Source organism: Blochmannia endosymbiont of Camponotus modoc, from assembly GCF_023585785.1.
Lineage (GTDB): Bacteria > Pseudomonadota > Gammaproteobacteria > Enterobacterales > Enterobacteriaceae > Blochmanniella.
Genome location: NZ_CP097765.1, coordinates 173,014 through 288,356 on the forward strand (window position 1 = coordinate 173,014; position 115,343 = coordinate 288,356).

Here is a 115,343-nt window from a genome sequence, read left to right on the forward strand (position 1 = left end):
TTACTCCGCATGTAATTTCGATATGCATATCTGCAAGTAGCGCAGGTTTCCATAAAAATATAATTAACACTATTGACAAAGATATTTTTTGCAACCAATGTGGTAGTTTATGAGTTTTTCTAATTATTAAATACATGCGAATTTTATAATGAAAGTAGATTATTTAATGGACCAATATATTATTATTATTTTTTAAATGTGTAAATATTTTGTTTATTGAGGAGAAAAATTTAATATTGTGTTTTTAAATATTTCGTAAACATCTGAATTTGGTGGTTTAGGAATTTTTGCTAATTTAGCGGCGATAATTGCTGCTTGGCATAGATCGTAATCTCCAGATATAGCGGTTACTGATAATAACGTGCCGTCAGGTGCTAATTTGATGCGTAGATTGCATTGTTTACCAACATAATGCGAAAAATTATAAAATTTTTGTTGTATTGATTCACTGATCATACGCTTATATATATTAATTTCGTTATTTTTAATAATTTCATTTGAAATATTATTTTCATTATCATTTTTTTTTGTTGTCAAGTTTAATTTAAATTCTTTGTTATTTTCTATAGATTTTTTTTTATTAATTAATGTATTCAGTAAATTACTGAGTTCATTAGAGTCATGAGATTGATAATTTAATGTATCATGTATTAGTATATTTTTTTCTACAGTATTCTGATTTTTCTTTTTAAGGGTGTTAGGTAACGTTGGTCCTGCCAATGGATGTTGTGTTTCTGTTATTTTGAATCGATTTGATTGATCTTGTGTGTTGTTGTTTTTTTCTGTTTCCGGGTTAGAGTTATGAATAAAGGTATTAATTGAATTTTTGTTATTAGCTATTTTAGTAGTGTATTGTTGTTGTTTTTTTATTATGTGTTTATATAGCAACAAAGCAACGATCACATGTACAATGATTGATATCATAACAGCAGATCTAAATTTTTTGTAATATCTACTAAATAAATTCAATAATTATCATCCAAGTTATGCAAGAATATCGTTCTGTATTCAAACAGAAGGATTTGTTATCATTCCAATTGAATGTATACCGATGCGATTTAATAAATTCAATACTTTAATTATTTCGTCGTATTCTACAGTTTTTGAAGCTGCGATCAGACACATTATATTAGGAGCGATGTGTGTTTGATGACTTATTTCTGATGAAATTTGGTCTAAACGCACTTTTTCTACATGTTTATTATTAATAATGAGATTATAAAATCCCATTCCTAAAATTTCAATAGTAATTATAAGTTTTTCATTGTTAATAATATTTGGTGTTGCTGGACTATTTGGAAGATTTACTTCAAAGCTTTGTATCCATTTAGATGGCATCAACATAAAGATCATTAAAAGAACTAATAATATATCTAAAAACGGTATGATATTAATATCAGACTTAATCGTGTTTCTGATACGCTTTCTCTTCATATTGATTTTCCTTATTTAACGCAGAATCAATATTAAAAAAAATCTGATGATATAGAATCGTAATAAATTCTTCTATAAAGTTGTTATAATCTTGATCCATATTGTTTATTTGTGCAGTTAAGTAATTAAATGCTATAACCGCTGGAATCGCTACAAATAAGCCAATTGCTGTAGAAATTAATGATTCAGCAATACCTGGTGCAATAATTTGTATATGAATCATCTGATTGGCAACATTGTTAGTCGTTGTTTTACCTAGTTCTATAAAAACGTGTATAATCCCTAATACAGTTCCAAATAAGCCAAGATATGGACTAATGGATCCAATTGTACCTATTAGTGGAATATAATCTTCTAACGATTTTAACTCTATATTTATTGCAGTATGCATATTATCCAGTGTTCTAGACATCATTGTTTCAGGTGAACAATGTTTTGTTTGATATAACTTAGAAAATTCTTTAAATCCTACATAAAAAATTTGTTCAGCCCCATTTAATTTATTACGACGAGCTGCAGCTTTTTGATATAAACTAGATAAATCTATTCCAGACCAAAATTCGTTTTCAAATACTTTTAATTTTCGCTGTGCTGCACTTAGCACGAAGATACGATGAAAGATAATACTCCAAGATAAAACGGAAAATCCAATTAATACAAATATACTAATTTGTACTAAAATATTAATTTCTAAAAATAAGTCAAAAATATTCATACCAATTAATTTAAATTTAAATATTGTATAAGGGGAATAACAATATGATTGTCATAGATAATCTTTATTATTACGAAAGTAATTTAATTCCTAAGATAACATAATCGTACACACATAACAGTTAATAAAAGATAATTCTTATAAAATAATCTGTTAAATAACATGTAGTTTTTAAAAAATATATTATAGTAAAATATGACTCAATTTTATCTAAAAAGTGAAATAAGATAAAATAAAAAGCGATTATATTATCCATCTGGATATAATAAAAACAACACTAATCATGTCTCACTTACTATTAATATTAATGTTAATGTGCAGGTATATGCGTATATGTTGTTTATATATATTATGTGTATTGTTGTTTATCAATGGATTTAATAAATTGACCAATGTTAACAAAGTTATCTACGATATGTACTCCTGATTTGGATAAAATCTCGTATTTTTCATGAGCGGTACTACCAATTCCAGAAATAATAGCGCCTGCGTGTCCCATACGTTTCCCTTTAGGAGCAGTAGTTCCAGCAATATATGCAATCACTGGTTTCTTAATATATTTATTAATATATGTTGCTGCTTTTTCTTCAGATCTACCTCCTATTTCACCAATCATTACCATTAATGATGTTTGAGGGTCTTGTTCAAATAATGATAATATATCAATAAAATCAGAACCAAGTATCGGGTCACCTCCAATGCCGACGCATGTGGACTGACCTAATCCCAGGTCAGTTGTTTGTTTTACTACTTCATATGTTAAGGTACCTGATCTGGATATAATTCCTACGCAACCTGGGTTATAGATATCACTTGGCATGATTCCAAGTTTACACTGGCTTGGAGTCATGATTCCTGGACAATTTGGTCCAATCATCATACATGTGTTATGTTTTTTTAATTGTTGTTTTATTAATAACATGTCCAATATTGGAATCCCCTCGGTAATACAAACAATTAATTTAATACCGGCATGAATTGATTCTAAAATTGCATCCTTACAGAAAGGAGCGGGTACATAAACAATAGAAGTCGTCGCATTAGTGCTATTTATTGCCTCACCAACAGTGTTAAATATTGGCAATCCAAGATGGGTGCTTCCCCCTTTTCCAGGGGTAACTCCGCCTACTATTTTAGTACCATAGTTTAATGCTTGTTGAGAATGAAAACTGGCGTGCTTACCAGTCAGTCCTTGACAAATTATTTTTGTATCTTTGTTAACTAAAATTGACATTTTTTAATTTCACCGCAGTTACAATTTGTTGAATTGCATAAATTAAATTATCGGTAACAATAATATTGAGTTTGCTATTAATTAATCGATTAGAACCTAATGTAGAATTATTTCCTTCTAACCGAGCCACGATAGGAATATGTTTTGTGGTATATCTGGACAATGCAGTTATGATGCATTCAGCAACTAAATCACAGCATACAATTCCTCCAAAAATATTTACAAGTATCGCTTGCACTTTAGCATCTTTTAAAATCATATTAAAAGATGATATTATGCATTCTTTATTAGCGCCCCCCCCGATGTCTAAAAAATTAGCAGGAATCCCTCCCAATGATTTAATTACATCCATAGTAGCCATCGCTAATCCAGCGCCATTGACCATACAGCCAATATTTCCCTCTAAGGGAATGTAATTGATACAATTCAGTATATCGATTGGTTTATTTATCGAGCATATATTTAATAATTCTGATTGTCTAAATATAGCATTATGATCTACAATCATTTTGGCATCTAAACAACAAAAACGATCATCATCAGTAATAGCTAATGGATTAATTTCAATTAACGTTAGGTCATTTTCCAGCAGCATGCGTGTTATGCTGACAACAATTCTGGAAAATTGATTTATTTTACCTCCAGATAAACCTAATTTACATGCTAATACCCGTCCTTGATAAGGATATATTCCGACTGAAGGATTTATGACAATTTTATGGATAAAATTAGATGTTTTTTGTTCTGTAATTTCAATGTTCATACCACCTTGCGTAGAAGCCATACATATTATTTGGGATTCATCTCTATCAATTGATATGCTTAAATAAAATTCTTGAACAATTTTCACAGCTGGTTCTATTAAAATAGAAGTCACTAATTCCCCGGTATCGGTAGTTTGATATGTTATCAATCTATTACCAAGCCATTTATTAGCAAAAGATAATATATTTTTCGTGGAGTGTACAATACACACTCCTCCTGATTTCCCGCGTCCTCCTGCTTGCACTTGACATTTTACTACCCATGGGCCATGACCTATGCTATTCGATACAATATAATGCTCTATATCATTTAAAGTAACACACACACAACCTGTCAAAACAGGTAAATTGTATTTTGCCATTAATTTTTTTGCTTGATATTCATATAAGTTCATAATATGTGATCGTACGTATTGTGATTGCTTAAGATTAAGATAATAATTTAGTTAATATAACGTATTAATTTATTAAAATATAAGAATATAAAAAGTATTTATATAGGTTGTATTATTATATTTCTAAAAACAAGCGTGTTGGATCTTCTAACAACTCTTTAATGTATACTAGAAATCTTACCGAATCTTTTCCATCTATTAATCTATGATCATATGATAATGCTAAATACATCATAGGTAATATTGCTATCTGTCCATCTTGAGCTATGGGTCGGTCCTTTATTGCATGCATACCAAGAATTGCGCTTTGTGGAGGATTAATAATAGGAGTAGACATTAATGATCCAAAAACTCCACCGTTAGTAATGGTAAAATTACCTCCGCTTAATTCTTCAATCGTTAGTTTTCCGTCTCTCCCTTTTTCAGCTAAATATTTTATATTTTTTTCTATATCGGACATGCTTAATGTATCGACATCTCGTAATACTGGGGTAATTAAACCACGTACTGTAGATACTGCAATACTTATATCAAAATAATGATAATATACAATTTCTTCTCCATCAATGGATGCATTAATTTCAGGAAAATGTCTCAAACCTTCTAAAACTGCTTTTACATAAAAAGACATGATTCCTAATGTAATTCCATAACGTTTTTCAAATAATTCTCCATATTTTTTTCGCAGTTTTATGATGGGTTGCATGTTTACTTCATTAAAAGTAGTTAACATAGCTGTAGTATTAGTAACAGCTAATAGGCGTTCTGAGATTTTTTTTCGTAATCGATTCATTATAATACGTGTTTCTTTGCGATCGTTTTTCGTATTTTTTATGTGACGATGCGCTATATTTTCATTATTTTGTTGATCAGTATCATGTAATTTTTTTTCGGAATGAATATGTGACTCTATATCTTGACGAGTTAGACGTCCTTTTATCCCACTTCCTTGAATATTTTTTAGCTGTAAATTATGCTCTGTTATTAATTTGCGAATAGACGGAGTTAAAATGTTATGATTTTCGTTATCTCGAGTGAGAATATGTTCTTGAGATGCTATTGATGTAATAGATTTTTGATCTTGAAATATTTTTTTTGTATCTTTTTGAGAAACGATATGATCAATATTTAGACGTCCTAAAATTTGTCCGGATACTACTGTTGATCCCTCTTGTTCTGAAATTGATTCTAAAATTCCTGTGCTTGGCGCAGGAACTTCTAACATAATTTTGTCTGTTTCTATTTCCAGTAAAATATCATCTTGTTTAACCGTATCTCCTGATTTTTTATGCCAAACAGCAACAGTAGCGTCTGCAACTGACTCGGGTAAATTCGGAACCACAATGTCAATACTACTCATTTTCTATCCTTTTTAAAAAAAAATTAACTTAGATTTAATGCATCGTCAATTAATTTTTTTTGTTGTTGTTGATGTACTGAAAAATATCCTACTGCAGGTGCAGCAGCATCAGGACGTCCTATATAATTTAATGTAACATTTTCAGATATTATGTTATGAAAACAATGTTGTATGTAATACCAAGCACCTTGATTTTTAGGTTCTTCTTGACACCAAGTAAAATCTTGTACATTTGAATAAGAAGCTAAAATAGCTTGTATATTTTTATAAGGAAAAGGATATAGTTGTTCAATGCGAATAATAGCTATGTTATATTGTTCGTTTTTACGTCGTTGAATTAATAAATCATAATATACCTTTCCAGAGCATATTATCACACGTTTGATTTTATTTGAAAGGATATTATCATCTATTTCATTAAAGACCGTTTTAAATGATCCATATGCTAAATCTTCTAATGAAGTAGTTACCATGGGATGTCTTAATAGAGATTTTGGTGATATAATAATTAGTGGTTTTTTACAATTAATATCACATGTTGCTTGTTGGCGTAATATATGGTACATTTGGTCTGGGGTGGAAGGCACACAAACGTATATATTATGTTCAGCGCACAATTGTAAATATCGTTCCATACGAGAAGAAGAATGTTCCGGGCCTTGTCCTTCATATCCGTGAGGTAAAAGCATTACTAAACCGCATAATTGGCCCCATTTTTGCTCACTGGAACTAATGAATTGATCGATGACAATTTGCGCTCCATTAGAAAAATCTCCAAATTGCGCTTCCCAAATAATTAGCATATTATTTGCCAAACTGGCGTAACCATACTCAAATGCTAAAGCTGCCTCTTCGGATAACACTGAATCCCAAATAAAAAGAGACCCTTTTTTATTTTCTTTTTTATTATTAATAAGGTGTATTAAAGGGATATATTTTGTACCATTATTTTGATCATGTATCACAGCATGTCTATGAAAAAAAGTTCCTCGAGCAGCGTCTTCTCCAGATAAACGAATAGAAATTCCTTGATCTAATAAAGTAGCGTATGCTAGCACTTCTGCTGCTCCCCAATCAAACAATCTATTACCTAAAGCCATCTCTATTCTTTCATGATAAATTTTTTTTACTCTAGAGTGCATAGCGACACTCGATGGAATATCATTGATACGATAGGCTAAATTTTTTAAGTATTGGGTGTTTATTTTGTTAGAATGCAGAATGTTTTTATTTTTGTTTAAGCTATTTGTATGTAAAGAAGCGCGAATATGCACCGGTTTCCATTTATTCAGAACACAACATTTTTTTTCTAATTTTTCACGATATGTATTAATCATTTGAGAAATTTCATTTTTCTTTATAATTCCATTTTTATTTAAAAAATCAGAATAAATATTAAGTAATGTTGGATGATTACGAATTTTTTTATACATCAGAGGTTGAGTAACACTTGGTTCGTCAGCTTCATTGTGTCCGTGTCTACGATAACATACTAGATCAATTATTACATCACGTTTAAACACACTGCGAAAATTTAATGCGGAGCGAGTAACATAAACAACTGCATCTACATTATCTGCGTTAACATGGAATATAGGGGCTTGTATCATTTTTGCGATATCTGTACAATGTTGAGTAGAACGAATGTCGTGGATATTTGATGTTGTAAATCCTACTTGATTATTAATAATAATATGTACTGTGCCTCCTACATCATAAGCACGAGTTTTAGACATGTTAAAAGTTTCTTGAACGATGCCTTGAGCACTAATTGCTGCGTCTCCATGTATTGTAATTGGGAGCACGATATTGCATTTTTTTTCGTCATGATGAATCGATTCTTTAAGCAACTGATCAATCCGCGCTCGAGTACATCCCATGACTACTGGGCTAACAATTTCTAGATGAGAAGGGTTACATAATAGAGATAAATGTATGATCTCTCCATTAACTGTAACATCTGAATAAAATCCTTGATGATATTTCACGTCGCCACTACTGCAAGTAGCATGGTGTTTATTGGAAAATTCATCAAATAAATCTTGAGGATTTTTACCTAAAATATTAATCAATACATTTAGACGACCACGGTGAGCCATACCTAAAAATATTTCTTTAATATTATGATGACAAGCAGAGTAACGTATAATTTCTTTTAGCATAGGGATTAAAACATCACCCCCTTCTAATGAAAATCTTTTAACTCCTGGAAATTTTATTCCTAAATAACGCTCTATTCCTTCTGCCGAAACAATTTCTTGCAGAAATTGTTTTTTCTCTTCACCATGAAAGTTCAGCATTCCTACTGTGGATTCAAAATGATTTTGAATCCACAGTATTATATTTATATCAAGAATATGCATATACTCAATGCCTATAGGACCACAATAAGTTTTTTTAAGAAATTCATATATTTCTAACAAGGTCATTGATTCTTTGTTGATTCCAAAATGGGTTATATCAAATTTTCTTTGAAGATTTTTTAAAACGAAATTATAACTCTCTAAGTCTAAAAGATAATTTTTGTATTCACTGTTCCGTAATTGTAAAGGATCCAATGCGGCGCATTGGTGTCCATATATTCTGAAAGAATTTATTAATTGTAATATTTGTATATAAGTAATATTGCTACAATTATTAGCTTGTGCATGTGAATCATGAGATGCAATGTTGTATTGTAATTTAGAACACGTGTTATTTTTTAAATTATCAGAATATTGATCGTTATAATTGTTTTCAACAGATAATTGTTTAAACACTTCAATCCAACTAGAATCGATGGAATTGGGATTTTTTAAAAAATCCTTATAAATTTGTTCTATATAAGATTGATTATTTTTTGATAAATAAGAAGAATTTAACCAATTTTTCAGTGTGTCACTATACATTCTAAAATCCTTGTATTTTATTACATTTATTTTTTAAAATACTCGACATTAAGTAATTAGTTTAATAAAGTATTTGCTATATTATAAGTAATTGGTTTTCAATGTTATTAGCTACTGTAATCATGCATAGATATATATTTCATTTTATTTGGATTGTTATTTGTACATTATGTTAAATTGTGCTTTATAATTATTGTTGTTCTCTTAAATGTTATGTATGCCAATTAAATTTTTTGCTAATATTCTTTTAATATGGCCTATAGCTTTGGCTGGATTTAATTTTTTAGGACATACACTAACGCAATTCATAATGTTATGACAACGAAAAACACTAAAAGAATCTTTTAAGAGTTCCAATCGTTCTTGATCATTAGTATCACGGCTATCCATTAAAAAGCGATATAAAGCCAATAATCCAGCAGGACCAATAAATTTATCTGGATTCCACCAAAAAGAGGGGCAAGCACTAGAACAACATGCACATAATATGCATTCATAAGATCCATCTAATTTAGAGCGTTCTTCTGGAGATTGTAAATATTCATGAAGAAATTGAGGTTGTTGATTGGAACGGTCATGTATTAAAAACGGCTGTACTCTTTCATATTGAAGAAAGAATTGACTCATATCCACTACTAAATCACGAATTATTGGAAATCCAGATAATGGACGTACTACAATTGCATTCTGATGATGACTATCATATAATTGCTTTAATGAAGTAATGCATGCCAGATTGTTTATGCCATTTATATTCATACCATCAGAACCACATACCCCTTCTCTGCAAGAACGACGAAATGTTAAAGTTGGATCTTGTTCTTTCAATTTGATTAAGGCATCTAATAATGTCATATTTTTTGTATGTGATAAATTAAGTGTATAATTTTTCATGCAGGCATTTTTACTGATTTCAGGATGATAGCGGTAAATGGAAAATTTAATTTGCATATTTAAACTCCATTTTTTAATAAACACGAGTTTTCGGAGGAAAAGGAGAACGAAATTTTGGTTGCATATTTACATTACGACGAATCATAATATCATTTTTTGGTAAATATAACGTATGGCACAACCAATTTTTATCATCACGCGTGGGAAAATCATAACGACTATGAGCTCCTCTGCTTTCGGTTCTAAAAATAGCAGCCATAGCAGTTACATAAGCAGTTTCTAATAAATTATCTAATTCTAAACATTCAACACGTTGTGTGTTGAATGTATAAGATTTATCTGATAGAATCGCGCAGTTCAATCGGTTACGTATTTCTTTTAGTTCTTGCAATCCTTTTAGCATTTTTTGCTCTTCTCTGAAAACAGAGAAATTGTTTTGCATACATGACTGCAAATCTTGGCGTATTGTTACTGGATTTTCTGTTGCACCCGATTTATTGTTATTCCAGCGAATATAACGAGCTAATGATCGTTCTATATCAGAATCAGTAGGCCCACGCGCCGGCCATTCTTCTTCTGACAAATATGCTTGTATATATGTTCCTGTAGCATGCCCAAATACGATTAAATCTAATAAAGAATTTCCACCCAGTCGATTAGCCCCGTGTACTGATACACAAGCGGTTTCTCCAACTGCAAATAAACCTGGTACTATCGTATCTGTACCTGCATTGTTTACAGTAATTACTTCTCCACGCACCGTTGTAGGAATACCACCCATCATATAATGACAGGTAGGAAATACTGGAATTAATTCTTTGACGGGATCTATATAAGAAAAAGTACGCACTAATTCTAAGATACCAGGTAATCGTAATTCCAATAATTCTTTTCCCAAATGATCTATTTTTAATTTAACATGAGGACCACATGGACCCGAATAACCTCGACCTTCTTGAATTTCCAACATAATTGCTCGAGCTACCACATCACGTCCGGCTAAATCTTTTACATTAGGAGCATAACGCTCCATAAATCTTTCTCCTGCAATATTTAAAAGATATCCTCCTTCACCACGACATCCTTCACTTACTAAGATCCCGACACCAGCTATTCCGGTGGGATGAAATTGCCACATTTCCATATCTTGAGCAGGTATTCCTGCTCGCAACACCATGCCAATTCCATCCCCTGTGTTGATATGGGCATTAGTGGTAGATTGATAAATGCGTCCTCCTCCTCCAGTTGCAAGTACTGTAGCACGTGCTTTAAAATATGCTAATTCTCCTGTTTCAATAGAAAAAGCAACACAACCAAGTATTCTTCCATCTTGATTTTTTACTAAATCTAATGCGTACCATTCTGAAAATATGGTTGTTTTGTTCTTCAAGTTTTGTTGATACAAGGTATGCAATAGTGCATGTCCGGTACGATCAGCAGCTGCGGCAGTACGTGCTGCTTGTTTTTTTCCATAATATAAAGTTTGTCCTCCAAATGGACGTTGGTAAATACGACCATTTTTTAGTCTAGAAAATGGTAACCCCATATGTTCTAATTCCAGAACCGCTTTAGGTCCTGTTTTGCACATATATTCAATAGCATTTTGGTCTCCTATGTAATCAGATCCTTTTACAGTATCATACATGTGCCACTGCCAATCATCTTCGTGATTATTACCGAGAGCAACCGTAATCCCTCCTTGAGCAGATACTGTATGTGAACGTGTAGGAAAGACTTTAGATATTAAGGCGCAAGAAAATCCCATTTTAGAAACTTGTAATGCAACGCGCATACCCGCGCCGCCAGCTCCTATAACAATAGAAAAAAATTCTTTAACTGGTATCTGATGCATCTACACACTCCAAATGATAATCATCCCAAAAAATAAGTATATGAACAATATAGAACCGGTTATCCACACTCCTAACTGCCTTAATATAGGTAAGTTTATGTAATCTTCTAGTATGTGGCGCATGCCAATCCAAGCATGACTTAGGGCAGATAATAAAACCATGATACTAAATATTTTAGTGGTGTTTTTGCTAAAAAAATCGTACCACCTATCATAAGATAGGTGGTTAGAAGAAATAATAAAAATAGAAATATACACAATGTATAGCAACATCCAGACGGCTGAAATTCGTACTAGCAACCATTCGTACACTCCGTGATATTTCAAGATCGATTTAATGGATACCATATCAAAATTCCAATGAAAATAGATAACAAAATGGTTAATACAAATATAACTTTTGCACTAATTTTTCCTATTAGTAACGTTTGATTTAAACATCCGAAATCCATTAATATTTGACGGATACCAGCAACTATATGATAACTCAGTAAGATCGTAACTATCCAAAATACAAACTGAAAAATATAATGATTCATTAATAGAAACCGATGAATTTTACAAAATTCATTATTAGAAGATAAGGATAATTTTAACATCCAAAGAATTGGACCAATTGTTATGAATAACAGAATTCCGGAGATTCTGTGCAAAATAGAAGCAATAGCAGTAATGGGAAATCGTATAGTTCTGATATTTAAATATATTGGTCTTTGATTTTTTTTTATCATATAAACACTCTTAAATATTAATAGTAAAACATATGCTTGCAAGCAAAAGACTGATACATCCTGAAAACATCATAAACTAAAAGATAATATATGATATAAAGATGGATTATTATTATGGTTTTATCTTATAAATACAATTATTTTCAAATATATATATTATCTTTTGTTTTGATACCTCTAAATTACGTTAATCGATCCAATACTATAACAAATGATTAGATTAGGCATAATATCACATCTTGTATATTATTAACAATTTAATAATATTAAAAAATTTAGAATTGAATTTAGTTTTTAATTGTCAAAAAAAAGGGTATATATGCAATAATAAAATGAAGTAGATCATAAATTTTTTTATCCTGATCAAAAAAATAATTATAAAAATAATAGAATTTAAATGTGGTAATACTTTAATAGAATATTGAGTTTAGTGTTTAATATCTTTTATGGCACCCTAAAGTTGAACAAAAAATTTATATACTAAATATTTATTAGTTGCATTAGATATTATTATTCTGGAAGAATTTACCGATAATCACCATATGATCAAAGGCATAGCGTTTAGATAATAAGAATGCTGTATTTTAACAATTATTTTTTTTCAGAAATTACACTTCTTTAGTCTTATTCAAGATTAATTCATTTTATTTAATAAAAGATAAATAAGTAAGAAAGTATGGATATATTATTTGTGATGCTGATGTTATATGTTATTTTTTTTCGGATCTAAAAACTCATTTTTTACAATAAAAATGATTGTTGAAATAGCAGCATCTCATTGCGTTAATAGTATTGATATTTTTACTTTTAAATAATGTGCTGTGTTGCAAAATAAAAAATATTAAAATACAACATAAGTTGTTTTTGTGCTGAGTTTAGTATGTATAGTCTTTGGTTTTTATGAATGCATTATTTATGTAATTAATTTTAACATTAGCAACGAATCTACATTCTACATCTACACATATTTTAACATAATTATAAAGAGTTTATTATGTAATTTTATAAAATATATAATCGATTTCTCAGGTAATGATTTAGATCATATATGTGATCCTTTCGACACAAGACCATTAAATCTATTTATATATACAAAATATTGTTGATACAACGTATGTATATGGATATCTAAAAATAGTAGTAATTATACTATACCATTATATGTGAGGATGAATTGGATAGTCACACACTCAAATCATGTGTTCATGTTTTTTTACGCATCAAATATATCGAAAGTAATAGTCAGATCATATATTTAATACAAAATCGTTAAAACAACTATCATATTACAATACATTTTTCAGATGATCCACATTGTATTGAATACAGTATTAATTTAAAATGCATAACTTTATCTAAGAATTGTTTCAAAAAACATGATGGTCGAATGCCTATATTTATGGTGATTTATTTTATAATAAGGAATGATAAACATAAAAAATGTGTTCATTATTTTTGCAGAAAAATAATGAACACAAATTTTACCTTAAAATCCTAAGTGTTCATAGTAATAACATGCATTACATACATCCTATATATAATGCAGATATAATTTTTTTATTTATATCTATTTCATATTATTGTTTATAAGGTATTGTTATTTAACAATAAAGACTAATAATCTATAATTATGTAATACTACTGTATTCAATTTATTATCGTGTATCTTTTACATTAAGATTGATTGATGATATTATCGATGATACTTATTATGTCTTTTTCAATCTTTTTTCTATGAGAAACACTTAAAAAGCTTTCACAATAAATTTTGTATACTGATTCAGTGCCTGATAATCGACACGCTGCCCAACCATTGGGGGTGATGATTTTTATACTATCCATGGATATTTGATCTTTTAATGAACCCGTATTTATGATCTTAGTAATAGGATCATCTGCTAATTCTGTCATATTAATCTGATTAAATAATGTGTTGGAGATGATGGATTTTTGTGTGTAATTAATAGGTAATTGAATACGATTATAATTAGATATACTAAAATTTTGAACCAATTGATCATAATACTTTTGTAAAGATTTGTCACTAATAGCAATTATTTCAGCCGCTAATAGACACATAATTAGCCCATCTTTATCAGTGGACCATGGAGAGCAATAAAAATCTAAGAAAGATGCTCCTGCGCTTTCCTCACCTACAAAACCGAATAAGCTATTAAATAATCCTCGTACAAACCATTTAAAACCTACTGGTACTTCTATCAATTGACGAGAGAGATCGTATGCTACATGATTCATCATAATACTAGATACATACGTTTTTCCTATGAATAGTGAACGATTACGCCACAATGGACGATTGTTAAAAAGGTAATGTGCTGCAATAATAAGGTAATGATTAGGTTTTATTAAACCAAGAGGAGTAATAATTCCATGTCTATCACAATCTGGGTCATTAACTAAAAGCAAATCAAAATTATCATGTGATTTTAATACTCCAGCCATTGCGAATTCAGAAGAGCAATCTAATCGAATACAACCATCATAATCAAGATGTATAAAACCAAATGTTTTATCAATTTTTTCACTGATTAAATTTAAATCTAATTGATAAAATTGGGCAATGTTTTGCCAATAATCTATACTGGACCCACTTAAGGGATGTACTCCCAGTTTCAAACCGGATGTTTTTATGGCTTGCATATCAATTATTGTAGATAGTTTTTTTACGTAATTTTGAATGAAATCTTGTGTGTGTATATAACCGCTTTTCCAAGCGTTTTTTAACGTCATACGGTGCACATATTGTAAATTATTCACTAAAAATTTATTAGCGATTTGTTCAATTGTGCGAGTTATATTAGTAGGAGCTGGTCCTCCATATATTGAATTATATTTTATACCGCCATCTTCAGGTGGATTATGAGAAGATGTGATGATGATACCGTCAGCTTTTTTTGAATGATTATTGTGATGATTTTTATTATATTGAGTGATAGCATGAGAAATAACAGGGGTTGGAGTATAGCCGTTGTTTTTTTGAACAATAACATCGACAAAATTAGCCGCTAATACTTCAAGTACGGACATAAACGCTGGTTCAGAAAGAACGTGCGTATCTTTTCCAATGTAACATGGCCCAGTTATACCTTGTTGTGCGCGTACTTGTACAATCGATTGACTAATTGCTAATACGTGTGCTTCATTAAAACTGTATCTCTGAGAACTACCACGATGGCCTGAAGTACCAAATACAACATTATGAGCGCCATTACTTGGATCGGGAGATAAATTATAATATTGTGTTATTAATCGAGATGTATTAATAACTTCATTATGTGACGCTAGTTGTCCAGAATGGATATGATTCTTCATTCGAAAATCCCCTAAATTGATTATTTTATGAAATTTTAAAAAATATTATGATATCATTCTCGTAGAGTCTACCGGGGTATTGAAATTTGTGGCGTTAATATATAAAGAAATATTAGAACATCGTTTTGATGACCACGTTAGATTTAATTTTTAAAAACACTAATAATTCATAGGTATGCATTAGCAGTCTTTAAGGGTTACTCAGAAATAACAGCTATGTTTATTAAGTAAGTATTCTTATATACAACTTACTAAATACATAAAAATATTATTTAGATCGTGATAAACAATATCTCAGTGTTATTTTTAATAAGTAATTATATTATATGCAGCTTAATTATCGATTACGAATGCTTAAAACTGTATGCCAAAGAACACCAGTCATAATACTCCATGGACTTTTCGGTGATCTTAGTAATCTTGGGATTATTGTAAAAAGCATAGCTCGATATTGTTGTGTCGTGCAAGTTGACTTACGCAATCATGGTCGTTCTCCTCATGAACGATCTATGAATTATTCGGTAATGGCACAAGATATCTTAGACTTGCTGGATCATTTACTAATAAACAAATGCATAGTTATTGGTCATTCAATGGGCGGTAAAGTTGCTATGACACTATGTATGTTGGCCCCTCAACGTATAAGCAAAATCGTGGTTATTGATATAGCTCCAATAAAATATAATGTACATAATCATGATAATATTTTTCATGCAATTGAATGTGTTAATATATCTGGAGTAAAAAATAGAAACGAAGCTGCGAATCTTATGCAACAGTGTTGTATCGACCAAACATTAATATTTTTTTTATTAAAATCGTTCCATCAAGGATCTTGGGTTTTTAATTTTTCGTCTATTAGAAATAATTATATTCATATCAGTGGTTGGAACACATACCAAACTTGGTGGGGTCCGGCATTGTTTATTAGGGGCGCATTATCTTCGTATTTTGATGATCGTTACTTGCACGATATTTACCATCAATTTCCGCAGGCGCGCATTTGCATGATACCTAATGCAGGGCATTGGGTGCATTGGGATAATGCTGCATATGTATTAAGTAAGATTAATGAATTTATTATCCATTAATTTTTCAATATATATATTTTATTTGATATTTTTGTAAAATTTATGTATTTGTGAACAAATAATATTAATGATTAATTAAAATTGATTAGCCATGATAATACAGGTATTATGAACGTTGTGATTGCGTCGACACTTTGATGTGATATTGCGAAGCTGGATGCATTTTGATTGATAATAAAAATACAATTTATGTTATGTAACATATAGGGTTAGAATACTATGAAATCAGCGTTAGTAGGTATTTTTTTTAGTAGTGATACAGGTAATACTGAAAAACTTGCTAAAATGATTCAAGCACAGTTAGGAAAGGATATCGCAGATGTTTTTGATATAGCTATGAGCTCTAAAGAAGATATAGAAAATTATGATAATGTACTATTTGGAATTCCTACTTGGTATTATGGAGAACCCCAATGTGATTGGGATATTTTTTTACCTGTACTAAGAAATATTGATTTTTCTGGAAAAAAAGTAGCAATTTTTGGATGTGGAGATCAAGAAGATTATTCAGAATATTTTTGTGATGCAATGAGCATTTTATACGATATTATTTTGAAAAACGGAGCTGTTGTTACAGGATTATGGCCTGCGTCTGGTTATCATTTCGATACTTCAAAAAGTTTAATTGATACGGATAAGTTTGTGGGATTAGCTATTGATGAAGATCGCCAACCTGAAATGACTGAAATTCGTGTACAACATTGGGTGAATCAAATTCGGAATGAGATGAATATTAACAACAAATAAAATAATTATATTAATAACTGTACTGTACATACTATTAGGATTATTACGAACTATCTTTGAGCATCATATATACGGGGTATGGTTAGTTTTATATAAGCGCGCTGTTATTATGTTTGTAGTATAGTTTATAGTTAATCAATAGAAAGATTAACCAAGTATAATTATGTAACAATTAAATGTATTTCTTTAGTAATTTTTAGATTCTTTTAGGGTTACAGTTCTGTTAAACACTAAATAAGATTTTTTAGAATAATGGTGGTCTAGGATAAAATATCCTTCTCGTTCAATTTGATACGGACCAAAGCTATAGGAGTGAATGATATTTTCTTCAACAACTCCTTGAGAAATTATTAAAGACTTAGGATTGATATTGGCAATCAAGTTGCTTGCAACAGAAGGATTGGGGTGAATAAATAGTTTATCATATAGACGAAATTCAGCTGATATATTTCTTGTTGCTGATACCCAATGGATTACTCCGGTAATTTTTCTGCCATCTACTGGGTTTTTATGTAAAGTAAATGGATCGTAACTGCAGTAAATACAAATGATATTTCCGTTTTTGTCTTTTTTGATACCCTCTGCTTTTATAACATAAGCGTATCTTAATCGTATCTCCTGTCCCAAGGTTAATTTATAGCATTTATTATTATTTAACATTTCGCAAAAATCAAAACGATCAATAAAAATTTCTTTACTAAAAATGACAGGACGAACCCCCATATCAGAGTTATTAGGATGATTTGGCATTTCTATTTTTTCTTCATATCCTACAGGTAAATTATTAATAATAATTTTTATTGGATTGATTACCGCCATAAGTCGTGGCGCATGTTTGTTTAAATCTGCACGAATACATGACTCTAAAAGTGATAATTCTATTTGACTTTCTTGTTTACTAATGCCGATACGATGACAAAATTCGCGAATTGATCTGGCTGTATATCCTCTGCGTCGTAATCCAGAAATAGTAGGCATTCGAGGATCATCCCATCCATCAACTATGTTTTTTGTAACTAATATACTAAGTTTACGTTTAGATGTGATTATATATTTTAAGTTAAGTCGAGAAAATTCATATTGAGTGGGGTGTGTATTTATATCAATATTATTTAATATCCAATTATATAAAATGCGATTCTCTTGGAATTCTAAAGTACATAAAGAATGAGTAATACCTTCTATTGCATCTGAAATACAATGACTAAAATCGTACGTTGGATAAATACACCAATTTTTTCCAATGCGATGATGTGGAGTGTATTTAATACGATATAATACCGGATCTCGCATCACCATAGAAGAAGAGCCCATATTAATTTTAGCGCGTAAACAGGCCTCACCTTCTAGAAAATCCCCATTTCGCATTTTAGAAAAATAAATCAAATTTTCTTTAATACTACGAGATCGGTATGGACTATTTTTACCAGAACGTGTTAATGTTCCCCGGTATTTTTTAATTTCATCTATGGATAATTCATCTACATATGCTAATCCCTTTTTAATTAATTTGATAGCATAGTCATACAATTTTTCAATATAATCGGATGAATAATGTACATCTCCATGCCACATAAATCCAAGCCATTGAATGTCATATTTTATACCTTCAACATATTCTTTGTGTTCTTTTTCTGGATTGGTATCATCAACTCGTAAATTGCATTGACCATGATAATATTGAGCAATACCAAAATTGAGGCAAATAGCTTTAGCATGTCCTATATGCAAATATCCATTAGGTTCTGGAGGAAATCGTGTGCGCACATCAGTATATTTCTTTGATTTCAAATCTTTATCAATAATATGGTTAATAAAATTAGGTCGATAATTCATAAGAATTTTCATTTTTTTATCCTTTTCTCAATATACATCATTGTTACTAATCCGTAGATAATATATCTTCATTTATTTAAATGATAATATTGAATTAAGATTATTACATAAAAATATAAAAAATTTTTAAAGAATATCATTCTATATAACAATTATAACATGCACTTACATAATATGTTGATAAGTACATTAATTAAGATTTGAAAATATTTAACAGCGTTTGTAATTGTTATTTTGAATGTAGATATATTCCGCGGAATAACCGTAATATAAATCAAGTAATAATAGATTCTATTTTTATAATTACGATGCCATATTTTACATATGCAAACCAATATAGATTGGCATCTACATATTTTTTGTACAAACATTATAGTCATTGTAATTATTTTGTTTCAGATCAACAAGTAGGTAATTCTGTAGATTTTCATTGTTACTCAGCTTGAGAATAATATAAACGTTACTTTGCTGTTGTAAATTTTAGTACTTCTGTATAAAATATATTCGTGTTAGTTTTATTGCGAGCAAAATAACGTTTTTTGAAATAAATTAATCGTAGATCTTTATTTAAAGACGGTTGTAATGCGCAGGAATATGTAATTTTTTATATAAATTATACGGGATGTTTCCATAACGGAGACAAAGGCATGTATTTAAGTATTAAAATAATTTGCAAATAATCATACGTTGATATGCATAATTGTTCGATAACTACTGGAGCACGTAAGGAACTAATTATCCAATGAAGTGTGTTTATGTCTATAATTTGTTATCATTACAGTACTGTGCTAATAAAATTATTATCTTTAATTTTAAAAAAGAGATTTCATCAGGTCCATAATTAACCATATATATAATTTATAGTGTTTTATTAGTTTTTAAATAATATAGGACGATTTATTATCAGCTCAATTAAACAAGGATCTTTATATGAGAGTTATATTTTTAGATACCTCTGATCATGTTGCTCAATGGGTTGCGCACTACGTTGTTTGCTGTATTAATTCTTTTCATCCTACCATCGACAATCCGTTTGTATTAGGTTTACCTACAGGAAGAACTCCAATAAAGACTTACGAAAATATTATAGCACTGCATCGGTCTAAGCAAATAAGTTTTAAATATGTAGTAATATTTACTATGGACGAATATCTTGGTTTATCTCATTCAGATTCAAAAAGTTATTATACTTTTATACATACAAATTTTATTGATCATGTTGATATTCCTAAAGAAAATGTCCATTTTTTAAATGGAAATACCAATAATGTTAAAGATGAATGTAAACGATATGAAGAAAAAATAAAATTATATGGGGGTATTCATTTGCTGATAGGAGGGGTTGGTAGTGATGGACATCTTGCTTTCAATGAACCTGGCTCTTCTTTAACATCGCGCACTAGAGTTAAAAACTTAAGTAAAGAAACTCGTGCATCAAATGCTAAGTTTTTTGATAATAATATTGATTCTGTCCCTAAATTTGCGTTAACTATTGGCATTGCTACATTAATGGAGTCACGAGAAATAATAATAATAGCAACTGGAATAAATAAAGCAATGGCAGTACAAGCAGCAATTGAAGGCAACGTTAATCATATGTGGACTATTAGTTGTTTACAGTTGCATCCTAGATCAGTATTAGTATGCGATGAGCTATCAACTATGGAATTAAAAATGAAAACGGTTAAGTATTTTCAAGAACTAGAAATAAATAATCAGACGATTATAATGTAATTTCTAAAATATGTATGCTTTAATTAATAGTACAATATATACTGGTAAGGAAATTATTGACAATCATGCGCTTATCGTTTCTAAGAATGTTATTAAAGCTATTTGTTTGAATAGCGAGTTACCTAAAAACATAGATGTACATGATTTATCAGGGGCTTTGTTGACACCTGGATTTATAGATTTGCAAATTAATGGATGCGGCGGCGTACAATTCAACGATCATATAAATGCAATATCAATATGTACGCTTGAGAAAATGCAGGTAACTAACCAATTTTCAGGGTGTACTAGTTTTCTTCCAACGTTGATTACTAGTGATAATGTTTTGATGCAACGAGCTGTTGATGTCATGCGTGTTTTTTTGTCTAAAAATAAAAATCAGGCCTTAGGATTACATTTAGAAGGGCCATTCTTAAACTCTATAAAAAGAGGTATACATAACCCGATATTAATTCGTTTGCCGACAAAAGAGATGATAAGTTATCTGTGTGAGAATAGTGATGTCATCAGAAAAATAACTCTTGCTCCTGAACAATTAGATATGACATTTATTCAAAAATTGAAAAAATCAGGTATTTGTGTTGCAATTGGACATTCTAATGCTACTTATGAACAAGCACGATTTAGTTTTTCATACGGTGTTAGTTTTGGAACCCATTTATTTAATGCTATGCCTCCGTTAATTGCTCGTGAACCTGGTGTTATCGGAGCTATTTTTGATGTACCAGAAATATATTGCAGTGTTATAGCAGACGGTTTTCATGTTCATTGGGCTAATATTAGATATGCTAAAAAAATTAAAGGAGATCGTTTAATTTTAGTAACTGATGCCACTAGTCCTGCGGGCTCTAATCTTATTAGATCCCGTTTTCTTTTTTCTAACAAAACTATATATCATCGTAATAACATATGTGTGGATAGTAAAGGCATACTTAGTGGATCGACTTTAACAATGATTCAAGCAATAAAAAACAGTGTTAAATATGCTGGAATACCGTTAGATGAAGCTGTGCGTATGGCTACCTTATATCCAGCCAAAGCTATCGGAATGGACCATTGTTTAGGTAGCCTAGAAGTAAATAAGATTGCTAATTTAACCGTTTTTAATACAGACTATCAAATAAGAAAAACTATAGTTAACGGAAAAATAGTGAATACATCATTGTCATAAATTCGACTACATATAGACATATACTTAAATGAATGTTCATTCATGATGGGATGTTTTATCTCATTAATGATTTTTTGGTATTAAACTAGCATTTTAAATTTTTATTACTATAAATTATGCGTTACCTTATTCATATATGAATAGGCTGAATTATTATGTGGAATAGCTTCATAATGAATGTTTCTATACAGAAACATTCTATTTTTGTTTTTAAATCAATTAAATTATGGTTATTTTTATATGGGCGTGTTCATAAAGTAAATCGTATAATTTTTTATAATTTTTTCAATAAAGTTATAAGTTTGTATAATAACTAGAAATATACCCCATTTTATATACATAAAAGAAAGTTGACGGATATTTTATAATTGTTGCATAATGTAGTACAAGTTTATGTGTTTTGGTTCGCAATTGGAGCATAACACAGGACAATTAAATATATTGGCTACGTAGCTCAGTAGGTTAGAGCGCAGCACTCATAATGCTGAGGTCACAGGTTCAAGTCCCGTCGTAGCTATTTATATAATTAGATAAGCACAACGCGGGAGTGGCGAAATAGGTAGACGCGTCAGAATTAGGATCTGATACTGAGAAGTATGCGAGTTCAAATCTCGCCTCCCGCATGTTGTCTATTTAAATGAGTATAGAAAAGAAATACATAAATAAATATAAAAATATACATGAGTAAGCATATTAATGATAAATGGGGCATAGCCAAGCGGTAAGGCAGCGGGTTTTGATCCCGCCATTCCCAGGTTCGAATCCTGGTGCCCCAGTAAATTTTCACATCATTATACTTAAATAACAAATATAAAATGTTGCGCGTTTAAAGTCTATATTATTTATCTTTAATGATTATTAAAGATAAATAATTAAAATATATTTAATCGGGAAATATTTTTGCATATATAATGTCATTGTAGTAATATAAGTATAAACATTTATTTTTATGATTACATTCGAAATAGATTTAGAATCTCGCTATATTTGATACAATATCGCAATATTGTAATATGTTCTTATATACCTAAAGCATATTTTAATACTTTTCTTTTTAGATACAAGGAGCGCTCAACTGCCATAAATGCAATGTTCCTAGCTATTTTTAGCGGCAAGTAATTATTATGAAAAACAACGTATAACCAATCTATGCATGATTGCATGATGAAAGAGTCATATTTACGGCTTTTTTGATAGGATATCAACACTTCTGAAATACTCGAATACTCGTCAAAAACACGTGAATTAATTAGTAATTGTGATAAACTCATGACATCACGAAGTCCTAGATTTATTCCTTGCCCTGCTAAAGGATGCAGAGAATGTGCAGCATCTCCAACTAATGCCCCTCCTGAAGTTATGTAGTTGTATGCACATTGACGAATCAATGGAACTACAGTCATATTGTGTAACTTAACACTACCTAATTGTTTTTGAAAATTATTCTCGATTTCTTTTTCCAACATTGCTACAGATAATTGTTGTAATTCACGAATACGCTCAGGAGTATTGTACCACATTAATGATCCCCAATGATTATGTAGCGGTAAAAATCCTATAGGACCATAAGGAGTAAATATTTGCCAAATTGTTCCACTTTTACATTTGTCTGTTTTAATGGTGAGCAACATACAAAATTGACGATATTTCCAGCCAATTATCCCAATTCCTAATATTTTTCGAACTTGAGAATAAATTCCATCAGCTCCTATTAATAAACGACTAATAACTACGACACCATTATCAAGAATACATCGCCAACAAAAACCGTCATAATGTGTGGATACTAATATAGATGGGCAATATAATGTTATTGTTTTGAAGTTTACGAAATCTTCCCAAAGTGCTGATTGTAGCCGATTGTTTTCGATAATGCACCCCATTGTGGATACCCCTGCAGACATGGCATTAAAAATTACTTTTGATGATGGACATTCCCATACTTCTAGGCAGTGATATGGAGTGCAAAAATTGGAAGGAATTTTTTTCCATATATTAATTTGTTTTAAGAATTCTATTGAAGCATAATTAATAGCAGCAACTCGAATATGCGGTTTTTTTTTTCATTGGAACAGGATGTGTATGATCTACTATAATTACTTTAATACCAGATTTAGAAAGACGTAATGCTAAAGATGCACCTATAATACCAGCGCCAAATATTAATACATCACAGAATAATTTACTCATAATATTTTATGATCTACATAAAGGTTAATCTGTATATAAGTATATTTTTATATGATATTAAGATTTTATGCAAGCGAATATTAATTTATGAAGTAATCGAGCATATAACGTATAGGAATTTCAAATTGAATAAATATTTAAAAATTTAAAGATTTAATTACAATCATATGTCCTTGACATATGATTGTAATTGTTTTAGCCTTCAGTATATTATTAATTTAATTTTTTGTTTATATTTTTAATATATTATCATACTTATTATTGTTTATTTTTTAGAATTTAAAGCATGTATTTAAAAACGTGGATATGTTGAAAATTTTTCATCACTTATGATGATGGATTTTTTTATTTCTAAATAATGTTACATCTTACATTTAATATCTTGATTCAATGTAAGTGTTATTATCAATCGTTTTTATTCTGATTAATTTAGGGGTAATTTTTGAATTTAAAAACTAAAGAAATTAGATTACAACCAGCAAATAATAAACGTTTGATCAGTCTATGTGGACCTTTTGATGATAATTTGAAGCAATTAGAATCTCAATTGAATATTACTATCAATAGGCGTGATAATTTTTTTAGATTAATAGGAACATCAGTATCAGTTAATGCTGCTACTAATGCTTTGGTGTCTTTATATTCGGATACAGAGACTGAATATGGTGTGATTCACGACATTGATCCAAAGCAAGTATATTTGACTATTAAACAAATCCAGATATTACAAACTCAATATACATGTACAAAAACAATTCGTAATACTCTGATACAAATTGAAACAAAAAATGGGATAATAAAGCCTCGTACAAAAAACCAATCAAAATATATTTATAATATTTTTAATCATGATATCACTTTTGGAATAGGACCTGCAGGAACTGGAAAAACGTATCTAGCTATAGCTGCTGCGGTAGATTTATTAGAGCGTAAAAAAAACAAACGTATTGTTTTAACTCGTCCTGCTATTGAAGCAGGAGAGAAATTAGGTTTTTTACCGGGTGATCTTAATCAGAAATCTGATCCCTATGTGCGTCCATTATATGATGCTTTATTTAATATACTTGGGCGCGAAAGAGTAGAGCAATTGATACAAAAGAATACAATAGAAGTAGCTCCGTTAGCTTATATGCGCGGACGTACGTTAAATGATTCTGTCATTATTCTTGATGAAAGTCAAAATACAACTATTACTCAAATGAAGATGTTTTTAACCCGCATTGGATTTCATTCTACAGTAATTATTACTGGAGATATCACTCAAATTGATTTACCATCTAATCAATCATCTGGTTTAACACATGCTATTAAAGTTTTACCAGTAATTAAAGACATTAGTTTTAATTTTTTTACTAAAGAAGATTCGGTACGTCATGCAATAGTAAGTCGCATAATAGATGCGTATGAAACATGGGATAATAAAAAAGAATTTTAAATATACATCAAAAGATATATAGATATACATGAGTGTAATTGTAAATTAAATTGTAAATAAGATAAATAATAACGATTAATAATTATTATTATGATAAAGGATTAATAGATGACAAATAATCAAGTGATTATCGATTTACAATTAGCATGTAAAAATTTACATGGATTACCTAATCGGAAAATGTTTCAGTCGTGGGTATCTGCTATATTTTCTGTATATAAAAAAAAAATAGAATTAACTGTACGTATAGTAGATATAAAAGAGATGCGCTATTTAAATTGGTATTATTTAAAAAAAGATTGCCCCACTAATGTTTTATCATTTCCTTTTACTCCGCCATTAGGAATAAAATCCCCATTACTTGGTGATGTAGTGCTTTGTCGTCAGGTCATAGAATACGAATCTAAAGAAAAAAATGTACCTGGTAGATCACATTGGGCACATATGATAATTCATGGGTCACTACATTTATTAGGGTATAATCATAATGTGGACAAAGAAGCTATATTAATGCAACGAGTAGAAAGAAATATACTTCAGCAATGTGGATATCGAACGTGTTGTCATGTTGCACATAGATAATAAAATTTTTTATAAGATATAGTAAATAATATTATGAATAATAATAATTCAGAGGAGAACGTTAATTCTATTCGTAAAAAAAGTTTTTTCACTTTTATATTACATCATCTCTTTCATAGTAGTCCTAAAAATCGCAATGATTTATTAAGTTTAATACGTGATTTCGAACAAAATTCTTTGATAAATTCAGATACTCGAGATATGTTAGAAGGGGTTATGGATATTGTTGAACAAAAAGTTAGAGATGTTATGGTACCTAGGGCGCAAATTATTTTTTTGAAAAATACCCAGTCTTGGGATGAACAACTTAACATTATTATAGAATCTGCTCATTCTAGATTTCCAGTGTTATATGGCAATCAAGATAAAATTAAGGGTGTTTTGATTGCTAAAGATTTATTACCATTCATATTAAAACAATCACAACCATGTAGTATTGATAAAATTTTACGTCCAGCAATGGTAGTGCCAGAACATAAAGGAGTAGATAGAATGTTACAAGAATTTCGTCTACAACGCTGTCATATGGCTATTGTAATAGATGAATTTGGAGGAATGTCTGGACTGATTACTATCGAAGACATATTAGAATTAATTGTTGGTGAGATTGAAGATGAGTACGATAATAAAGATAGTTTTAATATTTGTCAAATAAACCAACATACTTTTATTATTAACGCATTAACTCCTGTTGCAGACTTTAATAACATGTTTAACACCTGTTTTCATAATGAAGAAATAGATACTATTGGAGGTTTTATTATGCAATCTTTCGGGCATTTACCTACAAATGGGGAATCTATTGATATTTTAGGCTACAAATTTAAAGTTACACTCATAGACAGTCATCGTATTGTGCAATTACTTGTACAAATTCCCAAAAACTCATTATATACGCCTAAAGAAAATAATTTGTAGATATGATTTTTGTTGTTACTACATATTATAAATATAAACAATATTTTGGGTTTTTTATAGTGTTGTTATTTGGAGCATTCGGTATTTTAGGGTTTTCTCCATATAATTTTTGGCCAGCTAGTATTATCTCCTTAACTGTTTTTTTAAAAACAATTTTAGATTCTACATGGAAAAAAGCCGCATGGAATACATTTTTTTGGGGTATTGGATTTTTTGGTAGCGGGTTACAATGGATCTATATAAGTATAGACCAATTCAGTAATATGTGTAACTGTATCAATATTTTATTAATTGTTTTTTTGGTGTTGTATCTGATACTATTTCCTATATTATTTTCTGTTTTATTGTCGCTGATACAATCATATACAACTATATGGTGCGCAGTAAGCGTTGCTCCAGTGATATGGTCAATTGTTGAATATATCAGGGGGCATATGCTCACCGGATTTCCATGGCTACAATTTGGATATAGTCAAATTGATGGTCCCCTCAAAGGTATTGCCCCTATTTTTGGTGTAGAAGGCATTACATTTACTCTTATTTTAATCAGTGGATTATTGGCTGTTTCTATCAAAAGAGCACAATTATCGTCAGTGACCATATCTTTCGGAATATTATTATTGTTATCACTCTTAACACAAATACAATGGTATCATTTGCAGCCACAACGCGCTGTTCACGTTTCTTTGGTGCAAGGTAATATTGATCAACATATAAAATGGAATTCTAATTATGTAGAAAAAATACTGCAGACATATATAAACCATACCTTACCTTTACTTGGCAAAACAAAAATAGTTATTTGGCCTGAGTCAGCTATTCCGGGAAATGAAATTGAACATAATACAATTTTAACATTATTAGATCATAAATGTAGACAATCTCAAACAAATTTAATTACCGGGATTATTGGAATACGTTGCACTCAAAACTATTATCATTACTATAATAGTGTTATAGTACTAGGAGAATCTGAATCCTATAAATATCCGAATCGTAATCGATATGATAAACATCATTTAGTGTTATGGTCTGAAAAGTTTCCATTTCAAAGATTTTTTAAACCGCTACTGAATCTTTTTAATGTACCTGTGCCTTTTATGCAAGAAGGTTGTTATTTTCAACCACAATTGAGTGTATCGTGCGTAAAAATGACTACTGCTATTTGTTATGAAATAATTCTTGGCAAACAAATACGTGATAATTTTAAATCTGATACTGATTTTTTATTAACTGTTGCAAATAACGCGTGGTTCGGTCATTCTATTGGACCATGGCAGTGTTTCCAAATGGCTCGTATGCGTGCCTTAGAATTAGGAAGACCTTTATTATGTAGTACAAATAATGGAATTACTGCGATTGTTAATGCAGATGGTTCTCTGCAAGCACAACTTCCTCAGTTTATTTCTGCAGTGCTTAGTGACAAGGTCATTCCAACCACAGGTTGGACACCATATGCAAAATTTGGATCCGGTTTTTTTTTAGGCATTATTATATATATATTTCTAATTTTTAAATGCAAAAATTATGTATAATTTTAAAAAATTTTTATCAAATCTTCAAAATGAAGAAGTATATAATTACACAGAAATCTCAAAGAGTATATGCTATACTTTTTATTAAGTATTAAAATAAACGTTTCTTATAAAATAAGGAACAAAATTGATCAAATGTTATTAATTACGTATATATTGTTATATACTCGCTTTTTTTTGGATAAAAATAATGTTTATTTAGAAAATATTAATATTTGTAATTAACTACAATTATTAATTAATTAACATTTTTTAATTTATTGTGATATTTATTATGCGTAAATCATATTCTCCAAGAGATATTGAAAGTGTTGTTCAAAAATATTGGCATAAAAATAAGACTTTTGCAGTAACAGAAGACAGTAATAAAGAAAAATATTATTGTTTATCTATGATTCCTTATCCATCTGGAAACTTACATATGGGGCATGTGCGTAATTATACAATTGGAGATGTAATCTCTCGATATCAACGCATGCTTGGAAAAAATGTATTACAACCTATAGGATGGGATGCTTTTGGATTGCCTGCAGAACATGCTGCAATTAAAAATAATACAAACCCATCAATCTGGACATACTCTAATATTAGTTATATGAAAAGTCAATTGCAATCATTAGGGTTTGCTTATGATTGGGATAGAGAGCTTATAACTTGTCACCCAGAATATTATCGATGGGAACAGTGGTTTTTTACTATATTATATAAAAAAGGTTTAGTATATAAAAAAACTGCATCAGTAAACTGGTGCTCATATCATAAAACGGTTTTGGCTAATGAGCAAGTTATTAATAATTGCTGTTGGCGTTGTCATACCCCTGTAAAATATAAAAGAATTCCGCAATGGTTTATAAGAATTACTAATTATGCGGATCAATTGTTACATGGATTAGATCAATTAGAACATTGGCCTGAAAAAGTAAAAGTTATGCAACGAAATTGGATTGGGCGTTCAGAAGGAGTAAATGTTACTTTTAAAATTGAAAATTCTAATGATACATTGACAATATATATGACTCGATTAGATATTTTCATGGGAATTACTTATTTAATCATATCTACAGATCATCCAATAGCATTGCAGGTGGCAAAAATTGATTTAAATGTAGCTCATTTTATTCAAAAAAATGACGATTCTTATACTAAATTAAACAAAAAAAATAGTTTTTATTTTGAAAAAAAAGGAATTCCTACTCATATCTATGCGATACATCCGATTACTAATAGTAAATTACCAATTTGGGTAGCCAATTTTGTAATACCTATGGAGTATGATGGAATAGGAGCAGCTATATCAATTCCAGCTCATAATCAACAAGATTGGGAATTTGCTCATAAATATGATCTGCCAATAAAACCTGTTATAAAGAATCTGGATGCAATTAAACCAAATATTGCGATGCAAGCAATGACTTGTGATGGTGGGATATTATTTAATTCTGGTGAATTCGATGGATTAAGTTCTTGTACTGCGTCTAACGCGATTGTCAAATCGTTAATTGCGCGTGGTGTAGCCCAACATAAAGTGAATTATCGCTTAAAAGATTGGGGTATTTCGCGTCAACGTTATTGGGGGGTTCCTATCCCCATGGTAACATTATCTAATGGCATTGTTAAGCCAGTACTATTGGATCGATTGCCAGTAATTCTTCCAAAAAATATGTCAACTATACAACGAAGTAACGATGGATATGTCAATCATTCTTTAAAAATGTATCCTAACTGGATTCAAACCACTTATAAAGGGCAAACAGCCATTCGTGATACTGATACTTTTGATACTTTTATGGAGTCATCTTGGTATTATGCTCGTTATACTTGTCCTCATTATAATGAAGCTATGTTAAATGTGCATGCTGCTAATTATTGGTTGCCAGTTGATCAATATATAGGTGGAATTGAACATGCTATTATGCATTTATTGTATTTTCGATTTTATCATAAACTAATGCGTGATGAAGGATTAGTGTATTCTGATGAACCTGCAATACGTTTATTATGTCAAGGTATGGTATTAGCAGACTCTTTTTATTATACGTCTCCTAATGGCCAACATATATGGGTAGATCCAACTAATGTTACAATAAAACGTGATAGAATAGGAGGCATTATCAAAGCCATTGATAAAAATGGACGTGATTTAATTTATGCTGGAATGTGTAAAATGTCAAAATCAAAAAATAATGGTATTGATCCAAATATAATTATTGAAAAATATGGCGCAGATGCAGTGCGGTTTTTTATAATGTTTGCTGCTCCCATTGAAGCACCATTGGAATGGAAAGAATCTGGAATAGAAGGTGCACAGCGTTTTCTGAAACGTATTTGGAACTTAATATATCGTCATATCCAAGATGGACCTGTAGATGTATTACGTATTGTAATACTGAATCATGCTCAAAAATTTATTCGATACAATGTACATAAAACTATAGAAAAAGTTACTGACGATATTGATCGTAGGCAATCATTTAATACTGCTTTATCGGCTATTATGAAATTAGTAAAAAAATTATACAACGCCCCTAAAACAAGCATGCAAGATAGAGCAGTATTACAAGAAGCTTTATTGGTAATAGTGAGGATGCTATATCCATTTACTCCACATATTAGTTTTATTTTATGGAAAGCCTTAGGAGGATCTGAAGATATCGATAATGCAACATGGCCTATTGTAGATACACAAGCGATACAAAATGACAGAACGCTCGTTCTAGCACAAGTGAATGGAAAGATGCGACATAAAATTTTTGTGCCGTTAAATAGTGATAAGAATGTAGTTTATAAACTGTTAGAAACAGAGGGAGTTTTAAATAAATATCTTATTGGAAAAAAAATAAATAATATAATTTATGTTCCAAATAAAGTGATCAATATCATTGTAAAGTAGTAATATACTGGAGATTGCTCATATAAAAAAAATTATTTTTTTAATGATTGTAAGTGTTTTGATTGTGATTATCTTTACAGGTTGTGGTTATCGATTATATACAGATATAACCATACAAAAATTACGAACAAATAATATAAGATCTATAATATTATGCAGTTATGACCCATTTGGTCCGATCACTCGAGCTATAATGACTGAGTTGTACGCAAGTCATATTGATATTTTTGATGATTTAAATGATTTACATGATCATGTATGTACACGAGAGGCACAGATTCCTCGTTTAAATATCATCAATGCTTCAGAAAAACATATAACCACTTCTGTATTTCAAAACGGAAAAGAGGCTGGATATCGATTGACATTGAGTATACAAACTCATTTATTCATTCCAAACAGAAATGATTGCCCCATCAGTGTTTACGTGTATCGTTCACTGATAAGAAATCCTGAAAAAGCTTTATTTAATGACACACAAGAAAATAATATTCGTAAAGAAATATATCGAGATGCAGCTCAACAGCTGATATATCAATTATTTCTGCGATGTGAAAACTTTAGTTAGGATATGTTGTAAAATTATTTTTTATATTTAATATAAATTTTTTATTTCACCATTAAAATATATTATGATTTGGATATACCCAGAACAATTGTTTATAGAATTGAAAAAAGAGTTGAAATCTGTTTATGTATTATTAGGGAATGATTCTTATTTTTTAGGAGATAGTTATCTGAATATTGTTAATACAGCCAGAATGCTAAATTTCAATGAATCTGTTAATATAGCATTGGATACGTATTCTGATTGGGAGAATATATTTAATTTTTTCAGGGTATCAAGTTTATTTGAAAAACGCAGAATATTATCCCTGAAATTTCCTCAAAATTATCCTGTTGCTATTTTAAAAGAAAACGTACCTTTATTATTCTCATTTCTTCATGATGATTTAGTATTAATTTTATATATTCATGAATCAAATCAAATTAATAAAAATAATATTTGGTTACAATGTTTTAACAAAATAGGAATGTTCGTTGATTGCAGCACTCCTACGCATACACGCTTGATAATGTGGATAGAAAATCAAGCTAAAAATATGAAACTTGTTATAGAAAATTTATCTTGTCAATTATTATGTTATTATTACGAAGGTAATTTAACATTATTAAATCAAACGTTGCAGAATTTGTCTTTAATCTATCCTGATGGAAATTTAAATTTTATTCGTGTAAAAAAAATAGTAACTGATTCAGCATTTTTTAACATGAATCATTGGATAGAATCGATTTTAACAGGCAACAAACAACGTGCTGATCGTATTCTAAAAAAATTGGAATATATAGGTGTCGATTTAGAACTATTATTATGCAAAATTAGATCTGAAATACTGATGATAACTAATATGAAATACAATATGGTACAAGGAAAATCATTATTTAATTTGTTAAAAAAATATAAAATATATAGCAAGTATCATTGTATGTTATTATCTAGAGCCGTTAATCGATTAAGTTTATACCAATTACATCAAGCAATAGAATTGTTAGCGCAAATAGAATTAATATATAAAAAGGATTATATTGTTTTGTCACGATCAAGTTTTGAACTATTATCACTCATATTATGTTACGATAAAAAGGTTGCGCTTAAATAATGATTTTAGTCTAAATACGTTAGCCGTGTTTATAATAGAATTTTTATAAATCTTATTTATTAGATGATTTGCGATAATTATTTATTTAAAACACATGCTTATATAAAAATATAAGCATGTGTTTTTTTTGTTATCCAAAATAATTCATAATAAAGATATTGATGATTTTGCTTGATTATATTGATGTGTTTAAAATAATTTTTCAATTTTTTATTAAAAATAGTTATATGTGGATATAAATTGAGAAACTTATAATTATTATGCAATAAGATAATGATATCGTATACATTTAGTACGATGATACATGTTCATAATTGAATATTTAACGGAATAATATTTTTATTTAGGCTACATAAAAACAACAAAACACAATAATAATTTGCCATTTACCGCATTTCTACAATAAATATAGATTTATAATGTTGTTTTTTATTAGAATTAACAATGTTAATAATTCTACATTTATCTTAAAAGTTAAAAATTGATAAGATAATTATTGTATTATTTAATCAAATGCCATACATTATCTGTATATTAAAACAGTAGAAAAGTCACACGTAAATACATATTTAGGCATTAAATCGTGCAATCCGATGTTCTGAAAGAATTTATAGTTAATGTTATACATAACATACAGGGACGAGATGTTGCATGTTTTGATATGTCTGGTAAAACTAATATTACAGATATTATGATTATTTGTACTGGTATGTCTCGTCGTCATGTAATTTCTATATCTCAAGATATATTGCGTAAATCTCGTGGTTTAGGGTTACAGCCTTATGGTGCAGAAGGTATGCGCATTGGTGAATGGGTTTTAGTAGATCTAGGTGATTTAGTTATACATGTAATGCAAAAAGAAATTCGTAAATTATATGAATTAGAAAAGCTTTGGAACTAAACATAAATTATAAATATCTGTTTAGGATGTAGTATTTACGTGTGTATAGCAATCAATGCATCTATTAAATAAGTATATAATTATTTATATCGATGATTAATATTAGATATAAATAGATTTTGATTAAATGAAGTCCAATGGTCGTCAAATTTTTCATAATTATTCAGCTGAGTCGTTGTTGTTTGCGCGTCGTATAACAATTGCATCTGTTTTTGTGTTATTGATTATTAGCATTTTATTTATTCATCTATATCAAATACAGATAATTCATTTTGATATGTATACTACTCGTTCTAATGAAAATCGTATTAAGATTATTCCTATTCCTCCTAAAAGGGGAATTATTTATGATCGTAATGGAATAGCTTTAGCATTAAATCGTACTATTTACCAATTAGAAATAGTTCCAGAACATGCAACTGATTTAAGCCATACGATTCATGAGTTGAAATTATTACTAAATTTAAGTGATCATGATATAGAATGTTTTGAAAAAACTCGGAAACGTTCTACCCAATTCGTTTCGTTGCCTATCAAAATTGATTTAACGGAAGAACAACAAGCTCGATTTGCTGTTAATAGGTTTAGGTTTTCCGGGGTAACAATCAAAAGTTATCAACGTCGTTACTATCCTTATGGATCCGATGTAACTCATGTTATCGGATACGTCGCTAAAATTAACGGGGAAGATATAAAAAGATTGAATAAGCAGGGTATTTTGGGTAAGTATGTTGCAGCTCCTAATATAGGAAAATTAGGTATTGAACGCTATTATGAAAATATTCTACATGGGACGCCAGGATATGGAGCTGTAGAAATAAATAATCGCGGAAAAGTGATTAGAGAATTATATAAAAAATCTCCGATACCAGGAAAAAATATTATTTTAACATTAGATCTGAATTTACAACAGTACATTATAAAGTTATTAGTAGGAAATAGGTCTTCTGTAATAGTTGTTGACCCTCGCAACGGAGGAATTCAAGCTTTAATTTCGCATCCTAGTTATAATCCAAACTTGTTTGTTAACGGTATCTCCAATACAGAATATAGCATTTTATTAAAGGATAACAATTGTCCTTTACTTAATCGTGCCACCCAAGGGATGTACCCTCCTGCATCTACAGTAAAACCTTATATTTCTGTATCTGCTTTAACATTAGGGGTGATTAATCAGAATTTTTTGTTTTCTGATCCTGGTTGGTGGCAATTACCTGGTTCAGAAAAACGTTTTCGTGATTGGAAGCGTTGGGGGCATGGCGAACTAAATATTACGAAAGCTCTTGAAGAATCTTCTGATACTTTTTTTTATCAAATAGCCTACAAAATGGGAATAGATAATTTATCAGAATGGATGAATAAATTTGGATATGGTAGATATACTGGCATCGATCTATTCGAAGAATTAACTGGTGTGATGCCGACCAAGGCATGGAAAATACAACGTTTTAAGCAACCATGGTATCAAGGAGATACGATACCGGTAGGAATTGGGCAAGGGTATTGGACTGCTACTCCTATACAAATGTCTAAAGCTTTAATTACTTTAATTAATGACGGTAACGTGCGCATTCCACATTTACTTGATAGTGTTTTATTAGAAAAAAATTGTGTTCCATACCATCAAACGGAATGTAATCAAGTAGGTGACCCAAAATCAAATGTATGGAAAATCGCTAAAGATGGAATGTTCGGAGCAGCTAATCGTCCAAATGGCACAGTAAGTAGGAGTTTTTTTGGCGCTTCATATAAAGCAGCAGCGAAATCTGGTACAGCACAATTATTTAATTTAAAAAGTAACCAAAATTATGATCCAAGCAAGATTTCTGAATCTCTTAGGGATCATAAATTGATGACTGCTTTCGCTCCATACGAAAATCCCACGGTAGCTGTGGTAGTAATTTTAGAAAACGCTAGGATTGGAGTATCAATAGGATCAATTACAAGAAAAATATTTGATTATATTTTATTGCAATAAATAAACATTGAATTGAGTTTTTTTTATTTATTTTGTTAATCTAACTAATTATCGTAATGCATCATGAGTCAAATTATTTGGAAAAATTCATTATGGAATAAATACCATATTGATTTAACATTATTTCTGTTGATTATTTGTTTATTATTATACGGAACGTTCATAATGTGGAGCGCGTGTGGTCAAAATTTTGAAATGATGCGACTAAAAGTGTTTCAAATTATAGGAGGGTTATTGTTGATGTTTTTTTTAGCACAAGTTCCACCCAGAGCTTATGAATTTTGGACGCCGTATATATATTTTTTATGTCTTATATTATTAATATCAGTCAATATAAATGGTCAAATTAGCAAAGGAGCTCAACGTTGGTTAGATTTTGGTATCATAAGATTTCAACCATCAGAAATAGTTAAGATTTCTGTTTTGCTCATGGTAGCGCGTTATATTGATAAAGAGCAGCATCCTCCATCCTTAAAAAATGTTGGTATCGTACTATTATTAATTATGATTCCTACCATATTTATGTTGTTACAACCAGATTTAGGCACAGCAATTTTAACAGTTAGTTCTGGATTTTTTGCACTATTTTTATCTGGAATTAGTTGGAAATTAATTGTGTTTACATTATTACTCATGGGTTTATTTGCTCCTATATTTTGGTTTTTTTGTATGCACGATTATCAGCGCTCTAGAATAGAGATATTATTACATCCAGAAATCGATCCGCAAGGCGCTGGGTATCATATTATTCAGTCAAAAATTGCTATCGGTTCAGGGGGTTTCACTGGGAAAGGATGGCTACATGGGACACAATCACAGTTAGAATTTTTACCAGAACGTCATACTGATTTTATTTTTTCAGTGATAGGAGAAGAACTAGGATTTTTTGGGGTATTAATATTATTGTTACTATATTTAGGGATTATACTGCGTGGACTCCTTATTGCTGTTAACACGCAGCATATGTTTGGGCGATTAATTATTGGAAGTTTTATGTTAGTATTGTTTATGTATATATTCGTAAATATTGGTATGGTTAGCGGGCTACTACCAATAGTGGGTATTCCGTTGCCATTAATAAGTTATGGTGGTTCATCTCTATTAGTATTAATGGCAGGGTTTGGCATTGTTATGTCAATAAATGGACACAGAAAAATGATTTCTAAAATCTTATGAATTAGCAAACGCTATATAATAAGTTATCAACTTTATTATATACATATTATTAATTTTGCTAAAATTTTAAGAATCTAAAAAAAATGACACAAGTATATATGTACTTGGTTATTTTTTCAAAAAAATTAAAATAATAATAATTAATATAAATGCAATAATTTAATATCAATAATATTAAGAAATAATATGATGTTATGGGTTCATGTGCACATAATCTAATCAATATGTAATTATATTAAATGGGTAAATAAAGATGCGTTATTAACAGATTTGAACTTATATAAATAATAAATGTATTAAATGATTGTATGTATGAGTATTGTCATCGTTTATTATTGATTATAGTTAATTTGGTGCATATATGAGTTTTATTTGTTGTACATTAAAATGACATGCTCTGTTTTAAAAATTCTTCTAATTATTTATTTAAAAATCAATAATTTTTTTAAAAATTATTTTAGTGTGTGTTCTTACGAATTTGCATGATACATGTAACTCCAGAAATTAGTAAGAACATTCCAATTAAAATTAAGGGAGATGGCCATAATTGTTGATGTATGCATGAATATATTAAACCTGCTACAGTTTCCACCACAATTAATGGTCCTATTAATGTTGTTGGCAATCTTTGGCTAGCTTCGTTCCAAAAGAATGTGCCTAACCAAGAACAACAGAATCCAATTAATACCATCAAAAAAATAAAAAAAATTGGTCTAGGCCCGAAGGGTAATGCAAATTCATCTTGAATCAGATCTGAACAGCAGATACATACAAAAAAATAAACGAGACACGATAGTGGTAATGTAACCATTCCTTGTGCATTAGCCCAAGTCATAGGCTTATTGTGTGGATGTGTTTTTAACCAATGTGCATTCCTTAATGCGTACCATGTCCAACATAAAACGGAAACAATTGCTAAAATTATTCCGCTTGCGTATTGCCATATATTAAGTATAAAGAATTCAGATCGCAATTCAGAAATGTTTACACATAATAAGCCCGTTCCCATTAGACACAATGATATCAGCAAAGTATGATTTGGTAATTTTTGTTCATTAGGAGAAATGATATGTGTTGTTACAGTTAACATTAGAGGTAATGTGCCGATAATAGCGGTTGAAATTGGAACACCGATGCGTTGAATAGCACTTGTTAAACAAGTATAATATACTAGATGACCTGTTAAAACTAATTTTATTGCTTCTAACCAATCTTTTAATAATAATTTGCGTAAACGTGCTCTATCATACCATGATAGTGGCAATGAAATTAATCCAAACGCAATATAACGACCCGATGCTTGTAATATACTGGGGTATTCTGGTATTAATAAAGGACCTATAAAAATCAATCCCCATAATAATCCTGAGATTACAGCAAAAACAATTCCTAATATCATGATATTTTTATTATACTAATGAAATATGCTCGATACTATTATTTATTAGAAATCTATTTTTATTAAATCAAAAGTATATATTATCAAGTATACACATTTTCATTAAACCATTTTATATGAATTATTTAATTAAGACTGATTTATGCAATTGATGTGACCAATTATATATGATGATAATGCGCCCTATAGGATTCGAACCTATAACTTACAGCTTAGAAGGCTGTTACTCTATCCAATTGAGTTAAGGGCGCGTCACTTATATATTTTACTAAATAATTATTCTCTTTTCGAGATATCTTATTAGATCAAATATTTTTTTTAAGAAGTATATGCTTAGAGAAAGTATATAATTTAAAATTAATAGTAATATATATTACAGAAAATAATATCATGGTGTTAGTATATAATTTATTGGATACATTTTAAAATGATCGCTAAGATAATTGATGGTAAATATGTTTCTGAAAAAATAAAACAAGAAATAGCTAAACAAGTGCGTAAAAATATGAATTCCGGAAAACGCGCTCCAGGATTAGCTATGATTCTAGTAGGACATAATCCAATTTCTCAGATATATGTAACTAACAAGAAAAAAGCATGTGAACAAGTAGGTTTGATTTCATTTCTTTATACTTTGCCGATTACGGCTACTGAAAATGAGATTTTTCAATTGATTGAAACTTTAAATAATGACCATCGTATAGATGGTATTTTAATTCAGTTGCCATTACCAAATAAGTTAAATAAAATAAGTGTTTTAGAACATATTGCTCCTGATAAAGATGTAGATGGTTTTCATCCATATAATGTCGGGCGTTTATGTCAACGATCTCCTACATTACGTCCTTGTACTTCTCGAGGTATTATAACTTTGTTAGAATGGTATAATATAGATATGTTTGTATTACATGCGGTCGTAGTTGGAGCATCAAATATTGTTGGTCGGCCTATGACTATGGAATTATTATTGGCAGGTTGTACGGTATCTGTTACTCATCGTTTTACTCAAAATTTGAAAATATACATTGAAAATGCTGATTTATTAATTGTGGCAGTGGGTCAAGCAAATTTTATTCCTGGTAGTTGGATAAAACAAGGGGCTATAGTAATAGATGTTGGTATTAATCGATTAAATAACGGAAATATAGTGGGTGATGTTCACTTTTCTAGCGCTTATGAACGAGCTGCATACATTACTCCTGTTCCCGGTGGAGTAGGTCCAATGACGGTAGTAACACTTATTCAGAATACTTTGCAAGCTTATGATGATCATCATTTGGTAAGATAATTCTTATTTATTCCATTTTTAATTATTTTTATTACTATTTATATTATTTGCAATGCCATTTCGTTATCCCTGTAGACCCATCTTCCAATGTTATTCCCATAACGGTTAATTTTTTTCGTATGCTATCAGCTAATTCCCATTGCTTATTTTTTCGTGCAACTTCGCGGCATTGAATTAATTTTTGAATTTTTTCAAAATGACAATTTTTGTTATGTTTTGATGTTATTTGTTTTAAGAAAATTTCTGGATTTTGATGTAACAATCCGATAGTATTTGCTAAATATTTTAAGGTAGATGCCATACCTTGAGTAAGTGAATGACCTTTAATTTTTAAATTATTTAATCTATGTGCTATGTCAAATAATACTGAGTATGCCTCTGGTGTATTGAAGTCGTCATTCATTTTAGAAATAAATTTTGATATAAAATATTCTCCTCCATTAGGTTGGATTGTAGGATTAGTATCTCGTAAAGCTATGTACAGCCGTTTTAAAGATGTTTGTGCGCTTTTAAGATTATCGTCATTATAGTGTAATTGACTGCGATAATGAGCGGACATTAAAAAATATCTTATTGTTTCAGGATCATAATGTTTTAAAATATCACGTATGGTAAAAAAATTATTTAATGATTTTGACATTTTTTCATAGTTTAATAACAAAAGACCAGAATGCATCCATATATTTGCATAAGAAGTCTCATTAGCGCATACAGATTGAGCAATTTCGTTGTCATGATGTGGAAAAATTAAATCTGATCCTCCACCATGAATGTCTATTTGGTTGCCGAAAATGGAATAATTCATAGCAGAACATTCAATATGCCATCCTGGACGTCCTGATCCCCATGGAGATGACCAACACGGCTCACCTGGTTTATTATTAGATGTTGTTTTTTTCCACAATACAAAATCCATAGGGTTTTTTTTTATATTTGATATTTTTAAGATATTATCATGTATTTCAGGCGAATTTTCTTTGTTAGATAAGACACCGTAATTGCGCATAGTTTTTACAGAAAACATTATATCCCCATTAGGGGCAATATATGCATGTTTTTTTGAAATTAACAAACAAATGAATTTAATGATTATATCAATATGTTCAGTTACTTTTGGTTCATAATTTGGGCGCAATATACTTAATGCATCCAAGTCTAAATGCATTTCTTGAATCATACGATTCGTTAATTGTTCGGTAGTTTCGTTATTTTCATAAGCTTTTTTTATAATTTTATCATCTATATCTGTAATATTGCGGACGTAATCCACCTGATATCCGCAATGACGTAAATAGCGAATAATACTATCGAATACTATAAATGTTCTGGCATGCCCGAGATGGCATAAATCATAAACTGTAACACCACAAACATATATTTTAATTTTACCAGCATTAATAGGTATAAACTTTTCTTTTTTTTTTGTTAAGGTATTAAAAATTTTAAGCATTTTAATTTATTTTACAATATACGCGGCGATATATTGATCTTTAGTATATAAGCCTCATAGGTTTAATAGGATCTTTAAACAATATTATATATCAATCTAATTAGTTGAGTATTGGGAATCATCGCTTTCATATACAAAACATAAAATATGTTATCTTAATCATAAGCATATGACAATGTTTATTCATAGTCAGTATAATTATAATTAACAATCATATGACACGATTTAATTGTGTACACTATAATTCGTATATAGCGTGGTGTGTATTTGTAATAAACATTTATATTTAATTATTAAATTTTTAACGAATAGTTTGGATCTGGAATGTTAAAAATGTGATAATAATCATAACCATTATTATTCAATATATGTGTGCATATGTCTATTTTATTTATTTCAGATGTTCATTTATCTGCTAAATCCCCATATATTACTGATGGGTTTTTGCGTTTTTTAAATTATCGCGCAATGCGCGCTAAATCTCTTTATATTTTAGGAGACTTGTTTGAAACTTGGTTAGGAGATGATGATTGTAATCTATTACATATTAATATCGCCAAAGCTTTGAAAGCATTAAATCAAAAAAGAATTTCGTGTTATTTTATTCATGGAAATCATGATTTTTTATTAGGACAGAAGTATGCTAGAGAATGCGGAATGACGTTATTATCTTCTAATCAAGTTTTAAAATTAGCATCAGGAAAAAAAATAATCATTTTACATGGAGATATTCTTTGTTCCAATGATAATTCATATCAATTATTTAGAAAATGTTTACGTCATATTATAGTACAGAGGTTATTTTTATCGCTACCATTATCCATACGCTCACGAATATTTAGTGCTATACGTTCATGTTGCGTACAACACACAAAATACAAATCAAAAAAAAAATTAAATATTAATTTAAAAACGGCTACAGATATTTTAATTCAGAATCATGCGGATATTATGATTCACGGACATACTCACCAACCTGCGATTCATAAGATTTACAGATCCAAAAAAGATGTTTTTAGAATAATAGTGCTGGGATGTTGGGATAAATACGGTTCAATGATAGAAGTAAATGAAAAAAATAATGATATCCTATTTACAGAATTTCCATTAGATGAAACAATAAAATATTAAATTTAGAATTTTTATATTAATCGTAAAAAATATCTATATATGTTATACAACTATTTTTATGGGAAATAACAATATTATTGTTTAAAGTAATGTTAAACATGATGTTAAGATGCACATACTCTTTCTTTATAGTATATGTATGAGATATAATAAATAGGAGTTTTTATTGCATGTACTCATTAAGATTATTTAGATATGTATGTGTGGTGTCTTTTTGTTAAGAATAAATGTTTTAACTATGGTTGTGTTTGCAGATTTCTTATAGCGCTTGTGTTATTACTTTATAATACAAAAAAAATTATTAATAAGCATTTAATTAAATAAACGTGAGTGCTATTATAGATTACTCATTTTTATTGTTAAAAGATAGTTTATTAAATTAATTAACAGAATTTAAACTTATCTTATTTAAAAATAGAATAGAAAATATAATATGCTTTTTTTGAGATATAATGGCATTATGCGTTCCGTATTCTAATATAGACATAGAAATTATATTAAAAGAAGTCAATATAATCAATGTTTTTATATTTGTTGAATACATTTTATTATACTACATATAATACTTAGAATAAAATTTCTTATTATATTTTTTATATGAATTTTAAAATAATTTATATATCCATAATGTTGTGTTGAATGTTTATTATTTGATGGAAGATCTAAGTATTTAATTATAAAAGTAATATATCCATTATCGTGTTTCTGATTAATTAGTATTTAGTGTCCTTTTATATATGTAAATTAATTATTAATATATGGTTACATTTTTTTTGGAATCAAACCATAACGTATAATTGTTATCCTATCAATTATACGTTGTTATTATCTATAATGAATGATATTTAATTATCAATAATAAAACTGAAATGATGAGAAATGATAATAAGTATCATGAACTAATGATATTAATTAATTCTTTGTAGATTTCAGAGATGTCACGATTTCCATCAACAGAAAAATATTTTATTTTTTTATATTTCGATTCTTCTCGATAATAATCTAACACTGGTTCAGTGTGTTGGTGGTAATTACTTAATCGTTTACGTATAGCTTCTTCGTGGTCATCTTTTCGAGTAGTTAAAATTTCTCCGGTAATATCATCTAATCCATAATTTCTAGGTGGATTGAATTTAATATGATAAGTTCTTCCAGATCTTGCATGTATTCTTCGGCCTACAATACGATCAATAATTATAGAATCTGATGCAAAAAATTCTATGACGTAATTTATAAAAATTTTACATTGTTTCATAGATTTTGCTTGCAAAATTGTTCTAGGAAAACCATCTAATAAAAATCCATTACGACAGTCATGTTGATTAATACGTGTTTTAATTAATTGCACCATAAATTCATCATTTACTAAATCCCCAGTATGCATAATCTTTGTTATATTTTTATGAAATTTATAGGATTTATGTGCACTTTTAGTTAGTTCTTGACGTAACATCGTGCCTGTAGAAATATTTGGAATGTTATACTTGTTTGCAATAAGATGAGCTTGCGTTCCTTTTCCGGATCCAGGAGGACCTAAAAATATAATACGTATCAAATTTAATTCTCAATAAAATTATAAAAATTTAGCAAATAATGCTTATTATATATCAAAATATTATCTACTCAGATATAAGTAGTAGCGTTTTATCCAAATATATATTTAAAAATATTAAAATTTATATTAATTTGATTTCAACAATTATTATTGTATCATAACTAAAATATAAAGTTATATTTTATTAACTGATTACTTTTTAGATTATAAGAGTAATGTTTCTATTTATACTGACTAAATAGTCAATCAACAATTAAATATATAAAATATATAATTAATTATTATAAAAAATCATGATAGTAGTTTTATTAATTAATATCAATTTCACATTTTTAAAAATGTGAAATTGATATTAATTTGCTATATTACATCATAATTTAGATATAATTGAGAGATAGTATATTTTATTTAATTAATTTTTACAGGTTTTTATTCTGATCGTAAAGTACTTGAATATCATTTTCATCTATTTCGGCATCAAAAAAAGATTTAATCATTTTAACGTACGGATCACTTGAAAATTCTTGTTTTATTAATGATATTTTTTCTTTATATAGAGCATGTAAATGTTCCATTGGTGTTTTTATTGCATAATTGTCATCTTTTTTTATATGTAATTTTATTGGTATACCCATATTATTGCTGAGTGATTTTTGTATGATATTACGGAGTTCTGTAGAATCTAAATGTTGGTAATCAGAACGAACATGTAAGCATATTTCATCTGAAGAAATTTTTTCTTTCCACGAATTCATAACTAATTTTTTTGCTAATTTTGGTAATGACAAACAATATATTTGTGATATCCATAAATCATTTTTTATTGCTTTTTGCAGTATTTCTTGTATGAAATCGGGCATATTTCGATAGTTTTTATGCAGGTTTTCCTTATCATTACTGTTATTACTAAATTCTAAATATCCTGATAAATTTTTATTAATTTTATCGAAACGATCAAAACTATTTTTTAAAATTATTGTATTAATACTGGCAAATCGTTCTAATATATCTTTTATTTTTTTTTGAGATTCTAAAGTTAAATTTGATTTCTTTTTTATTACATTTAACTTGTTACGTTCTTTATATTGTAATAGCTTTGATCGAGCTTCTAATATTATAGAAGTAATATCTGTAGTCTCTCTATTAGAGACAGATCTTGAAATTTTGGGTTTGGTATTATCCAAATGTAATTCGGATTTTTTAAAATTTAAGAGTAATAGATTATTTGTTTTTTTTAATTTTTCTGTATTTAATACATTCTTACTACCTTGATTATGATTTTTTTTTTGAAAAGGATCAGTAGCAATATATTGTGTATCATTAGTATTTATCTCAGCTTTATTATCTGAGCATATAGATTTTGCAAGTATACTATCATCACCATTATCATTACCATTTTTTTTGTTTGCTATGTCTACATCAGGACGAAAAGCTAATGCTCGTAACATGGTCATTTCTATTCCCATGCGATGACTAGGAGCGTAAGGTAATTCACGACGACCTATTAGAAATATTTGATAATATAATTGTACATTTTCTGGCGTAATACGATTACTTAATTTACGTATACGTTGATTGATATGTTGTACTACATTGTTATTCTCTTTTTGTACAGAATTTGACAGAAATTGACCTATAGCTATTTTCTGAAAGATAGTAAGAATTTCATTGAAAACATAATCCCAATGAATTCCCAAAACGGTCAAATTTTCAATTTGGTGCATAATATTATGTATATCTTCATCAATTAAGCTCTCAATTAAACATAATGGATGTTCGATATTCGATATACCAAACATGTTATTAATAACACTATTAGTTATCTCATTATTTCCTAAGACAATAGCTTGTTCTGCCAAACTAAGCGCGTCACGCATACTTCCTTTTGATGCATATGCTAATGATTCTAAAGCAGAAGTTTCTATGTTTATGTTTTCTTTATGAAAGATATATGTTAGTTGAGTTATAATTTGAGAAATATTTAGAGGTTTCAAGTAAAACTGTAAACATCGGGATAAGATAGTCTCCGGTAATTTTTGGTATTCAGTAGTAATCAAAATAAATTTAACATGTGCAGGTGGTTCTTCTAATGTCTTTAATAAGGCATTGAAACTATGACGTGATAACATATGTACTTCATCTATGAGATATACTTTAAAGCGACCCCGAGATGGCATGTATTGTACATTATCTAGAAATTCCCTAGTATCTTCTACTTTAGTGCGTGATGCTGCGTCTATTTCAATTAGATCAATAAAACAACCTAATTCAATATCTTTACAATTATTACATTGACCACACATGATATATGTTGTGCCTTGTTCACAGTTTAATCCTTTTGCGAATAATCGAGCAATAGTAGTTTTTCCTACTCCTCTTGTACCGGATAATATATAAGCATGGTGAATTTTATTTAATGAAAAAGTATGTGTTATTGCTTGAATGATGTGTTCTTGCCCTACAATATCAGAAAATTTTTTTGGACGCCACTTACGGGCGAGTACTTGATAACTCATAAGATACAGCTCATATAGTAATTATTATAAATATAGGAACTAAAACTTATTGGTTTAGTGGGATATATTTTTAATGATTCGAGAATGTCACTAAACTATAGGAATTTATTTCTATTTTCTTTAATAATGATTTTCCACCTAAATTTTCTAAATCTATTATAAATCCAGCATGATTTACTTCCCCTCCTAACCGTCTGATTAATTTTACTGTTGCTGCGATTGTTCCGCCCGTTGCTAGTAAATCATCTATAATTAAAACTTGGTCACCTGGAGTAATGGCATCGGTGTGTATTTCTAAGAATCCATTATCATATTCTAAAATATATGGCTCTCTAATAGTATCACGTGGTAATTTTCCTGATTTACGGGCTGGAATAAAACCTAGTTTCAGTATTAATGCTAATGGAGCGCTGAATAAGAATCCTCTAGCTTCTATGCCTACTACTTTATTTAATTTATGATTTCTATAATGATAGGCCAAAAGAGTAATGCTTGCTGAATATGCTTGAGGATTTTTTAACAATTCAGTGATATCTCGAAATAAAATGCCTTTTTTTGGATAATTAGGTACAAATTGGATACTTTTTTTGATCAATTCTAATTGTTGATCTGTAACATTTCTCATATTTTTTCAAAATAGAAACAATATTTATTTAGATTTGTATACATTTATATATAAATTTTTTGCCACTAAATTTTAGTAAACTACTTTATTCGTAAAACAATATTATATATTTGTATAATTTATAATATTGTTTTTTAATAAATATAATTTAAATATGATACATGTATCTTATATATATTTTTAGTGAAAATTTCAAGTATTTATTTTAAATAAATGAATATTTTTTATAAGAATATTTTAAATAGATTGGTATATAAATGTATATAATTGAAATATGTATTCAAATTATTTAGTTATTAATGATAAATGAGTACATGTTATTTTTTTTAAAAAAAAGCGTAAAATGATTATATAGTCAATATATAATGTATTTTAGGATAAAAAATTATTAAATTTGAATATATTTTTCAAATATTATGAGCAATTTGTAAATTTTTTGTTTAAACATATTTAATTATTTGTAAAAGATATTTTTTAGTGATATTAGTATCGAACTAATTTAGATATTTTTGGTGGATTGTTTATTTGTATCTGCAGCATCGTACATTCTAAAGATTAAAAATTATGGTTTTTAGTAAAAGCATAAAAAATTGAAAAATTAGTATGTTTGAGAAAATATAAAACTATAATGATAAATATGTTCTAAAAAAAATAAACACAACACTTGCAATAACGATATCTTGACTCATTTCTATTTCATGAGTCATATTTTTATATGACCAAATATCCATTTGGCAGATCAAACAAAGATGCTGATAAATATTTCTATTTTATTATTAAAAGAACAGATACATTATCACTACCCCTCTGGAAGTGAAAATATGCAGTTATATTTTATTTTTTTATTAATACGAAAAACTCATAAAAATTAAAATGCCACCTTACTTTTTACTTTATCGGGATGCTAAACAAAAATACCCATCGTAGTTCTTTATTACGGCTGCTTCTTTCCAGACCTGACCGATTTTTTAAAAATTATTATGGATAATTTGATAACATCCCTACGGAGATTATCTGTGATTATCTTAAATTTTTCAAGTAATAATTAAATATTTAAGTATAAGTAAAGATTTAAACTAAAAATACATTTTGTGTTTGTAATCATGTGGTTTAAAAATATTTTTTAATTTCGAAATTAGTTGATTAAAACGTCTATAATGTGATTTATGAAGTGTGTGTGACTAAGATGACAGGATTTTTGTATTTTAATTTTAATTTAATATGCCTTGACTGTAAAACAAAAAATTTTTAATTATTTGCATGGATTTCTTATTAATTACCATTTAATGCTAATAGTTAATATTGGTATTCAAAAAAAATATGTCAAATAGTTTGATTACTATTGTTCTTATCATCGAATAAAAATAAATACAGCGTACTTAGTAATGCTGAACATATAATTTAATGGAAATATCATAGTCGTTAGGCATATATAGTATATACAAAATTTTTTAAAATAATTAAAACACACTAACCATGGTATAAAAAAATGAGGAAGTGTTATACAAAAATATTAATTCTATTAAAATAACTTTTTTATTATTTAATCCATAATAATCAAAAATCAATAGTAATATTTAACTTTTTATGAATTTTTGTTAAAAAAATAAAAATTACTTCTATTTAATTAGAACATCATACTATAGTTCTTATATATATTTCATATGTGATTATTTTAATACAACAAATGATACACCTTATTTTTATTGTATCTCTATGTTTTTTTTACGAATTACACGATATGTCATACTAATGATGCTTTAGGTGTTATTTCAGAATTAAACGGGATATTTTGTAGCGCTAATATTAAAACTTCGTCTATTTGTTTGACTGGATGAATATCCAAATTATTAACTACAATAGCTGGCATATCTTCTAAATCGCGTTTGTTTTCATACGGTATTAATACTGTTTTAATGCCTCCTCGATGCGCAGCTAACAATTTTTCTTTTAATCCACCAATAGGTAATATTTGCCCCCTTAAAGTTATTTCTCCTGTCATCGCTACACTAGCTTTAACAGAATTTCCTGTTAAACAAGAAACTAAAGCAGTACACATAGCAATTCCAGCGCTTGGTCCGTCTTTCGGAGTAGCTCCTTCTGGTACATGTACATGAATATCTTTTTTTTCATAAAAATCAGTATTAATACCTAATTTATCTGCACGCGCTCTTACCACAGTCAATGCAGCTTGAATAGATTCTTGCATAACTTCACCTAAAGATCCAGTATATGTCAATTTTCCTTTTCCAGGAACACAAGCAGTTTCAATAGTTAAAAGATCTCCTCCTACTTCAGTCCAAGCTAATCCCGTAACTTGCCCTACACGATTTTCTTGATCTGCATGAGTACAATCGTAGCGTTGCACACCAAGAAAGTCTTTTAAATTATTTTTATCAATGCTTATGTGTCTTATTTTTTTATTCATTAAAAGCATTTTTACTGTTTTACGACATAATTTAGAAATTTCACGTTCTAAATTACGTACTCCAGCTTCGCGCGTATAATGTCTAATAATATTTACTAAAGCATCGTCTTGAATTGTTAGTTCTTCTGGTTTTAAAGCGTTACGCTCTATTTGTTTAGTAAATAAATGCTGTCGTGCTATATTTAACTTTTCATCTTCGGTATAACCAGATAAACGTATTACTTCCATTCGATCTAACAAAGGACTGGGAATATCCATTGAGTTAGAAGTAGCAACAAACATAACATCAGACAAATCATAATCTATTTCTAAATAATGATCATTAAAAGCAGTATTTTGTTCTGGATCTAATACTTCTAGCAAAGCAGCAGCTGGATCTCCACGCATATCTAAAGACATCTTATCTATTTCATCTAAAAGGAATAACGGATTCCTTACTCCAACTTTGGACATCTTTTGTATAAGTTTACCAGGCATGGATCCAATGTAGGTACGACGGTGGCCTCTAATTTCGGCTTCATCGCGCATACCACCTAAAGCCATACGTATATATTTACGTCCAGTTGCTTTGGCGATAGATCGCCCAAGTGATGTTTTACCTACTCCAGGGGGTCCTACTAAACATAAAATAGGGCCTTTAATTTTGTTTATTCTATTTTGTACTGCTAAATATTCTAAAATTCTATCTTTAACACGCTCTAATCCGTAGTGGTCTTTGTCCAGGCTTTCTTGAGCTTTAAGTAAATCTTTTTTCATTTTACTTCTTGCATGCCAAGGTACTGATAGTATCCAATCAATATATCCACGAACTACAGCAGCTTCAGCAGACATAGGGGACATCATTTTTAATTTTTGCCACTCTGATTCTACTTTTTTTCGTGCCTCTTTAGGCATTTTAGCTGCCTCTATTTTGCGTCTAAGAGATTCATTTTCGTCAATAACAGCATCTAGTTCTCCCAGTTCTTTTTGTATAGCTTTCATTTGTTCATTTAAGTAATACTCACGTTGGCTCTTTTCCATTTGTTTTTTTACACGATTGCGAATACGTTTTTCAACTTGTAATAATTCAATTTCTGATTCCATCATTGCTATTAAATATTCTAGTCTTTCTGTAACATCTGACATTTCTAAAATGGATTGTTTATCATCTAATTTGAGTGGCATATGAGCGGCGATGGTATCAGCAAGACGATCTGCATTGTCAATATTATTCAAGGATGTTAAAACTTCAGAGGGTATTTTCTTATTAAGTTTAAGAAATCCTTCAAATTGATTAATAACAGTGCGCATTAGAACTTTTTGTTCACGTTCGTTTAATTCGTTAGGATGAAAAAAAGCACTTGCTTGAGCTTTAAAGTGATTTCCAGTATCAATTAACTCAATGATACGGGCGCGCTCTAGTCCTTCTACTAATACTTTGACTGTACCATCTGGTAATTTGAGCATCTGTAATATTATAGATACTGTTCCAACTGAAAAAAGGTCATTAATACTTGGTTCATCGGTTGATGCTTCTTTTTGAGCTACTAACATAACTTTTTTGTCGTCATTCATGGCGGATTCGAGACATCTAATTGATTTGTCCCGACCAACGAATAACGGAATCACCATATGTGGATACACCACTACATCACGCAAAGGCAATACAGGGATTTCTATGCGCTCAGTTTGATCAGTATTCATAGAGCGATCTCTCTTGGTTATAACTTGTTAATATTATAACATCTTTGATATTCAGCTGCACCATTTTAATAACCAAATGCTTAAAAATATGGGGACAAATTAATTATATTCAACATCGAGCATTATGAAAAATAAAAAATAAATAATTATTTATACCGAATTTATTTTATTATTTAACATTTATTAGATTTTAATTACGTAAAAAAATTATTTTTATGTATTAAAACACGCTTAGTATTTTTAATAATTTAATTTTCATTAAAATATGTATATATAAGTATGTTCTAATAAAGCTATTAACTATTTTAATTTTTCAGATATAATTGTTTATTTTATTGAAAGTATATTAGTGTAATCAGTATTTCTGATATATATAGTTTTACATGCATGTAAAGTTAATCATGTTAACTTGATAAAACATTAAATCATATTTTTTAGATACCAAGTAATTAATTATTTTTTTTGAATAATAAATTTGTGTCTAAATAAGTGAATGTACTTCATAACATAATTAGATATCATATTATTATGAACAGATAATTTTTATCTGTCATCAGTAATTATAATTACAAGGTTTTAATTTAATTTAATAATAGAAATGCAACAATATTTGAATTTATGTGTAAATATGATGATATACCAAAATTTGGTAAAAGATTTATTTTTGTAAAACTATTTTTTAATGATGGTAGCAGACTATATTGATAAATAATTCTTGTTATTAATAGTTTTAGATGCGTAAATTGTCGATTATATAAAGATTGTATGATTATATGTTATCTCAATCAATTAACGTTTGTATAGATTAAGAGTATTTTATCTTCTATCATGTTGTGATGTGTTTTTATTATGTTTATAATTACTCAGAAGAGATTACTGTTTTTATTAATACTTTAATTAAATAATTAAAAAAATAATTATTTTTAAAAATTAAAGTTTTTGATGTTATTTGTATGTATGACTATTTCAATGGAAATTATGTTATCATTGATATTATTTATTTTCAGATAATGTGTAGATATAAATTCATATATTTAACAATTTTCTATTTTGATATTTTTTATTTATTATTTATTAAAACTTTAATTAAAATTAGATATATGTTAGTAGCGACCTAAATTAGAGAAGTTATAATTTATATACTCGATAATATTTATGTAATAATTAATTACATCTAAAAATATAATTAACTTTTAAAAAGTTATTCTTTACACTGTAAAACTATAAAATTTGTTAAATCGATACATTAATTTTATTGATTATGTATATCTGTGTATAACATGTATTTTTACGATTTAAAAAAAGATCTTTTCAGTAAAAATGTATGTAATTTTTATTTTAAATACCTGCTATTTTCATAGAAGATATTAAAACGGATCCACAATGAATATGATTACGTGTTTCAATATCGTGTCCAATAGCATCAATATTATAAAACATATCTTTTAGATTGCCAGCAATAGCAATTTCATTTACTGGATATTGAATATTCCCGTTTTCTACCCAAAAACCAGCTACTCCACGTGAATAATCTCCGGTAGTAATATTAATTCCTTGCCCCATTATATTAGTGACAACAAGGCCGCGTCGCATATTCTTAATTAATTCCACAAAACTTAAATTTTGATAACTAATATACCAATTATAGATGCCGTCAGCATGTCCAGTGTTTTTTAATCCCATTTTACGCGCAGAATAACTGTTTAAAATCCAACTATTTAATATACCATCTTCTACAATAGTGCGGTTTAAAGTTTGTACCCCTTCGCTATCAAATGGGGCCGAGCCCAATCCTTTTAATACATGTGGGCGTTCTTTAATTGATATCCAAGAAGGAAAAATTTTTTTCTTCAGATCATTTAATAAAAAAGTAGATTTACGAAATACATTATCCCCATGAATAGCACTTGCTAAATGGTGGAATAAACTTGTGGCTACTTCTGCAGAGAACAATACTGGAGATTCCATTGTTTTTAATTTTTTAGGATTTAAATGATTTAGAGCGCGTTGAGCACATTCTTGTCCAACCCATTCTGGTGAACGTAAATCATCAAATGAACGACTTAATGTATATGCATAATTTTGTTCCATAATATCATTGCTTGCAGCAATCACACCACAACATAAAGAATGTTGGCTACTGGTGTAACTTTGTAACATACCATGACTATTCCCGAAAACCTTAGTAGTAAAATAACTGCTAAATCTACCTCCTTCAGTATAAATTATACGTTTATCATATTTTAATGCTGTTTCTTCTGCTGTAGATGCTAGAGTCACTCCTAATTTAGTATCTAAACTAATTGGATGAAATAAGTCAAGATTCATAGAATTGAATGCTAATAGTTCTTTATCGGCAATTCCAGCATATGGGTCTGGAGAAGTATAAGATGCTATATCCGCTGCAGCTTCCACAGTACGGTTTATTGTTTTCTTATTTAAATCATTCGAAAGAGCATTGCCTTTTCGTTGTTGACGAAATATAGTTATGTCTAAGATACCGCGATTATTAAATTCTACATTTTCAAGTTTTCCGTAGCGAGTACTGACTGTGATTCCTGTAGTTTTAACTACTGAAACTTCCACTTCATTTGAATATGCATGTGCTAAACTTAATGTGTGATTTACTATATTTTCTAAAAAATTACGTTGTTGTATCACGTCATCTATGTCATTCATATTATCCTCCTGTAATAAGAATTCCTAATTAACATAAACGGCTCCTAATATGGATGTATATTTATTAACATCGGTTACCGATGTTAATAAATATACATCATGATATAAAAAATAAAAATTTGTTTTTTAATTAATGAAAATTCACCAATTAAAAATTATCATAAATATAGTATTTGATAATAATTAATAACACGAATATAAGCAATATCATTGAAATTAATATTTCCTGAGATATGAGAAATTAGATGAAAACACGATTACACAATTATATGTCTATGCTTCGGTTCAAAACATTATAAATTACTATCAGTAATATAGACTATATGTAGTATATATATTTGTTATAGTCAAAGCTCACATATAAATAATAATAATATTTGATAATAATTACATTATTATTATTATTTAATTTTTATTACTTAATAATGGGGTATGTATCATGATCAATTGAATTAATTAGTACCTCCAACAGTGATATTATTTAATTTTATTGTTGGTTGACCGACGCTAACTGGTATGTTTTGTCCATTTTTTATACATGTGCCTACTCCTTTATCTAAGGATAGATCGTTACCAACCATGGAAACACTTTTCATGATTTCGATGCCTGATCCTATTAAAGTAGCTCCCTTTATAGATTTGGTGATGCGACCTTTTTCTATTAGGAAAGCTTCAGATGCAGAAAAAACAAACTTGCCCGATGTAATATCTACTTGTCCTCCGCTAAAATTTGAAGCATATACTCCGTAATCTACACTGTTGATAATTTCTTCTGGAGTCGATTGACCTGGCAACATATAAGTATTAGTCATACGCGGCATAGGTAAGGAAGCATATGATTCTCGTCTACCGTTTCCTGTCGAGGTACATCCCATTAGTTTAGCATTTAGTTTATCCTGCATGTATCCTTGTAAGATACCATTTTTAATTAAAATATTATATTGACCAGGCATTCCTTCATCATCAATAGTTAATGATCCACGTGATCCCTTCAGTGTAGCATCATCTACTATTGTACATAATTCGGAAGCTACTATTTTTCCGATTTTGTTAGAAAATACCGAACTACCTCTTCTATTAAAATCTCCTTCTAGACCATGCCCTACCGCTTCATGCAATAAAATACCAGGCCAACCTGATCCCAAAACTACTGTCATAGTTCCTGCTGGAGCTGCTACAGCTTCAAGATTAATCAAACTCATTTGAACAGCATCTTTAGCCCAACAGTCGGCTCGAATTTCTCCTTCTGCAATAGTATCATCTAAAAAAAAATCGTACCCAAATCGCCCACCGCCACCACTTATTCCTTGTTCTCTTTTTCCATCTTGCTCCGATTGCACTAATATAGACAAACGTACTAACGGTCGAACATCTGCGGATAAAGTACCATCTGTAGCTGCTACTAAAATTTGCTCGTAAACACCTGATAAATTGGCATTAACTTTTTGTACTCTAGAATCAGCAGCACGTGCTACTTTGTCTATTCTCATTAATAGTTCAATTTTTTCGTCTTTAGATATACTAGACAGTGGATTCATATAGGAATATGCAGTAGGATAAATATCTTTATGTTTCTTTAAATCAACAGTAATATTGTTATTGCAATGACGTTCGTTTGTAATGCTGGTAGCAGCTTGCATGCTACGCATCAATGCATCTAGAGTTAATTGATCAGTGTAAGCAAATCCAGTTTGTTCGCCTATGATTACTCGCGCACCAGCACCCTGATCTATGGTGTAGGATCCATATTTAATGATACTATCTTCAAGAGCCCATGTTTCATGACAGCATGATTGAAAATATAGATCTGCGTAATCTATTTGGAATTTTTCTGTCATATCTAATAAATATAAAAGATCATTATGTTGCAAATTATTAGGTGTGAGTAGTCTTTCAATCACAAAATCTAAGTTCATATAACCTCTATTTAAAATATGATACTAGTATATACCCCGCCAATTTGGCAAGAATTTTTAAAATATGTACTTTTAATAATTTTATATGTTTTTATTTAAGTTCTATTTAATATTGGTTAATGTTATGATATGCTTGTGTTCTTTTATTTTGAGATACTTTAATATCATTAAAACATACTGATTTTTCAGTATATTTATACTAAATTAAATACTTTATCAGTCTTATTTTTTCTTACGCACGTGCATACACATATATGCATATTTTTAATTAAATGATCTTAATAAGATAGCGCTTATAATTCATTAAATCAATTAAAGATTTATATTTATTTAACTGTAATGATTCTCTTTTTATAGAAAAAATACAATATTTAATTTCTATTTAAAACTTTCATGACATTACTTAGATAGTGTTGTTGGTAGTAATTTTAATTTTTTATAAGTTTATATATATTTATATTTATTCAACTGAGATAATTATTCGATGTTAATTATTACTATTAGTATTTTAAAAATCATCAATTATTAAATTAGTTTCGATGGATTTTATGCATTAAAAGAACTAAAAATGGCCATGTTCCGCCATCTAATAGGCAATTCCAAAAAATTTCTGGTGTACATAAAACTTTGGTTATCAAAAATTTTACTAAAAATATAATACTTTGATTAATGAACGAAAAAAATATGATAATAAAAGACTGTTGCCAAATAGGCATGTATCTAAAAAAATAAATGTTTCGGCTTACTAAATAAGCAAGTATACTCAAAGATAAAGAGTGTATTCCTAAAGTAGAGCCTAGTATAATATCAATTATTAATCCTACAGTAAATCCAGTACCGATGTTTACCTGATTTGGAAGTATCGTAATCCAACGAATCAACAATATCATTGTCCAGGATGGATGCACATTCCATATTCGAGGATAAAAGGGAATAATTTGTAAAAAAATTGCAATTATAAAAGAACTGTATACTACCCACAGTTTATAGCTGTTGAATTTATTGTGCATTTTTTTCAAGTTGTTTATATTGCAAATATAATTATGTTGAATAACATATTTATATATATTAATCATTATTAATAATGGATTTAATAGATAAACATTTGAATATTAATTTCAGAACTATTCCCAAATTAATACTGCATAACATAAAGATTGTAATTTAACTGTTGGATGTGCTTGAATGATAGTTGAATCTTGTTCTGAATCTACCATTATATTAGACACGATTGCTACTGGATATCCTTCCGGGAAACGACCATCTAATCCAGATGTTATCAACATGTCACCAACACATACATCCAGATATCCTGGATATTCTGCACGCAAATCTGCTCCATATCCACAGCCCATTAAAATAAAACGCATATTATTACGCTTTATTTGTACCGGTAAAGCGTGTTCAGGATCACAAATTAACATGACACGGCTACTAAGTGTATTGGTAGAAATGACTTGTCCTATTATTCCTGCATCAGTGATAACTGGTTGACCAATGTAAATATTATTATTTTTGCCTTGGTTTATTGTAACTTTATTACCGTATGAATCTGCGTTAACAAAAAGAATTCTGGCAATTATTTTTCGTTTGTCGTAACACATAGGAGAATTAAGTAATTCATGTAACTTGCAATTTTCACGTTTATACTGGTCTATTAATAATAATTCACTGTTTTTTAAAAATAACTCTTGACGCAATGTATTATTTTCCAATATTAATTCATTATACCCTTCTAACACTTTTGTGGTATAATCATATATGTTACGTGACTTATCGCATAAATAATAAAACAAATAAACAGAATTGTCTATGTAACTTCTTAATTTTAAAAACATATTTAATTTTCCATCGGCAATAATAATAACAACAGACATTATTATTGCCAAAAACAAACGTAATTCTAAATAAGGAAATTTATTACTTACAGCGCTATACATGGAAAGATACCTTGAGTTTAAAAAAATATTAATTAATATATATTACAAAAGGAATTTATTTTAATTTATATGATTTTATCAACTTAAAATTATAAAAAATTATTCTATAGCGCTTTAAAATTATTCTTCACTAAATAAATCTCTACCGTGTACATCAATCATATCAAGCGCCTTACCGCCACCCCGCGCAACACAAGTCAACGGATCCTCTGCGATTACCACAGGAATGCTAGTTTCTTTTATTAATAAACGATCGATATTTCTTAATAATGCTCCTCCCCCAGTTAATACCATTCCATATTCAGAGATATCCGATGCTAATTCTGGTGGACATTGTTCTAGTGCCGCCATAACTGCGCTGACGATACCAGTTAACGGTTCCTGTAATGCTTCTAAAATTTCATTATTGTTTAGTACGAAACTCCGTGGTATTCCTTCTGCTAAATTTCGTCCACGCACTTTTATTTCACGAAGTTCATCATCTAAATATGCAGAACCTATAGTATGTTTTATTCTTTCTGAAGTTACCTCTCCAATCAAGGAACCATAATGACGTCTTACATAACTAATAATAGCTTCGTCAAAACGGTCTCCCCCAATCCTAACGGATGATGAATACACTACTCCATTCAGTGAAATTACTGCGACTTCGGTGGTGCCGCCTCCAATATCTACTACCATTGAACCAGTAGCTTCTGATACTGGTAAACCCGCTCCAATAGCTGCTGCCATAGGTTCTTCTATCAAAAAAACCTCACGTGCACCTGCTCCTTGCGCAGATTCACGTATAGCTCTACGTTCAACTTGTGTAGCTCCTACCGGAACACACACTAATACTCTAGGACTGGGTTTCATAAAACTATTACTGTGAACTTGTTTGATAAAATGTTGCAACATTTTTTCAGTAATAAAAAAGTCAGCTATTACTCCGTCTTTCATGGGACGAATAGCCGCAATGTTTCCGGGAGTACGTCCTAGCATCTGTTTCGCTGCATATCCTACAGCAGCTACGCTTTTGGGCATACCTCCTCGATCTTGTCTAATGGCTACAACAGAAGGTTCGTTTAAAACGATACCTTGTCCTTTTAAATAAATCAAAGTATTGGCAGTTCCGAGATCAATAGACAGATCACTAGAAAATATACCACGAAATTTTTTAAACATAATAATCTAAAATAGTATTATAATTTTTCTTTAAATTATTCATTCTTTATTAAGTCCTCTCGAAAAACAATAAAATAAAATGATTACACAATATCACTGAACATATTTTAAGTTATTGTGTTTAAAATATTACATATTATTTAATATTTTGTATTTATTTAATATAAAAATTAAGATTTTAACTACATAAAAATGTTTATATTATAATACATAATATAAACATATTGCATGACGAATATAATTATATATGTGTATTGCAAATTTATACTTGTGCACTATATAAACAATACCATATAATATTATTATAGATACTTTCTATACTTATAGATACTTTCTATACTTATAGAAAAATTACAACTACCTGTTTTATTGAAAAAATTGTAGTTCAATATTATAATAATAGTATTAAAAAAGAAATTGTTTATTGCGTTAATACTGCGCATAATAGTTATTTTGATTAATAAAAAGTTAAAAATGTACAACACAGTCATGTAATATTAGTGTCATTAGTCTTGACCTATAAAATAGTAAATACATGCATTATGTAATTATGATGATTTTTCTATGAAATATATTATGAATAAGAAATTTTTTCTTATTCATAATATATAGGCAACACTCGTTAAATATTAAATATCATGATATGCATGAGTTACAATTGTATACTGTATGTTAAATTGATGAGGATATTTGAATATCATGGTAAATACATTTCGTATTTTATTGATAAACGGACCTAATTTAAATTTTTTAGGCACACGTGAACCACATATATATGGATGTGAAGCTTTATCTGATGTTGTAGCAAATTTGTATAAAATCTCTGAATCTTTAGGTATGCATATGGATCACTTTCAATCTAATGCAGAACATGAATTGATTGAATGTATACATAAAAGTTACAAAAATGCGGATTTCATCATAATTAACCCCGCAGCGTTTACTCATACTAGTATAGCGTTGCGAGATGCATTTTTATCCGTGAACATTGCTTTTATCGAAATTCATCTTTCTAATATATATATCCGAGAAAAATTTCGATATCGTTCGTATTTGTCTGATATTGCACTTGGTGTTATTTGTGGATTTGGAGTATATGGATATCATTGTGCTTTACATATGGCGCATAAATATTTATCCAAAAAAATTAATGAATGATAGATACACATAGGTTTTGTTATGGATATTCGTAAAATAAAAAAATTAATTACATTGATTGAAGAATCAAATATATCTAAGTTAGAAATCTCTGAAGGAAATAAAATAGTACGTATTACTCGTTCTACATCTAAAACATCGTCTGACTCAACGCGGTTGCCTACGACAAAAGAATCGGAAATACCAGTATGTATTGCAAATACAGAAACACGTTATGAAAATGTTAAATTAATAGATAATGGACATGTTATACGTTCTCCAATGGTAGGTATCTTTTACATTGCTTCTAGTTCAGATTCTAATCCGTTTGTATCAATAGGTCAAACGGTTGAAGTTGGCGATACTTTATGTATTGTTGAAGCTATGAAAGTGATGAATCAAATTCAATCAGATAAATCAGGTGTAGTCAAAGCAATTTTGATTGATAACGGTCAACCGGTCGAATTTAATGAGCCATTACTCATCATCGAATAACGAGCACAGAATGTTAGAAAAAATTGTCATTGCAAATAGAGGAGAAATAGCGTTGCGCATTTTGCGCGCATGTAAAGAGTTAGGGATAAAAACAGTGGCTGTGCATTCAACCATAGATCGTGATTTGAAGCACGTGTTGTTGGCCGATGAAACTGTTTGTATAGGACCTCCACCTGCAATACATAGTTATTTAAATATTCCAGCTATTATTTCAGCTGCAGAAATTACTGGATCATCAGGAATTCATCCTGGTTATGGATTTTTATCAGAAAACGCTGACTTTGCAGAACAAGTTGAACGTTCCGGTTTTGTTTTTATTGGGCCGCGTTCAGAAACTATTCGTTTAATGGGAAATAAAATATCTGCTATAGCTATTATGAAAGAATCAGGAATAATGACTGTTCCAGGGTGGGATTATGAACTAAATAAAAACATAAATAACAAAATTTATAATTTTTCACATCAAAATTTACACATTAATTATCCAATTATCATAAAATCTGCTCATGGAGGAGGAGGACGTGGCATGTGTGTAGTTAAAAAAGAATCAGATTTAAAAGATGCTATACGCACGATACGAGCAGAATCAAAAAACACGTTTAATAATGATACTATTTATGCAGAACAATACTTGCCACATCCTAGACATATAGAAATACAAGTGTTATCGGATGGAAAAGGCAATATAATTTACTTGACAGAACGTGATTGTTCTGTACAAAGAAAACATCAAAAGATAGTAGAGGAGAGTCCTGCGTTAGGTATTAGCTCTGCAATGCGGAAATATATAGGAGAGAGCTGTGTAAAGGTTTGTTACAAAATTGGATATCGTGGGGTAGGTACATTTGAATTTTTATATGAGAATAATGAATTTTTTTTCATTGAAATGAATACTCGTATTCAAGTGGAACATCCTATTACAGAAATGATTACCGGGATAGATCTCATTAGAGAGCAACTAAGAATTGCCTCTGGATATACATTAGACATCACACAAGATTCAGTTAAATCTGAAGGACATGCTATAGAATGCCGCATTAATGCTGAAGATCCTCATAACTTTATACCTAGTTCAGGATGTATTACTAGGTTCCACGCTCCTGGAGGATTAGGTGTGCGTTGGGAATCTCATATTTATTCTGGCTACTCGGTACCTCCTTATTATGATGGAATGATAGGAAAATTAATTTGCTTTGGGGAAACACGCGATATAGCTATTGCTCGTATGAAAAATGCGTTATCAGAGTTAATTATCGATGGAATAAATACCAATATTGAGTTACAATTAAAAATTATAACCGATGAGATCTTTCAAAAAGGTAATGAAATTAATATTCATTATTTAGAAAATAAACTTAATATTTAAATAATTAGAAAAAAAGTATATATTTTTTCATATAAAGGTGATTGTTGATCTTTAATTAAGAGAATAACATATATTCTTAAGCATTAAAAATTAATGTACGTAATTTATACTATTAATTTAATAAAATAAACATTAAAAATTAAAAAAACATTTGTATATTTTGTATAACCATATGTTCTTATCATATTTGGTAAAAATGCTAAACTTTCTATAATCCAATTTGCTGTTTTTTTAGTTTTTTTTGTTATTTTTTTACCGCTACGTACTAGCACTTTAGTTCCAATGCCTGCTAATTGGCCCGCTAACATATCGTTTTCAGTATCTCCTACCATATAAGAAGTAGTCATGTTAATGTTAAAACGTTTTTTTGCATCTAATAACATTCCCGGGTTAGGTTTGCGACACAAACAAGCTCGTTGAAATTTTTTCACTATTCCTTGTTTATGATGCGGACAAAAATAAATAGCATCTATATACACATGGCAATATATCCCCAAATAAGAAATCATCCATTTTGTTAGCAATAAGAAGTCATCTTGAGTAAATAAACCTCGTGCTATTCCAGATTGATTAGTAACTATGATTAAAAAAAAATTCATTTCTTTCAAAGTTACCATTGCATCTATGACATTATCAATGAAAAAAAAATTATCAATATTATGCACATAGTTCTTATTAATATTAATAGTGCCATCTCGATCTATAAATATAGCATTATTCACGATGAGCCTTGTATTTATTACTATAATTGTAATTGTTTATTTTGTTAAATAATGTTAACAATAAAAATTAATATTATATATAATAACACACAATCATTGATTTTGTGTCAAATGAAAAACAATATTATATTTATATATAAAACCACATTAAAGTATATAACTGTATTTTTTTATAAAAAACATTAAATGTGTACTTATAATAGTGTGGTATTAAATCAAAAAATTTAATTCTTTAATTATAAATATACTCAAACGACGATTATTATTATTTTTTATTATTACTAATAAACTTTTTCATATCAGGCAAAAATAATGCGTACCAGTCAATATTTATTAGCTACTCTTAAAGAGGTGCCTAAGAATTGCAAAGCAATTAGCCATCAACTAATGTTACGAGCTGGCTTAATTCGTCAAGTGTCATCTGGTCTTTATACTTGGTTACCCACTGGATTACGTGTATTACGGAAAATAGAAAATATTATTCGAGAAGAAATGAATAAAATTGGTGCTATTGAAATAGCTATGCCGATAGTTCAACCTGCGAGATTATGGAAAAAAAGTGGTCGTTGGACAGGATATGGCACAGAATTATTGCGTTTTAAAAATCGTAATAATCAGGAATTTGTATTAGGACCAACTCATGAAGAAATGGTGTCAGAAATTATTTGCAAAGAAACAATGCTTTATAAACAGTTTCCATTAATTGTGTATCAAATTCATACTAAATACCGTGATGAAGCCCGTCCTCGATCTGGAGTAATACGCGCTAGAGAATTCATTATGAAAGATGGATATTCTTTTCATATCAATCAGAAATCTCTTCAGAACACATATAATAACATGTATCAAACATATCACACTATTTTTAATCGTATTGGACTAAATTTTTGTGTTGTTCAGGCTGAACCTGGTAGAATCGGGGGGGTATTGTCTCATGAATTTCAAGCATATTCTGAAAATGGTGAAGATAGTATCGCGACTCCTATGATACCTGATAATAATTTAATTGACTCCCAGTTATTGAATGATGTGATTCCTATCAAAATACAACCAAAAACGGCTGTAGAAACAATGCAATTAATAACAGCTCCTAATATTAGATCTGTAGAAGAATTAATGAATCAGTTTAATCTGCCTATACATCAAGTTGTAAAAACGATAATTGTACGCGCTAAAAATAAACATATTAATAATGATTATTCTTTGTTAGGACTAGTCATTCGAGCTGATCATCAAATTAGTTTAAAAAAAATTGCGATGATTCCACAAATACATACCCCTGTATCTTGTGTCGAACCAAAAGAAATCCAAATGATTACTGGAGCACAGCCCAATTTGTTGGGTCCTATCAATTTATCTATACCATTGATTGTAGATTATAATGTAGCAAAAATGAACGATTTTGTCGCCGGATCTAATATGAGCGGCAAATATTTTTTTGGGGTTAATTGGAATCGTGATATACCATTTTCAAAAGTAGCGGATTTACATGAAGTATTGCATCATAATTCATATATTAATAAAAAAGATATCTTATCCATTCATAACTGTATTGAAATAGGACACATATTTCAATTAGGACAAAAATACTTAAACTTGAATACTAATTATTCACAAAAAAATAATGAGCGTAAACATAATTTTTCCGAAATGGGTTGTTATGGCATAGGAATTACTCGTATTATTGCTGTGATTATTGAACAAAATTATGATAAAAATGGTATTTTATGGCCGGATATAATCGCACCATTCAAATTAGCGATTATACCGATTGATATGTATCGTTCTGTTAATGTAAGAAGTATTGCAGAAAAAATTTACACACAACTGTTATCTGTTATAGGAATAGATATATTAATTGATGATCGTAAAGAATACCCAGGTACAATGTTTTCTGATATAGATTTGATCGGAATACCACATATTCTGATTATTAGTGATCGTAGTTTAGCTAATCAAGAAGTAGAATATAAATATCGTAAAAAAAATGAAATAAAAAAAATTAAACTTGAAATGTTAATACGTTATTTGATTGAAAAAATTGTTTCTTCATGAGATTTTTTAATCAATTTTGATTGATAAAATAGTGTTGATATTAAGATTAAAAAATTTGAGTGATATTTAGAGAATATATATGCAATAGTTATGTTGATTGAAGTTATATCAAATAACTCTGATTATTAAAAATAAAGCAATTTATAAAAACTTATAGTTTTAGGGTTAATTGTTTTATTTAATTAGTTAATAGATATGAAAAATCATTCTAAATGATAACAAACGCTATTTTTAAAAATTTTATAAGATAAAATATCTTGTAACCAAGATATTTGCCATGATATGTTCTCTTTACTTGTAATCTTGCCATTGTGAGTAATGAATACTCCTATAGCAGTAATTAATGTTTTATTGTAAAAAAGCAAAGGAATACGACTTCTTAGCCATGGAGGTACGCCTAATTCCTGCCAAATTTTTTTTAAATGTCGACCATGATTTCTTCCTAAGATATATAATAACCCATCTATATTCCCAAAAATAATTGATATTTTTTCATCAGATTTCGGGGCTCGAACAAAACAATGCGTCAAAACTTTTTTAGATTTTTCAAAAACATCATGAGACATATTTAATGAAAAATTTATGTTTAAATGCGGATTAAATACATTTTTAGATACATGTTCGTTGATACTTAATGGTTGGTATATTAATTTACCTAAATTATATGGTAGTATAAGTACATTATGTATGATGTTCCATGATAATTCAATTCTATTTAAAGAACGTCTCATATTTACAGGTAAAATATATAACTTTTCACGGAAACGACGACATAGGTATTTATCTAATTGTAGTATTGGGGTTGCATCTCTTCGGCTTAATACTACTTCTTTCCAAATACGATTTATAAGTTGATAAGAAGGCATCTTCATAGAAAAATGCGATAGCCAACGACGCAGTAAAGCTTGTCTTTTTGGTATGCTGTATTGGAATAACGGGATAAATAGCAAAGAACCATCTGATTCATCAATTAATTTTTGAAAAGATTCTGACAACAATTCATTTAATAAATTCTCTTGATCTCTGCATAGTTGCGCGGTACGCGCAACTACTTGATTAAAAAAAGGCCAACGTCGACATATTGAGGGCAAAATTTTTATGCGCAAAAAATTACGATCAAAACGCGTATTCATATTCGTATCGTCTTCTATCCAGTCAAGTTTTTTTTTATAAGCATACATTTCTAATTGTTCACGAGAGCAATCCAATAAAGGTCTTAATAACCTGTATTTATTAGCATATAATGCATTTTTACTCATTCCAGATAGTCCAGATGGGCCACTCCCTCTCTTTAGTGCAAGGAATAAACTTTCTACTTGATCATTCATGTGATGTGCGGTCAAAAGTATTTCTTGTGAATTTAAATTATTGTATAATTTTTTATAACGAAGATTTCGTGCTAATGCTTCTATATTGCGTTGTTTATTTTCTGCGTTGTAGCAATTGATATGAATTACTGAAAAAGGTATACCCCGTAGTTTACATTGATTAAAGCAATGACTAGCCCATTTATCTGCATAATTACTGATACCGTGATGTACATAGATTGCACGTAAAATGAAAGGAGATGATCTGAAATGATCAGAACTATTTTTTAATCTTGTTAAAATATCTAGAAGCACTGTGGAATCCAGTCCTCCACTATAAGACAACAGTAATCTTGTATGTCCACCAAGACAGTGTGTTACTTTACGATATAAATCCCAATCTTCTGACGATGTATTGGTTGTGATCATATTTTTACTAATGTAATAAACATAAAGTCATGACGATTTAAATATTAATAATAATGAATATATTAATATTTAATATATTATTAATGAATAAAGCATTATTTACATACTTAAATCAATTATTTTAAAACAGTAATATACATTAATTCGAGATTAACAATATCCATAATGCATCAATCTTTGATATCGTCGATTTAACAATTCTTTTTCATCAAAAGAATCTAATTCGGTTAAATCTAATAATAATTGAGTTTTTAATGAAATAGATGTAGTTAATATATCTCTATGTGCTCCACCTAATGGTTCAGAAATCACACTATCAATTAGATTTAGTTCTTTCAATCGATAAGCAGTAATACCCATTGCTTCGGCAGCTATAGGAGCTTTTTTAACATTTTTCCATAAAATGGATGCACATCCTTCTGGAGAAATTACAGAATATGTACTATATTCCAACATATTAACTTTATCGCCAACGCTGATAGCTAAAGCCCCTCCAGAACCCCCTTCTCCGATTACGGTACATATAATTGGTATTTTTAATATTGACATTGTACGTAAATTCTTAGCGATTGCTGCAGATTGTCCACGTTTTTCTGCGCCCACTCCAGGATAAGCGCCTGGAGTATCTATAAAAGTAATCAGTGGTATTTTGAATCGTTCTGCCATTTTCATCAGACGTAATGCTTTTCGGTACCCTTCTGGCGCGGACATACCAAAATTTCGTTTAATTTTTTCTTTAGTGTCACGACCTTTTTGATGCCCAATGATCATGACTGGTCGGGAATTGAGTCTCGCTATGCCGCCTACAATAGCTTTGTCATCAGCGTATACTCGATCACCAGATAATTCATCGAAATCGTTAAATATACGCTCTATATAATCTAAAGTGTATGGACGTTTAGGATGTCGTGCTAATTGAGCAATTTGCCAGGCATTTAAATTAGAAAATATTTTTTGGGTAAGCTCAATACTTTTAGAACGAAGACGATTAATTTCTGCATTAACATTTTTTTTTGATTTTTTATCTGAGTGTACTATCGATGCTAAAGAATTAATTTTTTCTTCTAAATCTAAGATAGGTTTTTCAAAATCAAGAACATTTAAACCCATACAATTCCTGTTATTAAATTAATGTAATTCTAATTTGATTTGTTCATCCCCAACAAGACTACGTAAATTAGTTAGTAACTGATCAGTCAGGGTAATATACCATTTTTTTCCACAATGTAATTTAATTTGAATGCCATTTTTTTGATAAAAAAAATATACTGGTAAAGTTCCAAGTTTATTTTTTTCTAAAAAAAAATGAATGTTGGTCAATAATTTATTGTCAACTTGTTTGTTCTTTAATGTGATAGATAAACTACGTGTATGTTTTTTATGAATGTCGTTAATATCTTCTAATTTCCGTGCAATCATTTTGTAATGACCATGTATCTTATCAATATTGATCACGCCTGTAACAAGCAATAAATTATTTTCTTTTAAACAATGTTGATATTTATGAATCAGTGTTTCGAATATCATTATTTCTAATCGACCAGAATAATCTTCTAGAATAAAAAATACAACACGTTTTCCTCTCTTACTTAATTTTGTTCGAATTGATATAATTAAACCAAAAATATGCAGTATTTTATTATCTGTTTCTAGTATAACATCTTTTATCTTAACGATGTTCGGTGCGCAACGTTTTATTGTTTTTATATATTGAATAGTAGGATGACTGGTTAAATATAATCCAAGAGCTTCTTTTTCTTTTTCTAATAATAACTGATTAGACCATTGTGGTGCGTTGTCATTGCGATCAGATATCGCAATAGTATTAGATTCATCTAAACACATTTCAAATATATCTGTTTGTTTGCTATATTTATTTTTAATATGTTGATTAGCACGTTTTAGTACATCATTAAGTGATGACATTAATTTTGAACGATGTATTCCAAACGAATCACAGGCTCCGGAAAGAATTAATTTTTCAATCATACGATGATTTATTTTTGTACTATCGATACGAATACAGAAGTCAAATAATTCTTTAAAACTACCACCTTTATTACGAGATGTTATTATAGATTCTATAGAGGTTTTTCCTATTCCTTTAATAGCTCCAAATCCATAAACAATTTCTTTATTTGCATTAACATAAAAATGATATTGACTAGTGTTAATATTTGGGGGTGAAATTATAAGTTTCATTTTTTGACATTCACCTATTAAGTATACTACTTTATTTAAATTATCCATATCAGAACTTAATGCTGCCGCCATAAATTCAGAAGGATAATGTGTTTTTAACCATAATGTTTGATAAGATATTAACGCATATGCTGCAGAATGAGATTTATTGAAACCATAACCGGCGAATTTTTCTACAAGATCAAAAATCTTCATTGATAGTGTACTATCGATACCATTTTTTGCCGCACCTAAATTAAAAAAAGAGCGTTGTTTAGCCATATCTTCTGGTTTTTTTTTGCCGATAGCACGTCTTAATATATCGGCTTGTCCAAGTGTATAACCTGCAAGTACTTGTGCTATTTGCATAACTTGTTCTTGATACAAAATAATTCCATAAGTTGATTCCAATACTGGACGTAGAGATTCATGCTGCCATTTAGCATCAGGATAAGAAATAGTTTCATAACCGTGTTTTCTATTGATGAAATTATCTACCATACCTGACTGTAGCGGTCCTGGACGAAATAACGCAATCAATGCTATCAAATCTTCAAAACAATCTGGTTTTAAACGTTTAATTAATTCCTTTATGCCGCGTGATTCTAATTGAAATATTGCAGTAGTTTCTGAAGATTGAAGTATATGAAAGCTTTTTTGGTCGTATAACGATATGGAGTGTATATCAATAATAGTGAGACCATGTTTCAGGCGTGTATTGTTAATCATTTTTAATGCATGATTAATAATAGTCAATGTACGCAAACCAAGAAAATCAAATTTTATTAAACCAATACGTTCAATGTCATCTTTATCAAATTGAGTCATTGGATGAATACTGTCGTTATCATAATACAAGGGAGAAAAATCGGTAATTTTTATAGGCGCAATTACTACTCCTCCTGCATGTTTGCTTACATTTCTTACGATACCTTCTAATTGCAGGGCCATATCGATGAGCTCTGTAATATCTTCGTCGTTTTCATAAAGTAATTTAAGTTGAGGTTCGATAGAGAACGCTTTTTTCAACGTTATTCCCGATTCTAATGGAATTAATTTAGCGATACGATTAATCAACGCATAAGGATGCCCTAGTACACGCCCTACATCTCGAATCACTGCTTTAGCTGCCATAGTTCCAAACGTAATAATTTGAGATACAGCATCCGATCCGTAAGTTTTAGAGACATGTTCAATTACTAAATCACGATGATCCATGCAAAAATCAATATCTAGATCAGGCATTGATATACGCTCTGGATTAAGAAAACGTTCAAACAGTAAATCGAATTGTAATGGATCAAGTTCTGTAATTTTTAAAACATAAGCTACTAGTGAACTAGCGCCAGAACCTCTTCCCGGACCAACTGGAATATCGTTATTTTTAGCCCATTTGATAAATTCCATAACGATTAGAAAATAACTAGGAAAATTCATATTATTAATTACTTGTAATTCATGTTTCAATCGTAAATCATACGGTTTTCGCTTAACAAGACGTTCTTCAGTCTTTGGAAATAACAAAATTAAGCGTTCTTCCAATCCTTTTTTTGCGTGTGTAGTAAGAAAATCTTTAGCAGACCTACGCCCAGTAGGAAATTGTGGTAAAAAATATCCGCCTAAATCGATGGTGAGATTACATCTGTAAGCAATTTCTACACTATTTACTAAAGATTCTGGTATATCGGAAAATAATTCACACATTTCTTGTTCACTTTTCATAAATTGTTGTGAACTATATTTGCGTAATTGTTGAATATTATTTAATGTAGTACCATCATATATCGCTACGCGAACCTCATGCGCTAAAAAATCTTTTTCATTAATGAAACGTACATCGTTGGTAGCTACTACCGGTAATCCTTTGGCTATTGATAATTCTATTGCTAATTGTAAATAAGATTCTTCATGTTGACGACCAGTACGTATTAGTTCCAAATAATATCTATTTGGAAAATACTTGGAATAAAAATATAAACATTGTTCTATCTTTAATTTTTCATTTCTTAATAAATATCTTCCGATATCTCCATTGCGCCCTCCAGAAAGTAGAATTAAACCTTTGTTATATTCTGTGAGCCAATGGCGTTGAATCATAAGAGCAATATTATTACATTTATTTTTATATGCTTTTGAAATTAGCATAATTAAATGATAATAACCCTGTTTATCAGTAACCAAGCATGTTAATTCGCTGGGTTTGTTGCCAATGATGAGATCTTGTACTAAAAAATCTGCTCCAATAATTGGCTTGATTCCTGATTTATAAGCAACATCATAGAATTTAATAAACCCAAATAAATTGTTAAAATCAGTAAGAGCTAACGCGGGCATTTTAAGATATGCCGCTTTTGTTATTAATTTATTTACCGTAGCTAATCCATCAATCATGGAGTAATCGCTATGTACGTGCAAGTGAATAAAACGTGGTTTTATCATAATTTAAAAGATCATAAGTAATGATGTATATCTCATTATATTAAACATAAAGTTTCCTATTAATATCAGAAATTACATGTTTTACAGGAGCAAAGCTTTTTCGATGATGCGATATAGGACCGTATAGCGCTAGTTGTTTTAAGTGAAAAGAAGTAGGATATCCTTTGTTTTGAGCAAATCCATATTTTGGATATTGCCCATCTAATATGATCATATCTTGATCACGAGTAACTTTAGCTATAATGGAAGCTGCGCTTATAACCTCTATTCGAGCATCTCCTTTCTTAAAACATTGATAAGGTATTTCTGTAAATCCTGGAGAACGATTTCCATCTATTAAAATTAAATCTGGTTTAATAGATAAATTGTGTACTGCTCGTTTCATTGCTAATAAACGAGCTTCTAAAATATTAAAACGATCAATTTCTGTAACATCAGCATATCCGATACTCCAGGTCAATGCATTTTTAATAATATTTTTATATAAATTAAGTCTTTTATTTTTATTTAATGTTTTGGAATCAGCTAATCCAGAAATTGGTTGTATTGGATGCAATATCACTGCAGCAGCTATTACTGATCCAACTAATGATCCACATCCTGATTCATCTACTCCTGCAATTAATTTAAATTTTTTGATAGATAGTGTTTTTGATATTTCATTATTTTTTTCTTGCACAATAGATAACATTGTTGTCATTTGATTAATCTCAAAACCGCATGGGCTGCTTGTTCATCTGCTTTGCATCTAATGCTGTGATGTAATTGTCTAAATTTTTTTTTCAATACTATATGTTGATTATTATTATCATTTAATAAATTAATTAATGTTTGTGCTAAATTTTCAGGACGACAGTTGTTTTGAATAAATTCTTTTACCAATTCATGACCTGCTAATAAATTAGGTAGAGATATCCAAGGAATATTTATAAAATGCTTGACTAACATGAATGTTAAGGGATGCATGCGATAAGCTACAACCATGGGGCATTTGACCAACATACATTCTAAAGTTGCTGTTCCAGCGGTTACTAAAGAAACATCTGCTGCCATCATTATTTTCCATGCTGATTGGTTGTTTACAATACGATATTTAACCGATGTTGATGTAACACTAATAAATTTTTTTATAGATGTTTGATTAGTTAATGGTACTAAAATTTCAAGATTAGGAAAATTATTTTTTAACAATTTAGCGCATACTAAAAAATCATGAGCTAACATTTTAATTTCCCTAATCCTGCTGCCTGGTAATACTGCTAAACAATATACGTCATGAGGAATACCTAATTTTTGACGAGCAGAGACTTTATTTGGATTAAGTGGTATTTGATCTGCTAATGAATGCCCAATAAATTGACATGGTATATTGAAGTGATCGTATATTTTTTTTTCAAAAGGAAAAATAACCAAAATATTATCGGTAGCTTTTTTAAGTGCAAAAATACGTTTTTTCCTCCATGCCCATACTGATGGGCTAACATAATGAATTGTACGAATTCCACTTTTTTTTAAACGATTTTCTAACGAAATATTAAAATCTGGCGAATCGATACCAATGAAAACATCAGGTTTTAAGTTAATAAATCTACGAACTAAATTTCTACGAATATATAATAATCGTGGTAATTTCATAATGATTTCAGCAAAACCCATAACTGATAACTCTTCTATATTATACCAGGATTTCATATCTTCAGATTGCATACAGGGACCGCCAATTCCAAAAAAACATACTTTTTTTAAGTATTTTTTTAATGTACGGATTAATCCTGCTCCTAAAATATCTCCGGAAGCTTCTCCTGCTACTATACCTATAATAATAGTACGATTACGCATAGACGATAGATGACATTGTTAACGAATAATTCCTCGTTGAGAGCGTATTAAAAAATCTACAAATTCATTGATAATTGGATGTTCTGCTGCTAATGATTTTAAAGCCGATTTAGCTGATTCAACAGTTTTATTGCTACGATATAAAATTTTATAAGCATCTCGAATAGCGTGTACGGAAGAACGACTAAAACCTCGTCGTTTTAAACCTTCAATGTTTAATCCAAAAGGTGTTGCGTGATTTCCTTGGGCTATTATGAATGGTGGAATATCTTGAACTACACCAGAACATCCTCCAATCATAACATGTGTTCCAATAATACAAAATTGATGGATCGCGGTCATCCCTCCAATAATAGTGTGATTATCTACTCTTACATGTCCTCCTAAGGTAACGTTGTTAGCCATGACACAATGATCTCCTATTATGCAATCATGAGCAATATGTACGTTAATCATAAATAAATTGCTATTTCCTATTTTGGTAACTTTTTTACCTTGTATAGTACCGCGATGAATAGTGACACTTTCTCTAATCTGATTATAATGACCAATCTCTATGCGCGTAGATTCTTTTGCGTATTTTAAATCTTGGTTTACTTCCCCAAGAGAAGCAAATTGATAAATTTGATTATCTTCTCCAATTTGAGTAATGCCATTAATTACGATATGAGATTTTAGTAAAGTTCGTGCCCCTATTTCAACTTGTGCTCCAATAAAACAAAATGGCCCGATATGCACGTTATCGTGTATTATAGCTCCTTCTTCTATTATAGAACTAGGATGTATGATGGCAGATTGATGAATCATCAGTTTAAATTTCCTTTCTACGAGCGCACATCATTGATGCTTCACAAGCCATTTCTTCGTTTACTGTAGCGATTCCTTTAAAGCGTGCAATACCACGTCTTTCTTTAATAAATTCCACATCAAGTATCATTTGATCACCAGGTTGTACTGGACGCTTGAATCGAGCTGCATCAATTGCAGCAAAATAATATAATTCTCCTGGAGCTAATTTACCTGTACTTTTGAAGGCTAAGATGCCTGTAGCTTGAGCCATAGCCTCTAAAATTAATACTCCAGGAAAAATGGGTTTTCCCGGAAAATGACCTTGAAAAAATGGTTCATTAAAGGAAACATTTTTTACCGCTCTTAAAAATTTTCCTTTTTCAAAATTTAGTACACGATCAACTAGCAAAAATGGAAATCGATGCGGCAAAAGTTCTAAAACTTCCTCAATGTGCAAAACGCAAGTATCAGTAACCAAGGTTTTCTATTCCTGTCTAAGGTAATAAATCGTATTAACAACACTATCCCGTTCATCCTAACAGGATAAAGAATAAACTGTCCTAATTATCTTAAAATTTATAGGAACAGTAATTTTTTTAATTTTTCTTCTATAGTTTTTATACGTTTATTCATATTACTAATCCGCATAATTAACGCGGCAGTTTTCCACCATACTGTATTTGGTTGTACAGGAATACCTGATGAGTAAATACCAGGTTGTGTTATTGCTTTAATTACCATACCCATTCCGGTTATCGTGACTTTATCACAAATATTTATGTGCCCATTAATTACACTAGCTCCACCTATCATGCAATATCGTCCGATTGTTAAACTTCCAGCCATGATGACACCTCCTGCTATTGCAGTGTGCGCGCCTATTATGACATTATGTGCAATTTGGCACTGATTATCAATAATTACCCCGTTTTCAATTTTAGTATCATCTAGTGTTCCACGGTCAATAGTAGTACAAGCACCTATTTCTACATTATTTCCAATTTTTACTGTTCCTAAATGAGGAATTTTGATCCACACACCATGATCATTAATATACCCAAATCCATCAGAACCAATTATAGCTCCAGATTGTATTAAGCAGAATTCACCAATTTCTACTTCATGATATATAGTAACGTTGGCCCATAAACGTGTACCTGTTCCTATTCTTGCTTTTTTTCCTATGAAACTACCGGGACCAATGATTACATCATCCCCCAAAATTGCTTCAGATTCTATAACTGCATTAGCGCCAATCCCTACTCTTTGACCTAAAATTGCATCTGAAGCAATTATAGCTCCAGATGCAATGTTTTTCGATGGTTTAGGGGTAGTATCCATCAATCGTGCTATTTTAACATACGCAATATAAGGATCTTCTACTACTAATGCAGCAATCTTACAAAAAATTAAGTTATTTTTAGACAATATCACTGCTGAGGCGCGACAGGAGCTTAGTTGACTTAGAAATCGCTGATTTTTTAGAAAAGTAATATGTCCCACTCGTGCGTTATTTATAGAAGCAACACCAGTAATAATAATATTTTCATCTCCATATAATTTAGCATTTAACTGTTGTGCTAGGTCAGATAATCGCATTCCGATCATAATTTATCCAACTTGTTTCATTACAGAATTGGTAATATCTGTAATACGAATGCTGTGATATACTACAGCATTAGTGTCGATTACTATATCGTAATTTTCTTTTTTAGCAACATTCGTTACTACATTGTGAATCATATTCAGAATTTTATCTCTTTCTTCTGTCTGACGTGAATGATTTTCTTGTTGAAATTCTTTAGCTTTGTTAGAGAAAATTTCACGTTGATTTATTAACGATTTTTCTAATTCACTACGCTCGATTGCTTTCATGGTAGCACCATCTCGTTGTAATGTTTGTATTTTCATTTGTAAATCGTGCTCCATCTTTTCTAATTCGGTAGCACGATCTTTAAATTCATATTCAAGTTGTTTAATGATTTTCGCACGTTGTGAAGATTGTTGGAAAATATTAGAAATATTAACTATCGCAATTTTGTCCGCAGCATCAACAGGGCTAATTTGTGTTATCCAAATCACCATACTTAATATATATGTCCACTTTTTCACTGTAAACCTCTTAGTTTAATAAAATATAAAAGTTTATACTTTGATAAGATATTTGTTATTTCTATATTACATTTAAATTTTACCATGTTTTTCCGATACTAAATTGAAATGGTTCTTCTATATCTCCAGGATATTTTTTTATCAATTTTGAATAAGAAAAAATCACTGGTCCAACTGGAGATATCCATTTCAAAGCTATACCACTGGATATACGAATATTACTTGGAATACTATAATCTACAATACCAGCTTTTTGTGTTGCTTCAGTATTTTTCCAAAAAGTATCCCATACAGTACCTGTGTCTAAGAACAGAGAAATACGTGCAATATCAGAATGTTGTGTATTAAAATATGCGATAGGAATAATTAACTCAGTTTTAAAAAGAGTTATTGCATTTCCACCGACAGCATCTTGAGAGTTCTTTATTGCACATGTAGTATAGTTTTGGCTTGAATCGCTGCAATGATAATAGGCAGCTTTTGGTCCTATACTATTTAATCTAAATCCACGTATTGTTCCAATACCTCCGGCGTAGAAGTTGTCATAAAAAGGATTTTCTTTTTTATGTATACTTCCAGAATAACCAGCATATATAGAATTCATTATTATCCAATTATAATATTGGTCCAAAGGCATATAGCTATTGCAATTAATTAGTATTTTATAATATTGATTATTAGACCCAGGTAGTGTTAATGTACTTGATACATTAGCGCGTACACCATATGTAGGAAAATAAGCATGATTCGAGTTATCAAAAGTCCATCCTGAAACTAATAAAAAATCATTTGTATGAAAATTAATAGTATCATCCAAAAATGTATTGTTAATCGATATTTTTGGGCGAATATTTGTAGATTTTAAATAACGCCATATTGCTACTTGAGGAGCTACTTTACTTAAATAATTAGATACATAATTTAATCCTATATTAAACGTATTGTATTCAACAATCGGGTATGAGCAATTAATATTAATACCACAATTTTTCAAATTATAATCTGACAAACCCGTTTTGTTAGTATTTAAATCATTATAAAATATTTTCCCTCCTACGCTAATATTATTAACGCCACAGTAAGGTTTTACAGATGATATTTCAGCATAAGTTTGATAATAATTTTTAGTACTAGCAACAGCTATAGAATTTCCTGAACCTAATACATTTTCTTGATACATTCCGAATTGTAAATTTATACCACTTTCTGTTCCAAATCCGACGCTTAAATTTAAATTACCAGTATTACGTTCTTCAACTTTGTAAATAACGTCGATTTGGTTTATAGTATTCGATACATATTCAATGTGAGTGTTTACAGTTTTAAAATAACCAAGACGTTTAAGTCGATCTTGATCTTGAACAATACGAGTATAATCTAATTGCATTTGTTCTGTTTGATGTATTTCTCTACGAATTACTTCATCTTTAGTAATATTATTACCTTCAAAGCGTATTTCACGCACATAAAAATGACGTCCTATATCAACATATACATATAATGTTATTGTTTTATTGTTATCATTGATGTCTGGTTCTATTAATATGATAGGTTGCATGTAGCCATGTTTGCTCAATACATATCGTATGTTACGTTCTATTTCTTGAATTTTATTGTTACTATACAATTCTCCAAGAGAAACTCTCATGTATTCCTTAATATTAGGAAAATAATCTAATATATTTCCATGTAATTTTACAGAATCAAATGTATATTGCATGCCTTCATTAATATATAAAGAAAGGTAAATATATTTTTTATTTGATGTTAAATCGATCTGTGTTTCATCAATATGAAATTTAGCGTAACCATGGTTTAAGTAAAAATTACGTAATTTATCTAAGTCATGGAATAATCTTTGTTGTTGATATTGTCGATTGGATAATATGGGTCTCCATTTAATTTTTCTATATGATTTAAATTGTGATAATAATTTTTTTGTATGGAATGCATGATTACCAAAAATATTGATTTGTTGTACTTTGGCGGTTTTACCTTCAGTAAATATTATTTTCAAATTAACACGATTTCTTGATAGAGGAATAACTACTATCTCAGTTGTAGCTGTAAATTTACCAAAATTATGATACAAATTATCTAATTCTCGTTTTAACTCAAAAATAGAACATTCATTAAACGGTTCACCTGATTGTATTTTTTTTACATTTAATGTTTTTTTTATTATATCTTCTGTAATTATTTTATTCCCATGAAAATTCACATTATCAATAACTGGACGTTCTTTCACTTGGATTATAATAATTCCTGTTTCATTATTAGATATTGTGATTGCTTCAAAATATCCTGTAGAAAACAACACTTTAATACTATTAGCAATATCTTCATCATTAATAATAGCTCCAATTTTTAAAGGTAAATTAAATAGTACTGTATCTAAAGAAATTCTTTTTAATCCGTTAAAAAGAATTTTATTTATGATTGTATCAGCGCTCTGTGCTACATTGCTAATTATCAATAAGAATGCTATAAATATTCTTTTCATCTATTGTTATTTATTTTAATCTTTTTAGTTTTAATTTTTATTAATTACCATAATCTAGATATATCGTTGAAAATTGCTAAGCACATTATAAACGTAAGTATAATAGATCCAATGATATAACCAAAACTTTGTGTTTCTTTCGATATTGATTTCCCTTTTATTTTTTCTACTATAAAAAAAAATAAATGCCCTCCATCTAGTGTTGGAAACGGTAGTAAATTAATAATACCTAAATTGATACTGATTAAAGATAAAAACATAAGATAGTAAATTATTCCAGATTGAGCTGATGCACCTGCTCCTTGCGCTATTGCGATTGGGCCACTGAGATGGGTTATCCTAACATCTCCAGTAATCAATTTAAATAATGTGTTAGTTGTTAGGCATATTAATTTCCATGTTTTTTCGCAAGCTTCTAATATAGCTAGATACAATCCATATTGATGGATTGTATGATGTTTTGTTGGGATATAAGTAATTTTCGGAAAAACACCTATAACTCCTTCTGCTTTATCGGAAGGAATCAAATATTTTTTATCTGGTGTTAAACTAAAGTTTAATATTTTATTTTTCCGTTCTACTATAATTTTAAAAGTTTTTTCTGGATTATTTTTGATAATTGTAATAAATGACTCCCAATTATGTATTAATTGATCGTCAATTGAGATTATTTTATCTCCAATTTTTAAACCAGCTCGTTGTGCGGAAGAATCAGGTTGTATTCCTGACAAGATCGGTGATATATGTGTGTCAAAAGGAAGAATGCCCAATGTTATTATAGGATCTTTATTATTAGTAGATTTATTGAACCAGTTACGAGATAAATTAATGGTATAAGTTTGAATATGCGTACTATTTATTGGTGTTGCAGAAATAATAATTTTTTCCTTACCTATGCTATTAAGAATTTCCAAACGTACTGCATCCCAATCACGAGTCAAAATATTGTTAATTGATTTAATTTCTACGCCAGATGGTACATGCGATTGAGCAATAATGGAGTTAGGTATAACGGAATGGATTATTGGTTTATAAATAGGCACACCTATCATAAAAACTAACACGTATAACAAAATAGAAAAAAGAAAGTTAAAAATGGGTCCTGAAACCACAATAACACTTTTTTTCCAAATACGTTTACAATCAAATGATTGATTACATTCTTCATCGCAAGATGCTATTTTTTTTTGAGTATTAAATAATTTAACGTATCCACCAAAAAGAACAGCGGAAATTACGTATTCGGTATCATTTGAATCTCTCCAACTCCATAAAACAGGGCCAAATCCTATAGAAAATCGCTCTACTTTTACTTTTAAAAAACGCGCTGCTACAAAATGTCCATATTCATGAACCGTGATGAGTATACTTAATGCAAAGATAAATGCGGATAAGTTCCAAAACAAATGTAATAACATGATGTTAACGAATTCTCTATTTTTTTTATGATGATATTAATATAGACTTAATAATATTAGGTAAACGAAAATAGGCACTGCAGCAAATAAGCTGTCTATGCGATCTAACATTCCTCCATGTCCAGGAATTAAACTCCCGCTATCTTTAATACCAGCTTCTCTCTTAAACATACTTTCAGTTAAATCTCCTATTATAGAGGCTATAATTGCGATGATAGAATAAATAAATATAAGAAATGGATTTATCACCTTGATTGGCATATATATACTGAATAACCATGAAATTCCTGTTGAAATTAGTATACCTCCAATAAATCCTTCCCAAGTTTTTTTAGGAGATACGCTTTCTAATAATTTACGCCGCCCTAATGTTTTACCGATGATATATGCACTTGAATCATTAATCCAAATTAATATTACAATATACAGTAAACACCATGCTCCGATGGTGCTATCGTTGATATGATGAAATTGGTGCAACGTTAATATCCCCAAAAAAAATGGTAATATTATTAATATTCCGAAAAAAAAACATAGTACATTAGATTTTTTCCATAAAATAGCAGAATCAGGATAAGATAATATTAATGAAAACGCTAGTACCCACCATACTATACTAATGCTCCCTAAAATATACCAAAAAATATGCCAATTATTGAAATATAAATAGCTTTTTATCGTTACAATTATCATTGTAATACACAATAATCCAAATATAGCGCATATCCACATTCGGTGTACATAATCAGAAAAATGATGCATTTTTCCCCATTCCCATGCACTAATTAAACAAATGATAGATACAACAATCGAGAATGGTATAATAGGCAATAAAAATACCATCAAAATAGTGATGGGAATCAGGATCAACATGCTAATTAAACGGGTTTTTAACACATTTTTCTCCTTGATCACATGTGTATTGCAAATTAAATAGATGCACTGTTTCCAAATCGGCGTTCTCTTTTCATAAAAGTATTTAATGCTCTTTTAAATATGACGTCATTAAAATCAGGCCATAATACATCTGTAAAAAATAATTCAGCATATGCTATTTGCCAAAGCAAAAAATTACTAATACGATGTTCACCTCCTGTTCGAATCACCAAATCTACTGGAGCTAATTCATTCATACAGATACATTTACATAGAGCATCTTCGTCAATTTGATTAGGGGTTAATATTCCTTGCTGTACTTGCATGGCAAGTTGTTTTACTCCTTGGATAATATCCCATCGTCCTCCATAATTTGCAGCAATATTAAGTGTAAGTCCACTATTGTTGGAAGTTAATTTTTCAGAGCGGTGTATATTTTTTTGTAATTCACCAGAAAATCGATTAATATCTCCGATGATTCTTAGTTTAATATTATGCTTATGTAGAACGTCTATTTCATTATTTAAAGCATGAGAAAACAATTGCATTAAAGAATCAATCTCTTTATCAGGACGTTTCCAGTTTTCACTGCTAAACGCGTATAAAGTTAATGCATCGAATCTATGATTAACAGCGAAATGAACAGCACCCCGGACCGCATTAAATCCAGCTTGATGCCCAACAATACGTAATTTTCCTCGTGTTCTTGCCCAACGCCCATTACCATCCATGATAATAGCAACATGGCGTGGTAGTAAATTAGATGAAAAAGTGTTAAGCTCTTGATTATGTTGAGATGATATCACATTTATTTATTTTCCAAATTAAATACCTTTGTGTTAAGTAAAAATACTCATTTTATAATAATTAACACTATAATTACAAATTAATGAAATTACTTATCATTTTTATGATACATATGTAGTAATTGTGATAAATTTTATTAAAGACAATATTATTCATTATATGACGCATATAGATATTGCTTTCTCACGAGCTTTTTGATCAATATATAAAATATCTTCTATATCATTAGGATCATTTAAATTTATTGCATCAAGTACACGACGAATGACATCAGGAATGTCAGTGAAAGAAATCATTTTATGTAAAAATGCTTCTACGGCGATTTCATTTGCTGCGTTTAGGACAATAGTAGCCGATTGACTACAATTATCAGCATCTATTGCTAATTGGAAACAAGGATAACTGCGATTATCTAATTGATCAAAATGTAATTTATTAAGATAATATATGTCTATATTGGATGAGATTTTTAGTCCTATTCTATTGGGATAAGCCATTGCGTATGTAATAGGAATTCTCATATCTGGAGGTGCTAGATGCGCCAATACATTTCCGTCGGAATAGTATACCATAGCATGGACAATAGACTGAGGATGTAATAAAATTTCTATTTCACTCGGTTTAGCATTAAATAAATGACGTGCTTCAATATATTCTAATCCCTTATTCATCATAGTAGCAGAATCTACTGATATCTTACGCCCCATGGACCAATTAGGATGCACGCAAGCTTGCTCTGGTGTTATTTTGGTTAATTGTTCTTGTGGTGTTTTGAAAAAAATTCCTCCAGATGCAGTTAGCACAATACGAGATATACCGCATTCAGATAAAGATGTATTTCCTAAATTCTCCTGACATATCTCTGGTAGATTTTGAAAAATTGCGTTATGTTCACTATCTATAGGCAGTATACAGGCACGGTATCGATTGGCTTCTTTCATAAACAATTTTCCGCAAGTAACTAAAGTTTCTTTATTTGCCAACAATATTTTTTTACCAGCACGCAACGCGGAAAAAGTGGGCTTTAATCCAGCAATTCCAACTATGGCAGACATCACCATATCCACATCATTAGTTGATGCTAATTCACAAGCATGTGTTACTCCAGATAATACTTCAATATTATATTTTCCAGCGATGATTAAATTTTTTTTCAATATTCGTGCTGCATCTTCAGATATCATACATGCATATTTGGGGCACATCGTTATGCACTGTTCTGTCATGACAGCAACGTTATTCTTCGCGACTAATGCATGCACAAAGAACTTATCGGTATGTTGTTGTATTACAGATAGGGTAGCTTTTCCAATAGATCCAGTACTACCTAGAATTGTTAAAGATTGCATATGTATAAATTAAATTATTTATTTAGTGTAGAGATAAAAATCTATCATTTGTTGTTAGTACATATATAAATATATATCAAGGCACAATTTAATATTTAAAATTTCATTAGTTCTGATTCTTTTTCTGTGAGAATAATATCAATTTCTTTAATCCAAATATTAGTTAACTTTTGAATTTCATTTTGAAAAAAATGCTCTTCGTCTTCATTAATTTCTTTGTTTTTAAGTAAAATTCTGGTTTTATCATTAGCAATACGACGCACGTTTCTTACAGCTATTTTACTTTTTTCTGCTTCAGTCCGTACCATTTTTATTAAAGTATGACGACGTTCTTCAGTTAATGCAGGTAATGTTACTCGAATAATATTTCCATGAGAAATAGGAATTAATTCCAAATCAGACATAAAAATAGCTTTTTCAGTTGATTTGATCAACTGATGGTCAAATACTGTGATAGCTAAAGTGCGTGAATCTTCTACTATGGCATTTGCTACTTGAGATAACGGAGTGGATATTCCATAGTAGTCTACTCGGATGTTATTTAATATATTTGGAGAAATACGTCCTATATGAATATTGTTGATAGTTATTTTAAAGTTTTTAATACATTTTTTCATATGTATTTCTGAATCTGTCTGAATATTATTAATTTTATTAATCACATCATATACCTCTGATTTATATTTTTGAATTAAAAACCAATTTATATAAATTTAAGTATTTATTTGAATGTTGCAAATCTTTAAATTATTTAGTTATTAAAGTCCCTTCTTTATATCCCATTATAATTCTTTTTAATGCCCCAAGTTTGTTTATATTAAATATGCGTATTGGTAAATTGTGTTCTCGTGCTAATGTAAATGCTGTCAAATCCATAACTTTTAATTCACGCTTTAGTACGTCCTGATAACTCAATTGTTCATATAGTATAGCATCAGGATGTTGAATTGGATCAGTAGAAAATACACCATCTACTTTAGTTGCTTTAAGTACTACATCTGCTTTAATTTCAATACCACGCAAACAGGCAGCAGAATCAGTAGTAAATAAAGGATTCCCGGTTCCAGCTGCAAAAATTACCACCCAATTATTAGACAGTAAGTTAATAGCTTTCATCCAATTATAATGATCGCATACCCCATTTAATGGAATAGCTGACATTAAATGGGAATGAACATAAGCATGATTTAATGCGCTTCTCATGGCTAACCCATTCATTATAGTAGCTAACATCCCTATATGGTCCCCTACTATACGATTCATACCGGATTTAACTAATTCAGCGCCACGGAACAAATTGCCACCTCCCATAACTATACCTATTTGAATACCTATTTTAACTAATTCTTTAACTTCTGTAACCATTCGGTTTAATACAGTAGTATCGATTCCAAAACCTTCGGTGCCTTGTAGAGCTTCCCCGCTCATTTTAAGTACGATACGCCGGTAAATTGGTTTCGTGTGAGTTACCATTAATTATATTCCTCACAAAAAATGGCATAAACAGAAGCAAACACTAACTTATTTAAAGTATAATATGCATGTCAATAATTATTCCGATTTAACCAAATTTTAATTAGTAGTTTCTTATTGTTAAAAGGATTGAATATATTACTTTAAAAACCAATGATGATCTGTGTTAATTAATTAAAATTTTAGCAATAATATAAAATATTAATTTACATATCTTCACCTAATTCAAAACGAGCAAAATTATTAATTTTTACATGATACTCAATCAATAGTTCTTCCACTGTTTTGTTAGTATCCATTATGAAGTTTTGTTTTGTTAATACAATGTCATTGAGAAATTTATTCATACGTCCTTCGGTTATTTTTTCTGAAATTTTGTATGATTTTCCAGATCTCATAGCAATATCCATTTGAATATGATTTTCACGAATCATTACATTTGTAGGAACATCATCTACGTTAATATATTTAGGGCTTCTAGCTGCGATGTGCATGGAAATATGTTTCATTAAATCTGAAGTTACATTTCCGCTAGCAGCAACTATTACCCCTATTTTGAATCCATGTACATAACACCCCAAAAAATCACCTGTCAACACAACAAACCTACTAATGTTTATATTTTCTCCAACTTTTGCAATTAAATTAGTCCGTTGTTCTTCAAATCTAGTTTGTAGTATATTAATATCATGAATTTTTTCATTTAACGCTGTAATAATAACAGTTTTAGCGAACTCTTGAAAAGTACTATCTTTAGCTACGAAATCAGTTTCACAATTTATTTCTATCATAATACCATATTGCTTACTGGATGTTATTTCTACTGCAATAAGACCTGATGATGTGGTGTGTCCAGATTTTTTGCAAGCAGTTTTTAAACCGGATTTTCTCATGTTATCTATAGCTAATTCAAGATCTCCATTGGCTTTAATTAAAGCTTGTTTACATTCTACAACACCAATGCTAGTACGTTTACGTAATTCTTTAATTAAACCGCTATTAATATTAATCATTTTTTCTTTCATAGTAATATCATCGTATTAGGAATATATATAGAAAATATTTTTATACATTTAATTGTTAACAAATGTATGTGTAACATTAATTATATTAAGTATTGAACGCATTTATATGTATCATATTAGATATTATATTTAAATATAGGTTAATCGCGCGTACAGCATCGTCGTTCCCTGGAATAACGAAATCTATTCCATCTGGGTTAGAGTTGGTATCAACTATTGCAAAAACTGGAATTCCTAAGCTATTTGCTTCTTTTATAGCAATATGTTCATGTGTTGCACCAACAGCAAAAATTGCGTCTGGAAGCCCCCCCATATTTTTAATACCTCCTAAACTATTTTCTAGATTAATAAGTTCTCGGTTCAAGATCAATGCTTCTTTTTTAGTTAATTTCTTAAAAGTACCGTCCTGAGATTGAATTTCTAAATCTTTTAAACGTTTTATAGATTGGCGTACTGTTTTCCAATTGGTTAGCATTCCACCTAACCAACGATGATTAACAAAAAATTGATTACAAGCCAGTGCTGTTTTTTTTACTGATTCACTAGCTGCGCGTTTGGTACCTACAAATAAAATTTTACCCTTGAGTGCAGCGATTTTATTCAGTTCAATTAAAGCTTGTCTAAACATTACACTAGTTGTTTCCAAGTCAATAATATGTATTTTATTGCGAACCCCGAAAATAAAAGGTTTCATTTTAGGATTCCAATAACGGGTTTGATGGCCAAAATGAACACCGGCTTGAAGCATGTCGCGTATAGAAATGTTTTCCATTATATACCTCTATTGGTTGTTGAGTAGATTATTTATAATGTTGGCAGCTATCAGCATTTAAATATAGATAGATTATATAATACATGTTATAATAATTTTTAATAAGTTAAATACGAAGAATAGTGTTTACAATGGTCTAAAACAAGAAATAATTAACATTTATTTTCAAATAAAAAATGCTTATTTAATAGCAATGAATGCGAGTTATAAAATATACCTTGATGTAATTTATCTTAATTAATGCAATGATTTATATGTAGATCATATGATGTAAAGGCAAAAAATATTATGTATTTGTTAATAAGATTAATAATATATATATTATGAAAATTATTATTAAAACACTTACAGATATAGCAAAAATGCGTATCTCTGGGAAATTAGCTGCAGAAGTGTTAGAAATGATTGAAGCTTACGTGCAACCTGGTATTAGTACTGGAGAATTAGATACTATTTGCCATAATTATATTACACAAATACAACATGCTGTTTCTGCTCCTCTTGGTTATCACGGATTTCCTAAGTCTATTTGCACCTCAATTAATGAGGTAGTGTGTCATGGTATTCCAAATGATTCGCATAAATTAAAAGAAGGTGATATTGTAAATATTGATATTACAGTAATTAAAGACGGGTTATATGCTGACACTTCTAGAATGTTTATTGTTGGTCAACCGACAAAGTTGGGGTATCAATTGTGTAAGATCACTCAAGAAAGTCTTTATTTAGCAATTCGTATGATTAGACCAGGCATACGTTTAAAAAAAATAGGTCAATCTATCCAAAGATTTGTTGAAAATCAGAATTTTTCAATAGTAAGAGAATATTGTGGGCATGGAATTGGAAAATTTTTTCATGAAGCTCCCCATGTATTGCATTACGATGCTGATGATGAAGGTGTGATATTAAAATCAGGAATGACATTAACAATAGAACCTATGGTAAATGCAGGTACTCGCCATATTTATACTGAAAATGACGGATGGACAGTAAAAACAAAAGATCATAATTTGTCAGCACAGTATGAACACACTATTGTTGTTACGGAAAATGGGTGTGATGTATTAACGTTACGTTCCGATGAGTCTTTATCATCAATTATTTAAATCATCATAATTAATAAAAAAAGCATATATTTTATTGTAAAAAGTATTTTTAGAGATATTTGCATTATATTAATAAATGACTTTGAATAAGTGCAAAAATCATAATTATGTGGTAATGTATATGTTATTTTTATGAAAATAAAAAACATTCTTTTTATTGAACAAGCAGTATTATTTAATGTATACGTTATTCAATGGAGTATAATTGTAGTGGTAATATGTTAAATGCTAGTCATTCTTTATTAGAGTAGATTTGTTAAATATGAACAAATTTTATTTAAGGATACCAATATAATATCTTTAAACAGATGTCGCTGTATAACTCAAAAACATAGTAATATATTATAACGTGTCGATGTAAATTTCTAACATTTACTTTAACAAAGATATTATTTTCATAGTCAATGAGAAATAATTGCTCTCAAATGAATTCGATATTATGGAATATGAAACATATGAATCAATTACGAAAAATAATAGAAAGTGCCTTTGAAAAAAAAGAATACATTTCAAACAATAACATTAATTCTACCGTCAATAATGCTGTTCGAGAAATCATGGATAGACTAGATAATGGAACGTTACGTATATCAGAGAAAATCAATGGCACATGGATTACGCATCAATGGCTAAAAAAAGCAATTATGCTTGCATTTCATACTATGGACAATCAATTAATAACTTGGGGGGATGGTGTTTTTTTTGATAAATTTCCTATGAAATTTTCCGGATGGGATCGCACACGTTTTGAAAATAAAAAATTGCGTATAATTCCACCAGCTACTGTGCGCTACGGGGCTTATATTGCTGATAACACAGTAATCATGCCTTCCTACATCAATCTTGGTGCTTATATTGATGTAGGAACAATGATTGATACTTGGGCTACAGTTGGATCTTGTGCTCAGATTGGAAAGTATGTGCATTTATCTGGAGGCGTAGGAATTGGAGGAGTTTTAGAGCCCATTCAAACTAATCCAACCATCATTGAAGATAATTGTTTCATTGGGTCTCGTTCTGAAATTGTAGAAGGGGTAATTGTTGAAAAAGGTGCAGTGATCTCTATGGGAGTATTTATAGGTCAAAGCACTAAAATATATGATCGTGCTAGTGGAAATATATACTATGGACGCGTTCCAGCTGGTTCAGTTGTAATTCCAGGCAGTCTGCCCTCCAAAGATGGTCGTGTTAATACTTATTGCGCTGTAATCGTAAAAACAGTCGATTCTAAAACTAAAAATAAAGTTAAGATAAATGAGTTATTACGCGACATATAAAATATATTTTTCTTACTTAAGGTACCTTATTCCATAGTATTTTGATTCTATTGTTTAAATGTTAGAATAAATGTTGTTTATATTTATTGGTGTAAAGTAATTCATTTTTATTTGCTTGATTTATCTATTTAAATTTGACTAATAATAGTTAATATTTATAAATAATATAGTTTTAATAAAATTAAAGATAACTGTCATTATTTTAAATAAATATAAACAATAATCATGCGTAATTTAAATGTTTTAGAATTACCTCTGTATGGCATCAATTTAATTGAAGCTTCAGCAGGTACTGGTAAGACATATACTCTCATAATAATCTATATTAGATTATTGTTATGTTTAGGGAATAGATCAGATTTTTCCCGTCCTTTAACAGTACAAGAAATACTTGTGGTAACTTTTACTAAATCTGCAGCACAAGAACTGCGTCATCGCATAAGAGAAAATATTCATCAATTTAGATTAGATTGTATGCGTGGATATAGTAATAATTTTTTATTTTCTAAATTATTATTACAAATACATAATGTAGAATTAGCCATAAATCAATTATTTGAAGCAGAAAAAAAAATAAATCAAGCATCTATTTTTACCATCCATAGTTTTTGTCAAAATATCTTAAATCACAATACAATCGAATTAAACATGCTGTTTAATACGAATATTGTTGATAATGAAACAATATTGTACCAACAAGCATGCGCTGATTTTTGGAGACGGAATTTTTATTCACTGCCATTAAATATAGCTAAATTAATTCAAGAATATTGGAAAGATCCAAATTCTCTTTTAAACGATATTGTTCCTTATATATACAGATCTAGGTCTAGCCTTGATTGTTACAATCATGACATACATGAAGATAAAAAAAGTATCATAACTTATTATGAAAAAATACTGGATCATGTCAATCATGTTAAAAAGGAATGGCATAAAAATAAATATAATATAATTACTATCGTCAATTCTTATGACATTAATCGTAGAATATACAATAAAAATAATTTAATACGTTGGATAGACAGAATTAATCAATGGGTCAAACGACCAACAATTGATCATACGATACCTAATGATCTACAACGTTTTAGAACAACCGAATTAAAGATACATAATAATAGCAATAGATCCGATTATATATGTACTTTATTTGATTCAATAGAAAAATTATATAGCCAATTATCATCATTTAAAACATCAATATTTAAAATTGCAATAAATGAGATACATAATGATTTAAATAATACTCAACATTGTAGGTCAGAAATTACTTTAAACGATCTTGTTGATGTATTAGCTCATCATTTAGTTACAGATAAAGACAATAAATTAGCACATATACTGCGTACACGTTATCCGGTAACGCTTATTGATGAGTTCCAAGATACAGACTGTCAGCAATTCAAAATTTTTAGTGCATTATATAATTCTGACTCAGAAAATGGTCTTATTTTAATAGGAGATCCCAAACAATCAATTTATGCCTTTCGTGGGGCTGATATATTTTCGTATATGAAAATACGTCAAACAGTATGTAACAAATACAATCTTAATATTAATTGGCGTTCGTCGTTAAATATAGTTAATGCTATTAACCAATTATTCCAATTGGTTCCTAATCCGTTTATTTTTGAAGATATTCCTTTTATTCCTTCAGTAACTGCTAGTCGAAATAGTATGTATCGGTTTTTGATAAACAATCAATCGCAAACAGCTATGTGTTTTTGGTTACATCCTGATGAGATAGTTACAATAAATGACTATAAACGATCAATGGCACAGGAATGTGCCACTATTTTATACAATTTATTACATGAAATACGTAATGGAACAGCTTGGTTAGAAAATGATCAGTATAAAAGAAAATTAGAAATATCGGATATAACTGTATTAGTACGAAATCATGAAGAAGCATCACTTATTTGTTCTGCTTTATCAAAAGTAAATATATCAACAATATTTCTATCCAATCATAAAAATATTTTTGAAACAATGGAATCTTATGAATTATCATTATTATTACGAGCAATCTTATTTCCAGAGAGCCATACAATTTGCACTGCTTTAACAACTATTTTTTTTGGATTAAATGCCACTGATATTGAAAGTATTAATAATAATGAATCTAAACAAGAACAAATATTTGAGAAATTTTTTGAGTATTATTCCGTTTGGAAAAAAAAGGGTGTGTATTTGATGATACAGAAAGTAATTTTTGACCATAAAGTACCAGAAAAGTTATTGTCTACGCGAGTAGGTGAAAGTAGTTTAATAAATATTTTGCATTTAGGTGAATTATTGCAAGATGCTGCAAGACAGTTACAAGATGAGCACGCACTTATGGAATGGTTAATATTAAAAATAACACAACCAAAAAATAAAAAAATATCTGATCAAAATTTACGATTAGGAAGTGATCATCAATTAATAAAAATTAGTACAATACATAAATCTAAGGGATTAGAATTTCCATTAATATTTTTACCATTTGTAGCAGACTTTAATTATGTAAAAAATCCTTTTTTTCATGATAGAAAATCATATAAAACCCATTTAAATTTCAATGCATCAGAGTCAAATTTAATATTGGCAGATGAAGAGCGTTTATCAGAAGATTTAAGGTTATTATATGTAGCGGTAACTCGTAGTATTTATCATTGTTCTATAGGTATTGGTCCAATAGTACGACGATACAAAAAAAAATCTAATACCAATGATTTACATCACAGCGCCTTAGGATATTTAATTCAAAAAAAAACTGCTGGAAACGCAGCAACATTAAGGAAACATTTAAAAAGGCTCAGTGTTTATTCGAATGGTGATATTTCCTTCCGTATTATTTCAAGATCGCAAGAACTATTTTCTCATGTATCGTCTGTTGCATCTAATCAATTGCTATGCGGAAAAAATTGGAAGACATCACTAAATATTATTCCGTGGAGTATAACAAGTTTTAGCGCTCTACAACATACTGATGTTGATGTTACAACATGTTTAAATTTAGAAAAACAATTAGATATCAGTGAACACATTCAGTGTCAAGAGAATGATATTCCATTGACACCACATACTTTTCCTAAAGGAAAAGTATGTGGTAACTTTTTTCATAGTATCTTTCAAGTTCTGGATTTTAGAAAACTTGTGGATATGAAATGGTTATACGCACATATGGCAAAATATAATATTGATCCAATTTGGGGATTTGTTGTCCGAGAATGGATATATATAGTACTCAATACCCCCCTTAATAATAATAATTTAACTCTTGCGCAAATAATTCCTAAGAATAAAAAAACTGAGCTTAAATTTTATTTATCTATTAATACGTATTTAACATCGAAAGAATTAGACCATTTATGCAAAAAATATGATCCTTTATCACGTAAATCTTCATCGCTTACTTTTTTGGATATAACAGGAATGTTAAAAGGATTTATTGATTTAATTTTTCGCTGGAATCATCGGTATTATTTATTAGATTATAAAACCAATTGGTTAGGAGACAACAATGAAGATTATGTTGGCTCTAAAATAACACAAGAAATGATTAAACATCATTATGCATTGCAATATCAACTTTATACTTTAGCGTTGCATCGGTTTCTACGTAATAGACTCGTTTCTTATAACTATGAAAAAGATTTCGGAGGAGTATATTATTTATTTATACGCGGTATGGATGGAACACCGTTGAGTAATGGAATTTATTTTTTTCGTCCATTATCGACATTTATTAATGAATTAGATAATTTATTCTTTAAAAATAATCTAAACATCATTAGATGAATAATGCTTAGATTTTATTTAATAATAGGAACACTATTTTTTTTATAGAATAATAAAGATGCGATCTAATATATTAACGATTTAAGTGTACCTATCTATCTTAATAAGCACACATACGAACTTACATATAATTATTAATTCAAATAGATAACTTATATCTAAAAAGATACAGTATAAATTATTTAAGTGAAATTTAAAATTGTAATTATTCGTTTTTAACTAAAAAATACAGTTTTTCTGTCGTTTAAAATATATAAATCTAATACTGTAGACCATAAAAATAGTCCCATGAAAAATATTATTAACAATATTTTAAAATTAGGGTTGTGGCATTCACTAGATGTACAATTTGCCGATGTATTAGCTCTTCCCATTTATGATGGGAATCGACATAATAATATAAAGGAAGCATTAATGTTAGCTAGCGCAACTCTAAGCTCTAACGTTAGGGCTGGTCATGTTTGTTTACCTTTATGGTTTCTTACTCCTGATAAATTATTTCAAGGAAATTATCCTGAATTAACGTATGCGATATATAGAAAATTGGGGAAATTATCGATATCTGACTGGCAGGAATTATTGCTTTCTTGTCCTGCGGTTAGTGATGGATCACGGGTCACCCCATTAATATTGGAAAATAAGCGTTTGTACTTACATCACATGTGGCAAGATGAATGCATAGTCGCGCAATTTTTTAATCATAAATATCCATCAAATGTTTTTCAAAAAGAAAAAATAATTCATGTATTAAATCAATTATTTCCTATAACTTATACAGAAGTTGATTGGCATAAAATAGCTACTGCTATTGGCGTAACGCATCACAGAGTGTTAATTTCTGGAGGACCTGGAACTGGAAAAACATCTATTATAGCGAAGATAGTAGCTGCATTATTGTTATGCAGCAAGAATCATAATCTAAATATTCAGATAACCGCTCCAACAGGAAAAGCAGCAGCTCTTTTGACTGAATCCTTTAAAACAACAATGCACAATATTCCACAATTAGAAAATCTTCTCTTATGTAACTTACCAGAAAAAGCTACTACTCTACATAGTTTACTTAGAACACGATTATATAAAGAAAATATTCAATATAATTGCTTTGATCTCACACGCTTAGATCTTTTAATTATTGATGAAGCTTCTATGGTTAGTCTATCTATGTTAGCTCAGCTTATTTTGACACTTTCTCCCCAAACGAAAGTTATTTTTTTTGGTGATCAATATCAATTATGTTCAGTAGAACCTGGATCCGTATTTAAAGATGTGTGTCAATTTTCTAATTTTTATTATTCTCGTAAACGTTATCAAGAACTTATAGATCTTACAGGTTACATATTGCCTATTATATCTCCTTCTGAATCATCTGTGCATTATAATTATAATAGTATTATTGATGGTACATGTATACTAAAGAAAAATTATCGATTTAGTGAAAGTTCAGGAATTAATAAATTATCTGGTGCTATAAATTCAGGAGATTATAATCATGTATTGTCATTGTTAAATTCAAACATATACAAGGATTTATATTATATTTATTTTGTAGACAAAAAAAGCTATATAACTATGATTCTTAATTGTGCAATGGCATATTCTAACTATTTACAAAAATTGAAACACACTCAAATCCTAACAAAAAATATTTTAAAGATTTTCAATCATTATCGCATATTGTGTGCATTGCGTGATGGTCCGTTCGGAGTAATAAGGATTAATTATTATATTGAACAAATATTAAATGAGAAAGGATTAATTCAATTAAATAATTCTAGGAATTATATAGGTAGACCTATTATTATATTACGTAATAAACCAGCATTAGAATTATATAATGGAGATGTTGGGGTATTGTTGTTAAATGATCAAAATAAATTATCTGCATATTTTATTTTACCACGAGGAGGTATAAAAGTTATACAAATATATCAATTACCGGAGCATGAAACTTGTTTTGCTATGACTATACATAAAGCGCAAGGATCTGAATTTCAACATATCGCAATAATATTACCCAATAAATATACACCATTATTAACACGAGAATTATTCTATACTGCCGTCACTAGAGCTCGTCAATGTCTTTATTTATACGCGACAGATCACGTAATAATACGCAGTGTTAATTCGATCACACAACGTTATAGTGGATTATATGAAAAAATAAAAAATCATATAATTCCCATGGTTTAATGAATGAACAGTTTGTGTTTTATTATGTACATTATTTGAAAATGTGGTGTTATGTGTTGTATTGTGTAATATATGCAATTTTTAATTATAAAATATTTATTATTTTTTTTGATGTAAAATTTGTAAATCGTTATATTATTCTGTACTTCATTGGGTTAAAAAAATAATGTTCTGCAGTTTTAATAATTTTTGAGATGTTTTCTTCACTTAAATCAAATGAGATAAGTTTACGTAAATATGGATCGTGACTTTCTCTGAAAAGAGAATATTTGGTACCTTGCCAAACTTGTATTAGTTTTCGATGTGCTTCTTTTTGACAATATGGATTTGGAGATATTGTTCGAGTATTCCAGTCAAATACATGATTAATCCAAGCTCCTCCAGACTGATATAGTAACAATATGGGTGTGTTTATACCCGTGCGGTAATCTGATATTAGAGTGAATAATAACTTTTTTGCATGCAGTTTTGATAAATTAGGAAAATGCCATGCATCATTAATACCAAATAATCGACTATCACCTTTTCCACCTATAGCACAATAAGTTATATGTTCTAGCCACAACAATAATACATCTTTCATAGAAAGATATCGAGGTTTCCAACGTGTCAATCCATTTTCTTGCACTGCAGTTAATTGCCCGAATAATCTAGTCGTATCAAATGTTAAAGAAATATCTAGGTTATCTTTTTCAATACAATGATACGTTTTTATTTGATTCGCTAATATTGTCATTTTTTTTTGTTGTTTAGTCCAATATAATTTTCCAAATACACCATAAGGTAGAATTCCAGAAGCACACATACTATGATATAGTTCATCGGTATTTTTACTATGAATTAGATAATCAATCAATTGCATATTTAATTCATAACGATTGAGTCCATCTACGGAAAAAGGTTCTTCATTTGATAATTTCAATATATTTTGATCAAAATACACATTTAATCGTTTTTGAAACCATATGCGTACTGGATGGCGATAAAAGTTGTATAAATCTTGAAACATTATTGTTTTTGTGAGGTTATGAGAAAACGAAGTATTAAAATTCGGACAGATTAATAAAGAATGATTTGTATTAATATTTGTTGTAGGTAGCCATTCTTTAGCAAAACTTTGTTTATTATTGTTAGGATTGAAATTTTCAGGAGAAAAAGGAAACGGAGGATACCATTGACATAAACGCTGACGTATATGTTTGATATTAATATCTATATCTATATTTTCATGTTCTTTTGAATAAAAATTTAAAGCAATATATTCTAAAAGTTCATTGATTAATACGGAAGGGTAACTCATGCTATTATCATAAATTGAGCGCCCGATAAAACTAATATATATCTTTTCTTGAGCTAATAAAAATGCTATCAAAAACGAATAACAATCTTTTTCGTGTATGTTATTGTCATTTCTACGCGGATTTTTAACCATTAAATTAAAGTCTGGAGATATTTTATTGCGAGGAAACTTATTATCATTCATACCTAAAAAACACACTACTTTATAAGGAATACAGAAAATTGGAGTAATATTGCAAAAATTAATTACATTTGGTATAAACCGGGGGATTACAGTGTCTTGTGTTAATTTGCGACATAATTTATCGCGTAGTGCTGTTATACTTATAGTTTGAGTATATTCTGCTTGTATGCCTGATTCTAATATATCTCTGTAGCAGTTTTTTAAGAAAAGTAAGACTGTTTTGTTTTCTGAATCCAGATGATCACAATGAAAAAAATCGTCAATTATTTCTTTGAAATAGGATATCCATTCTACCAACGTATAAGAATGACCGAATCGGTCCCTCCATTTTTTTAATGTTTTTAAAAATTCTCCTAATTGACCAATAATATTGATATGATCTCTGATTATTATATCATCATACGGTAAAATTTTTTCCCAGGTATCATGTTGATTTTTTATAGCGTAACCTAATAACATTCTATTTAATCCAAAATTCCAAGTATTTTGATTAATAATAGGTAAATTAAAATTATACATGGTGTAATCATCAAGTCCCCACCTAATACCAGATTTAATGGTCCATTGGTGTAATAATTTTACTTCTTCTTTGTTCATTTTAAAACGAGATGCAATAGATGGTACTGTTAAAAACGACAAAATTTCTTCAGAAGTAAATCGACTATATGGTATGTTAAGTATATTAATAAAAGTTGATATAATTGGATGTGTATTTTTTTTATAGTTATCTATTGCTATATTAAACGGTAAATGTCGATCTTGTATATTATCAAATATAGTTTGAATAGCTGATTTATAACAGTGTACATCATAAGCCATAACTATGATGTCTCCTGGAGACAGCGATGGATCATCTGCCATCATTGATAACAAATTATCATGTAACACTTCTACTTCTCGTTGAATACTATGACAAACATGGCAAGTAATTGATTGATCTTCTGATGATAATATATGTCGGTGATTATTTGTAGATGTTGTAGTATCAGGTTGTTTTTTTATATTTTTTATATGATTCTGAAATTCTAAAATGTTTTTTTGTACAATGTGAAGCAAAGAATCTTGTTTAGGAATAATAAAAGATTTTAGTTCAATTTTATCTTTTAATTGAGTAAACAAAGATAAAGTATCATAAGCAACATCGCCCCATGCATCTAATAAAGGATGATTGATATTAGAATAATGACTATGATTGGAAAAATGAACAGCAACAGATGAAGATGAGCGCAATGCATTCTTATTGCATAATTGGTTTTCTTGTTGTGTTACGTCATACGAATCTTGATCAGATATATAAATCAAATTATGATAACAGGGATTTATAAACCATAAGTAAATATCAATATGGTAACTTAATAATTTTAATATATTCCAATATATAGGCGGTATAGATGTTATTCCAAAGATAAATATTCTACTTGGAAGATAATTAAAAATTATCTTCTGAGTATTTTTTAGAAAATCAATACAACGTTGTAAAGGATATATATTACCCTTCAATTTTTGCTGATTACATCGTATATTCTCTAAGAACATACGCCATATTTTTGATTGCCAGGTTTGATGTGTGTCATCTAAATAATTTATTATTTCATTGGATTCCCAATTGTCCAACCAATCTGGGCGATATATTAAATATTGAATAAATAAATTGGAAAGTTGTTCAGAAAATTGACTTATTTTTTGTTGATTGACATCACCATATAAGTATTTGTATATAATAGAGCACTTTTTTGATATTTGCATTTGAGATAATATTTTCATAAATTTCCAATACATGATAGACTGTGAAAAGTTATCTGCTATAAAATTATTAGGTTCTATTTTATTAGAAATATACTGCATGAAAGACATTAAAGTCATAAATTTGATATTACATGCGATACCAAAATGATTGGCTATTTCTATCTGTATCCATTGGTCCATAATACCGTGTTCTGTTAATATTATTTCAGATTGCATGGGATCAGGAAGTGATTTATCTGACATAGTATTAATTAATAGATTTTTGAATGAATTTGATTGGTTAGAATGATAAATAGTAAACATTGCGTAATAAAATTATTTAATTTAAATGGGGTATGTTTTTATTAAACTGATATCTATATATCCTCTATATATACAGAGGATGGACCATGTTTGTTTATAATTATAACGAAAAATATATTATATATATACTTTGACAGTTATTATTTTAAACAAAAACAATTTTATTAGTTTACATATTTTAAAAAATAGAAAAAATAAATAAATTGTTTTCCATGATATGGACTATTTAAAAAAAAAATTAAATTTTTTCAATTATTATTGATTTGTGATATATATATTATATAAATATGGCAGCTAATAGATACATATAAATTTTTAATGTTTAAAAAAAAGATATGTAAATAATTAATAAAAATCAAACTTAATTTAAAGCATGAGAGTTATTTTAACAAATAATAACGTATCCAAATTAATTGACATAGATTTTTTAATTATATTGATAACTTTGATAAATCAATTACCTATAAGCAAGATAAACTATAATCGTTCCTAATATAATCATAGGGCATGACAAAATTTGTCCCATGGTGGCTATGTTGTTAATTAATCCTAACTGACTATCAGGTTGACGAAAAATTTCCACTATAATACGAAACACCCCATAACAAATCAGAAATAAACCAGACACACTACCCACGGGATGTGGTTGACGAATAAACTTACTTATGATAATAAATAATATTACTCCCTCTAAAAACATTTCATATAATTGAGATGGATGACGAGGAAGAACACCGTAACTATCAAATAGTGGTTCCCATTCAGGATGATCTGGTAGTATTAATAAATCTTGATACACGGAATTAGGAAATAACATAGCCCATGGAATATCAATGGCTATTCGACCCCATAATTCTCCGTTAATAAAATTTCCTAATCTACCAAGCCCTAATCCAAACGGAACCGCTGGAACGACAAAATCTGATATTTGAAAAAAAGGACGATGTTTTTTGTGAGAAAACCACGCGATCGATATAATTACACCTATTAAACCGCCATGAAAAGACATACCTCCTTCCCATATTTTAAAGATCCACAGTAAATTATTAGAAAAAAAAGACCACTGATAAAATAATACGTATCCAATGCGACCACCTAATAAAACACCCAAAAAACACAAACATAATAAATGTTCTACATCTGTATGAGTCCATGAAACATTATTGAGATGACGCATACGGTACGATAATGACCACATAGCATATATAAAACCTAATCCATACATTACGCCATACCAATGTAATGAAATAGGTCCTATTGTAAAAATTATCGGATTACATGCATGATAATAAAGATTCTGCATATTGATTAATTATACTATTTATATAATTTTTATAATCAGTTTTAATCACAAAACGTAGTTATTTTAAACAAAGCACGTTTCAATGTACTATTAATATTGACGTGCACAATCTTCAATGGAAGATTGAAATTCTTTTTATTAATCATACTGCATCTAATCTTCTTCTTTATAAGGATATAATAGTATTAAACTATGATATTATTACATCAACAAATTCCTGCATAACTTTTCTATATACATCTCTTTTAAAGAATACGACTCGACGTATGGGATACCATAGGCTCACCCACTTCCAGCTATCAAATGTGTAATCTTTATTATTTTTTATGTTAATTCGTGTATCTTTGGATAAAAGCTTTAATAAAAACCACTTTTGTTTTTGCCCAAAGCAAATAGGCCTAATTTTCCAACGAATTAATTTTTTAGGTAACTTGTAATGCATCCAGTATTGCGTTGAAGATAGAATACGAACATCTTGATAATTCAATCCTATCTCTTCAAATAATTCCCTATACATGGCTTGTTCTGGAGTCTCTCCAATGTTAATTCCACCTTGAGGAAATTGCCAGCAGTAATGCTGCTTACATTTTCTGGCCCATAATACTTGCTGATGAGTATTACATAACACAATTCCTACGTTTAATCGGTAACCGTTATTATCAATCACCAGATTGCCTCGGTTTTATTGAGATATTTCATTAAAATTTTTAAATATTTATAATAAATACAACCATTCCTATTATATTTTATAAAAATGCAGGAACTATAGATTATCCAAAATATATACAATCCCGTATATCTGTATTATTATACATAATACAATAAAATTATAACACTAACATACCTATTGTATTTTATACTATAATTATACTCAACTCAAGGAGTTTTATTATGGTCGTGATATTCTTAGTCAATAACCTGCACAGAAATTTTTTTAATTAAAAAATTTAATTATAATTTGTATTAAGTTTTACTACTTAAAATCGATGTTGTTAAGTTTTTTATTAAAAAAAATGGAGATATGATGTCTCTTATAGAAACATGATGAATAATAACCCTCTACAGTTTTAATTTAAAATAAAAGTGTAAGAATACATTTTAATCTGTATCTCACGATTCATAATATGTTTTTTTGTTAAAAACACTATAGTAAATAATTGTCAAATAAATAAGACTATAAAAATTAAAATTGAAAAAGTTATTAAAATATTTAAATTTATTTAATCTGGCATTTTAAAAGATACTAAATAATAAGTTTTTAATAAATAATTTTATATAGTATAATATTTATAATATTCGGTAATTTCAACAATTTTCATTATTAAATTTTTCTGTTATTTCCAACATAAATAAATCTTCTAGTTTTTGTTTTCGGCGAATTTGACGAATTTGTCCATTTTCAAATAAAACTTCTGGTAGTAACGGACGGGTATTATAATTAGAAGACATAGAAGCCCCGTATGCTCCAGTGTCATGAAATATTAAATAATCTCCTACTTTTGCTGAACAAGGTAATTTACGTGCTAATATTGTTCCGTTCATATTTTGTGTAAAAATATCTCCAGATTCACATAGTGGACCGCCAACAACAGTATCGCATAATGTTTCTAAAATAACGCTGCGATTATCTCCAGGTACTAATGAAATATGATGATAACTACCATACATGACTGGGCGCATTAAATCATTATACCCTGCGTCTATTAATACAAAATGACGATTACCCATGTCTTTTACCGCTCTAATTTGTGTAATTAATATTCCTGATTCAGCCACAAGAAAACGACCAGGTTCTATTTCTAATGTTACTGTGTGATTTAAATATTGGCTAATGTATTTTCTCGCATTATTCCATAATTGAAAATAATGATTTACATCTAAAACTATATCATTATTTTGATATGGTATTGTTAATCCTCCTCCAGCAGAAATAACATGTACATCTATTTTATATTTTAAAATCTGTTGGACCATCGCATTACATACTTTAGATAAATGATCGTACCGTACTCCAGAACCAATATGCATATGCAGTCCGATTAACTGCAGATCATAATGATGAATATAAGATAAAGCTATTGGTATATCTTCATGCCAAATTCCATGCTTGCTATTTTCTCCTCCAGTATTAGTTTTTTGGTTATGTCCGTGTCCAAATCCAGGATTAATACGCAACCATATTTTATGTCCAGGAGAACAAGCTCCTAATTGCGCTAACATATCTATCGATCCTGCATTAACAACAATATTTAGTTCTGATATTCTTAATAATGTTTCTTCTTCTAAAATATCAGCAGTGAAAACTATTTCATTGCTTTGTTTTCCCGTTTTAAAACCAGCTAATAATGCTCGTTCGATCTCGCCTAAAGAAACAGCATCTACTTTAACTTCATAATTGTGCATTAATCGTAAAATATGAATATTAGAACAAGATTTTTGAGCGTACCGTATAACGTCAAATTGTTTTAATTGTGTAATACGATTAATTATAATCGATGCATCGTATACCCATACTGGACCTTTATATTTTTGATGTAATTTTTTTAAGCTTTCATAGGTAAGAGCACTTGTTTGCGCAAAGATATTATGTGTCACGCTATATTCCTATTATCTTTTTGATATATATTTTAAATATCAAAATATTTCGAAATTATATCTTGAATATATAGTTGAAAATTATTTAAAAATAGGTTTGTTTTATTAAAAAATTAATCAGATAAAATCATAAATATATAATTACTTTTTAAGTACACTGAAAAATATAGATAAATTTTATTTTGGGCGAAGTGTAGGAAATAAAATTACATCACGAATAGTATGACTGTCGGTAAGCAACATGATCAAACGATCAATTCCTATCCCAATACCTGCTGTAGGAGGTAATCCATATTCTAGTGCAATTAAATAATCTTCGTCATAATTTATGTGAACATTATTATTATTTGTTTTATCTTTTTTTCCATATGCTTGTTTTAAAAAACGTTCCTTTTGGTCTTCTGGATCGTTTAATTCTGAAAAGCCATTTCCTATTTCTCGTCCAGCAATGAAAAGTTCAAAACGATCAGCAAACTCTGGATTGTTATCATTACGACGTGCTAATGGAGATATTTCTATTGGATAAGAAGTAACACAAGTTGGTTGAATTATTTTTTTTTCTATTGCTTCTTCAAAAATAACCATATGTATTCTGTGTAACGTCCAACAACTTTTAACTTTAATGCCAAGTGATTTTGCAATAGAAACGGTAGTACATATATCGTCTATATTTTGGGATCTAGTTTCTGGTAGATAATACAATATAGCTTCTTTTATACTGATTTGCCTAAAAGGATGCTTAAAATCTAATTCATAATCCCCATAATTTATTATATTACTACCTAGTATTTTCTGTGTTACCGATCTTAATAAATTTTGCACTAAGGTGATTATATCACGATAATCAGCATAAGCCATATATATTTCCATCATTGTAAACTCAGGATTATGATAAGAAGATATACCTTCATTACGAAAATTACGATTTATTTCGAATATTCGCTCAAAACCACCTATCACTAATTTTTTTAGATATAATTCTGGAGCGATTCGTAAATACATATCTATTCCTAATTTATTATGATGTGTAATAAAAGGATGCGCTATAGCTCCTCCTGCAATTGTGTGCATCATTGGTGTCTCTACTTCCATGAAATTATTTTTTTTCATGAATTGACGTATTTCAGAAATCACTAGAGAACGTATTTTGAATGTTTTTCTTGTATTTTCATTAATAATTAAGTCTAAATATCTTTGACGATATTTTGTTTCTTGATTGTTTAAACCATGAAACTTATCTGGTAATGGACGCAATGATTTAGTTAATAATCGAATTTCTTTACAGTATATTGATAGTTCTCCAGTACGTGTTCTAAATAATATACCGCGTGCTCCTAAGATATCTCCTAAATCCCATTGTTTTATATTTTCATCGTATAAATTTGTTGTTAATGCATTAGAAGTAATGTATAATTGTATACAGCCCTCAGCATCTCGTACAGTTATAAAAGATGCTTTTCCCATGATACGTTGACTTATTATACGGCCTGCTACGGTTACTTCAATCTTTAATTGTATCAATTCTACATTGGATGTATGAGCGTATTTTTTGTGTAATTGATCAGAAATAGAATTACGACGAAAATTATTTGGGAATGCTACGCCTTTTTCACGAAGTTTTGATAGTTTTTTTCGACGAGTATTTAATTCATCATCGACATTAAATTTTTGATATGAATGATCTTTTGAATATACGTATTTAGTCATTATGAATCTCGCTTAAAGTGTTTTTAATGCTAACTCTTATAAAATCGTCTAGATCTCCATTTAAAACAGCTTTAACATTACGTTTTTCAAAACCAGTACGTAAATCTTTAACTCTAGAATTATCTAAAATATAAGATCGTATTTGATTACCCCAAGTAATATTTACTTTATTGCTTTCTCTCATTTTTTTTTCATAATTTTTTTTTTGTAATTCAAGCTCATATAATTTAGCTCTTAGTTGTTTCATAGCTTGATTTTTATTTTTGTGTTGTGAACGATCACTTTGACATTGGGTAACAATATTTGTTGGTATATGGGTAATGCGTACTGCAGATTCTGTACGGTTAACATGTTGACCTCCTGCTCCAGAAGCTCGGTAAACATCACAACGTAGATCTTCTGGGCGAATATGAATATTTATACTATCATCTAATTCTGGATATACAAATACTGAAGCAAATGAAGTATGGCGTTTCCTAGCAGAATCAAAAGGACTTTTGCGCACTAGTCTGTGTACACCAGATTCAGTGCGTAACCAACCATATGCATAAGGCCCAATAACTTGAATAGTAGCAGATTTTATCCCAGTGACCTCTCCTGTCGATTCTTCAATAACGTCGGCCATAAAACCTTTGTGATCGATCCAACGTAAATACATGCGCAACAACATGCTGGCCCAATCCTGTGCTTCTATTCCCCCAGATCCTGATTGAATATCGACATAACAATTGGAATCATCATACTTTCCTATAAACATACGACTAATCTCTAATTGAGATAACGTACGTTCTAAATCAATTGATTGATCATGAATTTCGGAAAGTAGGATGTTATCATATTCTTCCGTCAATTCTAACAAATCATTTAAATCCACTAAATTTTTATAAAGCTGATCAACAATATTGATAAAAATCTTTAAAGAAGATGATTTTTGTCTAAGAATTTTTGCTGTTTTAGGATTTTTCCAAATACCGGGTGATTTTAGTTCGTTACTAATTATTTTAAAATCTTTTCTTTTGAGATCGTAGTCAAAAATCATCCTTAAACTTCAATATTCTATTTAACATAACTTGAATATGTTGTTTAGTAAAATCGATATCTATCATAAAATTTTATTCCTTAAGATGTATATTTTTATTCATATAATTTCACGTAATCGTACATATATTAATATACTGTAATACAATTCCACAAAGACCCCCTATATAATATGTGCAAAGAATATGTATTTTCTTATGATATTAGTATATAGTGTGATTTTGATCTTTGATCGTCATTAATCAAATATGTAATAAGTCGTATGTACGTACGAAACTGTTATATACGTTTTTATTTATTTCATTTCAATTAACACCGTAAATAATCATACATGACGAAGAGAATAGCATCCTATCAATCATGGTCATTGCGCTTATATTATCATTTTAATTGTACATATAGTTAAAAATCGATAATTGTTTAATTATAAATATTATGATATTACATGGTTAATGATGATGTAGTTTTTTGTTATCTTTCGGTTGTAGATATTTAATTAGTGGGATTAATTAGTATATATTATATGATATTTATTCGGAGTTATTTTTATTCATAAGGAAAAATATAATGTTTCCTCGTATGGCTTTTTTGGGACAGTATCCTATACCCTCAAAAGATTTGCCGCTAACATTCATCTCCTTAGAAGAATGGACTTTAGTGAGATTATATGGACCAGATGTGACAAAATGCTTACACAATCAATTTACTTGTGATATTCAAAATTTGAATAAACATAAATATAGTTTTTCAGCGCATTGTAACCCAAAAGGCAAAATGATTAGCAATATGTATGTTTTTCATCTTAAAAATCAAGAAATGGCATTTATTGAACGTCTAAATATATGCAAAAAACAAATAGAAGAAATGAAAAAATATATGGTATTTTCTAATGTTACTGTTATTCCTGATTATGATGCAATACTTATTGGAATAGCTGGAATAAATGCAAGAAATCATTTAAAAATGTTTTTTTCAGTTTTACCAAATAAGACACACACAATAATTCATGCTCAAGATGTGACCTTACTTTATTTTAGTTCTCCATCAGAACGATTTTTGTTGATTATTAATAAAAAATCAGTATTAGATTATTTGTTAAGTGAATCACAGTCTCAGATACAACTTAATGATAGTCGTCAATGGGTATCATTAGATATGGAAGCGGGTTATCCAATTATTGAGCCAATGACTAGTGAATTATTTGTTCCTCAAGCTGTTAATATGGATACATTAGACGGAATTAGCTTTAATAAAGGTTGTTATATTGGACAAGAATCTATTGCGCGTATTAAGTATCGTGGGTATAACAAACAAAATTTATATCGATTAAGTGGTGTCATTGATTATAAGAAAAATTATAAATTTCCTGCTGCTGGTGATCAAGTAGAGTTAAAAATAAATAATCAACACTGGAAAAATGTTGGAATTGTTTTACAGTCTTGTCAAATTAAAAAAGATAATATATGGATACAAGTAGTATTAAATAGATCTATTTTAGAACCTTCAGAATGGAGAATTACAAATACACAAACTCATGATAGTCTCATGTTTTATTATTAATATTTGATGCATTTAAATATTTTTTAATATCACAATATTTCTTTTTAGTCATAATGATCTCGTAGCAACCATTCTGGCATATTATTTAAACCCATAATGCGATGTAAAACATGCAGTTTTAAGTTGGGAACCGTGTTTATGAGATAAAAAATAAAATATTGTATGTATTTTAAAAGATGATTCTTATCATGAAGAAACATATAAATGTATGGAATATTTATAGAATCTTTAATTATTCTGTATTTTCTATTTCGTTCGTAATACTTTAAATAAGTGTAGTGTCCAATGTCTTGATCATTTTCTTTCAGACTCTTCAGATGATGTAATAAAACTGCTGCATCTATCAGTTCTGAATTAATATTTTGAAAAAATAAAGGACACATGGTGTACGCAGATTTTCCTAATAACACCAAACGATGATTTGTAAAGTTGTGTGCATATTGCATTCTCGGTAGTAAAATGTTATGATTTTTATCGTCACATATAACACAATGGCCGAGTATATTGCAGATTTTAATTAATGCATAATTAATAGATTGATCAGAAGCAGATATATACAGATATTTTTTAGCGGTATACGGGGGTAATAACCAAAAAACAACGGAAAGATGCACGTTTTTTAATGGTAATAATATTACTAACCCATCGTTATGAATGATACAACGAAGAGTGTTGTTGTGAGTTTTCTCAGTATGAATAATGGTAGTGAATCCATAATATTTAGTATCTTTAAATATTAATGAGATATTTGCGGCGTTTCTTACCCAAGAATTAATTCCATCTGCACCTATTACTAATTTAGCTTTGAATGTATAATTATTAGTTATTGTAATAAATGCTGTATCTTCATGGTAATTTATTGCTGAAGGTGCATGTGAATCTATAAATATAATATTTTTTAATTGTCGTGCTCGATCAATTAAAGCTTGGTATATACAATATTTATTAATAACATATCCTAACTCAAGATATCCTAAGTAACCGGAATCGAAAACAATTTTACTTATATTATTCTTTTTGATAATTTCTAATTTATGTAATAGAACAGAAAAATGTGATATGTTGTGATGCCAAATTTTTAAATACTGCAGTATTCTCATGCTAGTTATATTAACTAATGATGTTTCTAGATCCCATTGATCTTTTTCGTATATATGAAAATGGGTTTTATGTTCTATAATTGCAATGCGAAAACAATCACCTAAACCGCAGGCTAATGCCAATCCGGCAATTCCTTGATTTACAATTAATAGATCGAAACTGTCCACATTATTGTTTATTTAAATAAAATTAATCTGTTTTCCAATTTAATATTGCACTTACTAAAAGACGTCTTAGAAAGGTACTATAGTTAACAAAAAATAAACCCATATTTCGAGCAATAATCAACGGCAAGTAATGATTGCTAAATAAACGCACTAATCCATCGGTGATTTTAATAATCCTACATTGATCTAAATATCTGTGTTTTTGGTATCTGTTTAACACAGAATAGTCTCCAATATCTAAATTCTGATATAATGCTTGTGTCACTATTTTTGATAACACTACAATGTCACGCAATCCAAGATTAAATCCTTGTCCGGCAATAGGATGTAAATTTTGTGCCGCATTTCCGACTAATGCCAATCTGTGACTAATATGGCTATTAGCCCTAGTTAACCAAAGATCGTAAAAATATCTCTTTCCTATATTCAAAATTTTTCCTAATTTCCATCCGAATACATTTTGCAATTCTTGAGAAAATTTATTCCTATTCCACGTAGATACCTCTTTTTGTTGCTTATCAGAAATACACCAAATTAAAAAACTAAAATCGTTAGCCATAGGTAATATGGCTAATGGTCCGTACTCTGTAAATTTTTCAAAAGCTCTTCCAAAATGAGGTATTTCAGTGGTAATTTTAGAAACTACAGCAATCTGTTGATAATTCCACCTGAACCATTGCATACCGCAACTGGCAGCTAGTGTTGAATCAGCACCATCTGCCGCTACCATTAATTTTGAAACTATTTGATGATCATTATTTAAAACAATTATGTTATTTTTTTTTTCGCGTTTAATTTTTTTTAAAGTTGCTGGACAATATACAGTTACAGTAGATTTATTATATAAAAAATCAAACAATTTCTTTCTAAAGATATTTAATTCGATAACATAACCTAATTCTGATAATTGATAGTCTTGAGCATCAATAAATATTTTATTCAATCGATGATATTCACTAACCTCTACTTGTTTTATAATGGTAGAGCAAGAAGATAAAATTGGAGCCATATTAATGCGTATTAATTCAAAATAAGCACCTCGCGATAAAGCTATTACATGAGGTGGATATGTATTTGAAGACAATTTTGTATCATAACAATAAGGAGAATGTTGCTCTATCAAGGAGATTTCTAAATCTCCTTTTGTCAATTTAGATAACATTAAGGCTAGTATTGCCCCTGTCATTCCTCCACCATTTATAACAATAGACATCGATTATTATCTAACGTATGAATATAAAAATTTTAATATTGAACAAAAATATAGTATATGAATTAATATAATCAGACTTAATTTTTGCAAATATTAGTATTATATATTTTTATAATGTAATTTATTTTAATTTAATATCTAACATAAGTTAGATAACTATATAACAATAAAAAACTCAATATGCAAACATCTTTTGTAGAATTAACGCACCAATTAAATAAAGCATATTTACAGTTAACTTAAATATGAGTTTGATACATATATCGAAATATTTTTGCATTTTCTATTTATTATGAACAATTACATTAAATCTAATTGCAATAATTCTTATTTGTTATAAGATACAAAATATGTTTATGCTATTAAATAACGCTTATAAAGATATAAGCATTTATTGCAATATAATTTCAGTATTGTTAGTGTTTATGGCAAATAAACCTATTTTTATAATAAAATTAAGTGGGTTTTCAGTATATCAAATATGTATATTCAATATACTATTTTAAAATTCATATGGTTTTAAAATAATTTAATCGTACAAATGATGCGTAGTATACTTATGGACTACAAAGATATTCTATAAACTTATTGAAATATCCAATTTTTAATTTTACTACAATTTAAATTGCAGAAAAATTATATTTTTATGTAAGATATTTTTTATGTTTAAATATTTTTACACATTCAAAAATTATTAATTATTGAATGTGTAAAAATAAAATAATAATTTTTATGGTTTTTTAATCAAATATTCATATACAAAACAAATTTCTATATATGCGTACAACCATTATAGTAATTATTATTGTATTGTATAATCATTGAAAAATATAAATAAATTATAATTTCCAGGAAAGAAATATGCCTGAACAACCAATAGATATTCAAATTTTAGGTCGAACACTACGTATCAATTGTCCGCCTCAACAACAGGATGCTTTAAATAAGGCAGTAGAGGATTTAACTCAACGTTTGCAGGATTTAAAAATTAGAACAAGGGTAACTAATGCTGAACAATTAGTATTTATAGTTGCTTTAAATATATGTCATGAATTAGCTCAGGAAAAATTAAAAACGCGTGAATATGCAGCTAACATTGAGAAACATATTCTGTTATTACAACAAACTATCGAAAAAGCCTTAATTGCACATACTCATATTACTGAGCATGCTAATAGATCACTGGAATGCTCTGAACACGCATAAATTATTATATTATATTATATATTTTGTGTGCAGACATAATAAGATCATCAGAATAATGAATGTAGATAGACATTATAGTTAACATTATTTTTAGGATAAACAGCGTATAAATATGCTGTATTCATATCAATGAATTCAATCTAATATGTATGTTGATGACAAAAAATTATACAGAAAATTTCTTCGTATGTACATACGAAGTATACGTAGAACTTTAACGTTTCAAGAACAATACACAGCGGCACAATTAATAACTAACAAAATTATGACTATAAATCATATATACAGATCAACGCGTATAGCGGCGTTTATTGCGTTTGATGGAGAAATAAATACTACTTTGCTCATTAGAGCTTTGTTATTGATGCATAAACAGATATATTTACCAATTCTGCCTGATTCAGGGTCTAAATGCTTATTGTTTGCACGATATACATTTTCAACACCTCTTATATGCAATCATTTAAATATATATGAACCGAAATGGAATGTTCGTTCTGTTATTCCTATAGAAAAAATAGATGTTATATTTGTTCCATTAGTCGCATTTGATACTAGTGGAAATCGATTAGGCATGGGTGGCGGTTTTTATGATAGAACTTTACAAAACTGGAAACATCAAAGCAATTATATACCTATAGGATTAGCACATGATTTTCAAAGAATACCTACCCAATTGCTTCCTATAGAAACATGGGATATCATGTTGCCAGAAATTATTACTCCATCTTATCATTTGATTGTAGATACGCATTAAACAATACTTTGAAAGGCATTGTTGTTTGTAATGTTTAGTTCTGTAATAATTACATTTTTTGAATACGGATAGGGGTTTGATGTATTCTCAACAATGGATATTAATTAATTTGCATTTATTATTAATAATATCTTGATAACGATCGTATTAAAAATATATTGCTTTATACTGACATATAAATTGTCAATAATTTTTAGTGTTATATTTTTAAAATTTAATTTTTCTATTAGCATAGAAAAAGATTTATTTAATTATTTTTATACCTTCTCTTGTCCCAATTAATACTATATCTGCTCGTCTTTTTGCGAATATACCAACACTCACTACTCCTGGAATATTATTAATTTTGGTTTCTAATAGTGACGCATTTACAATCTTCATGTTATATACGTCTAATATATTATTACCATTATCAGTAACTACATTATGTCGATATTCTGGTAAGCCACCTAAACGCACCAATTCTCTTGCTACTAATGAGCGAGCCATGGGAATAACTTCTATTGGTAAGGGACCGCGTCCTAATATATTTACTTGTTTACTGCTGTCAACGATACAAATAAATTTTTTAGCTGCAGCAGCAATAATTTTTTCTTTGGTCAAAGCTCCACCCTTACCTTTAATCATTTGCATATGTGAATCAATTTCATCGGCACTGTCAACATATACATCTAATTCGTGTAAGCTATTAAGATTACATAGAGGAATACCTATTTTTTTTAATTGATTAGATGAGTAATTTGAACTGGAAACCACGCCTTCTATTTTTTCCTTTATACTGTTTAGTGCTTCAATAAAATATGTAACAGTAGAGCCTGTTCCCACTCCTATAATTCTGCTAGATTGAATATATTTTAAAGCTGCCCAACCTACTGATTTTTTTAATTTATTTTGTACCATACAACACCCATACAAGACGTATATTATATAATTAGCACACACTAATTTGATCTATTATTATTGATGTTTAATAATAATTTTCGTTTTATATAGATCAAAAAACGATATTCAATGGGGAATTAAAACCATACATCAGATAAGTTTTATGATTCATTTAGGAATTGCACTCCATAAACAAGAAACAGGTTTTATGATTTATTTATATTGAAATTTAATTAAATCTTATTTGTCGTAATCATAATATTAATAATATTCATCAAATTTAACTTCATATAACTCGAATTTTATTCGATACACGAATCTGATCTAATACATTACAATTTGTTATTAAAAAATTGTTTTACAAAATATTAACAGCATTTAAAGTGTAAAATATTTTTTCTAAATACTTAATCATTGATTTTTGTCCTGCACGAATCCAGATACGTGGGTCATAAAATTTTTTATTTGGTTGATCGTTTCCATATGGATTACCTAATTGAGTCTGAAGAAAGCTTTTATTATGTTGGTAGTATTTTAAAATACCTCCCCAAGTAGCCCACTGTATATCAGTGTCAATGTTCATTTTTACAACACCGTAACTGATAGCTTCTTTAATTTCTTCTTCTGTAGATCCAGATCCTCCGTGAAATACTAAATTTAAAAAATTGTCAGGTAATCCAAATTTATTGGAAACGTGTTTTTGTGATTTTTGAAGAATTTTTGGATCTAATCGTATGTTTCCTGGTTTGTATACACCATGTACATTTCCAAATGATGCAGCTATAATAAATCGAGGACTGATAATATGTAATTTTTCATAAGCATAAGTTATATCTTCTGGGTTTGTATATAAAAGTGAACGATCTAAATGATGGTGATCTATGCCATCTTCTTCTCCTCCGGTACAACCTAATTCTATTTCTAAAGTCATATTTAATTTGTGCATACGATTTAGATACTGTGAGCTAATTTCTATGTTTTCTTTTAAAGATTCTTCAGATAAATCAATCATATGAGATGAAAATAATGGACTACCAGTTTCATCAAAATGCTTTTTACCTAAATCTAATAGAGCATTAATCCAAGGCAAATTTTTTTTAGTACAATGATCAGTATGTAAAATCACAGGAATACCATAATGTTTAGAAATGTGATGTACATGTAAACTGCCAGAGATAGCCCCTAATACTGCTGTATTATGATCATTTTTATCACTATTTAAACCATATCCTGCCATGAAAGCAGATCCTTTTTTAGAAAACTGTAAAATAATAGGGGACTGCATATTAGCTGCAGATTCTAGTGCAGCATTAATTGAATCCATTCCTATACAGTTTACCGCTGGTAAAGCAAAATTGTTTTTTTTTGCAAAATCAAATATTTTCTGCACATTATTTCCAGTAACTACGCCTGGCTTTATAAAATCGAGGATCTTAGTCATTTATTTTCTTCTGTTGTTAATGAAAAAATACATCGACAAGATTATTTAAATATAGTCGTATGTACTTTCATATATAATACTAATTAATTCATGTCATTTAAAGCATGTTTTTCAAGCATTTTTACTGATGGAAACGTTTTACCTTCAATGAATTCTAAAAAAGCGCCGCCTCCGGTAGAAATATAAGAAATTTGATCAGAAATATCGAATAAATCAATAGCCATTAAAGTATCACCGCCTCCGACGATAGAAAAAGCATTACTTTTAGCAATAGCATGGGATATCATTTCTGTGCCTTTTCTGAAATTTGGAAACTCAAATACTCCAATAGGACCGTTCCACAGAATAGTTTTAGCGCAATTTAAAATATCTAATATTCGAGTAATAGATTCATCACCTAAGTCAAGAATTTGCTCATCATCTTTAATATCAATTATAGCTTTCATAGTGACTGGAGCCGTTTCAGAAAATTCTGTACTTACTCGTACATCAGTAAGAATAGGTATATCACAATTTTCTAAAAGACGTTTTGCTGTAGGTATAAGTTCCTCTTCATATAAAGATTTACCTACTTTTTTTCCTTGAGCTGCTAAAAAGGTATTTGCGATACCTCCTCCTACTATCAAATAATCTGCAACTTTTGATAAAGAATCTAAAACAATCAATTTAGTAGATACTTTAGACCCCCCAACTATTGCAACCATTGGTCTCATAGGATTACATAAGGCCTTTCCTAAAGCTTCTAGTTCTTTTTGCAATAAAAGCCCAGAACAAGCTGAAGTAACAAATTTACCTATACCGTGTGTAGACGCCTGTGTACGGTGAGCACTACCAAACGCATCCATAATAAATACATCACATAACATGGCGTATTTCTTTGATAATATCTCATCATCTTTTTTTTCTCCTTTGTTAAATCGTACATTTTCTAAAACTAAAAGCTCTCCTTCCATAAAGTTTACTCCCTCTAAATAATCTTTAACCAGACGCACTTCTTTGACATATCGATTAATCAATTGTTTCTTTAAATATTCAACCACGGGCTGTAAGGAAAATTGAGCATTATATTCTCCTTCTATTGGTCGACCCAGATGAGAAGTTACCATAACATGTTTACTGTTCTTTAAAGCCAATTTAATAGTAGGTAAGGATGCATGAATTTTTCTATTAGAAGTAATGACTCCATTTTTAACAGGTACGTTTAAATCAGAACGAATTAAAACACGTTTACCCGTTAGGTCTAAATCAGTTATTTTGATCATAGTCATGATAGGTAACCTTTTAAATGTGAGGCAATATAGATAGTAATATATTTGATGATGAAAAAATATTTTTTATTTATCTATATATCCATATTTTTAGTTTAGTTTATTAGTCAACAACTGAATAAAATAAATAATATATAACTTAAAATAAATTTAATTTTTCAAAATAATTAATTAATAACATAGAAACTTTAAAAAATTAACGTATTGTAAATAGCTACTATATACTGAACAGTGTTAACATGCATTAGGAAACATGCAATGTCTGATGGGAGCATAAGGCGCTGATTACTTAATAACAATCTGATTTATAAATCATTTATGAATTTAGTGTTGTAATCATATAATCATTTGACATGTTACGTAACTAATATTATAAGCATTGTTGATTTGATGTTAGTATTGAGCATTTAAATATAATACCAATTTTATAATGCGACGTTATTTTTTTTTGCGTGATTAATTGCGGTGTTTAATTAATGAATAACATACTAAATTAATTTTTAATTCTTCTTGGATTTCACTTGAGTATAAAGCATTTCCAACCCTATTGTAGCCGCTGCTAAAGCAGTAATCTGTGCGCAATCGTAAGCTGGAGCTACCTCTACTAAATCAATACCTATAATATTTAAATGTTGAAAACCTCGTATTAATTTTAATACACGGTAACTTGTTAATCCTCCAATTACTGGAGTCCCAGTACCAGGCGCTATAGACGGATCCAAACAATCAATATCGAAAGTTAAATACACTGGAAAGGATTGAGCGATTGATGTTATTTTATTTATAATAATATCAATGTTAGTGTCATTAACATACTCCACATCTAGCACTGTAAATCCGAAACATTTTTTGTATTCGGTACGAATACCAATTTGTATTGAATGTACAGGAT

At 29.3% G+C, this 115,343-nt stretch carries 85 protein-coding genes, 4 tRNA genes and 1 other RNA gene (2 of these 90 only partly in view); 30 read left to right on the forward strand and 60 right to left on the reverse strand.

Going from position 1 to position 115,343, the window contains the following annotated elements:
* The 13 genes from tolB to M9396_RS00780 form a co-directional block, all read right to left on the reverse strand.
* Positions 1 to 136 carry the start of a Tol-Pal system beta propeller repeat protein TolB gene (tolB, locus tag M9396_RS00720; protein WP_250256740.1) on the reverse strand. 1,226 nt of this gene lie to the left of the window's left edge, so only the first 136 of its 1,362 coding nucleotides appear in the window; it begins with the start codon at positions 134 to 136; its stop codon lies off the left edge, out of view.
* 77 nt (positions 137 to 213) lie between these two features.
* Positions 214 to 924 (reverse strand): cell envelope integrity protein TolA, encoded by a 711-nt coding sequence (gene tolA / locus M9396_RS03325; protein WP_284308677.1) that lies wholly within the window; start codon positions 922 to 924, stop codon positions 214 to 216.
* An 84-nt stretch (positions 925 to 1,008) separates the two neighbouring features.
* Positions 1,009 to 1,434 (reverse strand): biopolymer transporter ExbD, encoded by a 426-nt coding sequence (locus M9396_RS00730; RefSeq protein WP_250256741.1) that lies wholly within the window; start codon positions 1,432 to 1,434, stop codon positions 1,009 to 1,011.
* A complete protein-coding gene (gene tolQ / locus M9396_RS00735) occupies positions 1,403 to 2,149 on the reverse strand; it encodes a protein TolQ (RefSeq protein WP_250241014.1) in 747 nt (248 codons plus the stop codon). Before tolQ ends, M9396_RS00730 begins: the two co-directional genes overlap by 32 nt.
* Before the next feature lie 349 nt (positions 2,150 to 2,498).
* Positions 2,499 to 3,383 (reverse strand): succinate--CoA ligase subunit alpha, encoded by an 885-nt coding sequence (sucD, locus tag M9396_RS00740; RefSeq protein WP_250256742.1) that lies wholly within the window; start codon positions 3,381 to 3,383, stop codon positions 2,499 to 2,501.
* Positions 3,367 to 4,542, reverse strand: coding sequence for an ADP-forming succinate--CoA ligase subunit beta (gene sucC / locus M9396_RS00745; protein ID WP_250256743.1), 1,176 nt, complete (start codon positions 4,540 to 4,542; stop codon positions 3,367 to 3,369). The genes sucD and sucC overlap by 17 nt, the downstream gene beginning before the upstream one ends.
* 115 nt (positions 4,543 to 4,657) lie before the next feature.
* Positions 4,658 to 5,902, reverse strand: coding sequence for a 2-oxoglutarate dehydrogenase complex dihydrolipoyllysine-residue succinyltransferase (gene odhB / locus M9396_RS00750; protein ID WP_250256744.1), 1,245 nt, complete (start codon positions 5,900 to 5,902; stop codon positions 4,658 to 4,660).
* Positions 5,903 to 5,925: 23 nt separating this feature from the next.
* Positions 5,926 to 8,790, reverse strand: coding sequence for a 2-oxoglutarate dehydrogenase E1 component (locus M9396_RS00755; protein ID WP_250256745.1), 2,865 nt, complete (start codon positions 8,788 to 8,790; stop codon positions 5,926 to 5,928).
* A gap of 204 nt (positions 8,791 to 8,994) precedes the next feature.
* Positions 8,995 to 9,741 (reverse strand): succinate dehydrogenase iron-sulfur subunit, encoded by a 747-nt coding sequence (locus tag M9396_RS00760; RefSeq protein WP_250241002.1) that lies wholly within the window; start codon positions 9,739 to 9,741, stop codon positions 8,995 to 8,997.
* Positions 9,742 to 9,757: 16 nt separating this feature from the next.
* Complete coding sequence (sdhA, locus tag M9396_RS00765) at positions 9,758 to 11,536, reverse strand: succinate dehydrogenase flavoprotein subunit (RefSeq protein WP_250256746.1); 1,779 nt, start codon at positions 11,534 to 11,536, stop codon at positions 9,758 to 9,760.
* The gene (gene sdhD, locus M9396_RS00770) at positions 11,537 to 11,884 is read right to left on the reverse strand and encodes a succinate dehydrogenase, hydrophobic membrane anchor protein (protein WP_284308684.1); all 348 of its coding nucleotides are present in this window, start codon (positions 11,882 to 11,884) and stop codon (positions 11,537 to 11,539) included.
* A complete protein-coding gene (sdhC, locus tag M9396_RS00775) occupies positions 11,860 to 12,267 on the reverse strand; it encodes a succinate dehydrogenase, cytochrome b556 subunit (RefSeq protein WP_250240996.1) in 408 nt (135 codons plus the stop codon). The genes sdhD and sdhC overlap by 25 nt, the downstream gene beginning before the upstream one ends.
* Positions 12,268 to 13,941: 1,674 nt before the next feature.
* Complete coding sequence (locus tag M9396_RS00780) at positions 13,942 to 15,600, reverse strand: phosphoglucomutase (protein WP_250256748.1); 1,659 nt, start codon at positions 15,598 to 15,600, stop codon at positions 13,942 to 13,944.
* Positions 15,601 to 15,926: 326 nt separating this feature from the next.
* Here M9396_RS00780 and M9396_RS00785 point away from each other — a divergent pair, with 326 nt between their 5' ends.
* Both M9396_RS00785 and fldA read left to right on the forward strand, forming a co-directional pair.
* Positions 15,927 to 16,691, forward strand: coding sequence for an alpha/beta fold hydrolase (locus tag M9396_RS00785; RefSeq protein WP_250240990.1), 765 nt, complete (start codon positions 15,927 to 15,929; stop codon positions 16,689 to 16,691).
* A 219-nt stretch (positions 16,692 to 16,910) separates the two neighbouring features.
* Positions 16,911 to 17,438, forward strand: a complete 528-nt coding sequence (gene fldA / locus M9396_RS00790) for a flavodoxin FldA (protein WP_250255901.1) — start codon at positions 16,911 to 16,913, stop codon at positions 17,436 to 17,438.
* 186 nt (positions 17,439 to 17,624) lie between these two features.
* On the opposite strand, the gene glnS is transcribed toward fldA, so the two are convergent.
* Positions 17,625 to 19,286, reverse strand: coding sequence for a glutamine--tRNA ligase (gene glnS / locus M9396_RS00795; RefSeq protein ID WP_250256749.1), 1,662 nt, complete (start codon positions 19,284 to 19,286; stop codon positions 17,625 to 17,627).
* Positions 19,287 to 20,204: 918 nt separating this feature from the next.
* On the opposite strand from glnS, the gene nagB reads away from it, so the two are divergent.
* The 5 genes from nagB (at position 20,205) to M9396_RS00820 (ending at position 22,955) form a co-directional block, all read left to right on the forward strand.
* Positions 20,205 to 21,008 carry a glucosamine-6-phosphate deaminase gene (gene nagB / locus M9396_RS00800; RefSeq protein ID WP_250256750.1) on the forward strand — a complete coding sequence of 268 codons (804 nt, stop codon included), beginning with the start codon at positions 20,205 to 20,207 and terminating at the stop codon, positions 21,006 to 21,008.
* Between the two features lie 10 nt (positions 21,009 to 21,018).
* The gene (nagA, locus tag M9396_RS00805; RefSeq protein ID WP_250256751.1) at positions 21,019 to 22,179 is read left to right on the forward strand and encodes an N-acetylglucosamine-6-phosphate deacetylase; all 1,161 of its coding nucleotides are present in this window, start codon (positions 21,019 to 21,021) and stop codon (positions 22,177 to 22,179) included.
* A gap of 443 nt (positions 22,180 to 22,622) precedes the next feature.
* Positions 22,623 to 22,696 (forward strand) — tRNA-Met (locus tag M9396_RS00810).
* Between the two features lie 24 nt (positions 22,697 to 22,720).
* A tRNA-Leu gene (locus tag M9396_RS00815) sits at positions 22,721 to 22,802 on the forward strand.
* An 81-nt stretch (positions 22,803 to 22,883) separates the two neighbouring features.
* Positions 22,884 to 22,955: transfer RNA gene (locus M9396_RS00820), tRNA-Gln, on the forward strand.
* A 243-nt stretch (positions 22,956 to 23,198) separates the two neighbouring features.
* Here the strand turns inward: M9396_RS00820 and M9396_RS00825 are convergent.
* Positions 23,199 to 24,227 carry an FAD-dependent monooxygenase gene (locus M9396_RS00825; protein WP_320411726.1) on the reverse strand — a complete coding sequence of 343 codons (1,029 nt, stop codon included), beginning with the start codon at positions 24,225 to 24,227 and terminating at the stop codon, positions 23,199 to 23,201.
* Positions 24,208 to 24,369 (reverse strand): FAD-dependent oxidoreductase, encoded by a 162-nt coding sequence (locus tag M9396_RS00830; protein ID WP_250242394.1) that lies wholly within the window; start codon positions 24,367 to 24,369, stop codon positions 24,208 to 24,210. The genes M9396_RS00825 and M9396_RS00830 overlap by 20 nt, the downstream gene beginning before the upstream one ends.
* A 442-nt stretch (positions 24,370 to 24,811) precedes the next feature.
* Between M9396_RS00830 and M9396_RS00835 the strand changes: the two genes are divergently transcribed.
* The 10 genes from M9396_RS00835 to rodA all read left to right on the forward strand — a co-directional run bounded on the left by M9396_RS00835 (position 24,812) and on the right by rodA (position 37,445).
* Positions 24,812 to 25,804, forward strand: a complete 993-nt coding sequence (locus M9396_RS00835; protein WP_250256752.1) for a PhoH family protein — start codon at positions 24,812 to 24,814, stop codon at positions 25,802 to 25,804.
* A gap of 108 nt (positions 25,805 to 25,912) precedes the next feature.
* A complete protein-coding gene (ybeY, locus tag M9396_RS00840) occupies positions 25,913 to 26,386 on the forward strand; it encodes an rRNA maturation RNase YbeY (RefSeq protein WP_250256753.1) in 474 nt (157 codons plus the stop codon).
* A 33-nt stretch (positions 26,387 to 26,419) separates the two neighbouring features.
* On the forward strand, positions 26,420 to 27,304 hold the full coding sequence (gene corC / locus M9396_RS00845; RefSeq protein ID WP_250242384.1) for a CNNM family magnesium/cobalt transport protein CorC: 885 nt from the start codon (positions 26,420 to 26,422) through the stop codon (positions 27,302 to 27,304).
* Between the two features lie 2 nt (positions 27,305 to 27,306).
* A complete protein-coding gene (gene lnt, locus M9396_RS00850; protein WP_250256754.1) occupies positions 27,307 to 28,839 on the forward strand; it encodes an apolipoprotein N-acyltransferase in 1,533 nt (510 codons plus the stop codon).
* A gap of 274 nt (positions 28,840 to 29,113) precedes the next feature.
* A complete protein-coding gene (gene leuS / locus M9396_RS00855) occupies positions 29,114 to 31,729 on the forward strand; it encodes a leucine--tRNA ligase (RefSeq protein WP_250256755.1) in 2,616 nt (871 codons plus the stop codon).
* 64 nt (positions 31,730 to 31,793) lie between these two features.
* Positions 31,794 to 32,297, forward strand: coding sequence for an LPS assembly lipoprotein LptE (lptE, locus tag M9396_RS00860; RefSeq protein ID WP_250242374.1), 504 nt, complete (start codon positions 31,794 to 31,796; stop codon positions 32,295 to 32,297).
* A 64-nt stretch (positions 32,298 to 32,361) separates the two neighbouring features.
* On the forward strand, positions 32,362 to 33,390 hold the full coding sequence (holA, locus tag M9396_RS00865; protein WP_250256756.1) for a DNA polymerase III subunit delta: 1,029 nt from the start codon (positions 32,362 to 32,364) through the stop codon (positions 33,388 to 33,390).
* 583 nt (positions 33,391 to 33,973) lie between these two features.
* A complete protein-coding gene (rsfS, locus tag M9396_RS00870) occupies positions 33,974 to 34,291 on the forward strand; it encodes a ribosome silencing factor (protein WP_250242368.1) in 318 nt (105 codons plus the stop codon).
* A 127-nt stretch (positions 34,292 to 34,418) separates the two neighbouring features.
* On the forward strand, positions 34,419 to 36,269 hold the full coding sequence (gene mrdA, locus M9396_RS00875; protein WP_250256757.1) for a peptidoglycan DD-transpeptidase MrdA: 1,851 nt from the start codon (positions 34,419 to 34,421) through the stop codon (positions 36,267 to 36,269).
* A gap of 63 nt (positions 36,270 to 36,332) precedes the next feature.
* The gene (rodA, locus tag M9396_RS00880) at positions 36,333 to 37,445 is read left to right on the forward strand and encodes a rod shape-determining protein RodA (RefSeq protein ID WP_250256758.1); all 1,113 of its coding nucleotides are present in this window, start codon (positions 36,333 to 36,335) and stop codon (positions 37,443 to 37,445) included.
* A 457-nt stretch (positions 37,446 to 37,902) separates the two neighbouring features.
* On the opposite strand, the gene M9396_RS00885 is transcribed toward rodA, so the two are convergent.
* Both M9396_RS00885 and M9396_RS00890 read right to left on the reverse strand, forming a co-directional pair.
* The gene (locus tag M9396_RS00885) at positions 37,903 to 38,844 is read right to left on the reverse strand and encodes a DMT family transporter (RefSeq protein ID WP_250256759.1); all 942 of its coding nucleotides are present in this window, start codon (positions 38,842 to 38,844) and stop codon (positions 37,903 to 37,905) included.
* A 177-nt stretch (positions 38,845 to 39,021) separates the two neighbouring features.
* Positions 39,022 to 39,095, reverse strand: a tRNA-Arg gene (locus tag M9396_RS00890).
* Positions 39,096 to 39,271: 176 nt separating this feature from the next.
* Here M9396_RS00890 and folD point away from each other — a divergent pair.
* Positions 39,272 to 40,132: a bifunctional methylenetetrahydrofolate dehydrogenase/methenyltetrahydrofolate cyclohydrolase FolD gene (gene folD, locus M9396_RS00895; RefSeq protein ID WP_250256760.1), complete on the forward strand. Its 861-nt coding sequence runs from the start codon at positions 39,272 to 39,274 to the stop codon at positions 40,130 to 40,132.
* Between the two features lie 43 nt (positions 40,133 to 40,175).
* Here the strand turns inward: folD and cysS are convergent, their stop codons facing one another.
* Positions 40,176 to 41,582 carry a cysteine--tRNA ligase gene (gene cysS / locus M9396_RS00900; RefSeq protein WP_250256761.1) on the reverse strand — a complete coding sequence of 469 codons (1,407 nt, stop codon included), beginning with the start codon at positions 41,580 to 41,582 and terminating at the stop codon, positions 40,176 to 40,178.
* A 378-nt stretch (positions 41,583 to 41,960) separates the two neighbouring features.
* Between cysS and M9396_RS00905 the strand changes: the two genes are divergently transcribed.
* Complete coding sequence (locus M9396_RS00905) at positions 41,961 to 42,713, forward strand: UDP-2,3-diacylglucosamine diphosphatase (protein ID WP_250256762.1); 753 nt, start codon at positions 41,961 to 41,963, stop codon at positions 42,711 to 42,713.
* 892 nt (positions 42,714 to 43,605) lie between these two features.
* On the opposite strand, the gene adk is transcribed toward M9396_RS00905, so the two are convergent.
* The 10 genes from adk to M9396_RS00955 form a co-directional block, all read right to left on the reverse strand.
* Positions 43,606 to 44,265 carry an adenylate kinase gene (adk, locus tag M9396_RS00910; protein ID WP_250256909.1) on the reverse strand — a complete coding sequence of 220 codons (660 nt, stop codon included), beginning with the start codon at positions 44,263 to 44,265 and terminating at the stop codon, positions 43,606 to 43,608.
* Positions 44,266 to 44,687: 422 nt separating this feature from the next.
* Entirely contained in the window at positions 44,688 to 46,784 is a 2,097-nt protein-coding gene (gene dnaX, locus M9396_RS00915; RefSeq protein ID WP_250256763.1) for a DNA polymerase III subunit gamma/tau, read from the reverse strand.
* Between the two features lie 70 nt (positions 46,785 to 46,854).
* The gene (apt, locus tag M9396_RS00920) at positions 46,855 to 47,409 is read right to left on the reverse strand and encodes an adenine phosphoribosyltransferase (protein ID WP_250256764.1); all 555 of its coding nucleotides are present in this window, start codon (positions 47,407 to 47,409) and stop codon (positions 46,855 to 46,857) included.
* Between the two features lie 903 nt (positions 47,410 to 48,312).
* An RNA gene (gene ffs, locus M9396_RS00925) (signal recognition particle sRNA small type) lies at positions 48,313 to 48,404 on the reverse strand.
* Positions 48,405 to 49,153: 749 nt separating this feature from the next.
* The gene (gene lon / locus M9396_RS00930; protein WP_250256765.1) at positions 49,154 to 51,520 is read right to left on the reverse strand and encodes an endopeptidase La; all 2,367 of its coding nucleotides are present in this window, start codon (positions 51,518 to 51,520) and stop codon (positions 49,154 to 49,156) included.
* Positions 51,521 to 52,858: 1,338 nt separating this feature from the next.
* Positions 52,859 to 54,199, reverse strand: coding sequence for a metalloprotease PmbA (pmbA, locus tag M9396_RS00935; protein WP_250242344.1), 1,341 nt, complete (start codon positions 54,197 to 54,199; stop codon positions 52,859 to 52,861).
* A 452-nt stretch (positions 54,200 to 54,651) separates the two neighbouring features.
* Positions 54,652 to 56,115 (reverse strand): metalloprotease TldD, encoded by a 1,464-nt coding sequence (gene tldD, locus M9396_RS00940; RefSeq protein ID WP_250256766.1) that lies wholly within the window; start codon positions 56,113 to 56,115, stop codon positions 54,652 to 54,654.
* 530 nt (positions 56,116 to 56,645) lie between these two features.
* On the reverse strand, positions 56,646 to 57,125 hold the full coding sequence (mreD, locus tag M9396_RS00945) for a rod shape-determining protein MreD (RefSeq protein WP_250256767.1): 480 nt from the start codon (positions 57,123 to 57,125) through the stop codon (positions 56,646 to 56,648).
* Between the two features lie 114 nt (positions 57,126 to 57,239).
* Positions 57,240 to 58,055: a rod shape-determining protein MreC gene (gene mreC, locus M9396_RS00950; protein ID WP_250242335.1), complete on the reverse strand. Its 816-nt coding sequence runs from the start codon at positions 58,053 to 58,055 to the stop codon at positions 57,240 to 57,242.
* Between the two features lie 120 nt (positions 58,056 to 58,175).
* Entirely contained in the window at positions 58,176 to 59,219 is a 1,044-nt protein-coding gene (locus tag M9396_RS00955; RefSeq protein ID WP_250227142.1) for a rod shape-determining protein, read from the reverse strand.
* A 699-nt stretch (positions 59,220 to 59,918) separates the two neighbouring features.
* Here M9396_RS00955 and aroQ point away from each other — a divergent pair.
* Genes aroQ through accC form a run of 3 tightly spaced genes read left to right on the forward strand, consistent with a single transcriptional unit; the run spans position 59,919 to position 62,217 of the window.
* Entirely contained in the window at positions 59,919 to 60,377 is a 459-nt protein-coding gene (gene aroQ, locus M9396_RS00960; RefSeq protein WP_250255926.1) for a type II 3-dehydroquinate dehydratase, read from the forward strand.
* A 21-nt stretch (positions 60,378 to 60,398) separates the two neighbouring features.
* Positions 60,399 to 60,851: an acetyl-CoA carboxylase biotin carboxyl carrier protein gene (accB, locus tag M9396_RS00965; protein WP_250242329.1), complete on the forward strand. Its 453-nt coding sequence runs from the start codon at positions 60,399 to 60,401 to the stop codon at positions 60,849 to 60,851.
* Between the two features lie 10 nt (positions 60,852 to 60,861).
* Positions 60,862 to 62,217, forward strand: coding sequence for an acetyl-CoA carboxylase biotin carboxylase subunit (accC, locus tag M9396_RS00970; RefSeq protein ID WP_250256768.1), 1,356 nt, complete (start codon positions 60,862 to 60,864; stop codon positions 62,215 to 62,217).
* Between the two features lie 104 nt (positions 62,218 to 62,321).
* Here the strand turns inward: accC and gmhB are convergent, their stop codons facing one another.
* Complete coding sequence (gmhB, locus tag M9396_RS00975) at positions 62,322 to 62,939, reverse strand: D-glycero-beta-D-manno-heptose 1,7-bisphosphate 7-phosphatase (protein ID WP_250256769.1); 618 nt, start codon at positions 62,937 to 62,939, stop codon at positions 62,322 to 62,324.
* A gap of 312 nt (positions 62,940 to 63,251) precedes the next feature.
* On the opposite strand from gmhB, the gene M9396_RS00980 reads away from it, so the two are divergent.
* Positions 63,252 to 64,994, forward strand: coding sequence for a proline--tRNA ligase (locus M9396_RS00980; protein WP_250256770.1), 1,743 nt, complete (start codon positions 63,252 to 63,254; stop codon positions 64,992 to 64,994).
* A 203-nt stretch (positions 64,995 to 65,197) separates the two neighbouring features.
* Here the strand turns inward: M9396_RS00980 and tilS are convergent, their stop codons facing one another.
* From tilS to rpsB, 18 genes are all read right to left on the reverse strand, one after another.
* The gene (gene tilS, locus M9396_RS00985) at positions 65,198 to 66,730 is read right to left on the reverse strand and encodes a tRNA lysidine(34) synthetase TilS (protein WP_250256771.1); all 1,533 of its coding nucleotides are present in this window, start codon (positions 66,728 to 66,730) and stop codon (positions 65,198 to 65,200) included.
* Between the two features lie 150 nt (positions 66,731 to 66,880).
* Positions 66,881 to 67,840 (reverse strand): acetyl-CoA carboxylase carboxyl transferase subunit alpha, encoded by a 960-nt coding sequence (gene accA, locus M9396_RS00990; protein WP_250242316.1) that lies wholly within the window; start codon positions 67,838 to 67,840, stop codon positions 66,881 to 66,883.
* An 18-nt stretch (positions 67,841 to 67,858) separates the two neighbouring features.
* Positions 67,859 to 71,350, reverse strand: coding sequence for a DNA polymerase III subunit alpha (gene dnaE, locus M9396_RS00995; RefSeq protein ID WP_250256772.1), 3,492 nt, complete (start codon positions 71,348 to 71,350; stop codon positions 67,859 to 67,861).
* 40 nt (positions 71,351 to 71,390) lie between these two features.
* A complete protein-coding gene (gene rnhB / locus M9396_RS01000; protein ID WP_250256773.1) occupies positions 71,391 to 72,050 on the reverse strand; it encodes a ribonuclease HII in 660 nt (219 codons plus the stop codon).
* Positions 72,047 to 73,189, reverse strand: a complete 1,143-nt coding sequence (gene lpxB / locus M9396_RS01005) for a lipid-A-disaccharide synthase (protein ID WP_250242310.1) — start codon at positions 73,187 to 73,189, stop codon at positions 72,047 to 72,049. The genes rnhB and lpxB overlap by 4 nt, the downstream gene beginning before the upstream one ends.
* 18 nt (positions 73,190 to 73,207) lie before the next feature.
* Complete coding sequence (lpxA, locus tag M9396_RS01010) at positions 73,208 to 73,996, reverse strand: acyl-ACP--UDP-N-acetylglucosamine O-acyltransferase (protein WP_250256774.1); 789 nt, start codon at positions 73,994 to 73,996, stop codon at positions 73,208 to 73,210.
* Between the two features lie 4 nt (positions 73,997 to 74,000).
* Entirely contained in the window at positions 74,001 to 74,456 is a 456-nt protein-coding gene (gene fabZ, locus M9396_RS01015; RefSeq protein WP_250242305.1) for a 3-hydroxyacyl-ACP dehydratase FabZ, read from the reverse strand.
* Between the two features lie 98 nt (positions 74,457 to 74,554).
* Positions 74,555 to 75,586, reverse strand: coding sequence for a UDP-3-O-(3-hydroxymyristoyl)glucosamine N-acyltransferase (lpxD, locus tag M9396_RS01020; protein ID WP_250256775.1), 1,032 nt, complete (start codon positions 75,584 to 75,586; stop codon positions 74,555 to 74,557).
* Between the two features lie 3 nt (positions 75,587 to 75,589).
* On the reverse strand, positions 75,590 to 76,090 hold the full coding sequence (locus tag M9396_RS01025) for an OmpH family outer membrane protein (protein ID WP_250242301.1): 501 nt from the start codon (positions 76,088 to 76,090) through the stop codon (positions 75,590 to 75,592).
* 79 nt (positions 76,091 to 76,169) lie between these two features.
* Positions 76,170 to 78,593, reverse strand: coding sequence for an outer membrane protein assembly factor BamA (gene bamA, locus M9396_RS01030; protein WP_250256776.1), 2,424 nt, complete (start codon positions 78,591 to 78,593; stop codon positions 76,170 to 76,172).
* Between the two features lie 44 nt (positions 78,594 to 78,637).
* Positions 78,638 to 80,011, reverse strand: coding sequence for a sigma E protease regulator RseP (gene rseP, locus M9396_RS01035; protein ID WP_250256777.1), 1,374 nt, complete (start codon positions 80,009 to 80,011; stop codon positions 78,638 to 78,640).
* 36 nt (positions 80,012 to 80,047) lie between these two features.
* Complete coding sequence (locus M9396_RS01040) at positions 80,048 to 80,908, reverse strand: phosphatidate cytidylyltransferase (RefSeq protein WP_250256778.1); 861 nt, start codon at positions 80,906 to 80,908, stop codon at positions 80,048 to 80,050.
* Positions 80,909 to 80,940: 32 nt separating this feature from the next.
* A complete protein-coding gene (gene uppS, locus M9396_RS01045; RefSeq protein ID WP_250256779.1) occupies positions 80,941 to 81,693 on the reverse strand; it encodes a polyprenyl diphosphate synthase in 753 nt (250 codons plus the stop codon).
* A 156-nt stretch (positions 81,694 to 81,849) separates the two neighbouring features.
* Positions 81,850 to 83,043: a 1-deoxy-D-xylulose-5-phosphate reductoisomerase gene (gene ispC, locus M9396_RS01050; RefSeq protein ID WP_250242284.1), complete on the reverse strand. Its 1,194-nt coding sequence runs from the start codon at positions 83,041 to 83,043 to the stop codon at positions 81,850 to 81,852.
* Between the two features lie 95 nt (positions 83,044 to 83,138).
* On the reverse strand, positions 83,139 to 83,705 hold the full coding sequence (frr, locus tag M9396_RS01055; protein WP_250242281.1) for a ribosome recycling factor: 567 nt from the start codon (positions 83,703 to 83,705) through the stop codon (positions 83,139 to 83,141).
* Between the two features lie 85 nt (positions 83,706 to 83,790).
* A complete protein-coding gene (pyrH, locus tag M9396_RS01060; RefSeq protein WP_250242278.1) occupies positions 83,791 to 84,516 on the reverse strand; it encodes a UMP kinase in 726 nt (241 codons plus the stop codon).
* Between the two features lie 206 nt (positions 84,517 to 84,722).
* Positions 84,723 to 85,541, reverse strand: coding sequence for a translation elongation factor Ts (gene tsf, locus M9396_RS01065; protein WP_250256780.1), 819 nt, complete (start codon positions 85,539 to 85,541; stop codon positions 84,723 to 84,725).
* An 85-nt stretch (positions 85,542 to 85,626) separates the two neighbouring features.
* The gene (gene rpsB / locus M9396_RS01070; protein ID WP_250256781.1) at positions 85,627 to 86,313 is read right to left on the reverse strand and encodes a 30S ribosomal protein S2; all 687 of its coding nucleotides are present in this window, start codon (positions 86,311 to 86,313) and stop codon (positions 85,627 to 85,629) included.
* Between the two features lie 323 nt (positions 86,314 to 86,636).
* Here rpsB and map point away from each other — a divergent pair, with 323 nt between their 5' ends.
* The 4 genes from map (at position 86,637) to recD (ending at position 94,681) form a co-directional block, all read left to right on the forward strand.
* Positions 86,637 to 87,419, forward strand: coding sequence for a type I methionyl aminopeptidase (gene map, locus M9396_RS01075; protein ID WP_250256782.1), 783 nt, complete (start codon positions 86,637 to 86,639; stop codon positions 87,417 to 87,419).
* Between the two features lie 455 nt (positions 87,420 to 87,874).
* Positions 87,875 to 88,696 (forward strand): 2,3,4,5-tetrahydropyridine-2,6-dicarboxylate N-succinyltransferase, encoded by an 822-nt coding sequence (dapD, locus tag M9396_RS01080; protein ID WP_250256783.1) that lies wholly within the window; start codon positions 87,875 to 87,877, stop codon positions 88,694 to 88,696.
* A gap of 225 nt (positions 88,697 to 88,921) precedes the next feature.
* Positions 88,922 to 92,485 carry an exodeoxyribonuclease V subunit beta gene (gene recB / locus M9396_RS01085; protein WP_250256784.1) on the forward strand — a complete coding sequence of 1,188 codons (3,564 nt, stop codon included), beginning with the start codon at positions 88,922 to 88,924 and terminating at the stop codon, positions 92,483 to 92,485.
* A gap of 288 nt (positions 92,486 to 92,773) precedes the next feature.
* On the forward strand, positions 92,774 to 94,681 hold the full coding sequence (gene recD, locus M9396_RS01090; RefSeq protein WP_250242265.1) for an exodeoxyribonuclease V subunit alpha: 1,908 nt from the start codon (positions 92,774 to 92,776) through the stop codon (positions 94,679 to 94,681).
* A gap of 130 nt (positions 94,682 to 94,811) precedes the next feature.
* On the opposite strand, the gene recC is transcribed toward recD, so the two are convergent.
* From recC to prfB, 6 genes are all read right to left on the reverse strand, one after another.
* Positions 94,812 to 98,213 (reverse strand): exodeoxyribonuclease V subunit gamma, encoded by a 3,402-nt coding sequence (gene recC / locus M9396_RS01095; RefSeq protein ID WP_284308751.1) that lies wholly within the window; start codon positions 98,211 to 98,213, stop codon positions 94,812 to 94,814.
* A gap of 457 nt (positions 98,214 to 98,670) precedes the next feature.
* The gene (gene lgt, locus M9396_RS01100) at positions 98,671 to 99,516 is read right to left on the reverse strand and encodes a prolipoprotein diacylglyceryl transferase (RefSeq protein ID WP_250256786.1); all 846 of its coding nucleotides are present in this window, start codon (positions 99,514 to 99,516) and stop codon (positions 98,671 to 98,673) included.
* A gap of 190 nt (positions 99,517 to 99,706) precedes the next feature.
* Positions 99,707 to 100,183: an RNA pyrophosphohydrolase gene (gene rppH, locus M9396_RS01105; RefSeq protein ID WP_250242259.1), complete on the reverse strand. Its 477-nt coding sequence runs from the start codon at positions 100,181 to 100,183 to the stop codon at positions 99,707 to 99,709.
* 638 nt (positions 100,184 to 100,821) lie between these two features.
* Positions 100,822 to 102,111, reverse strand: coding sequence for a diaminopimelate decarboxylase (gene lysA / locus M9396_RS01110; RefSeq protein WP_250256787.1), 1,290 nt, complete (start codon positions 102,109 to 102,111; stop codon positions 100,822 to 100,824).
* A 177-nt stretch (positions 102,112 to 102,288) separates the two neighbouring features.
* Complete coding sequence (lysS, locus tag M9396_RS01115) at positions 102,289 to 103,818, reverse strand: lysine--tRNA ligase (RefSeq protein ID WP_250242256.1); 1,530 nt, start codon at positions 103,816 to 103,818, stop codon at positions 102,289 to 102,291.
* Positions 103,811 to 104,924, reverse strand: a protein-coding gene (gene prfB, locus M9396_RS01120) for a peptide chain release factor 2 (RefSeq protein WP_250242254.1) whose coding sequence is annotated in 2 segments (ribosomal slippage) — positions 103,811 to 104,866 and positions 104,868 to 104,924 — 1,113 coding nt in all. Because the reading frame shifts where the segments join, the coding sequence is not laid out codon by codon here. The genes lysS and prfB overlap by 8 nt, the downstream gene beginning before the upstream one ends.
* A gap of 499 nt (positions 104,925 to 105,423) precedes the next feature.
* Here prfB and ygfZ point away from each other — a divergent pair.
* Positions 105,424 to 106,416 (forward strand): tRNA-modifying protein YgfZ, encoded by a 993-nt coding sequence (gene ygfZ / locus M9396_RS01125; protein WP_250242252.1) that lies wholly within the window; start codon positions 105,424 to 105,426, stop codon positions 106,414 to 106,416.
* 44 nt (positions 106,417 to 106,460) lie between these two features.
* Here ygfZ and M9396_RS01130 read toward each other — a convergent pair whose 3' ends face one another.
* A complete protein-coding gene (locus M9396_RS01130; protein ID WP_250256788.1) occupies positions 106,461 to 107,684 on the reverse strand; it encodes an FAD-dependent monooxygenase in 1,224 nt (407 codons plus the stop codon).
* Positions 107,685 to 107,706: 22 nt separating this feature from the next.
* Positions 107,707 to 108,897 (reverse strand): 2-octaprenyl-6-methoxyphenyl hydroxylase, encoded by a 1,191-nt coding sequence (gene ubiH / locus M9396_RS01135; protein WP_250242248.1) that lies wholly within the window; start codon positions 108,895 to 108,897, stop codon positions 107,707 to 107,709.
* 861 nt (positions 108,898 to 109,758) lie between these two features.
* Between ubiH and zapA the strand changes: the two genes are divergently transcribed.
* Positions 109,759 to 110,103: a cell division protein ZapA gene (zapA, locus tag M9396_RS01140; protein ID WP_250256789.1), complete on the forward strand. Its 345-nt coding sequence runs from the start codon at positions 109,759 to 109,761 to the stop codon at positions 110,101 to 110,103.
* Positions 110,104 to 110,248: 145 nt separating this feature from the next.
* Complete coding sequence (locus tag M9396_RS01145) at positions 110,249 to 110,860, forward strand: 5-formyltetrahydrofolate cyclo-ligase (protein WP_250242242.1); 612 nt, start codon at positions 110,249 to 110,251, stop codon at positions 110,858 to 110,860.
* 243 nt (positions 110,861 to 111,103) lie between these two features.
* Here M9396_RS01145 and rpiA read toward each other — a convergent pair whose 3' ends face one another.
* The 4 genes from rpiA to speB all read right to left on the reverse strand — a co-directional run.
* Positions 111,104 to 111,760, reverse strand: coding sequence for a ribose-5-phosphate isomerase RpiA (gene rpiA / locus M9396_RS01150; RefSeq protein ID WP_250256790.1), 657 nt, complete (start codon positions 111,758 to 111,760; stop codon positions 111,104 to 111,106).
* 340 nt (positions 111,761 to 112,100) lie between these two features.
* Complete coding sequence (fbaA, locus tag M9396_RS01155; protein WP_250256791.1) at positions 112,101 to 113,183, reverse strand: class II fructose-bisphosphate aldolase; 1,083 nt, start codon at positions 113,181 to 113,183, stop codon at positions 112,101 to 112,103.
* 83 nt (positions 113,184 to 113,266) lie between these two features.
* The gene (locus tag M9396_RS01160; RefSeq protein ID WP_250242233.1) at positions 113,267 to 114,451 is read right to left on the reverse strand and encodes a phosphoglycerate kinase; all 1,185 of its coding nucleotides are present in this window, start codon (positions 114,449 to 114,451) and stop codon (positions 113,267 to 113,269) included.
* A 500-nt stretch (positions 114,452 to 114,951) separates the two neighbouring features.
* Positions 114,952 to 115,343, reverse strand: the final stretch of a protein-coding gene (gene speB / locus M9396_RS01165) for an agmatinase (protein ID WP_250242231.1). Its footprint extends 529 nt past the window's final position; only the last 392 of its 921 coding nucleotides appear in the window; its start codon lies off the right edge, out of view — the gene reads right to left on this strand; it ends in the stop codon at positions 114,952 to 114,954.

What these genes read in the sequence shown, in the direction of transcription:
- M9396_RS00730 (WP_250256741.1), bottom strand. Translation starts at nt 1,434, where the DNA reads ATGAAGAGAAAGCGTATCAGAAACACGATTAAGTCTGATATTAATATC.
- rodA (WP_250256758.1), top strand. Translation starts at nt 36,333, where the DNA reads ATGAGTCAAATTATTTGGAAAAATTCATTATGGAATAAATACCATATT.
- M9396_RS00905 (WP_250256762.1), top strand. Translation starts at nt 41,961, where the DNA reads ATGTCTATTTTATTTATTTCAGATGTTCATTTATCTGCTAAATCCCCA.
- folD (WP_250256760.1), top strand. Translation starts at nt 39,272, where the DNA reads ATGATCGCTAAGATAATTGATGGTAAATATGTTTCTGAAAAAATAAAA.
- tsf (WP_250256780.1), bottom strand. Translation starts at nt 85,541, where the DNA reads ATGAAAGAAAAAATGATTAATATTAATAGCGGTTTAATTAAAGAATTA.
- lysS (WP_250242256.1), bottom strand. Translation starts at nt 103,818, where the DNA reads ATGACTAAATACGTATATTCAAAAGATCATTCATATCAAAAATTTAAT.
- tolQ (WP_250241014.1), bottom strand. Translation starts at nt 2,149, where the DNA reads ATGAATATTTTTGACTTATTTTTAGAAATTAATATTTTAGTACAAATT.
- accC (WP_250256768.1), top strand. Translation starts at nt 60,862, where the DNA reads ATGTTAGAAAAAATTGTCATTGCAAATAGAGGAGAAATAGCGTTGCGC.
- tilS (WP_250256771.1), bottom strand. Translation starts at nt 66,730, where the DNA reads ATGATCACAACCAATACATCGTCAGAAGATTGGGATTTATATCGTAAA.
- leuS (WP_250256755.1), top strand. Translation starts at nt 29,114, where the DNA reads ATGCGTAAATCATATTCTCCAAGAGATATTGAAAGTGTTGTTCAAAAA.
- lpxA (WP_250256774.1), bottom strand. Translation starts at nt 73,996, where the DNA reads ATGATTCATCAATCTGCCATCATACATCCTAGTTCTATAATAGAAGAA.
- dnaE (WP_250256772.1), bottom strand. Translation starts at nt 71,350, where the DNA reads ATGATAAAACCACGTTTTATTCACTTGCACGTACATAGCGATTACTCC.
- nagB (WP_250256750.1), top strand. Translation starts at nt 20,205, where the DNA reads ATGAGAGTTATATTTTTAGATACCTCTGATCATGTTGCTCAATGGGTT.
- M9396_RS00785 (WP_250240990.1), top strand. Translation starts at nt 15,927, where the DNA reads ATGCAGCTTAATTATCGATTACGAATGCTTAAAACTGTATGCCAAAGA.
- M9396_RS00980 (WP_250256770.1), top strand. Translation starts at nt 63,252, where the DNA reads ATGCGTACCAGTCAATATTTATTAGCTACTCTTAAAGAGGTGCCTAAG.
- mreD (WP_250256767.1), bottom strand. Translation starts at nt 57,125, where the DNA reads ATGCACAATAAATTCAACAGCTATAAACTGTGGGTAGTATACAGTTCT.
- recC (WP_284308751.1), bottom strand. Translation starts at nt 98,213, where the DNA reads ATGTTTACTATTTATCATTCTAACCAATCAAATTCATTCAAAAATCTA.
- dnaX (WP_250256763.1), bottom strand. Translation starts at nt 46,784, where the DNA reads ATGAGTTATCAAGTACTCGCCCGTAAGTGGCGTCCAAAAAAATTTTCT.
- tolA (WP_284308677.1), bottom strand. Translation starts at nt 924, where the DNA reads ATGATATCAATCATTGTACATGTGATCGTTGCTTTGTTGCTATATAAA.
- M9396_RS00955 (WP_250227142.1), bottom strand. Translation starts at nt 59,219, where the DNA reads ATGTTTAAAAAATTTCGTGGTATATTTTCTAGTGATCTGTCTATTGAT.
- tldD (WP_250256766.1), bottom strand. Translation starts at nt 56,115, where the DNA reads ATGAACTTAGATTTTGTGATTGAAAGACTACTCACACCTAATAATTTG.
- apt (WP_250256764.1), bottom strand. Translation starts at nt 47,409, where the DNA reads ATGAGAAATGTTACAGATCAACAATTAGAATTGATCAAAAAAAGTATC.
- odhB (WP_250256744.1), bottom strand. Translation starts at nt 5,902, where the DNA reads ATGAGTAGTATTGACATTGTGGTTCCGAATTTACCCGAGTCAGTTGCA.
- M9396_RS00885 (WP_250256759.1), bottom strand. Translation starts at nt 38,844, where the DNA reads ATGATATTAGGAATTGTTTTTGCTGTAATCTCAGGATTATTATGGGGA.
- ispC (WP_250242284.1), bottom strand. Translation starts at nt 83,043, where the DNA reads ATGCAATCTTTAACAATTCTAGGTAGTACTGGATCTATTGGAAAAGCT.
- accB (WP_250242329.1), top strand. Translation starts at nt 60,399, where the DNA reads ATGGATATTCGTAAAATAAAAAAATTAATTACATTGATTGAAGAATCA.
- M9396_RS01160 (WP_250242233.1), bottom strand. Translation starts at nt 114,451, where the DNA reads ATGACTATGATCAAAATAACTGATTTAGACCTAACGGGTAAACGTGTT.
- mreC (WP_250242335.1), bottom strand. Translation starts at nt 58,055, where the DNA reads ATGTATAGCGCTGTAAGTAATAAATTTCCTTATTTAGAATTACGTTTG.
- lpxD (WP_250256775.1), bottom strand. Translation starts at nt 75,586, where the DNA reads ATGATCGGAATGCGATTATCTGACCTAGCACAACAGTTAAATGCTAAA.
- M9396_RS00755 (WP_250256745.1), bottom strand. Translation starts at nt 8,790, where the DNA reads ATGTATAGTGACACACTGAAAAATTGGTTAAATTCTTCTTATTTATCA.
- bamA (WP_250256776.1), bottom strand. Translation starts at nt 78,593, where the DNA reads ATGAAAAGAATATTTATAGCATTCTTATTGATAATTAGCAATGTAGCA.
- lpxB (WP_250242310.1), bottom strand. Translation starts at nt 73,189, where the DNA reads ATGCGTAATCGTACTATTATTATAGGTATAGTAGCAGGAGAAGCTTCC.
- rnhB (WP_250256773.1), bottom strand. Translation starts at nt 72,050, where the DNA reads ATGACAACAATGTTATCTATTGTGCAAGAAAAAAATAATGAAATATCA.
- cysS (WP_250256761.1), bottom strand. Translation starts at nt 41,582, where the DNA reads ATGCTTAAAATTTTTAATACCTTAACAAAAAAAAAAGAAAAGTTTATA.
- accA (WP_250242316.1), bottom strand. Translation starts at nt 67,840, where the DNA reads ATGGGTTTAAATGTTCTTGATTTTGAAAAACCTATCTTAGATTTAGAA.
- nagA (WP_250256751.1), top strand. Translation starts at nt 21,019, where the DNA reads ATGTATGCTTTAATTAATAGTACAATATATACTGGTAAGGAAATTATT.
- sucC (WP_250256743.1), bottom strand. Translation starts at nt 4,542, where the DNA reads ATGAACTTATATGAATATCAAGCAAAAAAATTAATGGCAAAATACAAT.
- corC (WP_250242384.1), top strand. Translation starts at nt 26,420, where the DNA reads ATGAATAATAATAATTCAGAGGAGAACGTTAATTCTATTCGTAAAAAA.
- map (WP_250256782.1), top strand. Translation starts at nt 86,637, where the DNA reads ATGAAAATTATTATTAAAACACTTACAGATATAGCAAAAATGCGTATC.
- ygfZ (WP_250242252.1), top strand. Translation starts at nt 105,424, where the DNA reads ATGTTTCCTCGTATGGCTTTTTTGGGACAGTATCCTATACCCTCAAAA.
- rpiA (WP_250256790.1), bottom strand. Translation starts at nt 111,760, where the DNA reads ATGGTACAAAATAAATTAAAAAAATCAGTAGGTTGGGCAGCTTTAAAA.
- sdhA (WP_250256746.1), bottom strand. Translation starts at nt 11,536, where the DNA reads ATGCATCAGATACCAGTTAAAGAATTTTTTTCTATTGTTATAGGAGCT.
- pyrH (WP_250242278.1), bottom strand. Translation starts at nt 84,516, where the DNA reads ATGGTAACTCACACGAAACCAATTTACCGGCGTATCGTACTTAAAATG.
- fldA (WP_250255901.1), top strand. Translation starts at nt 16,911, where the DNA reads ATGAAATCAGCGTTAGTAGGTATTTTTTTTAGTAGTGATACAGGTAAT.
- rseP (WP_250256777.1), bottom strand. Translation starts at nt 80,011, where the DNA reads ATGTTATTACATTTGTTTTGGAACTTATCCGCATTTATCTTTGCATTA.
- fbaA (WP_250256791.1), bottom strand. Translation starts at nt 113,183, where the DNA reads ATGACTAAGATCCTCGATTTTATAAAGCCAGGCGTAGTTACTGGAAAT.
- M9396_RS00780 (WP_250256748.1), bottom strand. Translation starts at nt 15,600, where the DNA reads ATGAAGAATCATATCCATTCTGGACAACTAGCGTCACATAATGAAGTT.
- M9396_RS00830 (WP_250242394.1), bottom strand. Translation starts at nt 24,369, where the DNA reads ATGAGTAAATTATTCTGTGATGTATTAATATTTGGCGCTGGTATTATA.
- ubiH (WP_250242248.1), bottom strand. Translation starts at nt 108,897, where the DNA reads ATGTCTATTGTTATAAATGGTGGAGGAATGACAGGGGCAATACTAGCC.
- M9396_RS00760 (WP_250241002.1), bottom strand. Translation starts at nt 9,741, where the DNA reads ATGCAAATTAAATTTTCCATTTACCGCTATCATCCTGAAATCAGTAAA.
- aroQ (WP_250255926.1), top strand. Translation starts at nt 59,919, where the DNA reads ATGGTAAATACATTTCGTATTTTATTGATAAACGGACCTAATTTAAAT.
- lnt (WP_250256754.1), top strand. Translation starts at nt 27,307, where the DNA reads ATGATTTTTGTTGTTACTACATATTATAAATATAAACAATATTTTGGG.
- mrdA (WP_250256757.1), top strand. Translation starts at nt 34,419, where the DNA reads ATGAAGTCCAATGGTCGTCAAATTTTTCATAATTATTCAGCTGAGTCG.
- M9396_RS01145 (WP_250242242.1), top strand. Translation starts at nt 110,249, where the DNA reads ATGTATGTTGATGACAAAAAATTATACAGAAAATTTCTTCGTATGTAC.
- glnS (WP_250256749.1), bottom strand. Translation starts at nt 19,286, where the DNA reads ATGAAAATTCTTATGAATTATCGACCTAATTTTATTAACCATATTATT.
- holA (WP_250256756.1), top strand. Translation starts at nt 32,362, where the DNA reads ATGATTTGGATATACCCAGAACAATTGTTTATAGAATTGAAAAAAGAG.
- sucD (WP_250256742.1), bottom strand. Translation starts at nt 3,383, where the DNA reads ATGTCAATTTTAGTTAACAAAGATACAAAAATAATTTGTCAAGGACTG.
- ybeY (WP_250256753.1), top strand. Translation starts at nt 25,913, where the DNA reads ATGACAAATAATCAAGTGATTATCGATTTACAATTAGCATGTAAAAAT.
- dapD (WP_250256783.1), top strand. Translation starts at nt 87,875, where the DNA reads ATGAATCAATTACGAAAAATAATAGAAAGTGCCTTTGAAAAAAAAGAA.
- pmbA (WP_250242344.1), bottom strand. Translation starts at nt 54,199, where the DNA reads ATGAATGACATAGATGACGTGATACAACAACGTAATTTTTTAGAAAAT.
- recB (WP_250256784.1), top strand. Translation starts at nt 88,922, where the DNA reads ATGCGTAATTTAAATGTTTTAGAATTACCTCTGTATGGCATCAATTTA.
- lgt (WP_250256786.1), bottom strand. Translation starts at nt 99,516, where the DNA reads ATGCAGAATCTTTATTATCATGCATGTAATCCGATAATTTTTACAATA.
- sdhD (WP_284308684.1), bottom strand. Translation starts at nt 11,884, where the DNA reads ATGGTATCCATTAAATCGATCTTGAAATATCACGGAGTGTACGAATGG.
- rpsB (WP_250256781.1), bottom strand. Translation starts at nt 86,313, where the DNA reads ATGGAAAACATTTCTATACGCGACATGCTTCAAGCCGGTGTTCATTTT.
- zapA (WP_250256789.1), top strand. Translation starts at nt 109,759, where the DNA reads ATGCCTGAACAACCAATAGATATTCAAATTTTAGGTCGAACACTACGT.
- recD (WP_250242265.1), top strand. Translation starts at nt 92,774, where the DNA reads ATGAAAAATATTATTAACAATATTTTAAAATTAGGGTTGTGGCATTCA.
- sdhC (WP_250240996.1), bottom strand. Translation starts at nt 12,267, where the DNA reads ATGATAAAAAAAAATCAAAGACCAATATATTTAAATATCAGAACTATA.
- lon (WP_250256765.1), bottom strand. Translation starts at nt 51,520, where the DNA reads ATGAATACTGATCAAACTGAGCGCATAGAAATCCCTGTATTGCCTTTG.